Source organism: Brevibacillus aydinogluensis, assembly GCF_961514395.1.
Classification (GTDB): Bacteria; Bacillota; Bacilli; order Brevibacillales; family Brevibacillaceae; genus Brevibacillus; species Brevibacillus aydinogluensis.
The window spans coordinates 2,329,966-2,442,358 of record NZ_OY569118.1; the positions used below are offsets into that span (position 1 = coordinate 2,329,966).

Annotated in this window: 117 protein-coding genes, 2 pseudogenes, 1 riboswitch and 1 other annotated feature (2 of these 121 running past the window's edge); of the genes and pseudogenes, 29 read left to right on the top strand and 90 right to left on the bottom strand. The window is 57.3% G+C overall.

Annotated elements, in window-relative coordinates; translation table 11 throughout:
- From Q7F15_RS11435 to Q7F15_RS11470, 8 genes are all read right to left on the bottom strand, one after another.
- Positions 1–231, bottom strand: partial view of an acyl-CoA mutase large subunit family protein gene (locus tag Q7F15_RS11435; protein ID WP_304414381.1) — the start only. 1,422 nt of this gene lie to the left of the window's left edge; 231 of the gene's 1,653 nt are visible here — the first part of the coding sequence; it begins with the start codon at positions 229–231; its stop codon lies beyond the left edge, outside the window.
- A 315-nt stretch (positions 232–546) separates the two neighbouring features.
- Entirely contained in the window at positions 547–2,667 is a 2,121-nt protein-coding gene (locus Q7F15_RS11440) for a copper amine oxidase N-terminal domain-containing protein (protein WP_171565579.1), read from the bottom strand.
- Between the two features lie 232 nt (positions 2,668–2,899).
- Entirely contained in the window at positions 2,900–4,261 is a 1,362-nt protein-coding gene (locus Q7F15_RS11445; RefSeq protein WP_171565580.1) for a dihydrolipoamide acetyltransferase family protein, read from the bottom strand.
- A 32-nt stretch (positions 4,262–4,293) separates the two neighbouring features.
- Positions 4,294–5,277 (bottom strand): alpha-ketoacid dehydrogenase subunit beta, encoded by a 984-nt coding sequence (locus Q7F15_RS11450; RefSeq protein ID WP_212132385.1) that lies wholly within the window; start codon positions 5,275–5,277, stop codon positions 4,294–4,296.
- Positions 5,278–5,289: 12 nt separating this feature from the next.
- Positions 5,290–6,282, bottom strand: a complete 993-nt coding sequence (locus Q7F15_RS11455; RefSeq protein ID WP_171565582.1) for a thiamine pyrophosphate-dependent dehydrogenase E1 component subunit alpha — start codon at positions 6,280–6,282, stop codon at positions 5,290–5,292.
- A 27-nt stretch (positions 6,283–6,309) separates the two neighbouring features.
- Complete coding sequence (lpdA, locus tag Q7F15_RS11460; RefSeq protein WP_171565583.1) at positions 6,310–7,731, bottom strand: dihydrolipoyl dehydrogenase; 1,422 nt, start codon at positions 7,729–7,731, stop codon at positions 6,310–6,312.
- A 159-nt stretch (positions 7,732–7,890) separates the two neighbouring features.
- Positions 7,891–8,982 (bottom strand): Glu/Leu/Phe/Val dehydrogenase dimerization domain-containing protein, encoded by a 1,092-nt coding sequence (locus Q7F15_RS11465; protein ID WP_171565584.1) that lies wholly within the window; start codon positions 8,980–8,982, stop codon positions 7,891–7,893.
- Between the two features lie 226 nt (positions 8,983–9,208).
- Positions 9,209–11,275, bottom strand: coding sequence for a sigma 54-interacting transcriptional regulator (locus Q7F15_RS11470; protein ID WP_171565585.1), 2,067 nt, complete (start codon positions 11,273–11,275; stop codon positions 9,209–9,211).
- Positions 11,276–11,425: 150 nt separating this feature from the next.
- Here Q7F15_RS11470 and Q7F15_RS11475 point away from each other — a divergent pair, with 150 nt between their 5' ends.
- Complete coding sequence (locus tag Q7F15_RS11475) at positions 11,426–11,689, top strand: DUF2627 domain-containing protein (RefSeq protein ID WP_171565701.1); 264 nt, start codon at positions 11,426–11,428, stop codon at positions 11,687–11,689.
- 23 nt (positions 11,690–11,712) lie between these two features.
- On the opposite strand, the gene Q7F15_RS11480 is transcribed toward Q7F15_RS11475, so the two are convergent.
- The 7 genes from Q7F15_RS11480 to Q7F15_RS11510 all read right to left on the bottom strand — a co-directional run bounded on the left by Q7F15_RS11480 (position 11,713) and on the right by Q7F15_RS11510 (position 17,074).
- Positions 11,713–12,588 (bottom strand): UDP-N-acetylmuramyl pentapeptide phosphotransferase, encoded by an 876-nt coding sequence (locus Q7F15_RS11480; RefSeq protein ID WP_304414382.1) that lies wholly within the window; start codon positions 12,586–12,588, stop codon positions 11,713–11,715.
- Positions 12,573–13,265, bottom strand: coding sequence for a glycosyltransferase family 2 protein (locus Q7F15_RS11485; RefSeq protein WP_304414383.1), 693 nt, complete (start codon positions 13,263–13,265; stop codon positions 12,573–12,575). Before Q7F15_RS11485 ends, Q7F15_RS11480 begins: the two co-directional genes overlap by 16 nt.
- Positions 13,249–13,809: a copper transporter gene (locus Q7F15_RS11490; RefSeq protein ID WP_230076858.1), complete on the bottom strand. Its 561-nt coding sequence runs from the start codon at positions 13,807–13,809 to the stop codon at positions 13,249–13,251. The genes Q7F15_RS11485 and Q7F15_RS11490 overlap by 17 nt, the downstream gene beginning before the upstream one ends.
- Before the next feature lie 12 nt (positions 13,810–13,821).
- Entirely contained in the window at positions 13,822–14,958 is a 1,137-nt protein-coding gene (gene steA / locus Q7F15_RS11495) for a putative cytokinetic ring protein SteA (protein WP_438286240.1), read from the bottom strand.
- Between the two features lie 168 nt (positions 14,959–15,126).
- Positions 15,127–15,303, bottom strand: coding sequence for a DUF2759 family protein (locus Q7F15_RS11500; RefSeq protein ID WP_171565589.1), 177 nt, complete (start codon positions 15,301–15,303; stop codon positions 15,127–15,129).
- A 156-nt stretch (positions 15,304–15,459) separates the two neighbouring features.
- On the bottom strand, positions 15,460–16,287 hold the full coding sequence (locus tag Q7F15_RS11505) for a class I SAM-dependent methyltransferase (RefSeq protein ID WP_230076856.1): 828 nt from the start codon (positions 16,285–16,287) through the stop codon (positions 15,460–15,462).
- A 1-nt stretch (position 16,288) separates the two neighbouring features.
- The gene (locus tag Q7F15_RS11510) at positions 16,289–17,074 is read right to left on the bottom strand and encodes a class I SAM-dependent methyltransferase (RefSeq protein ID WP_304414385.1); all 786 of its coding nucleotides are present in this window, start codon (positions 17,072–17,074) and stop codon (positions 16,289–16,291) included.
- 119 nt (positions 17,075–17,193) lie between these two features.
- On the opposite strand from Q7F15_RS11510, the gene Q7F15_RS11515 reads away from it, so the two are divergent.
- On the top strand, positions 17,194–18,060 hold the full coding sequence (locus Q7F15_RS11515) for a LysR family transcriptional regulator (RefSeq protein ID WP_212132380.1): 867 nt from the start codon (positions 17,194–17,196) through the stop codon (positions 18,058–18,060).
- On the opposite strand, the gene Q7F15_RS11520 is transcribed toward Q7F15_RS11515, so the two are convergent.
- Both Q7F15_RS11520 and Q7F15_RS11525 read right to left on the bottom strand, forming a co-directional pair.
- Positions 18,057–18,878: a metallophosphoesterase gene (locus Q7F15_RS11520; RefSeq protein WP_230076854.1), complete on the bottom strand. Its 822-nt coding sequence runs from the start codon at positions 18,876–18,878 to the stop codon at positions 18,057–18,059. The genes Q7F15_RS11515 and Q7F15_RS11520 overlap by 4 nt on opposite strands.
- A gap of 34 nt (positions 18,879–18,912) precedes the next feature.
- On the bottom strand, positions 18,913–19,491 hold the full coding sequence (locus tag Q7F15_RS11525; RefSeq protein WP_171565594.1) for a beta-class carbonic anhydrase: 579 nt from the start codon (positions 19,489–19,491) through the stop codon (positions 18,913–18,915).
- 218 nt (positions 19,492–19,709) lie between these two features.
- Between Q7F15_RS11525 and Q7F15_RS11530 the strand changes: the two genes are divergently transcribed.
- Positions 19,710–20,006 (top strand): helix-turn-helix domain-containing protein, encoded by a 297-nt coding sequence (locus Q7F15_RS11530; RefSeq protein ID WP_230076701.1) that lies wholly within the window; start codon positions 19,710–19,712, stop codon positions 20,004–20,006.
- Positions 20,007–20,023: 17 nt separating this feature from the next.
- Positions 20,024–20,869 carry an IS3 family transposase gene (locus Q7F15_RS11535; protein WP_230076700.1) on the top strand — a complete coding sequence of 282 codons (846 nt, stop codon included), beginning with the start codon at positions 20,024–20,026 and terminating at the stop codon, positions 20,867–20,869.
- A 79-nt stretch (positions 20,870–20,948) separates the two neighbouring features.
- On the opposite strand, the gene Q7F15_RS11540 is transcribed toward Q7F15_RS11535, so the two are convergent.
- From Q7F15_RS11540 to Q7F15_RS11685, 30 genes and pseudogenes are all read right to left on the bottom strand, one after another.
- On the bottom strand, positions 20,949–22,481 hold the full coding sequence (locus Q7F15_RS11540) for an ATP-binding protein (RefSeq protein WP_438286228.1): 1,533 nt from the start codon (positions 22,479–22,481) through the stop codon (positions 20,949–20,951).
- Positions 22,450–22,854 carry an ATP-binding protein gene (locus tag Q7F15_RS11545; RefSeq protein WP_230076852.1) on the bottom strand — a complete coding sequence of 135 codons (405 nt, stop codon included), beginning with the start codon at positions 22,852–22,854 and terminating at the stop codon, positions 22,450–22,452. The genes Q7F15_RS11540 and Q7F15_RS11545 overlap by 32 nt, the downstream gene beginning before the upstream one ends.
- A gap of 255 nt (positions 22,855–23,109) precedes the next feature.
- Positions 23,110–23,898, bottom strand: coding sequence for a sporulation transcription factor Spo0A (gene spo0A, locus Q7F15_RS11550; protein WP_171565596.1), 789 nt, complete (start codon positions 23,896–23,898; stop codon positions 23,110–23,112).
- A gap of 434 nt (positions 23,899–24,332) precedes the next feature.
- Positions 24,333–25,664, bottom strand: coding sequence for a SpoIVB peptidase (gene spoIVB, locus Q7F15_RS11555; RefSeq protein WP_212132378.1), 1,332 nt, complete (start codon positions 25,662–25,664; stop codon positions 24,333–24,335).
- A 152-nt stretch (positions 25,665–25,816) separates the two neighbouring features.
- The gene (gene recN, locus Q7F15_RS11560; RefSeq protein ID WP_171565598.1) at positions 25,817–27,547 is read right to left on the bottom strand and encodes a DNA repair protein RecN; all 1,731 of its coding nucleotides are present in this window, start codon (positions 27,545–27,547) and stop codon (positions 25,817–25,819) included.
- 15 nt (positions 27,548–27,562) lie between these two features.
- A complete protein-coding gene (gene ahrC / locus Q7F15_RS11565; protein WP_171565599.1) occupies positions 27,563–28,012 on the bottom strand; it encodes a transcriptional regulator AhrC/ArgR in 450 nt (149 codons plus the stop codon).
- A gap of 5 nt (positions 28,013–28,017) precedes the next feature.
- On the bottom strand, positions 28,018–28,875 hold the full coding sequence (locus Q7F15_RS11570; protein ID WP_171565600.1) for an NAD(+)/NADH kinase: 858 nt from the start codon (positions 28,873–28,875) through the stop codon (positions 28,018–28,020).
- A gap of 109 nt (positions 28,876–28,984) precedes the next feature.
- Positions 28,985–29,797 (bottom strand): TlyA family RNA methyltransferase, encoded by an 813-nt coding sequence (locus tag Q7F15_RS11575; RefSeq protein ID WP_304414386.1) that lies wholly within the window; start codon positions 29,795–29,797, stop codon positions 28,985–28,987.
- A pseudogene (gene dxs, locus Q7F15_RS11580) lies at positions 29,794–31,679 on the bottom strand (1-deoxy-D-xylulose-5-phosphate synthase). The gene Q7F15_RS11575 and the pseudogene dxs overlap by 4 nt, the downstream one beginning before the upstream one ends.
- Before the next feature lie 270 nt (positions 31,680–31,949).
- A complete protein-coding gene (locus Q7F15_RS11585) occupies positions 31,950–32,846 on the bottom strand; it encodes a polyprenyl synthetase family protein (protein ID WP_304414387.1) in 897 nt (298 codons plus the stop codon).
- Positions 32,843–33,100 carry an exodeoxyribonuclease VII small subunit gene (xseB, locus tag Q7F15_RS11590; protein WP_171565604.1) on the bottom strand — a complete coding sequence of 86 codons (258 nt, stop codon included), beginning with the start codon at positions 33,098–33,100 and terminating at the stop codon, positions 32,843–32,845. The genes Q7F15_RS11585 and xseB overlap by 4 nt, the downstream gene beginning before the upstream one ends.
- Complete coding sequence (gene xseA, locus Q7F15_RS11595) at positions 33,069–34,448, bottom strand: exodeoxyribonuclease VII large subunit (RefSeq protein ID WP_304414388.1); 1,380 nt, start codon at positions 34,446–34,448, stop codon at positions 33,069–33,071. The genes xseB and xseA overlap by 32 nt, the downstream gene beginning before the upstream one ends.
- A gap of 12 nt (positions 34,449–34,460) precedes the next feature.
- Entirely contained in the window at positions 34,461–35,315 is an 855-nt protein-coding gene (gene folD / locus Q7F15_RS11600; RefSeq protein WP_171565606.1) for a bifunctional methylenetetrahydrofolate dehydrogenase/methenyltetrahydrofolate cyclohydrolase FolD, read from the bottom strand.
- A 92-nt stretch (positions 35,316–35,407) separates the two neighbouring features.
- Entirely contained in the window at positions 35,408–36,367 is a 960-nt protein-coding gene (locus tag Q7F15_RS11605; protein WP_171565607.1) for a tRNA (adenosine(37)-N6)-threonylcarbamoyltransferase complex transferase subunit TsaD, read from the bottom strand.
- 19 nt (positions 36,368–36,386) lie between these two features.
- Positions 36,387–36,791, bottom strand: a complete 405-nt coding sequence (gene nusB / locus Q7F15_RS11610; RefSeq protein WP_171565608.1) for a transcription antitermination factor NusB — start codon at positions 36,789–36,791, stop codon at positions 36,387–36,389.
- A 48-nt stretch (positions 36,792–36,839) separates the two neighbouring features.
- Positions 36,840–37,052 carry a DUF2273 domain-containing protein gene (locus Q7F15_RS11615; protein ID WP_171565704.1) on the bottom strand — a complete coding sequence of 71 codons (213 nt, stop codon included), beginning with the start codon at positions 37,050–37,052 and terminating at the stop codon, positions 36,840–36,842.
- Between the two features lie 12 nt (positions 37,053–37,064).
- On the bottom strand, positions 37,065–37,622 hold the full coding sequence (gene amaP / locus Q7F15_RS11620; RefSeq protein ID WP_304414389.1) for an alkaline shock response membrane anchor protein AmaP: 558 nt from the start codon (positions 37,620–37,622) through the stop codon (positions 37,065–37,067).
- 97 nt (positions 37,623–37,719) lie between these two features.
- Positions 37,720–38,130 (bottom strand): Asp23/Gls24 family envelope stress response protein, encoded by a 411-nt coding sequence (locus tag Q7F15_RS11625; protein ID WP_029099468.1) that lies wholly within the window; start codon positions 38,128–38,130, stop codon positions 37,720–37,722.
- Positions 38,131–38,201: 71 nt separating this feature from the next.
- A complete protein-coding gene (gene accC, locus Q7F15_RS11630; protein ID WP_304414390.1) occupies positions 38,202–39,557 on the bottom strand; it encodes an acetyl-CoA carboxylase biotin carboxylase subunit in 1,356 nt (451 codons plus the stop codon).
- A 16-nt stretch (positions 39,558–39,573) separates the two neighbouring features.
- On the bottom strand, positions 39,574–40,074 hold the full coding sequence (gene accB / locus Q7F15_RS11635; protein WP_171565611.1) for an acetyl-CoA carboxylase biotin carboxyl carrier protein: 501 nt from the start codon (positions 40,072–40,074) through the stop codon (positions 39,574–39,576).
- 239 nt (positions 40,075–40,313) lie between these two features.
- On the bottom strand, positions 40,314–40,979 hold the full coding sequence (locus tag Q7F15_RS11640) for a SpoIIIAH-like family protein (protein WP_171565612.1): 666 nt from the start codon (positions 40,977–40,979) through the stop codon (positions 40,314–40,316).
- Between the two features lie 12 nt (positions 40,980–40,991).
- A complete protein-coding gene (spoIIIAG, locus tag Q7F15_RS11645) occupies positions 40,992–41,645 on the bottom strand; it encodes a stage III sporulation protein AG (protein ID WP_171565613.1) in 654 nt (217 codons plus the stop codon).
- Between the two features lie 22 nt (positions 41,646–41,667).
- The gene (gene spoIIIAF / locus Q7F15_RS11650; protein ID WP_304414391.1) at positions 41,668–42,315 is read right to left on the bottom strand and encodes a stage III sporulation protein AF; all 648 of its coding nucleotides are present in this window, start codon (positions 42,313–42,315) and stop codon (positions 41,668–41,670) included.
- Positions 42,316–42,324: 9 nt separating this feature from the next.
- A complete protein-coding gene (spoIIIAE, locus tag Q7F15_RS11655) occupies positions 42,325–43,515 on the bottom strand; it encodes a stage III sporulation protein AE (protein WP_171565614.1) in 1,191 nt (396 codons plus the stop codon).
- Positions 43,516–43,533: 18 nt separating this feature from the next.
- A complete protein-coding gene (spoIIIAD, locus tag Q7F15_RS11660; RefSeq protein ID WP_171565615.1) occupies positions 43,534–43,923 on the bottom strand; it encodes a stage III sporulation protein AD in 390 nt (129 codons plus the stop codon).
- Positions 43,924–43,937: 14 nt separating this feature from the next.
- Positions 43,938–44,141, bottom strand: coding sequence for a stage III sporulation protein AC (gene spoIIIAC / locus Q7F15_RS11665; RefSeq protein WP_171565616.1), 204 nt, complete (start codon positions 44,139–44,141; stop codon positions 43,938–43,940).
- A 16-nt stretch (positions 44,142–44,157) separates the two neighbouring features.
- On the bottom strand, positions 44,158–44,676 hold the full coding sequence (gene spoIIIAB, locus Q7F15_RS11670; RefSeq protein ID WP_171565617.1) for a stage III sporulation protein SpoIIIAB: 519 nt from the start codon (positions 44,674–44,676) through the stop codon (positions 44,158–44,160).
- Positions 44,664–45,626 (bottom strand): stage III sporulation protein AA, encoded by a 963-nt coding sequence (spoIIIAA, locus tag Q7F15_RS11675; protein WP_171565618.1) that lies wholly within the window; start codon positions 45,624–45,626, stop codon positions 44,664–44,666. The genes spoIIIAB and spoIIIAA overlap by 13 nt, the downstream gene beginning before the upstream one ends.
- Before the next feature lie 211 nt (positions 45,627–45,837).
- Positions 45,838–46,332: a CD1247 N-terminal domain-containing protein gene (locus tag Q7F15_RS11680; protein ID WP_171565619.1), complete on the bottom strand. Its 495-nt coding sequence runs from the start codon at positions 46,330–46,332 to the stop codon at positions 45,838–45,840.
- A gap of 87 nt (positions 46,333–46,419) precedes the next feature.
- Positions 46,420–46,683 (bottom strand): YqhV family protein, encoded by a 264-nt coding sequence (locus Q7F15_RS11685; RefSeq protein WP_171565620.1) that lies wholly within the window; start codon positions 46,681–46,683, stop codon positions 46,420–46,422.
- Between the two features lie 159 nt (positions 46,684–46,842).
- Between Q7F15_RS11685 and comA the strand changes: the two genes are divergently transcribed.
- From comA to Q7F15_RS11700, 3 genes are read left to right on the top strand one after another with little or no spacing between them, the layout of a single operon-like run.
- Entirely contained in the window at positions 46,843–47,658 is an 816-nt protein-coding gene (gene comA, locus Q7F15_RS11690) for a phosphosulfolactate synthase (RefSeq protein WP_230076847.1), read from the top strand.
- Positions 47,655–48,371: a 2-phosphosulfolactate phosphatase gene (locus Q7F15_RS11695; RefSeq protein WP_171565622.1), complete on the top strand. Its 717-nt coding sequence runs from the start codon at positions 47,655–47,657 to the stop codon at positions 48,369–48,371. The genes comA and Q7F15_RS11695 overlap by 4 nt, the downstream gene beginning before the upstream one ends.
- A gap of 36 nt (positions 48,372–48,407) precedes the next feature.
- The gene (locus tag Q7F15_RS11700; protein WP_171565623.1) at positions 48,408–48,872 is read left to right on the top strand and encodes a DUF441 domain-containing protein; all 465 of its coding nucleotides are present in this window, start codon (positions 48,408–48,410) and stop codon (positions 48,870–48,872) included.
- An 84-nt stretch (positions 48,873–48,956) separates the two neighbouring features.
- Here the strand turns inward: Q7F15_RS11700 and efp are convergent, their stop codons facing one another.
- From efp to Q7F15_RS11720, 4 genes are all read right to left on the bottom strand, one after another.
- Positions 48,957–49,514: an elongation factor P gene (gene efp, locus Q7F15_RS11705; protein ID WP_029099452.1), complete on the bottom strand. Its 558-nt coding sequence runs from the start codon at positions 49,512–49,514 to the stop codon at positions 48,957–48,959.
- A 40-nt stretch (positions 49,515–49,554) separates the two neighbouring features.
- Positions 49,555–50,625, bottom strand: a complete 1,071-nt coding sequence (locus Q7F15_RS11710) for a M24 family metallopeptidase (protein ID WP_304414392.1) — start codon at positions 50,623–50,625, stop codon at positions 49,555–49,557.
- A 37-nt stretch (positions 50,626–50,662) separates the two neighbouring features.
- The gene (aroQ, locus tag Q7F15_RS11715; RefSeq protein WP_171565625.1) at positions 50,663–51,103 is read right to left on the bottom strand and encodes a type II 3-dehydroquinate dehydratase; all 441 of its coding nucleotides are present in this window, start codon (positions 51,101–51,103) and stop codon (positions 50,663–50,665) included.
- A gap of 100 nt (positions 51,104–51,203) precedes the next feature.
- Positions 51,204–51,692: a YqhR family membrane protein gene (locus tag Q7F15_RS11720; protein WP_171565626.1), complete on the bottom strand. Its 489-nt coding sequence runs from the start codon at positions 51,690–51,692 to the stop codon at positions 51,204–51,206.
- A gap of 136 nt (positions 51,693–51,828) precedes the next feature.
- On the opposite strand from Q7F15_RS11720, the gene Q7F15_RS11725 reads away from it, so the two are divergent.
- Positions 51,829–52,764: a DUF1385 domain-containing protein gene (locus tag Q7F15_RS11725; RefSeq protein WP_304414393.1), complete on the top strand. Its 936-nt coding sequence runs from the start codon at positions 51,829–51,831 to the stop codon at positions 52,762–52,764.
- A 37-nt stretch (positions 52,765–52,801) separates the two neighbouring features.
- A complete protein-coding gene (locus tag Q7F15_RS11730) occupies positions 52,802–53,140 on the top strand; it encodes a hypothetical protein (RefSeq protein WP_171565628.1) in 339 nt (112 codons plus the stop codon).
- Positions 53,141–53,199: 59 nt separating this feature from the next.
- On the opposite strand, the gene Q7F15_RS11735 is transcribed toward Q7F15_RS11730, so the two are convergent.
- The 3 genes from Q7F15_RS11735 to Q7F15_RS11745 form a co-directional block, all read right to left on the bottom strand.
- Positions 53,200–54,147 carry a patatin-like phospholipase family protein gene (locus Q7F15_RS11735; protein ID WP_171565629.1) on the bottom strand — a complete coding sequence of 316 codons (948 nt, stop codon included), beginning with the start codon at positions 54,145–54,147 and terminating at the stop codon, positions 53,200–53,202.
- A gap of 94 nt (positions 54,148–54,241) precedes the next feature.
- Complete coding sequence (gene mntR / locus Q7F15_RS11740) at positions 54,242–54,670, bottom strand: transcriptional regulator MntR (RefSeq protein WP_171565630.1); 429 nt, start codon at positions 54,668–54,670, stop codon at positions 54,242–54,244.
- A gap of 121 nt (positions 54,671–54,791) precedes the next feature.
- Entirely contained in the window at positions 54,792–55,349 is a 558-nt protein-coding gene (locus Q7F15_RS11745) for an NADPH-dependent FMN reductase (protein WP_171565631.1), read from the bottom strand.
- Between the two features lie 198 nt (positions 55,350–55,547).
- Between Q7F15_RS11745 and Q7F15_RS11750 the strand changes: the two genes are divergently transcribed.
- Complete coding sequence (locus tag Q7F15_RS11750; protein WP_304414394.1) at positions 55,548–56,579, top strand: hypothetical protein; 1,032 nt, start codon at positions 55,548–55,550, stop codon at positions 56,577–56,579.
- An 18-nt stretch (positions 56,580–56,597) separates the two neighbouring features.
- Here Q7F15_RS11750 and Q7F15_RS11755 read toward each other — a convergent pair whose 3' ends face one another.
- Together Q7F15_RS11755 and Q7F15_RS11760 are read right to left on the bottom strand one after the other, a co-directional pair.
- Positions 56,598–58,592: a PAS domain-containing sensor histidine kinase gene (locus tag Q7F15_RS11755; protein ID WP_304414395.1), complete on the bottom strand. Its 1,995-nt coding sequence runs from the start codon at positions 58,590–58,592 to the stop codon at positions 56,598–56,600.
- 381 nt (positions 58,593–58,973) lie between these two features.
- A complete protein-coding gene (locus tag Q7F15_RS11760) occupies positions 58,974–60,287 on the bottom strand; it encodes a M28 family peptidase (RefSeq protein WP_304414396.1) in 1,314 nt (437 codons plus the stop codon).
- Between the two features lie 296 nt (positions 60,288–60,583).
- Here Q7F15_RS11760 and dat point away from each other — a divergent pair, with 296 nt between their 5' ends.
- Positions 60,584–61,435: a D-amino-acid transaminase gene (gene dat / locus Q7F15_RS11765; protein ID WP_171565635.1), complete on the top strand. Its 852-nt coding sequence runs from the start codon at positions 60,584–60,586 to the stop codon at positions 61,433–61,435.
- Between the two features lie 79 nt (positions 61,436–61,514).
- Here dat and Q7F15_RS11770 read toward each other — a convergent pair whose 3' ends face one another.
- The 7 genes from Q7F15_RS11770 to gcvT all read right to left on the bottom strand — a co-directional run bounded on the left by Q7F15_RS11770 (position 61,515) and on the right by gcvT (position 69,720).
- Entirely contained in the window at positions 61,515–62,714 is a 1,200-nt protein-coding gene (locus Q7F15_RS11770) for an MFS transporter (protein WP_171565636.1), read from the bottom strand.
- A complete protein-coding gene (locus Q7F15_RS11775; RefSeq protein WP_212132363.1) occupies positions 62,701–63,213 on the bottom strand; it encodes a MarR family transcriptional regulator in 513 nt (170 codons plus the stop codon). Before Q7F15_RS11775 ends, Q7F15_RS11770 begins: the two co-directional genes overlap by 14 nt.
- A 270-nt stretch (positions 63,214–63,483) precedes the next feature.
- Positions 63,484–64,314: a lipoate--protein ligase family protein gene (locus tag Q7F15_RS11780; protein ID WP_304414397.1), complete on the bottom strand. Its 831-nt coding sequence runs from the start codon at positions 64,312–64,314 to the stop codon at positions 63,484–63,486.
- Between the two features lie 290 nt (positions 64,315–64,604).
- Positions 64,605–65,507, bottom strand: a complete 903-nt coding sequence (locus tag Q7F15_RS11785; protein ID WP_171565639.1) for a class I SAM-dependent methyltransferase — start codon at positions 65,505–65,507, stop codon at positions 64,605–64,607.
- 253 nt (positions 65,508–65,760) lie between these two features.
- Positions 65,761–67,233, bottom strand: a complete 1,473-nt coding sequence (gene gcvPB, locus Q7F15_RS11790) for an aminomethyl-transferring glycine dehydrogenase subunit GcvPB (protein WP_171565640.1) — start codon at positions 67,231–67,233, stop codon at positions 65,761–65,763.
- Positions 67,226–68,578, bottom strand: coding sequence for an aminomethyl-transferring glycine dehydrogenase subunit GcvPA (gene gcvPA / locus Q7F15_RS11795; RefSeq protein ID WP_171565641.1), 1,353 nt, complete (start codon positions 68,576–68,578; stop codon positions 67,226–67,228). The genes gcvPB and gcvPA overlap by 8 nt, the downstream gene beginning before the upstream one ends.
- A gap of 38 nt (positions 68,579–68,616) precedes the next feature.
- Positions 68,617–69,720, bottom strand: a complete 1,104-nt coding sequence (gene gcvT, locus Q7F15_RS11800; protein WP_212132360.1) for a glycine cleavage system aminomethyltransferase GcvT — start codon at positions 69,718–69,720, stop codon at positions 68,617–68,619.
- Positions 69,721–70,053: 333 nt separating this feature from the next.
- A riboswitch (glycine riboswitch) is annotated at positions 70,054–70,146 on the bottom strand.
- 219 nt (positions 70,147–70,365) lie between these two features.
- Between gcvT and Q7F15_RS11805 the strand changes: the two genes are divergently transcribed.
- The 3 genes from Q7F15_RS11805 to Q7F15_RS11815 all read left to right on the top strand — a co-directional run bounded on the left by Q7F15_RS11805 (position 70,366) and on the right by Q7F15_RS11815 (position 74,273).
- On the top strand, positions 70,366–72,069 hold the full coding sequence (locus Q7F15_RS11805; RefSeq protein WP_171565643.1) for a DEAD/DEAH box helicase: 1,704 nt from the start codon (positions 70,366–70,368) through the stop codon (positions 72,067–72,069).
- A gap of 66 nt (positions 72,070–72,135) precedes the next feature.
- A complete protein-coding gene (locus tag Q7F15_RS11810) occupies positions 72,136–73,290 on the top strand; it encodes a YqhG family protein (RefSeq protein WP_304414398.1) in 1,155 nt (384 codons plus the stop codon).
- 104 nt (positions 73,291–73,394) lie between these two features.
- The gene (locus tag Q7F15_RS11815; protein ID WP_304414399.1) at positions 73,395–74,273 is read left to right on the top strand and encodes a hypothetical protein; all 879 of its coding nucleotides are present in this window, start codon (positions 73,395–73,397) and stop codon (positions 74,271–74,273) included.
- A 100-nt stretch (positions 74,274–74,373) separates the two neighbouring features.
- Here Q7F15_RS11815 and Q7F15_RS11820 read toward each other — a convergent pair whose 3' ends face one another.
- From Q7F15_RS11820 to Q7F15_RS11840, 5 genes are all read right to left on the bottom strand, one after another.
- Positions 74,374–74,628, bottom strand: a complete 255-nt coding sequence (locus Q7F15_RS11820) for a YkuS family protein (protein ID WP_171565645.1) — start codon at positions 74,626–74,628, stop codon at positions 74,374–74,376.
- A 23-nt stretch (positions 74,629–74,651) separates the two neighbouring features.
- Complete coding sequence (locus tag Q7F15_RS11825) at positions 74,652–74,813, bottom strand: YqzE family protein (protein ID WP_171565646.1); 162 nt, start codon at positions 74,811–74,813, stop codon at positions 74,652–74,654.
- Positions 74,814–74,879: 66 nt separating this feature from the next.
- Positions 74,880–75,407: a shikimate kinase gene (locus tag Q7F15_RS11830; RefSeq protein WP_212132358.1), complete on the bottom strand. Its 528-nt coding sequence runs from the start codon at positions 75,405–75,407 to the stop codon at positions 74,880–74,882.
- 45 nt (positions 75,408–75,452) lie between these two features.
- Complete coding sequence (locus Q7F15_RS11835) at positions 75,453–77,282, bottom strand: stalk domain-containing protein (protein WP_304414400.1); 1,830 nt, start codon at positions 77,280–77,282, stop codon at positions 75,453–75,455.
- Positions 77,283–77,474: 192 nt separating this feature from the next.
- Complete coding sequence (locus Q7F15_RS11840; protein WP_230076837.1) at positions 77,475–78,440, bottom strand: helix-turn-helix transcriptional regulator; 966 nt, start codon at positions 78,438–78,440, stop codon at positions 77,475–77,477.
- A 150-nt stretch (positions 78,441–78,590) separates the two neighbouring features.
- Here Q7F15_RS11840 and modA point away from each other — a divergent pair, with 150 nt between their 5' ends.
- The 3 genes from modA to Q7F15_RS11855 are packed head-to-tail and all read left to right on the top strand — an operon-like array spanning position 78,591 to position 80,810.
- Positions 78,591–79,397 carry a molybdate ABC transporter substrate-binding protein gene (gene modA / locus Q7F15_RS11845; RefSeq protein WP_230076836.1) on the top strand — a complete coding sequence of 269 codons (807 nt, stop codon included), beginning with the start codon at positions 78,591–78,593 and terminating at the stop codon, positions 79,395–79,397.
- A gap of 24 nt (positions 79,398–79,421) precedes the next feature.
- Positions 79,422–80,108, top strand: coding sequence for a molybdate ABC transporter permease subunit (modB, locus tag Q7F15_RS11850; RefSeq protein ID WP_171565651.1), 687 nt, complete (start codon positions 79,422–79,424; stop codon positions 80,106–80,108).
- A gap of 15 nt (positions 80,109–80,123) precedes the next feature.
- Entirely contained in the window at positions 80,124–80,810 is a 687-nt protein-coding gene (locus Q7F15_RS11855; protein ID WP_171565652.1) for an ATP-binding cassette domain-containing protein, read from the top strand.
- A gap of 120 nt (positions 80,811–80,930) precedes the next feature.
- Here the strand turns inward: Q7F15_RS11855 and Q7F15_RS11860 are convergent, their stop codons facing one another.
- A complete protein-coding gene (locus Q7F15_RS11860) occupies positions 80,931–81,695 on the bottom strand; it encodes a LamB/YcsF family protein (protein ID WP_171565653.1) in 765 nt (254 codons plus the stop codon).
- Between the two features lie 131 nt (positions 81,696–81,826).
- Positions 81,827–82,183 carry a YlbG family protein gene (locus tag Q7F15_RS11865; RefSeq protein WP_171565654.1) on the bottom strand — a complete coding sequence of 119 codons (357 nt, stop codon included), beginning with the start codon at positions 82,181–82,183 and terminating at the stop codon, positions 81,827–81,829.
- Positions 82,184–82,278: 95 nt separating this feature from the next.
- Here Q7F15_RS11865 and Q7F15_RS11870 point away from each other — a divergent pair, with 95 nt between their 5' ends.
- Positions 82,279–82,602 (top strand): hypothetical protein, encoded by a 324-nt coding sequence (locus Q7F15_RS11870; RefSeq protein WP_171565655.1) that lies wholly within the window; start codon positions 82,279–82,281, stop codon positions 82,600–82,602.
- Here Q7F15_RS11870 and Q7F15_RS11875 read toward each other — a convergent pair.
- Complete coding sequence (locus tag Q7F15_RS11875; RefSeq protein WP_171565656.1) at positions 82,597–83,052, bottom strand: YlbF/YmcA family competence regulator; 456 nt, start codon at positions 83,050–83,052, stop codon at positions 82,597–82,599. The two genes, Q7F15_RS11870 and Q7F15_RS11875, sit on opposite strands and share 6 nt — an antisense overlap.
- Positions 83,053–83,111: 59 nt before the next feature.
- Positions 83,112–85,040 (bottom strand): hypothetical protein, encoded by a 1,929-nt coding sequence (locus Q7F15_RS11880; RefSeq protein ID WP_304414401.1) that lies wholly within the window; start codon positions 85,038–85,040, stop codon positions 83,112–83,114.
- Positions 85,041–85,078: 38 nt separating this feature from the next.
- On the opposite strand from Q7F15_RS11880, the gene Q7F15_RS11885 reads away from it, so the two are divergent.
- Positions 85,079–85,507 carry a protease complex subunit PrcB family protein gene (locus Q7F15_RS11885; protein ID WP_304414402.1) on the top strand — a complete coding sequence of 143 codons (429 nt, stop codon included), beginning with the start codon at positions 85,079–85,081 and terminating at the stop codon, positions 85,505–85,507.
- A 123-nt stretch (positions 85,508–85,630) separates the two neighbouring features.
- On the opposite strand, the gene Q7F15_RS11890 is transcribed toward Q7F15_RS11885, so the two are convergent.
- From Q7F15_RS11890 to Q7F15_RS20580, 5 genes are all read right to left on the bottom strand, one after another.
- Entirely contained in the window at positions 85,631–86,050 is a 420-nt protein-coding gene (locus tag Q7F15_RS11890; RefSeq protein WP_171565658.1) for a hypothetical protein, read from the bottom strand.
- Between the two features lie 84 nt (positions 86,051–86,134).
- On the bottom strand, positions 86,135–86,860 hold the full coding sequence (locus Q7F15_RS11895) for a thermonuclease family protein (protein ID WP_171565659.1): 726 nt from the start codon (positions 86,858–86,860) through the stop codon (positions 86,135–86,137).
- A 339-nt stretch (positions 86,861–87,199) separates the two neighbouring features.
- Positions 87,200–88,249, bottom strand: coding sequence for a MerR family transcriptional regulator (locus tag Q7F15_RS11900; RefSeq protein ID WP_304414403.1), 1,050 nt, complete (start codon positions 88,247–88,249; stop codon positions 87,200–87,202).
- A gap of 271 nt (positions 88,250–88,520) precedes the next feature.
- Positions 88,521–88,964, bottom strand: coding sequence for a CBS domain-containing protein (locus Q7F15_RS11905; protein WP_171565661.1), 444 nt, complete (start codon positions 88,962–88,964; stop codon positions 88,521–88,523).
- Positions 88,965–89,278: 314 nt separating this feature from the next.
- Positions 89,279–89,359: a putative holin-like toxin gene (locus Q7F15_RS20580; RefSeq protein ID WP_171565708.1), complete on the bottom strand. Its 81-nt coding sequence runs from the start codon at positions 89,357–89,359 to the stop codon at positions 89,279–89,281.
- Between the two features lie 191 nt (positions 89,360–89,550).
- On the opposite strand from Q7F15_RS20580, the gene Q7F15_RS11910 reads away from it, so the two are divergent.
- Positions 89,551–89,895 carry a YugN family protein gene (locus Q7F15_RS11910; protein WP_171565662.1) on the top strand — a complete coding sequence of 115 codons (345 nt, stop codon included), beginning with the start codon at positions 89,551–89,553 and terminating at the stop codon, positions 89,893–89,895.
- Between the two features lie 83 nt (positions 89,896–89,978).
- The gene (gene ftsW / locus Q7F15_RS11915; RefSeq protein ID WP_171565663.1) at positions 89,979–91,148 is read left to right on the top strand and encodes a putative lipid II flippase FtsW; all 1,170 of its coding nucleotides are present in this window, start codon (positions 89,979–89,981) and stop codon (positions 91,146–91,148) included.
- Between the two features lie 56 nt (positions 91,149–91,204).
- On the opposite strand, the gene Q7F15_RS11920 is transcribed toward ftsW, so the two are convergent.
- The gene (locus Q7F15_RS11920; RefSeq protein ID WP_171565664.1) at positions 91,205–91,537 is read right to left on the bottom strand and encodes an Asp23/Gls24 family envelope stress response protein; all 333 of its coding nucleotides are present in this window, start codon (positions 91,535–91,537) and stop codon (positions 91,205–91,207) included.
- 51 nt (positions 91,538–91,588) lie between these two features.
- Positions 91,589–93,244 (bottom strand): thiamine pyrophosphate-binding protein, encoded by a 1,656-nt coding sequence (locus tag Q7F15_RS11925; RefSeq protein WP_304414404.1) that lies wholly within the window; start codon positions 93,242–93,244, stop codon positions 91,589–91,591.
- Positions 93,245–93,378: 134 nt separating this feature from the next.
- Between Q7F15_RS11925 and sleB the strand changes: the two genes are divergently transcribed.
- Positions 93,379–94,134 (top strand): spore cortex-lytic enzyme, encoded by a 756-nt coding sequence (gene sleB, locus Q7F15_RS11930; protein WP_304414405.1) that lies wholly within the window; start codon positions 93,379–93,381, stop codon positions 94,132–94,134.
- 55 nt (positions 94,135–94,189) lie between these two features.
- Here the strand turns inward: sleB and Q7F15_RS11935 are convergent, their stop codons facing one another.
- Positions 94,190–94,447, bottom strand: coding sequence for a hypothetical protein (locus Q7F15_RS11935; protein ID WP_171565667.1), 258 nt, complete (start codon positions 94,445–94,447; stop codon positions 94,190–94,192).
- A gap of 168 nt (positions 94,448–94,615) precedes the next feature.
- Between Q7F15_RS11935 and cax the strand changes: the two genes are divergently transcribed.
- Positions 94,616–95,659, top strand: a complete 1,044-nt coding sequence (cax, locus tag Q7F15_RS11940) for a calcium/proton exchanger (protein WP_171565668.1) — start codon at positions 94,616–94,618, stop codon at positions 95,657–95,659.
- A 91-nt stretch (positions 95,660–95,750) separates the two neighbouring features.
- Here cax and fosX read toward each other — a convergent pair.
- Positions 95,751–96,164 (bottom strand): annotated as a pseudogene (gene fosX, locus Q7F15_RS20585) (FosX/FosE/FosI family fosfomycin resistance hydrolase).
- Between the two features lie 297 nt (positions 96,165–96,461).
- On the opposite strand from fosX, the gene Q7F15_RS11955 reads away from it, so the two are divergent.
- Positions 96,462–97,106, top strand: a complete 645-nt coding sequence (locus Q7F15_RS11955; RefSeq protein ID WP_171565670.1) for a hypothetical protein — start codon at positions 96,462–96,464, stop codon at positions 97,104–97,106.
- Between the two features lie 94 nt (positions 97,107–97,200).
- Here Q7F15_RS11955 and Q7F15_RS11960 read toward each other — a convergent pair whose 3' ends face one another.
- The 5 genes from Q7F15_RS11960 to Q7F15_RS11980 all read right to left on the bottom strand — a co-directional run bounded on the left by Q7F15_RS11960 (position 97,201) and on the right by Q7F15_RS11980 (position 103,452).
- Positions 97,201–98,538 (bottom strand): sodium-dependent transporter, encoded by a 1,338-nt coding sequence (locus tag Q7F15_RS11960; protein ID WP_171565671.1) that lies wholly within the window; start codon positions 98,536–98,538, stop codon positions 97,201–97,203.
- 63 nt (positions 98,539–98,601) lie between these two features.
- Positions 98,602–98,854: a binding site (T-box leader), on the bottom strand.
- Between the two features lie 103 nt (positions 98,855–98,957).
- Positions 98,958–99,236, bottom strand: a complete 279-nt coding sequence (locus Q7F15_RS11965; protein WP_029099385.1) for an Fpa/YlaN family protein — start codon at positions 99,234–99,236, stop codon at positions 98,958–98,960.
- A gap of 157 nt (positions 99,237–99,393) precedes the next feature.
- Positions 99,394–100,566, bottom strand: a complete 1,173-nt coding sequence (locus Q7F15_RS11970) for a MalY/PatB family protein (protein ID WP_171565672.1) — start codon at positions 100,564–100,566, stop codon at positions 99,394–99,396.
- 134 nt (positions 100,567–100,700) lie between these two features.
- Positions 100,701–102,230, bottom strand: coding sequence for an AbgT family transporter (locus Q7F15_RS11975; RefSeq protein WP_304414408.1), 1,530 nt, complete (start codon positions 102,228–102,230; stop codon positions 100,701–100,703).
- Positions 102,231–102,243: 13 nt separating this feature from the next.
- Positions 102,244–103,452 carry an amidohydrolase gene (locus tag Q7F15_RS11980; protein WP_304414409.1) on the bottom strand — a complete coding sequence of 403 codons (1,209 nt, stop codon included), beginning with the start codon at positions 103,450–103,452 and terminating at the stop codon, positions 102,244–102,246.
- A 145-nt stretch (positions 103,453–103,597) separates the two neighbouring features.
- Here Q7F15_RS11980 and Q7F15_RS11985 point away from each other — a divergent pair, with 145 nt between their 5' ends.
- A complete protein-coding gene (locus Q7F15_RS11985) occupies positions 103,598–104,101 on the top strand; it encodes a molybdopterin-binding protein (RefSeq protein WP_212132345.1) in 504 nt (167 codons plus the stop codon).
- 171 nt (positions 104,102–104,272) lie between these two features.
- On the opposite strand, the gene Q7F15_RS20645 is transcribed toward Q7F15_RS11985, so the two are convergent.
- Both Q7F15_RS20645 and Q7F15_RS11995 read right to left on the bottom strand, forming a co-directional pair.
- Positions 104,273–104,578 (bottom strand): sporulation histidine kinase inhibitor Sda, encoded by a 306-nt coding sequence (locus tag Q7F15_RS20645; protein ID WP_376717865.1) that lies wholly within the window; start codon positions 104,576–104,578, stop codon positions 104,273–104,275.
- Between the two features lie 156 nt (positions 104,579–104,734).
- Positions 104,735–105,946 (bottom strand): ornithine--oxo-acid transaminase, encoded by a 1,212-nt coding sequence (locus Q7F15_RS11995; protein WP_304414410.1) that lies wholly within the window; start codon positions 105,944–105,946, stop codon positions 104,735–104,737.
- 226 nt (positions 105,947–106,172) lie between these two features.
- On the opposite strand from Q7F15_RS11995, the gene Q7F15_RS12000 reads away from it, so the two are divergent.
- Together Q7F15_RS12000 and Q7F15_RS12005 are read left to right on the top strand one after the other, a co-directional pair.
- A complete protein-coding gene (locus tag Q7F15_RS12000; protein WP_304414411.1) occupies positions 106,173–107,561 on the top strand; it encodes a sigma-54 interaction domain-containing protein in 1,389 nt (462 codons plus the stop codon).
- Between the two features lie 199 nt (positions 107,562–107,760).
- The gene (locus Q7F15_RS12005) at positions 107,761–109,164 is read left to right on the top strand and encodes an amino acid permease (RefSeq protein WP_171565679.1); all 1,404 of its coding nucleotides are present in this window, start codon (positions 107,761–107,763) and stop codon (positions 109,162–109,164) included.
- 375 nt (positions 109,165–109,539) lie between these two features.
- Here the strand turns inward: Q7F15_RS12005 and Q7F15_RS12010 are convergent, their stop codons facing one another.
- Positions 109,540–110,757 carry an MDR family MFS transporter gene (locus Q7F15_RS12010; protein WP_304414412.1) on the bottom strand — a complete coding sequence of 406 codons (1,218 nt, stop codon included), beginning with the start codon at positions 110,755–110,757 and terminating at the stop codon, positions 109,540–109,542.
- Between the two features lie 131 nt (positions 110,758–110,888).
- On the opposite strand from Q7F15_RS12010, the gene Q7F15_RS12015 reads away from it, so the two are divergent.
- Complete coding sequence (locus Q7F15_RS12015) at positions 110,889–111,779, top strand: LysR family transcriptional regulator (protein WP_171565681.1); 891 nt, start codon at positions 110,889–110,891, stop codon at positions 111,777–111,779.
- Positions 111,780–111,838: 59 nt separating this feature from the next.
- Here the strand turns inward: Q7F15_RS12015 and Q7F15_RS12020 are convergent, their stop codons facing one another.
- The gene (locus Q7F15_RS12020) at positions 111,839–112,294 is read right to left on the bottom strand and encodes a DUF188 domain-containing protein (protein WP_171565682.1); all 456 of its coding nucleotides are present in this window, start codon (positions 112,292–112,294) and stop codon (positions 111,839–111,841) included.
- A gap of 63 nt (positions 112,295–112,357) precedes the next feature.
- On the opposite strand from Q7F15_RS12020, the gene Q7F15_RS12025 reads away from it, so the two are divergent.
- Positions 112,358–112,393, top strand: partial view of a hypothetical protein gene (locus tag Q7F15_RS12025; RefSeq protein ID WP_171565683.1) — the 5' portion only. It continues 300 nt past the right edge of the window; the window shows 36 of its 336 coding nt (coding positions 1–36); its start codon is at positions 112,358–112,360; its stop codon lies off the right edge, out of view.

Here is a 112,393-nt window from a genome sequence, read left to right on the forward strand (position 1 = left end):
CAAGCGGCCGCGGTACATGTTGGGCTGAACGCCGCGAGTGTAGGGATATTGGCCTGGGAAACCAATCTTTTCCATGTAAGCGTCATCAATCTGATCCGGCACATACAGCGGATCTATTTCAATGTCCGACGAGGTGGCAAAGCGCTGTTTGCGCTCCGGCGTCTTTGCCAGACGCTCGGCCAGCTCTTGTTGCCACTTCCGGTACAGTTCGGTACAATCTTTTGTAGTCACCGGTCAACCCCCGTTTCAATGTGTAATCGGCAGGAGGAATCAAAGGCTCCCCCTTCCAATTCTAGCACAGCGAAGTATACAATAACGCGACAATTTCCACTTTTCGTGAAGCAATTTTTTGCAAGGCCCGGTTCAGGAGGTAGTAATGATGAGGAATCAGTCCCTGTTTGCCAAGGTATTGGTAATCGTATTGGTGATTGCACTGGTCGTCCCGATGTTTTTCTACTTTCAACCGTAGACGGGCGGACACGGTACCGTACCAAGTAAAACCCCCTTCCACAGTGGAAGGGGGTTTTTGTATGTGCTCGCCGGGGATTAGCGGTAAACGAACACGCTGGATGTTTTGGCATCCCATCCGACTTTGTAGCCGAGCGTATCACTCACGAAACGGATCGGGATCATCGGCATGTTGTTTTTCAGCACGACAGGCGTGGGCAGAGTTACCTCCTTGCTGCCAACACGGGCAGTATTGGCGCCAACGGTAAATTTGATCTGGGTCGTGCCGCTGACAATCGTTACGGTGTTGTTGTTCCAGATGGTAGTAAGCGCCAGCGCTTCTTTAAAGAACTGCGCCGGGACCATTGTCGTGCTGTTGTTGGCCAGGTATGGCGCCACCTGCAGCGGGTAGGTCTTGCCGTGCAGTGTGAACGATGCCGTATTCAGTTTAAACAGCGCGGCGTTCGACGGAACGGTAACCGCAGGCTGCTGCTGCGCCGGTGCCGGGGTCTGTGCCGGTGCCGGCACGCCTACACCAACGGAGCGAGCAAACAGCAGGCCTTTTTCCTCAGACGTAAACACGCTGATGCTGTACGTGTTTTTCGTCGCCGGGTTCACGATGTTGGCACCTGCGCCAATGACGACATTGGCCGCGCCGCCAGCCGGAATGTCTTGTGCCGGATAAACCAGCACGTTTTGGCCGCGAACAGCGACGAAATTGGCAGCCACGCCATTAACCGTGACGTTTGCCGGAGCGATGTAGGCAGGCACGCGGTAACCCGCCGGGAACACGATCTCGATGAAGTCGCGCTGCTTGTACAGCGGCATCGACACGCCCTTGATCGCGATGTTGATACCGGTCGCCGCGCCTACGGCCGTGTTGGTCAGCGAAATGGTAGACGTGCTGTTGTTTACCTGGGCAGGCGTGCCTGTTGCCGGCGTCGGGTTCGTGGTCGTCGAGCCAGTACCCGAGATGGTAAAGGGCTTGGACGTGATTGTCTTGCCGTTCACCGTCATCTTCAGCTGGTAGCTTCCCGCCGTTTTCGGGTTGGTCAGCCAGGCATCGTACGAGATGTCCACTTTAACTTTGCTGGTAGACGTGAAGTTGCTCGGCGTGGTCAGGTAGATTTTGTTGCCGGCAGGCGCTACTTTGCGCGGCGTTTTTCCGTTGATGGAAAAGTCGGACGGATTGAGAATGCCCGGGATCATGTCGGCGGACGGGAATTCGACGATGACGTCGCTGTCGGAATTCAGCTTCTTGCTGCCGAAGTCGGCTTCAAACGTATAGCTGGAACGCGCTCCCACACCGGAGTCGGACAGGGTAATACTGAAGTCCCCCGAACCGCTGGTCGAACTGGAGCTGGAACTTTTGATTTCAAATTCTTCCGATTTGTATGTAGTGCCATCCCATTTGACTTCGATCACGTAGTCGTCGTCTGCATCCGGATTCTCGATTCCCGCGGCTTCGTAGAACGTGATGGTCAATGATTTGCTGCCGGCGGCTTTGGACGGCACCTTGAGTTCCACTTTTTTGCCGGAAATTCTGACGTCGTCAGGTTCATACTCGTTGATGTCCACATCGTCCGTGCTGATTTTGTTCGGGAGCATGTCTTCATCCGGGAAGTAGACGGTGATCCAATCACCTTTGGTCAGTTTGTCCTTCAATTTGATCGGGCCCAGCTCGTATTTGGCCGTGTCGCCTTCAGTCGTACGGTTGATGGACACGTCAAATTCGCTGCTTTTCCCCGAGCTGCTTTTGCTGTCTTCGTAAATCTTGACCTTGTAGTCCTCCCAGGACGATTCCCTGTCCGTTTTTACAGAGACGGTGTAAGATCCGTCGTCATCCGGGTTGGTGATGCCGCTTTCGATGTCGATCGAGATATCATCTCCCTTATCCACGGCTTCGTCTACAGTGATCTCGATCGTTCTGCCGGAGACTCTGACCTTTTTGATATCCACATTGGCATCGATGTCGTCTTCATCAATTTTGGTACTGACATCAAAGTCCTTGGGAAATCTGATGTAGATGACATCGCCCTTTTTCAAATCTTTTTCCAGCGTAAAGTCGATCGTATACGTTGTTTCTTCGCCAGCCGTATCGTCCTCCGGCTCAACGGACAGGTCTTCGATTGCATATGCGGATGGCGGGTTCGCCACCAGCGGCGTGGATACAAGCGCAGTAGCCAACACGATTGGAAGTGTCTTTTTGCTCTTCTCCATGTTCGTCCTCCCATGCTTCTCGTAATCTAGTAAACTTTTCTAGTCGAACCGCTTTCAGTTTACCATATATACGAAACAGAGGGAATCTGTTCTGGCAAAATGGCAAACATAACCGGTTCATTAAGCTATGACGACGGATGTATGCAAAAAGTTACAAACCGGTAACAAAAATTTTTTACTGCCATGCAAAAAGGCCAGATTCCTACGTGAATCTGGCCTTTGGTCACGTTGGCTAGTACAGTTTGGTATCGGGGCCGATGGCCTCCAGTTTCTGCTTGACGCTTTGCAGGAAACGGCCGCAGATGAGGCCGTCGAGCACGCGGTGGTCCAGCGAGAGGCAGAGGTTTACCATCGAACGGATGGCGATCATGTCGTCGATTACCACCGGGCGTTTAACGATCGCTTCCACGCTGAGAATGGCCGCCTGAGGGGCGTTGATGATCGGCATGGACAATACGGAGCCGAACGAGCCGGTATTGTTCACAGTGAACGTGCCACCTGACATGTCATCCATCGTCAGTTTGCCGGCGCGCGTACGGGCCGCCAGATCCTCAATCGATTTGGCGATGCCGAGGATCGACTTTTGGTCCGCATCCTTGATCACGGGTACGAACAGCGCATCCTCCGTCGCTACGGCGATGGAGATGTTGATGTTTTTCCTGACGATGATCTTGTCGCCCGCCCAGGTGGAGTTGAGCATGGGGTATTCCTTGAGCGCTTCCACCACGGCCTTGATGAAAAACGGCAGGAAGGTGAGGTTTACCCCTTCTTTACGCTTGAACTCTTCTTTGACCTGATTTCGGAAGTTGACCAGGTTGGTCACGTCCACTTCCACCATCGTCCAGGCGTGAGGAGCTTCATGTTTGCTCTGCACCATCCGATTGGCAATCGTCCGGCGCACAGGCGTCACCGGGATGATCTGATCGCCAGGTGCCACCGGGATGTCAAAGGCGTTCGCACCTGTCGCTGCTGGTGCAGAGACAGCCGGAGCAGCGTGCTGAGCGGATGGGGCACTCACCGCCGCAACCTCAGCAGGCTGCTGGGCAGGTGCTGCCGCTGCCGGAGTCTCGGCCGCTGCCGGCGGCTGACCGCCCGCGTCGATAATCGCCTGCACGTCTTTTCGCGTCACACGTCCGCCCAGTCCGGTACCTTGTACGCGGGACAGGTCAATCCCGTGTTCCTGCGCCAAACGCAATACGGCCGGTGAATAGCGCTGCTTGCCGCCCTGCTGTTTGGCGGCTGCTGCCGGTCGGGACGGGGCATTCGGCGTCGCGCTGACAGGCTCGGCCGAAACTGTGGTATCAGCTGCCGCGCTCACATCCGCTGCCGCTGGAGTCTGCGGCTCAGCCGCGCCGCCCTCCTCTTCGATGTACAGAATCAGCGTCCCCACTGCCACCGTCTCACCCTCGGGCACGACGATCTCCGTAACCCGACCGGAGACGGTGGACGGCACTTCCGCATTTACCTTGTCCGTCGTCACTTCGGCCAACGGATCGTATTTCTTGACCACATCGCCCACCTTCACCAGCCATTTGGTGATGGTGCCTTCGGTCACGCTTTCGCCAAGCTGGGGCATAAGCACTTTTGTTGCCATGTCCACGGTCCTCCTATCGCCTTATTGAACCCCTAAAAATGCGCCAGTTCCCGCATCGCTTCCAGTACCTTGTCGGGGTTGAGCATGAAAAACTTCTCCATCGGCGGACTGTACGGCATGGCCGGTACGTCGGGGCCGCACAGACGCTTGATCGGCGCATCCAGGTCAAACAGACATTGTTCGGCAATCACGGCAGCCACTTCTGCGCCGACGCCGCCTTCCTTGTTGTCTTCGTGGACGATCAGCACCTTGCCCGTCTTGGCGGCCGCTTCCGCAATCGCCTCCTTGTCCAGCGGATACAGCGTGCGCAGATCGAGCACGTGAGCGCTGATCCCTTCTTCGGCCAGCTTTTCCGCCGCCTGCAGGCAGAAATGGAGCGTCAGGCCGTACGAAATCACCGTGATGTCCGTCCCTTCCCGCTTGACGTCCGCCTTGCCGATCGGCAGAACGTAATCGTCCTCGGGCACTTCCCCTTTGATCAGGCGGTAGCAGCGCTTGTGCTCGAAAAAGAGGACAGGGTCGTCGTCGCGAATCGCCGCTTTCAGAAGGCCTTTGGCATCATACGGCGTGGACGGCGCCACCACCTTCAGACCGGGCACGTTGGTAAACATCGCTTCTACGGATTGGGAGTGGTACAGCGCTCCGTGCACTCCGCCGCCAAACGGGGCGCGGATTGTAATCGGGCAGTGCCAGTCGCCGTTGGACCGATAGCGCATTTTCGCCGCTTCGCTGACGATCTGGTTGACAGCCGGCATGATGAAGTCGGCAAACTGGATCTCCGCGATCGGGCGCATGCCGTACGCCGCCGCCCCGATCCCCACGCCGACGATGGCCGATTCCGCCAGCGGCGTGTCGATGACGCGCTCTTCGCCAAACTCTTCGATCAGACCGACGGTGGCGCGAAACACTCCGCCGCGAACGCCGACGTCTTCGCCGAGAATGAACACGTTGGGATCACGCCTCATTTCCTCGCGCATCGCCATGGTAATCGCATCAATAAACGAAATGACTGCCATCTGGATACCCCCTTATTCCCCGTACACGTGCGTGAGTGTCGATTCTGGCGTCGGATACGGTGCGTTTTCCGCATACTCTGTCGCCTCGTCCACTTCCATCTGCACGCGGGTCAGCAAATCCTGCTCTTTTTCATCATCCATCAGGCCCACTTCTCGCAGGTATCGGCCAAACAGCAGGATCGGGTCTTTTTTCTTCGCTTCTTCCACTTCTTCACGCGTCCGGTAGGTGCGGTCGTCATCGTCGCTGGAGTGGGGGACAAGGCGGTACATGACCGCTTCGATCAGCGTCGGACCTTCGCCGGAGCGTGCGCGCTCCACCGCTTCCTTCATTACCCGGTACACTTCAATCGGATCGTTGCCATCCACGCTGACGCCTGGGAAGCCGTACCCGATCGCCCGGTCTGCCACGCTTTCGCAGGCCAGCTGTTTTTTCAACGGCACGGAGATGGCGTATTTGTTGTTCTCGCAGAAGAAGATGACGGGCAGCTTGTGAACGCCGGCAAAGTTGGCCCCTTCATGGAAGTCCCCCTGGTTGCTGGAGCCTTCGCCAAACGACGTGTAGACGACGAAGTCCTTCTTTTGCATTTTGCCGGCAAGCGCAATGCCCACTGCGTGCGGCACCTGCGTCGTCACCGGACTGGACCCGGTCAGGATGTTCCACTTCTTGCCGCCAAAGTGGCCGGGCATCTGCCGGCCGCCGCTGTTCGGGTCTTCCGCCTTGGCGAACGCCGACAGCATGCAGTCCCGGGCAGTCTGTCCGAAGACGAGCACCACGCCGAGGTCACGGTAATACGGGCAGAGGTAGTCCTTTCCCTTCTGCAGGGCAAAGGCTGCTCCCACCTGGGCCGCTTCCTGCCCCTGGCAGGAAATGACAAACGGCACCTTGCCCGCCCGGTTCAACAGCCATTGACGTTCGTCAATCTTGCGCGCCAGGAGCATGTAATAGTACATGTCCAATACCTGCGCGTCCGTCAAGCCCACTTGTTCATGACGCTTGGTTGTCATCGTCGGATACCCTCCTTGCTAATCGCACTAAATGTGAATCGCCTTGCCGTCCACTGCCAGCGCCGCTTCCATGAGCGCTTCGGACAGGGTCGGATGCGGGTGTATGGCATGGCCGATTTCCCACGGAGCAGCATCCAGGACGCGGGCCAGTCCCGCTTCGGAAATCATGTCCGTCACGTGGGGGCCGATCATGTGCACGCCCAAAAGATCGTTGGTCTTCGCATCGGCCACCACCTTGACAAAGCCGTCGTTTTCGCCGTGGACGAGTGCTTTCCCCAACGGTTTGAAACTGAATTTGCCGACCTTTACGTCGTACCCCTGCCGGCGCGCTTCCGCTTCCGTCAGGCCGACATTGGCCACCTCAGGCCGACTGTATGTGCACTTTGGCACTTTGCTGTAATCCAGCGGCTCCGGATTGAGACCAGCCATGTGCTCCACGGCCAGGATGCCTTCGTGCGAGGCCACATGAGCAAGCTGCAGCCCGCCGATGACGTCGCCGATGGCGTAGATATGCGGCTCTGCCGTCTGAAAGTGCTCGTTGACGACGATCACGCCGCGCTCCACTTTGATCTCCGTCGCCTCCAGACCGATGTTTTCCACGTTGGCCTGCCGCCCGACGGATACCAGCAGCTTTTCGGCCGCAAACGTCTGCACGCCGCTGGCCGTCTCTGCCTGAATCGAGACGCGGCCGTCCGCTTTCTCCAATGTCTCCGGCAGTACCTTTGCCCCGGTGACGATGTTCACCTTGCGCTTTTTCAGCAGGCGGGTCATCTCCTTGCTGATCTCCTCGTCTTCCAGCGGCAGAATCCGGTCGGCGTACTCCACCACCGTCACCTCGACGCCGAAGTCGTTCAGCATGGAGGCCCACTCAATGCCGATCACGCCGCCGCCGACGATTGTGACAGACGACGGCAGTTCTTCCCATTGCAGCGCTTCGTCGCTGGTGACCACTGCTGTGCCGTCAATCGTCAAGCCCGGCAGCGTCCGGGGGCGGGAACCGGTGGCGATGAGCAAAAAGCGGGGGACGAGCATCTCTTGGTCCCCGTTTGGCTTTTCCACCCGCACAGCCCCTGCCTGCGGCGAAAAAATCGACGGGCCCATGACGCGGCCGATCCCTTCAAAGACCGCGATGTTCCCTTTTTTCATCAGGTACTGCACGCCCTTGTGCAGTTGGTCGACGATCCCCTGCTTGCGCGACTGCACTTTGCGGAAGTCGTAGCCTACACTGTCGGCCGAGATGCCGTACTTGTCGCTTTCCTTCAGCGTCGCGTACACCTCGGCACTGCGCAGCAGCGCCTTGGAGGGGATGCAGCCTCGGTGCAGGCAGGTGCCGCCCAGCTTTTCCTTTTCGACGATCGCCACTTTCATCCCCAGCTGGGAGGCGCGGATCGCCGCGACGTAACCGCCTGTCCCGCCTCCCAACACGACGAGATCAAATTCCTGTGACATGCGTTCCATCTCCTTTCGTCCGTGGGGGAGCAGCTTAGGACCACTCCACCGTCCGGTATCGCGTCCGGCGAATTTGAACATTCACTCGGCTGTATGTATCGGGGCGTCCGCAGCGCTGCCGCGGGCGCTCCCGGAAAAGCCGCCGGTCAAACGGCGGTATTAGCGGTGGTAAACAGTCTTGCCGTTTCGCAGGAATGTGTTGCGGGATTTGGCGACGCTGGCGATGCGCTCTTCCGCCATGCGGTCAGCTGCCTTGTAGGACGGTACACCGTCGCGTTCAGCAATCTCGAATACCTTCAGGATGTTGTCGTAGATCGTCTCCACCTTTTTCAGCGCCCGCTCACGGTTGTAGCCCTGCAGTTCGTCCGCCACGTTGATCACGCCGCCCGCGTTGATGACGTAGTCCGGCGCGTAGATGATGCCCATTTCATGAATCATATCGCCATGCCGTTCTTCTTTCAACTGGTTGTTGGCCGCGCCGGCGATCACTTTCGCCTTTAGCAGCGGAATCGTGTCGTCGTTGATGATCGCCCCGAGCGCGCACGGCGAAAAGATGTCGCACTCGACACTGAAAATCTCGTTGACGCCGACCGCTTTCGCGCCAAAGTCCTCGACGGCCCGGTTGACGTTCTCCTCGTTGATGTCGGTCACGATCAGATGGGCACCTTCTTCATGCAGATGGCGGCAGAGGTTGTACGCCACGTTGCCCACGCCCTGCACCGCCACCACACGGCCCGACAGGTCGTCGCTGCCAAACGCCAGCTTGGCGGCTGCCTTCATGCCGCGGTATACGCCGTAGGCGGTTACCGGCGAGGGGTTGCCGCTGGAGCCGAACGCCGGAGAGACGCCGGTGACAAAGTCCGTTTCCAGATGGATCATGTCCATGTCGGCCACGGTCGTTCCCACATCCTCGGCGGTGATGTAGCGGCCGTTCAAGCCCTGGATGTAGCGGCCAAAGGCCCGGAACAGTTCCTCGCTCTTGTCTTTGCGCGGATCGCCGATGATCACGGCTTTCCCGCCGCCGATATTGAGGCCGGCCGCCGCATTTTTGTAGGTCATCCCGCGGGCGAGCCTGAGCACGTCGATGATTGCTTCTTCCTCGGACTTGTATGGCCACATGCGCGTGCCGCCCAGGGCCGGCCCCAGTGTCGTATCGTGAATGCAGATGATCGCTTTCAAACCGGAATTCTCGTCTTGACAGAAGACAAGCTGCTCGTAGTCGTATTTATGCATGTATTCGAAGATGTTCATGAGGAAACCTCCCTAGTATGTTTCGTCTTTGCAATCCGGCAGTCAAGCGGAGAGAACTCTTCTGCCTGCTCCCGATTGGTTTATAATGCAACAGTCATGCCATCGAAAGAGAAAATGAAAGCGCTTCAATTTTGTGCAGGAGCCATTCGGGCTTGGCAATTTCCTGCGCAATATTTTGCACAAACGAGCAAAAGGTTGCATGCAAAAAAATGCACGCTCGTCTCGCTCAGCTCTGCTCCTCGGTAATCCCCAGCTTTTCCAGCTTGTAATACAGGCTGCGGATTGAAATCCCCAGGCGTTTGGCCGCCAGCGTGCGGTTGCCGCGAGCGGCTGTCAGCTCGTGGATGATGTGCTGCCGCTCCGCTTCTTCCACCGCCTCCTTCAGCGTTTTACCCGTGGTGGCGGCAGTCTCCTGTCGCTGTCCGCCGTGGTTTCCGCTTTTTCGCTCCAGCGGAGGCAGATGCTCCGGCAGGATGACCCGCTCGCTGATCCGCATGTGGATCATCGCCCGGGCCAGCACGTTTTCCAACTCCCGCACATTGCCCGGCCAGTGGTAGGAGAGCAGGATGCGCAGCGTCTCCGGGGCGATCTCCTCGACGTTGCGTCCGTATTCCTGATTGTACTTGCGCAGCAGGTGCATGGCGAGCGGTTGTATGTCCTCCAGACGCTGCCGCAGCGGCGGGATATAGATCGGCACCACGAGGAGCCGGTAGTACAAGTCTTCCCGAAAACGGCCCGCTTGGATCGCTGATTCCAGATTGACGTGAGTGGCCGCGATGACGCGGACGTCGACGTCGATCGCCTTGGTCCCGCCGACGCGCACCACTTCCCTTTCCTGCAGAACGCGGAGCAGTTTGACCTGCATGCTCATCGACAGTTCGCCAATTTCATCGAGAAAAATGGTGCCGCCGCTGGCTTCCTCGAACAAGCCCCGCTTGCCGCCGCGCCGCGCGCCTGTAAATGCTCCCTCCTCGTAACCGAACAGTTCGCTCTCCAGCAGATGCTCCGAGATCGCTGCGCAGTTGACGCGGATGAACTGCTTGTACTTCCGTTCGCTGGCGTTGTGGATGGCGTGGGCGAACAGCTCCTTGCCCGTCCCCGATTCGCCGCGCAAGAGCACGGTCGCCCGGGTCAAGGCTGCCTTTTGCGCCTGTTCGATTGCCGCCCGCATCGGCTCGCTGAAGCCGATGATGTCGGCAAAGGTGTACTTGGCTTCCAGGGTGCGGATGATCTGGTGTGCCCGTTCCAGCTCTTCCGTCAGCCGTTTGATTTCCGATACGTCGTGGATCACCCCGACACTGCCTTTCAGCTCACCGTCCACCATGACCGGGGCCACGTTGACGACGACGTCTTTTCGTTTCGGTCCCACTTTCATATGTACGCCGCGAACCGGCTTTTTGGTCTTCAGCACACGCATGTGCATGCTGTCCCCTTCGGAGATGTCCACCGTTGCCGGTTTGCCAATGATGTCTTCGGGCTGCAGACCGGTCAGCCGGGTATACGCGGGATTGATCAGCAGGCCATTTCCCTTGGCATCTACGACCGAGATGGCCTCGTCAGACGAATGAATAATCGCCTGCAGCATGCTTTTCAGCTCTTTCAGGTCGGTCACTTCTTCCGCCAGTGTCATGATTTCCGTAATGTCGCGGAAGATGGCGACGGCGCCCACCACCTCGCCTTGTTCGTTGCGAACAGGAACGCGGTTGGTGATGATGCGCGTCTTATTGGGCAGCACCTGCTCCTGGTTGAGCTCCGGCTGCCCCGTTTCCAATACGATATGTAAGCGCGTGTTGGGGATCTTTTCCGAGGCGACTGTCCCCAGCACATCTGCTGCCTCCAGTCCCATCAGCCGTTCCGCTGCCCTGTTGAACAGGGTGATGATCCCCTGCCGGTTGACGGCGATGATCGCATCATGGGTGGAGTTGAGCATGGTCTCCCGCTCCCGCTGGTTCTGCGTCAGCGCGGCGATCAGCGCTTCCTTCTCGCTGATCAGCTTCATGATGATGCTGGTAAACGTCCCTGGAATCAGCGCCGTCTTTTCCTGTTTGAGGCGCAGGATCTCTTCATAGGCCGCCTGGTTGCCGGTCGCCTCCAGAATCACGTCCACATCCCTGGACAGATACGGCCGAAAATCTGTGCCGACCTCGATGCCCAGTGATCGGGCCAGTTCCAGTCCCGGTGCGTCGCTGCGCTCATCCACCACGGCGATGATCGTCATCTCCTCCATGTTGCTCAACAACCGCAGAAGCGCCGTTCCGCCCCGGCCGGCCCCGACGATGAGCAGCTTGTGCATGCGCGATCCCTCTTTCCACCAATCAGAAATCAGACTGTTACCATTGTACCCCATGCGCGCCCGGTTGGACAGGCGCATGTTCCGTTGGACAAGGGGCGACCCATCCATTATGATGGGAAGGGAGCACGTTGGAAAGGGGTGAACACGCCCTTGATCGGCCAAAAACTAATCGCGCTTATGATCATGGTCATTCCCGCAGCGCTTGCCATGTACGGAATCAAACTGATCCGCGATGCGCTTTTTTACTCCGCAACACCCGATGCAGATTTCCTCTGGGGAAAGCTGCTGCTCGGACTCGTGCTGTTCGCAGGCCCCGTCAGCTTTATCGGCGGGTTTATATTGCACCACGACCGGAAGCGGAACCGCGTACAGCCCCGCTTCATGAAACGCGATCCGGAAGACGACGAAGACTAGAACCAGGCCGTGACGACCTGGTTCTATTTCGTTTCAGCCGGCCGGCCCCACTGATCCAGCCGGTTCAGCCAGCCGACAGATTGGATCACGCGGGAAAAGGAGACGAATTCCGCCAACAGGTGGAGGATTGCAAACACGAGCAGCATGGCAATTTGCACGGCAAACGACAGGTTGGTCGCAAGGCTGAATCCAGCCGCGAACCCCAGATAGTTGGCCCCCGTGTCTCCCAGCATCAGGCGGCCTGCGGCGTCATGCCGAAACACCAGCGCAGCAGCAGCCGCCACGGGAACCATCCACACCCAGCAGGGAGCTTTTCCTGAAGCAAACGCCCCGCCTGCCACAGCCACAGCTGCGAGCAGCGCAAACACCTTGAGCGCGCGCGCCGGCCGCAGGTCAAACATGTTGAGTACGTTTGGCGACAGCGCCAGCAGACCGGCTGCTGCAAGCGCCGACAGCGTCTCCCCGTAAAGGGCGAGGCTGACCAACAGGGCCGTACTCCCGCCTCCCCACGCTTTCCACATGCCGCTGGTCATGCGCCGTTCCTTCCAGAGCGCGCCGAAGTGGCCGCGGAAGCCTTTTACCGCTTTGTCGGGACTGCAGTCGTCCAGCCAGCCCCAAAACGCCATCGACGCCGAACCGGCCAGAAACAAGACGCCCACGCGCAGCATGGCTGACGCTTCGGCGGCAAACAGGCAGACGAGCAGCATCGCCGCCTGCGCAGCGGCTGCATAACAAAACACTGCCACGCCTCCCCCGGTGATCACGTCTTCGTCCCTGAAATTTTTGCGGATCATTCCCTTCCTGTTAAGCATCCGCAAACATGCGGCAAACAGCAGGCGATGCCCGACCGCGGGGACGACGACGCCGAGAAAAAGCAGCGCCATCAGTTTCGCGTCCACACGCTTCCCTCCCACCATTTGCGGCCAAGTGCCCGGCCTATCGCCCAAAATTCTTTTCCCCGGTGGCAGTAACCAGCCCAATCATTTCCGGTCTCCCGATGGGAAAACGCAACCGGCACCTCCAGCACCCGGTACCCGGCCCGAAGCGCATCAATGGTCAATCCGACTTCGATGCCAAAGCCCTTGTCCAGACGCCCCGTGCGTTCCAACACCTGGCGGCGAATGGCCCGCTGCCCCGACAGCGGCGCCTGGGCCCGATACCCGGTCAGCAGCCGGATGCCGTGACGCGCCAATCCTTTTGCCAATCCCACGCCCGCTTTTCGCGCCGGCGCGGGCAGTACGGCCACTGCCATGTCGCAGACGCCGCTGAGGACAGGAGCGATCAGGCGGTTCGCTTCTCCCGCGCTTTCCCGCAAATCGCCGTCCAACAGCAGCACGATGTCGCCAGCGGCACGCCGCCAGCCCGTCTGCAGCGCTGCCCCTTTGCCCTGGTTGCGCGGCAATCGGATTACCAGATCGGCCCAACTGTCCGCCAGTGCTCCCGTGCCGTCCGTACTGCCGTCATCGACGACGATCAGTTCGTCACAGATGACGTGCTCGCGGACAGCCTGCAGCGTGGACACGATGGAGTCGGCCTCGTTATAGGCGGGAATTACTACGCTAACTGTTTTTTTCACGCGCCTCCCTCATTTCCGTCAGCAGCTTTTGCACGTTCTCCAGCAATCCCCACTGTTTGCTCGGCGAATCGGGCACCTCTTCGGCGTACAGCCAGCGGCAGTCGTTTGGCAGCGTCGACAGCCAGTCCGGCTGGACAGGGCCAAAGACCAACAGCGGCCCGTCCGACGGTATGCTTCCCTCCCGGTAGGCAAGCACGTTTACCCCGACGGAGCGGAATATCTGCTTGAGCCGCAGCAATTGCTGCTGATCGGCATGCCAGACGTACACGCTGCTCCCCTTCAGTTCATTGGCATAGCGGCTGGCCAGCAGCTGTTCCATTTCTTCGTGGTTCCGCTCCATTTCCGCCAAGATACGGTTTAGCTGCTGCTTCAGCTCGCTGTTGCTGCGCAGCGCCTGGTCGTACTTGGCTTCCATGTTTTTCAACACTTCCTGTTCCTTCAGTGCAAACCACGATTGCCCGGCCGTTCCTCCCAGCAGGATGCCGATCCCCAATGCGAGAAACACTGCAGCCAGCGACAACAGGTGATGACGAAAGTGAATCAATTCCGCCGCCTCCTAAAACGCCCAACTGCGCCACTGCATCCACCACATTTGCACGGCGTGGCGGGCGACCGGGTTGATTGCCAGAGCGGCCGCAACCGGAACGAGGGTGGCGGCGATCATCAGCGCCCACCAGTTCCACGACCAGCGCGGCTGGTAGAGCTGGCTGACGCCCTTGGCATCGATCAGCTTGGGCCCGATTTTGGTGCGTACCAGCAGGGTGCTGGCCATGCCTTTGCGTCCTTTCTCCAAAAAGTCAATCATATTGGAATGCGAGCCAATCGTGACGATCAGCTGCGCCTGTTCCTCGTAGGCGAGCAGCATTGCGACATCTTCGCTGGTCCCCGGCGCGGGCAGGAGGTGATAGGGAAGCCCCAGCGCCTCGACCCTCTCCCGTCCGGGCGCGCTGCCATCGGGAAAAGCGTGGACCACTACCTCCGCCCCGCAGCACAGGGCGCGGTCGGAGATGCTGTCCATGTCCCCGACGATCAGATCGGGCGTGTAGCCGCATTCCATCAACGCGTCCGCCCCGCCGTCCACAGCAATCAGCACCGGCTGGCACTCGCGGATGTAGGAGGAAAGCATCCGCAAATCCTCCCGATAATGCCGGCCGCGCACGACCACCACCACATGCCGGTTTGCCATCCGCGTGACCAAGGGCAACTTGCGCAGCGGATGGAGAAACAGTTCCTTTTCCCGTTCGGCGAACTGCAGGGTGTTGTCGATAAACGCGGCCAGCACGTCGTCCAGGCGGTCATCCGCTTCCTTTCGCCTTGCCGCGATCTCATCAGCGGTGACGGCCCGCACGGAGGCAACCGGACGCCACTGTCCGTCAGTGTGCACCAGCAGCGCATCGCCCGACACTGCCGCCCGTTTTCCGTCCAATTCCTCCACCAGACTGCTGTGTCCACCGACGACTTCGTACATGGGAATCCCTGCTTCCAGCAGTCTGCTCGCCCCTTCGGCGGGGTAGGTGCCGGTCATGAATGGGGAGAGGTTGATCACGGCCTGCACGTTGGCTTCCAGCAGCGAATGGGCCGCCATCTCATCGACATCGGCATGGTCCACCAGGGCGATTTGCCGGGGCTGAAGCCGTTTGCACAGCTGTTTGGTTTTACGGTCGGCCGCGATCGTCGCCGTGCATGCAAACATGCCGGTATCACTGCACTTGCCCACCTTTCCCACCTCCATCCCTAGTATGCTAATCATTTCCGCCGGGCATGCAATTGGCGAAAAAGAAAGGAGGCCGCGCAATTTGCGCAGCCTCCACAGCAACCGCTTTCGTCCCCGCGAAAACGAACCTGTAAACGGGAACGACCCCTATACTCCTCTTGTCGCGTAGTAGATAATCAGACCGTCTGCGAACAGGAATACAGCCAGGGACAAAAGTCCGAATCCTACCGCAAACTTGTTTTTGGCTCTCGCGGAACGGATCACGCCCCAGAGGATGAAGAACGTGAACACGAACATGAGGATATCGAACAAGGTAATTTTCATCCGTCAGACAACTCCTTTACAAAACTGACGCGCAGGAATAGAATGCCACTTTCATTATATAGAATCGCCCACGGGTATACAAGCAGTAGTGGAATTGTGACAAACGATTTCACAATTGTGGATTCACTGGGGAAGGGTGGTTACGGATAGTGTGTCTCATTGTTTCGTTCCTATCCAGATCGTCCAGCGATCCCGCTCCACGATGATCCCGTCTGAAGCAATCTCCTGCTTCATGGCAGCGACCAGCGCGCGCAGCTCTTCGTCGGAAAGGGCGTGCAGGATCGAGCGGCCGTTTCGTTTGAGCAGATCCTGCTCCAGTTCCTCCCATCCCGAATAGACGCGGCGTGTCTCCCACAGCACATCCCTGTGTATCGCTTGAAAACCGGCTGTTCGCATCGCGTCCTGCACGTCGGAATCGGCTGGGCGGCGCTCTTTTTCCAGCTCCAGCAGACGCGGAAAGCGGGAAAAAAAGTATCCGCGCAGATGGGTGGGCGAACCCGGCAGGGACACATCCTCCATCGTCCGATCCTGCACGATCGCCAGACCGCCGGGAACAAGCAGGCGGGCGGCCTCGGCAAAGAACCCGTCCAGCTCGTCCAAATGATGAATCAACGCTCTGGCAAACACCACGTCGGTGCTTTCCCCCGGCATCCCTGTCCGCAGGGCGTCTCCGCGGACCAATGTTACGTTTGGACAGTCACGACAGGTCTCCTTTGCTGCCTCCAGCATAACTTGGGAAAAATCAACGCCGACCACCGCTGACGCTCCCATCTCCGCCCATGCTTTGGTGTATATCCCGCCGCCGCATCCGATGTCTGCCACGCGCCTGCCAACCGGGTCGAGCCATCCGCAAATGGCCTCCATCCAGCTTGCGTCCGCGCGCCTGCCAGCGTACGCATAACGATTCTGTTCCGCATGAAAATCTATTCGCATGGCCTGATCCGCTCCATGAATTCCAGCCGGTTGCCAAATGGGATGGTTCATCTCACTTTCCCCCTTTTTGGCACAAGACCATCCACTCGTCGATCTGGTGCGACTGGACGCGTCCGTCTCGCACGTCCAGATTCCAGTATGCTTTCATCGCCTGCGGCGCATCCAGCAGACAGCGCTCCACTGCTTCCTCCTGCTCCTTGGATGAGGAGGTCCGGGCGACCCACTCTGAAAACAGGAAGCGCTTTTGGCGCAGGCGGTCCTTGCGTTCCAATAGGCCGTATTTCTGCAACAGTTCCCGCCACTCCGCTACCGACAGACAGCGCACGTGGCTGATGTCGCGCAATTTCTCCACCCGGTTGACAATCTCGGCCAACTCCGGTTCATCGGGCACCACGTTGTCGATCAGCAAAAACATGCCGCCAGGACGAAGCACACGGCTCGCCTCACGGACAAACGCGTCCGGGTCGGGAAAGTGATGGGCGGCAATGCGGCAGCATACGGCGTCAAACGATTCGGACAAAAACGGCAGTTGTTCCGCGTCCGCCTGCACGTACACAAGATTCGTCAATCCGGCCTCCCGGTGAGCATTAGCTGCAGCCTCCAGCATCGGTGCAGTCAGGTCGGTGGCCACAACGAAGCGGCAGTGCGGAGCCAGCGTTTTGGCCACATGGCCGCCGCCGGTCGCCACATCCAGCACCACCCAATCGCCGCGTGGCTTCAGCCATTCGACCAGGAGCGGCAAGTCCTCCCCCTTGGCGTGCGTCGCGCTGGTCACATATGACTCGGCGTGGCGGCCGAATTGTTGTTGAACCGTTGTTTTCACGTCATCCTGTCTCATGGAGACCACCTCCTGATCCCATCCTATTCCATACACAAACCGCTTTGTTATAGAATATGAATAACAAGCTATCCATCTATTCGATAACTTCAACAACCAGATCGTTTCAGGAGGTTCCCATGGATTTGCAAAGCCTGGAGGTGTTTTTGGCGATTGCCCGGTACGGTTCGCTGAACCGGGCGGCCCAAGCCATGTTTCTCGCCCAATCCACCGTGACGCACCGGCTCAAACAGTTGGAACGGCAAGTGGGCACACCGCTATTCGTCCGCACCGCTACAGGCGTCAGCCTGACCGGGGAAGGGAGGCGCCTTCTGCCGGTTGCGGCCTCCGTCGTCGAACAGCTCCGTGCATTTACCCAGCACAGGGAAAAGCCTCAGGCGCTGACAATCGTCGCTGGCAAAGCGTTCGCGTCGTACGAGCTGCCCCGCCTGATCGGCGAGTACCGGCGCGCTCACCCGCACTTTACCTGTTTCGTCCGCTCCACGCTTTACGAGGAATCAATCGCCGCCCTCCTCACCGGTGCCGCCGACATCGCCTTTCTTGGCCACGAGGTGTACCATCCGCACATTCATCAGGAGTTCCTGCCCTGCGACCGGATTCTCCTGGTGACCGATCCCGAACATCCGTGGGCAAGCGGATTCCCCGGTTTTTCCCACTGGGGAGCAGAGCCCGTCATCGCTTTCGGCGACCATACCGCGCCGTTCCGGCAGCGGGTTGACCGGTTCCTGGCGCAGCACGGCGTATTTCCCAACGTCGTCATGGAACTGGACAGTTTCAGTGCAGTCAAAAAAATGGTCCTCCAGCAGCTCGGTGTCACCATGCTGCCGGAACGAACCATTCGGGAAGAGGTGGACGCGGGACGACTGATTGCCATGGACATTGCCAACGGCCAACTGACCCGCCCCACCTTGATTGCCTACCTGCATGCCAAAAAGGAGGACGACGCATTTCAGCAGTTTGTCCAGTGGATCAAAAGCGCCTACTAAACCAGCGTGAGGACGGTCACTTCCGGCCGGCAGAGAAACCGGACCGGCAAAATGGTCGTGCCCAATCCCCTGCTGGTATAGACCGGCATCTTGCGCTCGCCTGCCTGCATCAGGCCGGACACGTATTTTTGGCCAAGCGGTGGTGTCAATACGTGGCCGATGAGCGGGAGGCGCACCTGTCCGCCGTGACTGTGGCCGGACAACTGCAGATGGACATGATGACGGGCAGCCACATCGGCAAAGTCCGGTTCGTGCACAAGCAGGATTACCGGTTCGCCTGGGGCAATGCCCGCCAATGCCGCCTGCACGTCAGGCGTGCCGTGCAGCACGTCGTCCACGCCGGCCACATAGAGACCGGCCCCTTTGTACTCTGTCCGCACATGTCGGTTGTCCAGGACCTGAAAGTCCGCATCCACGAGCGCCTGGTGGATAACATCCTGCTGCCCGTAGCGCCAGTCGTGGTTGCCCAGTACGGCAAACTTGCCGAGCGGCGCCTGCAGTCCCCGCAGCATGGGAACCGCCGCGGACAGCAGCCGCGTGCTCTCGTCCACCAGGTCGCCGGTAAAGCAGATCAGATCAGGCTTCTCCCGATTGATCACATCCACCACGCGCTGCAGTTGTTCCAATCCCCAGTACGGTCCCAGGTGCGTGTCGCTAAAATGGACCAGACGGACACCTTTCAGCACCTGCGGCCAATCGGGAAGTGTGATCGACAGCGAGACCACTTCCAGTTGATGCCGTTCCCACCCGTATCCGTAGGCTCCGCACAGTGCCCCCACCCCGAGCAGCCCCAGGAGCCAGTGCATGCCTTTTGTCATAAAACGCCTCCGGGTAATGACATCCAACCGCCGCTTACTCGTCGCAAGCGATTCTCTCATAGCCGTTGACGACCAGGTCCAGCTGCCCGGTCTCCGGATTGATTAACAGGCCGTGCACCGGCACCCCGCACGGCAGCAGTGGGTGGTTTGAAATAACCTCGACGCTTCGTTTCACGCTTTCCTCCACGCTGTCAAAGCCGCGCAGCCAGGTCTTCAGATTGATCCCGGCATTTAGCAGCAAGGAAATCGTCTCGTCGGTAATCCCCTGCTGTTTCATTCTGTTCAGCATGTCTTCGGCGGAGATCATGCTCATCCCGCAGTCGTAATGTCCCACGACCATCACTTCTTCCGCGTTCAAGGCATACAGCGCGACGAGGATGCTGCGCATGACACTGCCAAATGGATGGGACACGATCGCCCCCGCACTCTTCACGTGCTTGAAATCCCCGTTGCGCAAATTCATCGCCTTGGGCAGCAGTTCTTCCAGCCGGGTATCCATACAGGACAGGATCACCAGACGCTTGTCCGGGAATTTGGTTGTCTTGAATGCCTCGTATTCCCCACGAGCGACAAACCCGCGGTTGTACGCGAGAATCTCTTCCAGTTTGGTCATGCGTGATCACCACTCTTTGCAAGGGTTATTTCCTCATTGTACTAGAAAGAAGCAGGGAATCAACACATTGCGAGAAGTCCGCCAACGCAATGTGCCTGCTCGCAGCATGGAGGCTATACAAAAAGAACCCCCTCTTGGATAATAGAGTGCACCCCTTAAAGTAGACATTGGAAAAACCCCTTGGGAAAACCGATGTTACTTTAAGGGGTGAATTTTTTATGGCTATCAAAGGTCAAAAGTTCAAGCATTATCCTTTGTCGTTGAAAATGGAGGCAATACGATTGCATGTAGAGGAGAAGTGGACATACAGACAGATCACTGAGCATTTAGAAATCCAGGATAAGGATCGAGTAAAAAAGTGGATGCGGAAATACAAACAACTTGGGGAGTTCGGTCTTTTGGATCAGCGTGGACGACGTACAGCGTACATCGATCAAGATCGACATGTGAAAAAATTGAAACGGGAGAACGAAATTCTAAAAAAGTGTTTGGAAATCTGGATGCGGGAGGTGTAAGAAAAAAGTATCGTGTGATGGAGAATGTCGCAGCGTTGTACCCGATTACCGAACTCTCCAAACTTCTTGGTGTATCGAGGAGTGGGTATTATCGGTATCTTGCACAGAAGGAGTGGGATAGAGACGGAGAACTGAAACAGCAGATTCAAACCATCTATGATGAACGAAAAGGAATATATGGGTATCGAAGAATTCAAGCGGAACTCTTTCGTCAATACGGCAAGGTTGTGAATCATAAGAAGGTGTTACGACTCATGCAAATTCTTGGGCTGAAAGCCATTATTCGTGGCAAGCGAGCGTATCGGAGCACGTATCGAGCGGCTGAATCTGATGGTCGTGTTGCCGAAAATCTGTTGAAGCGTGACTTCACAGCCGAGAAACCAAACCAGAAGTGGGTCACCGATGTTACCCAGTTTCGTGTAGGAGATCAACGTATCTTCTTATCAGCGATTAAAGACTTGTTTCACAACGAAATCGTGGCGCACCATGTGAGCTTACACAATGACAATGCCCTTGTCCTGGAGACGTTTCGGAAAGCATTTGAAAAGCATAAGGACGTGACTGGACTGATCGTACACAGCGATCAAGGCTCCCAGTACACGTCCCACGCATACCACGACATGCTGCAAAAGGTTGACGCCCGAATCAGCATGTCGCGAAGGGGCAATTGTTTAGACAATTCCCCTATGGAGAGTTTCTTCTCGCACTTAAAGGCAGAAGCTCTCTATCCTTATGATATTCGAAGTCTGGATGAAGCGCAAAGACGAATTGAGGAGTACATTCGTTTTTACAATGAAGAGCGTTTGCAAATCAAATTAAATAAGCTGACGCCAGTCGAGTACAGGCGTCAGCATGCGGCCTAACGGCCGGGGGTTTTTTAAGTGTCTACAAAATGGGGTCTTGACCATAAGGGGGCAGGTTTCCAGAAAATGCTTTCCATATTTATTGAAGCTCCTCCAAGGCTTGCTGCAGCGTGGCCTTGGTCACCACCTTTTCAGTAAACGCAATGCCCAATTCGATCATGGTGTTGGCGATTTCCGGGCGAATCCCGGTGATGATCGCCTTGCATCCGAGCAGCCCGATTCCTTCTACGATGCGAAACAAATGGCCCACCACGGCTGTGTCCATGAACGCCACACCGGACAAATCAATAATAATTTTTTGAATCTTCAGGTTGGCAATTTGATTGAGCGTTCGCTCCTGCACTTTTTTCGCCCGATAGGTATCCAGGGTGCCGACAATGGGCAGCACCGCCATGGAAGCGGATAACGGAATGATGGGAACCGACAGGTCATCTATCGTTTCACGGTGGGAACGCAGCAGTTCATCCTTGTACTCGATGTAACTGGAGAAATAGTGGAAAATGTAATGATCCAAGAGAAAATTCGTTTTGATGCCAAGCTGGAAGACACCTTCCATGTCCAGTCCGACATTCTGATAATAGTTATGTAATAAATTCCAATACACCTTGCGAAACGCCTGGATCAATTCCAGTTTGATGACGAGCGGGACATCATTTCTCGCACCCGTCTTGCCCAGTTCCTTCGCGAGCATCGTCAGCTCATGCTGCCGCTCTTCGACCAGGAGTTTGGCCATTCTGACAAAAATGTCCCCTACATTAATATTGTACATGGAGTCGGCGATGAGCTGGTTGGTCCCTTTCGTTTCGTGGGCAAACAGCTCGTGAAAGCGATCTTCATTCATGGCGAAATACTCTTGAAAACTCTGGCCTTCCACGTATTGCATGTTCATATCCATCACTCCAATTTGTTCGATCATTTCAATCGGAAACTGAATGGTGAATGTTGTGCCGATGCCTTCTGTACTCTTTACCTCAATGGTTCCTCCATGTTGATAAATGGTTGAAAACACCTGTGTCAGGCCCATGCCCGTCCCCTCATCTTTTGTTGTGAAGAAGGGAGTACCCAACAGTTGAAGCTTTTCCCTCGGCACACCGACTCCTGTGTCCGAAATGCTGACGTACACAAAGTCACCCATACGGTAATGGTCGATGGTGATGATGCCTTCATGGGGAATGGCTTCAAACGCATTTTTCAAGAGATTGAAAAAGGCTTTCTTCAACTGGTTGCGTTTTCCCCAGATAACTTCATCACAATTGCGAAAGTTCCGGACAATTTGCACCCGATAGATTTGATCCTGAAACAAGTAGAGCAGAGACTCCAATTCGGAACAGAGATTGATCGAAAGATACGACTCTTCTTCCAAATCAGGTTTGCATACCTGCAGCAAATCCTGCAGCGTCGCAATCGCCTGGTCCAGTTCGGAACAGGCAATATCCAAATACCCATGGGAAATCTCTTCCTTGAGCAGCTGCAAAAATCCCTTCACTGCGGTTAACGGATTTCTCACTTCATGTGCGATCCCCGCTGCAATTTGGCCGATCGAAGCAAGGCGGCTCAAGGTATCTTCTGTCTTTTGTGTGTTATGGCTGCTTGGTTGCCCATTTGATTGCAACGATCCTCGTTCCTCTCCTTGAAGTTTCGATGTGGAATTCATCCATCAGTCGCTTTACGCCGGATAAGCCGAGTCCCAATCCTCGTGACGACGATCGCCGTTTGCCGTTGATCACGTCCTCAACATCGAGAATTCCCGGCCCTTCATCGGTAACGACCAAGCGTATTCCCTGTTCGAGCAATTCACAACAAATGATCCCCTTGCTGAAGGCGTGATCCAGTATGTTTCGGGTTAACTCTGACACGCTCACGAAAATCTTCTGCTGATCCGCCTCGGAAAAAGGGAGCTGCTTCATAAAATGACGAACCGTACTTAACGCAAAATAAATATCGTCTTCGGAAGAGATATTCACTTTTTGATAGGTGATCGGCACAGGAATCCTCCAAGGAACCAAACAAATTTCATTTTAATTTGGTTATAATGATGTTTATGAATATATCAATAAAGAATTATGTACTGCTCATCACTTCTGGCAGCAAGATATCCCGGGCATGTCTCATCCTGCCTTACCCCCTTCTGGATTGTAAAAAAATACCACTTCTTCATTGGTCATACGGAACCAATAAACAAGCGGTACTCGTAATGCTTCCAATTGTCAGTATCTTTGATACATCTATTTTCTTTTTTCTCAGCTTATTTTCGCTTCAATCCGCAGCTTATCAGCCACCATGGCAATAAACTCGGAGTTGGTCGGCTTTGCCTTTGTGTTGGAGACGGTGTAGCCGAACAAGCTGGAGATGGAATCCAGATTCCCCCGCGACCAGGCGACTTCGATGGCGTGGCGGATGGCACGCTCCACCCGGCTGGCTGTCGTGTTGAACTTTTTGGCGATGTCGGGGTACAGCACTTTGGTGATCGAACCGAGCAATTCCACATCGTTGTACACCATCGTGATCGCTTCGCGCAGGTACAAATACCCCTTGATGTGGGCAGGCACACCGATCTCGTGAATGATGCTGGTAATGCTGGCATCCAGATTGCGCCCTCTCACCGCCAGCGACGACTGCGGCTTGACGGCGCTGATAAACGAACCGGTCGGCTTGCTGCTGGTCATCTGGCGGATGCGTTGAGCCAGCACTTCCATGTCAAACGGTTTCAAAATGTAGTAGGCAGCTCCCAGTTCCACCGCTTTTTTCGTGATTTCTTCCTGACCAAACGCGGTCAGCATGATGATTTTGGGCTGCGGAGACAGACGCATGGCCTGAATCTGCTCCAGCACCGCCAGGCCATCGAGGTGCGGCATGATAATATCGAGAATCAGTACATCCGGCACGCTCTCCTGAAGCAGACGAATGACATCGTTGCCGTTGTACGCCACCCCGACGACGTTCATGTCATGCTGGCTGCTGATGTACTCTTCCAGCAGGTTCACAAATTCCCGATTATCATCTGCCAACAACACGTCAATCTTGTTCAAGGTCGTTCCTCCTTACAATCAACATCTATTTTGGAAAGAAGGTGGAATTGGTGATCTCAGAAGTATGTAAACGATCGGAATCTGTCCAAACCATCTTTTCACATGAAAAATTATTCGACAAACCCCAGGTCATTCCTGCCAATGACGAAAGATTGAATGATTTTTCCGATATTTCGACAATTCACAACTACTTTTCGTCAGTATGCGTTCCCCCGTCGGCCGTCACTTGCGAAAAATGCGGCTGGATGCGGCAGCCCCCTTCCTTTTGCGCCCTGCACGTCTGGGCGATATCCGGTAAGGGACGCCCGCATAGAGAAGAGCCGCCGCGCCCAACGGGAGAGCGCTGACGGCTATTGAAGCGTGCTTCGGTTAGGGGCGTTTTTGCACGTCCCGCAAAGCCATGCGTTCGTGCCTGTAAGCTGTATGTCCTGACGCTATGCTGCACTCCCGATCGGCGCTTTGCCTTGCTGCGAGCGGACGGGTATGCCTGCCTCTTGCAGCATCCATTCAATGTAGCAGCCGTATCCCGAGGTGGGATCGTTGACAAACACGTGTGTGACCGCCCCGACAATCTTACCGTCTTGGATAATCGGACTGCCGCTCATCCCCTGAACGATGCCGCCGGTTTTCTCCAGCAGACGCTTGTCCGTTACTTTGATAATCATGCCCTTCGTGGCGGGGAAATGCTGCTTGACGACATTGACGATCTCTATGGAGAACTCCTCCACTTTTTGGCCGTCCACCACCGTGAGAATTTTGGCCGGCCCCTCCTTCACCTGCTCGGCAAGGGCGATCGGCATCGGCTCATTGTACAAACCGCGCTTTGGCTGCTCTTTCATCTTGCCAAAGATGCCGAACGGCGTGTTTTTGGTGATCGTCCCCAGGACTTCGCTTTCGTTGTAAAAGCGGGCAAATTTCTCCCCCGGGTTGCCGCTCTGTCCTTTTTCAATGGAGGTTACGCTGGCTGCGACGATCTGGCCGTCGCCCACGGCAATTGCCTGGCCGGTGTCCACGTCAGAGATCACGTGGCCCAACGCACCGTACGCCTTGGTATTGGGGTCAATAAACGTCAGTGTACCGACACCGGCTGCAGAATCGCGGATGTATAGCCCCATGCGGTACTCGTTGTCTTTTTTGTCTTTTGCCGGGTGCAGGGTCATGTTGAGCTTTTCCTTGCCGCGTACGACCAGCAGCTGTACGGGGGTGTTGCGCTCCCCTGCTTCGTTGACCAGTTTCTTGACATCATTCATGTCGTTGATGTACAGATCGTTTATCTTGACGATCATGTCCCCGACATGAATACCCGCTCGCTCCCCGGGCGAAACCTTTTCCTTGCCTGTGTCCACGAGATGGTGTCCGACGACGAGCACGCCCGCCGTCTGCAACTTGACGCCGATCGATTGTCCCCCGGGGATGACCCGCAAATCGGGCAGCACGTTTACGTTGACAGCGGTCAGCGGAACGTTGTGCCACTTGACCTGCAGCTGTGCCTGACCTGCGCGGCGCGGCTCGACAGACAGCGGTTTGCTCAAGTCGACGGTGACTTCCCGCGTCTTTGCTCCGTTTACGTGCAAAATGTCGGGGTTGCTGTTGATCAACGTCCCCATGACGGGCACGGAGACGCGAAGCTGTTGCAGTGAACCTTCCATCAAGCGCAATTCATGGGGGAAAGAAGTCAGGTCGCGGAACGGGGTGGAACTCACGACGAGCGCCGTGATGAGGAGAAGGAGACTTCCCATCCATTTTCTTCTGTTGTGACGGATCACCAGCAATCACTCCTACCGTTCCCTACCTACACCTACCTGATACACCTCCACCTTGTGTAGTTATAATGTTGCCTGCGCCCCAACGGATTATGTCAGGAAAATCACCCACGCACACACGCGGGAATGCGCCATCCGCCCCGTAAAAAAAGCTGTCAAACGCCGTTGACAGCTTTTCGTTGTTGCCCCAGCAAAATCATTTCGCGGGCATGTTCTTCGGTTTTGGACGTGACTTCGGCACCCCCCAGCATCCGGGCCAACTCCTTGACGCGCTCTTCGTCGGAGAGCCGCTCTACCACCGTCATCGTCTCGTGCTCACTCATTTCCTTGCGAATCAGGAAATGCGCGTCAGCCAACGATGCCACCTGCGGCAGATGGGTGATGCAAAGAACCTGCCGTTTCTGTGCCACGCGGGCCAGTTTCTCCGCAATCGCCTGGGCCGCCCTGCCGCTCACGCCGGTATCCACTTCGTCGAAAATCAGCGTCTGGACCTGATCGGTGCCGGCCAGGATCGTCTTGATCGCCAGCATGACCCGGGACAGTTCTCCGCCAGACGCGATCTTGGCCAGCGGACGAAGCGGCTCGCCCGGGTTGGGGGAGATGAGAAACTCCACCTGATCAATGCCGTTTGCATCGACGCGCCATTTGGCACCTTCCAGCTCAATCCCGTCCTCATCCGGCACCCGGCGGACGTCGATTGCGAAACGGGCCCGTTCCATGTGCAGATCTTTTAACTGCTGCTCAATCTCCCGCGCCAGCCGTTCGGCGCATTCGCGGCGGATCACGGACAGTTCCTGCGCTTCCACGGCCAGATCGGCCGCCAGTTCGCTCAGCCGGTGCTCCAACTGCTGCAGGCGATCCTCATAGTGCTGCATCTCGTCCAGCTCGTCCTGGATCGCAGCGGCGTACTCCAGAATGTCGTCCACGTTTTTGCCGTACTTGCGTTTCAGGTTCTGGATCTGGTCAAGCCGCCGCTCCACTTCCGCCAACTGCTCCGGTTCGAAGTCAAGCTGGTCGCTGAGCTGGCGAAGCTGCTGCACCACGTCTTCCATCTGATAGTATGCGCTCTGAACCGATTCCACAATCGGCGCGAGCTGCTCTTCGTACGACGCGATCCGCTCCAGCTCGCTCATCGCGTGGCCAAGCCAATCAAGTCCCCGCTGATCTCCGTAGAGGGCGCGGTAGGCGTCCTGTATGCCGGCGTACACCTTTTCAATGTTCATCCATTTTTTTCGCTGTTTGAGCAGTTTCTCGTCTTCCCCCGGGGTCAGGGCGGCCGCCTCGATCTCGTTCAACTGGTATTGAAGCAGGTCAATCCGCTGCACCAGTTCCCGCTCGTTGCGAGCCATCCGCTCCAGGTCCTGTCTGGTCTTTTTGTAGGCGGCGTAAAGCTGAGCGTACTCCTTTTTGGCTGGGCCCAACTCCGCCTCGCCGTACGCGTCCAGCCAGTTGATGTGCTTGTCTGCCTGCATCAGCATGTGGGTGTCGTGCTGGCCGTGCACGGTCACCAGCCACGGCCCCAGCTCCCGCAGCATTGCCAGGGTGACCAACTGGCCGTTGATGCGGATGATGCTTTTGCCCTGGCTGGAGATGTCGCGGCGCACGACCAACGTGCCGTCCTGCTCCACAGCGACGCCGAAGCTCTCGCACAGCGCCAGCGCCGGGTGGCCGGCGGGCAGTTCAAACAACCCTTCCACTTCAGCCCGCGTCTCTCCGTACCGGACAAAGTCGGCGGAAGCTCGCCCGCCCAGAAGCAGGCCGAGCGCGTCGATGATGATTGACTTCCCTGCGCCGGTCTCCCCCGTGAGGATGTTCAGTCCGCGTTGAAAGGAAATCGTGACCGATTTGATGATGGCAAAATTGCGAATGGACAGTTCCAACAGCATCGTGTGCAACCACCTTTACAACATGTCCAGGAAGCGCTGGGTGACTTCCCGGGAGTTCTCCTTTGAGCGGCAGATGATGAGAATGGTGTTGTCGCCGCTGATGGTGCCCATGATCTCCTCCCAGGACAGGTTGTCAATCAGTTCGGCTACAGCATTGGCGTGGCCTGACAATGTTTTCAGCACAATGAAGTGGTCGGCGTAGTCGATGCTCACGTAGGAGTCCACCAGCATCCGCTTCAGTTTTTGGATCGGGTTGAACTTCTGCTCGACAGGCATCGAATACTTGTAGCGTCCGTCCGGAAGCGGCACTTTCACCAGGTGCAGCTCTTTGATATCCCTTGATACGGTGGCCTGGGTCACGTTGAACCCTGCTTCCCGCAGACGGTCCACCAGTTCGTCCTGGGTCTCCACTTCGTAATTGCTGATGATTTCCCTGATGCGAATCTGTCGTTGTCCTTTGTTCATTGCCATTACTCCCACTCACCTTGTAGTTTCGTGCGTATCGTTTCAAAAAAGCCGCCTGTTTTCCACTTGATCAGCGGCGTGACATGCGGGGACTTCTTGACAAAAATCTGGTCGCCGCCTTCCAGCCGATAGCCAAACTGGCCGTCGATGGACAGTCCCATCTCCTGGTGGATGGCATCCACCTCGATGCGAATGATCTGATTGGCCGACAGCACCATCGGACGGGCGGTCAGCGAATGTGGGGCCACCGGTGTCAATAGCAGCATATCCACGTTGGGTGCCACGATTGGCCCTCCCGCCGACAAGGAATAGGCGGTCGAGCCGGTCGGACTGGAGACAATCACACCGTCGCCGCTGAACGTCGCCACATAGTCGTCATCCACGTACACGGCGCATTGGATAATCCGGCAAAACGAGCCTTTGGCGATGCCGATATCGTTCATCGCGGTGTAGCTGGCCAGCGCCGTCCCGTTTCGCACCAGCGTCGCCTCCAGCATGGTCCGCTCCTCGATGTCGTACTTGCCGGAGAGCAGATTGTCCACGGCTACAGGCAGATCGTCCGGATCTGCTTCCGACAAAAAGCCGAGCGTCCCCAGATTGATGCCAAGTATCGGCAAGGAGCGGCCGGCCAACTGGCGGGCTATCCCAAGCAGCGTCCCATCGCCGCCCAAGACACACAGCAGTTGTGCTTCCCGGCCGATTTTTTCCAGCGAGGCTGCCAGCTCGGACCGCCCCACATCCGAGGCAATATGTTCATCAAGCAGGACGCGGGCCCCTCTCGCTTCCAGCAGGTACATCAACTCTCTGGCCACGATTCGGGCTTCCGGCTTCCCTTTGTTTGCTACGATACCAATCGATTTCATACGGCCCTCCCAAACGTCGTTGGTTGGAAATCCTTATACAAGTATACAACTTTTCATGCATATAAAAAAAGCCTCGATTCTGCGTGATCGAGGCTTTTTGTCCCACATTTCACTTCAATTCGCGATGGGCCACGGAAACCACTTCCGCCGTGTGCTTCAGCCAGGCGTCCGGAGTCAGGCCGCCCTCGCTTTTTCGCGCGTGCAGGAGAAACTCGATGTTCCCCTCGCCTCCAGTGATGGGAGAGTAATCCAATCCATGCAGAGAGAACCCGGTGTTGACAGCGAACTGGCCGATATCAACCAGCACCGCTTCATGAATATCCGGATCGCGGACGATGCCGTTTTTGCCGACGTTTTCCTTGCCCGCTTCAAACTGCGGCTTCACGAGGGCAACCACATCCCCGCCCGGTTCCAGAAAGCGGTACAAAACGGGCAGGATCAGCTTCAGCGAGATGAAGGAAACGTCGATCGAGGCGGCGTCCGGCCGCTCATCGTCAAATGCATCCGGGTCCATGTGGCGAAAATTGGTTCGCTCCATCACTACGACACGCTCGTCCTGCCGCAGGCTCCAGGCAAGCTGTCCGTACCCGACGTCAATCGCGTACACACGGCGCGCGCCGTGCTGCAGCGCACAGTCGGTAAAGCCGCCCGTCGACGCGCCAATGTCCATCATCACTCTGCCGTTCAGATCAATCCCGAACACGCGCAGCGCTTTTTCCAGCTTCAACCCGCCGCGGCTGACGTAGGGATGCACCTCTCCCTTTACGGTGATCGGCGTGTCTTCAGGAATTTTGGTCCCCGGCTTGTCGCAGCGCTCGCCGCCCACCAGGACCAATCCGGCCATCACGGCGGCCTTGGCCTTTTCCCTTGTTTCAAAAAACCCTCGTTCGACGAGGAGCACGTCTACCCGTTCTTTTTTCATGCTTCCACAACGCCCCTTGTCATGGGCAGCAGGGCGCGCACGCGGGCAGCGATGGCGTCTGCCGTCAGCCCCACTTCCTCGCGCTGTTCCTTCACGCTGCCGTGTTCCACAAAGTAGTCGGGCACCGCCACCACTTCCACGCGCACCTGATGAAACCCGGCCGCCGCCAGACATTCGAGAACGGCGCTGCCAAAACCGCCCATCGCCGCTCCCTCTTCGACGGTGACGATGTCGTAGCCTTCCCGCGCCAGGCGGAACAGCAGCTCCTCATCCAGCGGCTTGCAGAAGCGGGCGTTGACCAGCATCGGTTGGATGCCTTCGCTGTCAAGCTGCTCCACCGCTGCCTCCGCCAGTTCGAAGACGTGGCCAAACGACAGGATGGCGACGTTTTTCCCCTCACGCACCACTTCCGCTTTGCCGATCGGCAGGACCTGCAGCTCCTCGTCCATTTTTACGCCGCGAATGGCCAGACGCGGGTAGCGGAACGAGATGGGGCCGTCTTCGTAGGCCACCGCCGTTTTCATCATGTGGCGCAGTTCGTTCTCGTCCTTTGGCGCCATGATCACCATGTTGGGGATCGTCCGCATGAACGCGATGTCGTACATGCCCTGGTGTGTCTCCCCGTCTGCTCCGACCAGGCCCGCCCGGTCGACGGCGAAGATGACGTTCAGCTTTTGGCGCGCCACATCGTGAATCAACTGGTCGTACGCACGCTGCAAAAAGGTGGAGTAGACCGCATACACCGGTTTCAGCCCCTGCGTCGCCAGGCCGGCGGCAAAGGTACAGGCGTGCTGTTCGGCAATGCCTACGTCAAACAGGCGATCCGGAAATCGCTCACCAAACTTGAGCAGCCCGGAACCAGCCGGCATGGCCGGAGTCACGGCGACAATCCGTTCATCCGCTTCGGCGAGCTGGATCATCGTGTCCGCAAAGACGGACGTGTACGTCGGAGCAGACTTCGGCGTATGACCTGACTCGATCTTGTACGTTCCGATGCCGTGCCATTTGACCGAATCGGCTTCGGCGGGGGCGTAGCCCTTTCCTTTTTGGTAATGGCGTGAATCAGTACCGGCCCTCTGGTCTGCTTGGCTGTCTTCAGCGAGTCGAGCAGCAGTTCCAGGTTGTGGCCGTCGATGGGGCCGATGTAGGTGAAGCCCAGCTCTTCGAATAGCACGCCGGAGACCAGCAAATACTTCAAGCTGTCCTTGAACCGCTCCGCCAGATGGGCCAGTCTGCCGCCCACGGCGGGTATCGATTTCAGCAGGTGCTCCAGCTCTTTTTTGGCGTTCCGGTAGTTTTCGGCAGAACGCAGCTTGCCCAGGTAATTGTGCAGCGCGCCGACATTGGGGGCGATCGACATCTCGTTGTCGTTCAGGACCACGATCACGTTTTTCTTCTCGTGACCGATGTGGTTCAGCGCTTCAAACGCCATTCCCCCGGTCAGGGCGCCGTCCCCGATGATCGCCACGACATGGTGCTTTTCCTTTTTCAGATCCCGCGCGGTAGCCATGCCCATCGCCGCGGACAGGGACGTACTGCTGTGTCCCGTTTCCCAGACGTCATGCGGGCTTTCGCTCATCTTGGGAAAGCCGCACAACCCCTTGTACTGGCGCAGTGTCGGAAACAGTTCGCGGCGGCCGGTGAGGATTTTATGTACATAGGCTTGGTGACCTACGTCCCAGATCAATTTGTCTTCCGGACTGTTGAACACGTAGTGCAATGCGAGCGTCAGTTCCACCACACCCAGGTTGGGAGCGAGGTGTCCGCCCGTTTTGGACAAGGTTTCCACTAGAAACTGGCGAATTTCACTGGCCAGCATGTACAGCTGGGGCAGCGAACACGTTTTCAAATCCTGAGGATTGTTGACTGTCGTCAGCAGCATTTTGATTCCTCACTTTCCAGTCGTTCTCCGTCAATTGGCATGCTGCAATCCATAAATGATAACGCAAACATCCGCTGCGTTCAGCTTGCTTCATTATAACGGTTTCTTGGCGAAAAGACCACTTTCATCTGCCAGAGGCCCGCCATGCTGCCGTAATCACCCAGACTGTCCGCTCCGGGGAGAAAAATAAAAAGCCGGCTTTCCCTGCGGATAGCCAGCATTTGTCGATAAAAGTGGTTCAAAAGAACCGGGCGTGAATACCTGACCCGTTTACTTTGTCCGGTTCATCACGTAATCGGCCAGCGGGGCCAAGGCCGAATGTTCCAAGCCCGCTTCGGCAAGCGCGGCTTTTGCCTCCGCGATCAGCTGGACGAGCCGCTCTTTGGACGCCTCCAGTCCGAGCAGCGCAGGATAGGTGGCCTTCTGCCGGTCGGCGTCGCTGCCCACCGCCTTGCCCAGTTGGGCTTCATCCCCTTCCACGTTGAGGATGTCATCCTGGATTTGAAACGCCAGTCCGATACAGAGCCCATAGCGGGTCAGCGCGTCCATCTGCGCCGGCGTCGCCTCGGCCAACCACCCGCCGCCGCGCAACGCGGCAATCAGCAGGTCGCCGGTTTTGTGCCGGTGGATGTACTCCAATTCTTCCAGGTTGAGGCGTTTGCCTTCCCCTTCGATGTCTGCCATCTGCCCGCCGACCATCCCGGCGGAACCGGCCCGCTTTCCCAGTTCGGCAATCAGCCGGACGGTCGTCTCCGGCTTTACCTCCGGATCGTCCATGTACGCCTCGGCGATGTAGCCAAACGCACGCGTCAGCAGCGCATCCCCTGCCAGAATCGCGGTCGCTTCCCCGAACACCTTGTGATTGGTCGGTTTGCCGCGGCGAAGGTCATCGTCGTCCATCGCCGGCAGGTCGTCGTGAATCAGCGAATAGGTATGAATCATTTCCAGCGCGACGGCGTAGGGAATCCCCCGCTTCAGCGGCTTGTCCAGCGCTTCCAGTACCGCCAGCACCAGCATCGGACGCAGCCGTTTGCCGCCCGCCATCAAGGAATATTTCATCGATTCGTACAGTGTATGCGGCACGCCGTCCCGTTCCAGACCGGGAAGCAGGTGTTCTTCGATCAATGCCGTCTTTTCAGTCAGGTAGGAAGCGAAAGCGTCGGTCATTGCGCTTCGCCCTCCACGTGGAACGGCTTTTGCTTCCATTGGCCGTCTTCCTCCACCAACTGGGTGATTTTCGCTTCGATTGCATCCAGCTTTTGACTGCAGATGCGGGACAGCTTCACGCCTTCCTGATAGAGGCTGATCGCCTCCTCCAGCGCGATATCCCCCTCTTCCAGACGGTGGACGACTTCCTCCAGCCGCTTCATCGCCTCTTCAAACTGCATGTCAGTCTCTTGATCCGTCTTCTTCCGCGCCATTACGCTTCTCCTCCCGGTAAATCTGTTCCACGCGTGCCTGAGCACTGCCATCACTTAATCGTACCATGAGAGTGTCTCCGGGGGCAAACTGGTCGACTGACTTGATCAACCGCCCGTTGGCATATACCAGGGAAAAGCCGCGCTGCATCACTTTCAACGGGCTTAGCGCATCCAGTTGACCGATCCGAGCGGCAAATGCCATTCGCACCTCATTCACCCGCTGCCGGACCAGCTCATCCAGGCGAGACCGATGCGCGCTGACGGCCCGCCTGCGCTCCGCGACCGCTTCCGTCGGCCGGAACCGTTTCAACTGGGCAGCCACCAGTTCATACCGCTCCGTGCGACGGCTCACCAACTGCTTCATCGCCTGACGCATGCGGCTCTGCACGTCATCCAGGCGCTGCTGCGCTTCTTCCACCCGCCGCTTGGGCCGGCGCATGGCGTAGGATTGCATCAGGGTTTCCAGCCGTTTCCGTTCGGAAGCCATCCGTCCGCGCAGCGCCCTGTGCATTCGCGCGTCCAGCTGCTTGACTCGTTCCACCCACTCCAGGTAATGCGGCACGGCCAGTTCGGCAGCCGCTGTCGGAGTGGCCGCCCTCACGTCTGCGACAAAATCGGCGATGGTCACGTCAGTCTCGTGTCCCACGGCGGAGATGACCGGAATCCGGGATGCGGCGATCGCCCGCGCCACCTGCTCGTCGTTGAAGGCCCACAGCTCTTCGATCGAGCCGCCGCCCCTGCCGACGATCAGCACGTCGATGTCAGGCTGCTGATTGATGATGTGGATCGCCGCCACGATCGACGCCGGAGCTTCCGCCCCCTGGACGATCGCCGGGGACAGGACGATCTCCGCCTGCGGGTAGCGCCGTCTAATGGTGGTGCAGATGTCGCGGATGGCCGCACCTGTCGGCGATGTAACCACGCCAACGCGCTTGGGAAAGCGCGGAAGCGGCCGCTTCCGTTCCTGGGCAAACAAGCCTTCCGCAGCCAGCTTCGCCTTCAACTGTTCAAACGCCAAATAGAGGGAGCCCAGCCCGTCCGGCTGCATCTCCCTGGCGTACAGTTGATAGACGCCGTCCCGCTCATAGGCAGAGATGGAACCACGGACAATCACCTTGGTTCCATCTTTGGGCAAAAAGCGCAAAAAGCGGTTGTAGCTGGCGAACATGACCACTTTAATGCGGGACTGGCTGTCTTTCAATGTCAAGTACATGTGGCCGCTGGTGTGGTGGGTAAAATTGGACACTTCCCCCCGCACCCAGACGTCCTGCAGGTGCTGTTCCCGTTCCAGCACCTGCTTGATGCAGCGATTCAAGTCGCTGACCGTATATACATGTCGCGTGTCCATGCGCTCCCTCCCTTATCGGGCGGTTTGTTTTCTGGCAGCGGCGACGGTGTTTTTCAGCAGCATGGTAATCGTCATCGGGCCGACACCACCGGGGACGGGCGTGAGATAGCCGGCTACCTCCCGCACCTCCTCAAACTTGACATCCCCGACCAGCTTGCCGGTCTCAATCCGGTTGACGCCGACGTCAATCACCACAGCGCCCGGTTTGACGTGTTCCCGCCCGATCAAATGAGGCTTGCCTGCCGCCACGACGAGAATATCTGCCTGCCGAGTATACGCGGCCAGGTCCACCGTGCGGGAGTGGCACATGGTCACCGTGGCGTTTTCCTGCTGCAGCAGGAAGGAGACCGGCTTGCCCACGATGTTGCTGCGGCCGATCACGACCGCGTGCTTGCCTGCAATGGGCGTTCCCGTCCGCTTGATCAATTCCACGATGCCGTGCGGCGTGCAGGGAAGCAGTGTGTCATATCCGATCATCATGTTGCCGACGTTGAGGGGATGGAAGCCGTCCACATCCTTTTTCGGCGCGATGGCTTCGATCACCGCTTTCTCGGAGATGTGCGGCGGCAGCGGCAGCTGCACCAATATGCCGTGAACGTTCGGATTTTCATTCAATTGATGAATCAAGTCCAACAGTTCCGCTTCGCTGATGGAAGCGTCTTTGTAAATGACCTCCGAGCGGATGCCCACCTCTTGACACCCCCGCTCCTTGCCGCGAACGTAGGAGTGGGAGGCAGGGTCATCCCCCACCAAAATCACCGTCAATCCTGGTTCCACGCCCTGTTTTTTCAATTCTTCCACATCATTCGCCAATTCTGCGCGAATGTCCTGTGCAATGTCCTTCCCGTACAAAATGGTCGCTGCCATGGAGAAGAAACCTCCTTCATCAAGTTCGCTACCCTTAGTGTAGCGACTCAAGGAGTTTATGTAAAGGCGAATTTTAAAAAGTTCATATCCTCTTAACGTTCGCCTTTCAACTTCATCCATCCCAGCATTGCCACGCCGTATGCATTGTCCCCGGAGTACTCCGGGTCGCAAAAATAGAGACTGGCCTTGACGGCCGGGTGCTCCAGCCGTCTGATCAGACGCTCGCGGATGTACCGGTTGGCGGCGACTCCCCCGACGATGAGAATCTCCCGCGGCAGCCCCGCTTCGACAGCATGGCGCAGTGCCTTTTCCAGCGTATTGGCGATACACTGTTCTGTCGCCCTCGCAATGTCCGCCGGATCTATGGTCCCGCTTTCCACTGCCCGCAGCAGCGACGCCTCCGGTCCGGAGAAACTGAACGACATGCCGTCTACTGCGGACGCCACGCGAAACTCCCCTTTGGCTTCACATGCCATTTTTTCCAGGAAAGGACCCGCAGGAAACGGCAGTCCCAGCGCCACCCCGATCCGGTCCACCAACTGCCCGGCGTGGAGGTCGATCGTTCCGCCTATCTTCTCAATGCGGTATCCGGCCGCCTCCCGTTCGCATTTCAACAGCTCGCTCGTCCCGCCGGACAGGTGAACGGCGAGAAAGCTGTCGCCCTGAGGCCGTTTTTCCGCGGTGAACTCTCCTGCCGCGATATGCCCTTCCTGGTGGGTCGTCAACAGGCAGGGTACCCGCAGGTAGGCGGCCAGAGACTTCGCCAGCCCTTCCCCCACCTTGAACACAGGCATGTACGATCCCTCCACGGGACGCGGCTTTTCGCTGGCACATACCGCAACTATTTCGTAGTCGTTCCACTTCAATTGCTCGCTCAACTCCGGCAGGTTCATCACATGCTGAAAGACGGCTTCTGATTGCTGCAGGCCGCGCTTTCCTTCCTTCACCTTGAGAAGGCGCTTTGCTTCTGCCACAATCCGGCCGTCTTCCTCTGCCAAGCACAGCGATGTCCGGTAGTTGCTCGTATCAATTCCCAACAATACCTTCGTCATGCTGTCTCACCTGCTTGTTTTACGCCTGGGCGGTCTGGCGCGACTGCAAAAAGCTGGACAACACGCCGTTGATGTAACGGTGCGACTGCTCGTCACTAAACAATTTGGCGATCTCGATCGCTTCGTTCATCACGACTCTGTCCGGCACGTCCGGTTCGTACATGATTTCAAAAAATGCCAGGCGGAGAATGGCCCGATCCACGTTGGCAATGCGCTCCAACTGCCAGCCGCGCAGGAATTTGCGAATTTCCGCGTCTACCTCTTGCTGGTGCTTTAACGTGCCTTCCACCAGATAACGCAGGTACGACGGATCTTCCTCGCTGTCTTCCATGACGAGGTTCAGTGCGTCTTCCACCTGCACGTCAGCCATGTCGATCTGGAACAGGCATTGGACTGCTTTTTCTCGTGCTGTTCTACGTTTCATTGCGTTCACCTTCTACTCAAAAATCCGTTGCAAACGATGGTCCGACCATCACCGAAACTTGCCGGGCAGGATGCGGTCCAGGATTTCCCGCAAATCTTCCTTGTGGTCCAGCTTGCGGCCGATGTAATACCCTGTGCCGACAAACACGACAATCACCAGTGTATCCCAAAAACCGACGAAAAGGTAGATGATGCCGAAAAAAAGACCGGCCGCCACACCCAGTAGTTTCCCCTTGTGCTCCCACAACAACTCCCATAACATGCCGTTCACCCTCTATTCCACCCGCCTGCGGGCCGCGTAAATCTCAGACTGTGCCACTTCGGTGACGACGACAGCCACTTCGGAAATCATGACGCCGGCGATGCCTTCCACCTGCTCCTTGACAACGGTCTGCAGCTGCTGGGTCAAATCCGGCAGCGGGGTTTCCCCGTCCACAGAGACGCGCAGCAGGATCATGTTGCCGCTCTCGTGCGCCCTGACTACCGTTTTCAGATCGCGAACGCCTTTCACGCGCCGCGCCGCCCGCTCGGCGATCGTCTGGATCGTCTGCAGGGTAATGTTCACTTCCCCCAACTCACTGCGCTGCCGGATGCCCCGTTCCCTTTTCGGTTGGCGGGAGCGAAACGAACTGAAAAAGAAACGCAGGCTGACAATCAGAAAGATTATGGCGACGATCAGATACGCAGGATGGCTGCCGGTCAGCATTTGCTCCACATAGGGGCGCAGATAGGCAGCGGGGATCAGGCCGCTGGTCGCCCCGATGGCAACGCAGGACAGCACAATCAGGGCAAAGCTGTACAGCGTCAAGATAAAGCGGTCAAACAAATTCACACACATCTTCCTTTCGCCTTGTTTGAACAGGAGGCCATCCCGGCAATGATGAGGAAAATGCCCCCTGGCTAGCAGGGGGCATTGGTTCCGCTGCCGTCTAGCGAACCCGCTGGTACTCTTCTACGGCGGCCGGGGCTTTTTCTTCGCTCTTCAGCTCTACATCGACGATATGTACGTTTACTTCCACAACCGACAGCCCTGTCATGCTCTCGATCGCGTTGCGCACATTATCTTGAATATTCCGAGCGACATCCGGGATGCGGTGTCCGTATTTCACAATGATCGATACATCAACTGCCGCTTCGCGCGATCCCACTTCGACGCGAACGCCGCGAGCAATATTTTTACGGCCGAGCCGTTCGGCAATCTCGCCTACGAAACCGCCGCTCATATGGGCCACGCCTTCCACTTCCGAGGCGGCCATGCCGGCGATGACTTCCAAGACTTCGGGAGCGATCTGGACTTTGCCAAGCTCTGTTCTCTCTAAATCCGGAGTAAACTCTTCCATGCTTCGCACCTCCCTGCGGTTTTATACTCCATTATAGCAAGCACCCACTCATTTTACAAATCAAGGCAAGATCAGGCTTCATCCAGCTGAAGGTCATAGTTGTCCAGGAATTTGGTGTCAAACTCTCCGCTGATGAACACCTCGTGATCCATCACCTTCAAGTGGAACGGGATGGTGGTGGTGATCCCGTCGACGACGAATTCTCCGAGCGCCCGCTTCATCCGCTCGATCGCCTCCTGTCTGTCCTTGCCCCAAACAATCAGCTTGGCGATCATCGAATCGTAATACGGCGGGATGGTGTAACCGGCGTAGGCGGCGCTGTCCACCCGCACGCCAAAACCGCCCGGCGCCAGGTAGTTGTTGATGCGTCCCGGCGACGGCATGAAGTTTTTGGCTGGATTCTCCGCATTGATACGGCACTCGATCGCCCATCCGTTCAGCTTGACGTCGTCCTGGGAGAACGACAGCGGTTGGCCGGCTGCAACCAGAATCTGCTCCTTGATCAGGTCGATGCCGGTGACCAGCTCCGTGACCGGATGCTCCACCTGGATGCGCGTGTTCATCTCCATGAAGTAAAATTGTCCGTATTTGTCCACCAAAAACTCGACCGTGCCGGCACCGTGATAGTTGACCGCCTTGGCGGCTGCGACGGCGGCTTCCCCCATCTGCTTGCGCAGTTCCTCGCTGAGAGCGGGGGACGGCGCTTCTTCGATCAGCTTCTGATGACGCCGCTGGATGGAACAGTCGCGCTCGCCCAGGTAGACGACGTTGCCGTACTTGTCGGCCATGATCTGAATTTCCACGTGGCGCGGGCCTTCCACGAACTTCTCCAGGTAGACGCCCGGATTGCCAAACGCCGTTTTCGCTTCGCTTTGCGCCTGGCGGATTGCTTTTTCCAAATCCTCGTCGTTGACGGCGACGCGCATGCCACGGCCGCCACCGCCCGCTGTCGCCTTGACCATGACCGGATAGCCGATCTCATTTGCAGTACGGATGGCGTCGTCAATATCTTCGATCAGACCGTCCGTACCGGGCACTGTGGGCACGCCCGCCGCTTTCATCGTCTCCTTGGCGGTGGACTTGTCCCCCATCTTTACGATCGCTTCCGGGTCCGGCCCGATAAACGTGATGTTGCAGGCGGTACAGATTTCGGCAAAGTCGGCGTTTTCGGCCAAAAAGCCATACCCCGGATGAATCGCGTCGGCGCCCACCTTGGTCGCCACGCTCATGATGTTGGCAATGTTGAGGTAACTGTCTTTGGACGCCGTCGGCCCGATGCAGTACGCTTCATCCGCCATCTTGACGTGAAGCGCGTCACGGTCTGCTTCGGAGTAGACCGCGACCGTCCGAATGCCCAACTCGCGGCAGGCGCGGATGACCCGTACGGCAATCTCGCCGCGGTTGGCAATCAACACTTTCTGGAACATTCCGCTCTCCTCCACTTTATTCAGGCTTTACCAGGAACAGCGGTTGACCGAATTCCACCAGCTGGCCGTCTTCGACCAGCACCTTCACGATTTCCCCGGTCACTTCCGCCGTGATTTCGTTGAACAATTTCATCGCCTCTACGATGCAGACCACCTTGTCCGGCGTGACCTTGTCACCCGGCTGCACGTACGGCGGTTTGCCCGGCTCGGGAGCGCGGTAGAAGGTGCCGACCATTGGCGACACGATCTTGTGCAGGTTGGCTTCTTCCTGTGCCGGTGCCGCCGGTTTTGCTGCTTCCGCAGGCGCGGGGGCTGCCGGCGCTTCCACTGCCGTCACCTGAGCCGCCGGAACAGCAGCGGGTGCCGCCTGCACGACCGGCTGCGGAATTACGACCGTCTCGGCTTCTACCGATTTTTTCAGAGTCACTTTCGTCCCGTTCATTTCCAGTTCAAATTCATTAATGGAAGATTGATCGATCAACTTAATGATTTCGCGGATTTCATGAATTTTTAACACGCGTACGCACTCCTTTGTTTCAATGGATGTCCAGGGAGTTTACAAGAGTATGTAGGATCAGGTCATAAAACCATGGTAGCCTGTCTCCATCCCCAACGTCAAGAAAGGATTTCCCCTCTGCTCTCGCTGGAGAAGAGGGAAAATCCTTACAAGCATACCCGATTCAGCCGCACTTTAGTATGGCCAAAAACGCGAGTATGGTCTAAAACGCGAATGGGTGGATGAATCACCCCGCACGCCTACGAAGCCTGGAACCTGACGGTCACGTTGCTGGCGGAGACGTTCAGGTGCTGTTTCACTTGGGCGATGATGTCCACGACTTCATCGGCATTCAGTTTGTCTTTTTGGACGATTACCGTCACCTTGCCGTCCTGCACGAACACGACCGCGTCTTTGTAGCCGCTCGCCTTCAGCATCTCTTCCAGCCCCATCGTGGCTGATTCGAGCTTGGACAGCTCGTCGTACTTCGCTTTTGCTTCGGCGACCGCCTGCGGCGTGGCATCGGCGCTGCTCATGATTGCCAGCTGCTCGTCTTTTTGCTGCTGGGTCTGCGCTTCCCGTTTCATCTTGTAGCCTTGGAAGATCTCGGCCGCCGACTCACCCACCGTCATCAGCGCGCTGTCTTCCTCCTGCTTGTCGGCAGCCTGCTTCGCGTCATCCGGCGCAGCGGCTGGCGTTTGGGACGAATCTGCGTTTGCCTCGGCTTTCCCTTCCACAGGTTTGGCGTCCGGCGCCGGTTTGTCCGTTTGCTTGGTTTCCACGATCACACCATCCAGTTGGTCCTGCTGCTCCTGGCCTAACGCCGGCATCTGCTCCTGCGGCCCCTTCACCAGGTAGTAGCCGGACAGGACAACCATCACCGCCAGCATCGTCAACAACCATACTGTCTGTTTTCTGAGCATCATCTGCCATTCCTCCTAACCCTTTTTGGGCAAAATGGATATCTTGTAAGCGGGGACGTCCAGCACTTTTTGGACGGCCTCGGTGATCCACGCCTTGACCTGAATATTGTCGGCTCCCTTGGCGACGACCAGCACGCCCCTCACCCGGGGTTTCAACGTCTTAATCACTACCGGCTGATCCTGCTTCCCGCTGATTACGACCACCTGCTCGTCGCGCGACTGTTCGCTCTGATTGCGGGTAGCCCGATCCTTGTCCGTCTCCTGATTGGTGGAAGAACGCGTGTTGCGGTTTTTCTCCACGACCAGCTCCGGGGTGGAATCCAGGTTTACCATGACTTCGACGCTGCCGACTCCGATTACATTGCCGAGGATTTCCCGCAGCTGCGTCTCGTACATGTTCTCGTATTCAGCGATGATGTCGGGAGCGGACGATCCTCCAATGGCCGGCACGCTCGCTTCACCGTCCGGCGGGCCGGTCGGATTGCTGCCCTCGACTCCGAAGCTGAGCGGCTGATCCCGCTCCACTTTCAGGAAGTCGGTCAAAATCATCACCGCCATGCCGATGCCCATGATGACGATGAAGTAATGGATCGGCCTCAGCTTTTTGTCGCCGCCATCCCCCTCCCACAGTTTTTTCAGCTTGGCAAACACGTCCTTCACCTCGCTCATATGATTCCTTCTTCAGCGCTGTTCACCCGGCCGGCCGCGACAGGACGACCACCTGCTCCTCCGTCAATCCCCACTGCTGGGCGACGTCGCGGGCAATCCGCCTGTACAGGGGATTGTCTTGCTGCTCCGCCTTCGGCACTTCCGCCGGGTCAACAGAGGACGGCGGCCTGCTCAGATCGATGTGCACCGGCTGAAACGGCTCAATCGGCTTGATCTCCCCGGAAGACCGCTCCCTCTCCTCTCCCACGATCAGTTCGATGCGGCGCAGCTCCGGCTGTTGGGCGCTTTGCTCCAGGGTTACGTTCACGCCGCTAAGCTCCAGTCCGTACGCCTCTTTTACGCGGGCGCGGACCGCTTCCTCCACCTGCTTCTGCACGTACGCCCGCACCTGCTTGTCACGCGCGCCCGCCAGCTTTTCTGCGATGCGCTTCCACTCGGCATCGGCGGGGCGGTCCAGCTCTGCCTGATAGCGGTCAATCTGGAGCGCCAGTTCTTCCTGCGAGAGATTGAACAGGGAAAAAACGGGCGAAATGATCGTCAGCAACAGAATCAAACCCATGACCATTTTGACGTACCGCTGCAGACTGGTATTGGGCAGGATCAGATCGAGAAAGGCGGCGAGCAGCACCAGCAGGATGATTTTTTTCAGCCACAAGGTCAGCCATGTCATTCGCTTCACCTACCGAACCATCATGGAGATGTTGCCGGCCGCGATGATGATGGTAATGGCGAGAAAAAACATCAGACCCACCGTTGCCAGAGCGGCAAAGACGAACACGAGGCTTTTGCCGATCGTCCCGAGCGCACTGATGATCGGGCTGTTGCCAAGCGGCTGCAGCACCGCCGACGAGAGATTGTAGATCAGGGCCAGCACCAGGATTTTGATGGCCGGAAACGCGCACAGGATGACGAGGATCAGCACGCCCGCCAGACCGACTGCGTTTTTTACCAGGAGCGACGCATTCAGCACGGTGTCGGCGGCGTCGGAAAACATCCGTCCCACGATGGGGATGAAGTTGCCGGTGAGGTATTTGGCCGTCCGCAGCGTCACCCCGTCCGCCACCGCCGAGGTCGCCCCCTGGATGGAGATGACGGCGAGGAACATCGTCAAAAACGAGCCCAGCGCTCCCATCGCAATATTTCGCAGCAGCGTCGCCAACTGTGTCACCTGGTACCGCTCCGAAAACAGGCTGGCGATGGACAGCATGGCGGACAGAAACAGCAGCGGGAAAATGATCGCGGAAATGAACAGCCCGCTGGTGTTGATCATGAAGATAATCAGCGGATGAAACATCGTCGCCGACGCCAGGTTGCCCACGGAGGCGAGCAGGGCTATCACCAGGGGAATCATCGCCAGCATGAAGTCGGACATGTTGTTGATCGCGTCCTTGGCGTAGGTGATGGCCACGTGAAAGCTGTTGATTGCCAGCACCATCAGCACCAGATAGGCAATGGAGTAGGCGACGATGGTGACCGTGTTCCGTTCAAACGCGTTTTGCATCGTTTCCAGGATCATCGCAAACACGGTGATGATGATGATCGAGCTGAGCAGTTTGCCGTTCATCAAAATCTCGTGAAGGAAGAATTTGGCCATGCCCTTGAGAAACCCCGTGATGCTGAGCTCCCCTTGCTGCATCAGCAATTGGATGAAGCCAGGTGCTTTCACGTCGGGCAGGTAGCCCTTGTACTCGCGCTGGAGCTGCCGCCAAAACTGCTCCACACGATCCAACTCGAGGCCGTCCGCTTGATCCTTGACCAATTCGTCGATGGTCTGGGCGGCGGGAGCGGGTGAAGCCGATACGGTGACGGCCGGCAGCACCACCAGCAGAATCAGCAGGATGACCGACAAGCCTGCACGCGCCACACGCATCTGCATCCCTCCTCTCCCTTACGCCGGCAATAGGTTAATCACGGTTTCGATGATGATTTGAATGATCGGAACGGCCATGACCAGAATCAGCACCTTGCCCGCCAGCTCAATTTTGGAAGCGATTGCTCCCTGGCCCGCATCCCGCGTCATTTGAGCGCCAAATTCGGCAATGTAGGCAATTCCGATGATTTTGAGGATCGTTTCCAGAAAGACGAGATTCAGATCAGCCTGCACGGCCAATTTCTCGAGAATGCGGATCACTTCGGCGATCTTGCCGATGAGAAAGTAGAAGATGAACACGCCGCTGGCAAGCGCCAGAAGAAAGGCGAACATCGGCTTCTGCTCCTTGATGACCAGCGCGAGAATCGTAGCCACCAGTCCCAGCCCGACGATCTGCACGATTTCCATTCTGCCTTCCCTCCTCAGTTGAACAGGAAGACGCGTTTTACCTCGGAAAACAGGTCACCAATAAAGTGAGCCACCATGTACAGCACGATGATGAACCCCACCAGCGTCGCCCAGTGCGCGATGTCTTCCTTGCCCGCCTGCTTCAGCACCGTGTGCAGAATGGCCGTGATAAACCCAACCGCCCCGATCTGAAAAACAGGTGTCAAATCAAAATCCACTGTGAACACCTCGCCTTTAGAACATCAGGATGACGACCAGCAGGCCGCACAGGAAGCCGAGGCTTTTGTACATCTTTTCGTACCTCCCTTGCTCTGCGCGCGCCTCTTCTTCCAGCCCGCGCAAATGGGTGACGGCAAGGCGCAAATGTTTCTGCTGGTCTTCCCGGTCGGACGAGCCGAGAACCTGCCCCAGGCTGCTCAACACATCTCGTTCCTGCCTGCGCAGTGCTGTCTGCGGCCAATGTGCGTCGATCGCCTGCCGGAGGGCGTCTTCCGCCGTCTGGGCCCGCTCGGTGATCAACAGCTCGGCCGCAGTCAAAAACAGACGGCCCACCTCGTCCGGTACGCGATGTCCAATTTTGACGAAGGCACGGTGCAGGGGGGTCAGACCGTACACGATTTCCGTCTCCAGCATCTGCAAGGCGACCAGCAGGGCGCGCAGCTGCACGGGACGAAACGCGTAATTGCGGCCGATCTGCCAGCCGATCATGGACGCGGAGAACAAAATCAACACGGCGCCAATCAGCTTAACCATGCGATTTTCTCCCTATCCACCCGAGTCAGGCTGCCATCGTAAACCGCTTCGACCGTCCCTACGCCATTTGTCCTGCTGAGCAGGATGTAGCGGGAAAACGCGCCGTACTGGATCAACCTGCCCAGTGTTGGTCGCTGAGCCACTTCGCTGACGTCGGCGCCGTGCGCGGTGCAGATGACCGCTACCCCGGCGTGAATTGCCTCCCACACCGCCTCTCCGTCTTCGGTCCGGCCGATTTCGTCGACGATCAGCACATCTGGCGACATCGAGCGAATCAGCATCATCATCCCGACTGCTTTGGGACAAGCATCCAGCACATCGGTGCGAGGTCCGACGTCCCGCTGCGGCACGCCGTTGAGGCAGCCGGCCAATTCGGAACGCTCGTCCACAATGCCGACTTTCCGGCTGGACGCCCATTCGTTGCCGTAGCTTAAAGAACGGGCGATATCGCGCAGCAGCGTCGTTTTTCCGCACTGCGGGGGAGAAATGATCAGGGTGTTGTGCACGCGTCCATTCTCGAACAGAAACGGAAGCACGCGGTGTGCCGCTCCTTTTTTCTCGCGGGCGATGCGGATGTTGAAGCTGGTGACGTCGCGGATGCCTTTTACTTCTCCCTTCTCCATCACCACTTTGCCGGCGATGCCGATGCGATGGCCGCCGACGACGGTGATGTATCCCCGCTTCAGCTCTTCTTCCAGCGCGTATAGCGAGTGTTGGCTCACCTGGTTGAGCAGCTTGACCGCCTGCTCCTCTGAAAAGATCCACCCCTGTCTGGCAATCGCGGTCAGCTGGCCGGAAGGCGTCACATAGCTGGACTGCTGTCCGTAACGTATTTCCATCGGCTGATTTTGCCTAAGGCGTATCTCCTCCAGATGCTCTCTGACGGCGGAGGGCAGCGCTGTCAGAATGCTGCGGACGGACGCCGGCAAAATCGCCATGATCTCCTTCACCATCGTCCCCTCCTTTTGCGGCTGGCGGGTGGTGCCAGCCTTTGTCCACTTTGACTTACCTCCATCCTATGCGCCCATGGACGAGTTTTATGCCAAGAAAAAACGCCTGCCGCAGGGCAAGCGCCAAACGGCAGACGCGCATGCGAAGAGACAAGCCAGATTGACCGGCAAATCCGGCCGCGAGCTCGTATGTCTGCCGGAATCGATGTACTCATGTCGGGTTGATCGGCTCGTACTCGGCTTCGTCGCGATACGGCTCGACGATGTAGTGGTGGTAGCCTTCACCGTCCACACCTTCGTGAAAAAAGAGAACCTCCCGGCAGGATGGACACTCAAGGGCGTGCGACGACAAGACGTGATCACGCTCTCCTGTCTCGTACAAATGCGCATCCTCATCGTCATCGTGATCGGCGAATGACTCGTACGCTGCCTGCCCATCCACGGAACAGTCCTCTACGGTCTCGTACAGGGCCTCATCGTCGTTGAACAGGTACAGCTCCACGTCTTCCAGGTCTTCGTCGATGGCCTCCGCGTAACGCTCCGTTTCTTCCACGCGGGCGTGCAGCTCGCGGAACGCACCGTAGATGTCGTCGACCAGTTCAATCATCTCCGCGAGAATCTTTCCCTCTCGGCTGTTCTCCTGTATGTCCAGTCCTTCCGCCAATCCGCGCAGATAGGCAATGCGGTTTTCCAACGTTTCCAACATGATGGGCTTCCCTCCTCTAACCGGTGCTTGCCCTATTGTTCCCGAAAGACGTTCTGGTTACCAATCCAATCTGCCGAACATGTCCGCTTACTTGCGCACGCCGATAAAGATGCAGACGATGCCGAGGAAGATCCAGGCAATTTTGGTGAAACTGATCCGGTCCGACATGCCGATCAACCCGACGGTCGTGGTCGTCAGCAGCACCAGCGGCCCAACGATTGCCAGACTGGAGTTGATCAGCAGGGCCTTTTCCACTTGGTTCACCTTCAAGATCAGCAGGGCGACCAACAGTTCAAGCGTTCCGGACATCATCCTGAGCGCAGCCATCCCGAGTATTGCTTTTTCCCACATCCAGCCTCGTCCTCCCTCCTCTTCCTCACTCTATGCCCGTCCTCGCCGGTTTCATCACACCTTTTGGCTGGGCAATAGCCTATGGGCGGTTGGCTCACTCCTTTTCGGCCGCCTACATACACTGAAGCAAACGCCTAAAAAGAAATGAGGAAACCGCCAATGCTAGACAGCGACATCCCATTCTGGCCCGTGAGCTGGTCTGATCCGTTTGGCGAGCGGCAATCCAAACCGCGCTCCCGCGGATTGACCATGGTCATCGACAAAGGGCTTGGGCTGAACACCTTTCAAGATCTGATGGAACTGGCCGCGCCGTATATCGACATTTACAAACTGGGGTTTGGCACTTCGACGCTCTATCCCGCCGGTGTTCTGTACCAAAAAGTGGCGCTCGCCAAGGCACTTGACCTGCACATCATGCCGGGCGGCACCCTGTTTGAGATTGCCATCCGCCATTCGTCACCGGAAGCGTACATGGCCAGGCTGCTTGACCTCGGTTTCAACGCGGTGGAGATTTCCGACGGAACCTTTCCGCTCTCTGACGACATGCGCCGTCGGGCAATCGCTGCTGCGGCAGACGCGGGGTTGACGGTATACACGGAATTTGGCAAAAAAGCAGCCCATTTCCGGGCGGAACGCGACGATCTGCTGCGCACGCTGGAACAGGATGTGCGCGCGGGCGCCAGCTACGTGATCGTGGAAGCGCGGGAGAGCGGAACGGTCGGCGTGTTTGACTGCGAAGGCATGGTGGATCACGCGTTTGTGCAGGAGATCGCCCAGGCGGCCGGGGACCTTGCCTGTCGGCTGATCTGGGAGGCGCCGCACAAGGAACAGCAGGTGGCCTTGATCCGCACCCTGGGGTGTGACGTCAATTTGGGAAACGTCGCCTATACAGACATCCTCGCCGTGGAGACCCTGCGCCGGGGCTTGCGGGCGGATACGGCGGCTTTGCTGGAGGGAAGGAGGATCGCTCCATGAGAATAGCGGTGGTGCCGACCGTGGAGGAGATACGTTTTGATCAAATCAGCAACCGCGTCGTCGTGGTGATCGACGTGCTGCGTGCCTCCAGCACGATCGTCACCGCTTTAGGCAGCGGATTTCAAGAGGTCCTCCCGGTGGAGACGATCGGCCAGGCCCACGCGCTGCGCTCGGCCGAAAGCGTTCTTGCCGGTGAACGGCACTGCCGCAAGATCGCCGATTTCGACTGCAACAATTCGCCGACTGAGCTGGCCCGACAGACCCGTGCCGGACGGCAGTTGGTTCTCACCACGACCAACGGCACTCGCGCGATTCAAAAAGCCGAGCGGGCCCAGGTTCTTGTCATCGGCTGTTTTTTGAATGCCACCTCCTGTATCCGGTACGCCCTGTCGCACAAACTGGACATCACGCTGTACTGTGCCGGCACTCGCTCCGAGTTCGCCCTGGAGGACGGACTGGCCGCCGGCCTGATGATCCACACAGCACAACAAATGCGCCCCCACATCCAGGTGTGTGACCTGGGGGAGGCGCTGAAAGCGAGCTATCTGTACGTATGCGACCGGCTGGAAGAGGTGATGGCTCGCACCACCACGGGCAAACGGCTGACCCAGCACCACTGCGAGGAAGACATCCGCTTCTGCTCCCAGATCGACCGCTACCAGTTGGTTCCGGTGGTGAAGGATCGACGCATACTCCCAACCCTTGTCTCATAAAGTGTAAGCAGAACAGGGACAGGGGTTTTGATGCCGATGATGCCAGGAGAAGTGATGCTTGTCATCCTGATCGTGATCGGGCTGCTCGGACGATCGCCGATCATCGCCACAGCCGCCAGCATCCTGCTGGTGTTAAAACTGACCGCACTGGAGCGATTTTTTCCCGCCGTCGAACGGCGCGGGCTGGAACTGGGCCTGTTGTTTTTGACCATCTCCGTGCTGGTGCCGTTCGCCAACGAAAAGATTTCCTGGCGGGATGTAACGCCGTTGTTTACGACAGTGATGGGCCTGCTCGCCATGGCAGGCGGCGCCATCGCCACGTGGATGAACGGAAAGGGGCTTGACCTGCTGCGCGCCGAGCCGCACATCATCGTCGGTCTGGTGATTGGCTCCATTTTTGGCATCGTCTTTTTGCGCGGCATCCCTGTCGGGCCCTTGATGGCGGCGGGCATCACCGCATTTGTTCTCAAGCTCTGTGAGTGGTTTGGCGGACGGACGTAACCGTCCGCTCAGTGTGTTGACAATCCGGCAAAGAAAAAAGGCTGTACCCTGTTTGGGTACAGCCTTTCGTGCAAACATCCGCGTTTATGCGCGGGAAACGTATTGTTCCGTGCGCGTGTCGATGATCAGCTTGTCGCCTTCTTCTACGAACAGCGGCACGTTGACCACAAAGCCGGTTTCCAGCGTTGCCTTTTTCGTCACGTTGGACGCAGTGTCGCCTTTTACGCCCGGCTCGCACTCGGTCACTACCAGTTCAACCGTGTTCGGCAGTTGAATACCGATGGTCTCACCGTTGTACTGCATGATCTGTACGTTCATGTTTTCCTTGAGGAATTTCAGTTCGCGCTCAATTTGCTGACGCGTGAACGTGATCTGCTCGTACGTCTCGGTATTCATGAAGGTGTACTCGTCACCGCTGTTGTACAGGTACTGCATTGTCGACGTTTCAATACGGGCCGGGTTCACCTTTTCACCGCCACGGAACGTCATTTCCGTGATGTTGCCGTTGCGCAGGTTGCGCAGCTTGGAACGAACGAAAGCTGCACCTTTCCCGGGCTTTACGTGTTGGAATTCGATTACCTGATAAATGTTGCCATCTACTTCGATGGTCAAACCAGTACGAAAGTCGTTCACAGAAATCATGGTAGTCCTCCCAATCAACGAATAACACAACTAGTATAAATTAGACCGGCAAAATGAGCAACTCTTTCGTCGAGGATGTCAGTACCTCGTGGCCGTCCGCGGTGATCAGCACGTCGTCCTCGATGCGCACCCCGCCAAGGCCGCTGATGTAGATGCCCGGCTCCATCGTGACCAGCATGCCCGGTTCCAGCACGAAGGGACTCACCGTCGACAGATTGGGCAGCTCATGCACTTCCACGCCCAGGCCGTGACCCGCGCTGTGTCCGTACGCGTCTCCGTAGCCCGCGGCAGTGATGATCTCGCGCGTGACAGCATCCGCTTCCTTGCCGGTCACACCCGGTTTCAAGGCCGCTACGCCGGCGATCTGGGCGCGCAGGACGATGTCGTAAATCTCCTTCAGCTTGGGGTCCGGTTCCCCGACGGACAGGGTGCGGGTGATGTCGGAGTTGTATCCTTTGTAGGCCGCACCGAAGTCCAGCGTGACCATTTCGCCCGCCTGGATGACCTTCTCGCTGGCTCGCCCGTGCGGCAGTGCCCCGCGCACACCGGACGCCACGATGATGTCAAACGCAGCAGCTTCCGCACCGCGTTTGCGCATGAAAAACTCCAGCTCCAACGCCACGTCCACCTCGCGGACGCCTGGTTTGATGTAGCCCTGAATATGCTGGTACGCCTCGTCGGCGATGCGCACTGCTTCGCGGATGATCGCCAGCTCGGAGGGGTCCTTGTACATGCGCAGTTTTTCCATCAGACCGCTCGTCGGCACAAGCTCGACACCGTCAAACGCCTTGCTCCATTCCTGATAGGTGCCAAACGACACGCTGCTCTCAAAGGCAAGCCGCTTTACGCCCGCTTCCTTCAGCACGCGGGCGATCGCTTCCACCGGTTTGCGTTCGTTGTTGACCACACGAAAATGGGGCGCCTGCTCCTGCGCCTGCTCGATGTAGCGGAAGTCAGTGACGAGAAATGCCTCTTTTTCCGTCACGATCACCCAGCCGGTGGAGCCGGTAAAGCCGCTCAAGTAAAACCGGTTTTCCTTCTTTTCCGTAATCAGCGCATCTGCGCCGAGCTGCGACAAGGCGTCGCGAAGTCTCACAAGCCGTTGTTCCATGACCCTCTCCCCTTTGATTTTTTGTTCTTCCGTGCCTTTATCCCTGCGTCAGTTTGCGGACCAGTGCGCGCAGCGCCCATTCGTATCCGTCCGTTCCCAGTCCGACCACCTGTCCCAGCACGACCGGCGCAATGACAGACTGATGGCGGAACGGCTCGCGGGCGTGAACGTTGGAAATATGTACCTCGATCGTCGGCAGCGCCACCCCTGCCAGCGCGTCCCGCAGTGCGTAGCTGTAATGGGTGAAGGCGCCGGGATTGATCACGATGCCGTCGTGCACCCCTTTGGCCCGGTGAATGGCGTCGATCAAGACGCCTTCATGGTTGGACTGACAGTGTTCCAGCCTGCCGCCCAGTTCCTCCATCACTTTTTCCAGCCGAGCAAGCACGTCGTCCAGCGTCTCGCTTCCGTACACGTCAGGTTCCCGCTTCCCCAGGAGGTTGAGGTTCGGGCCGTTCAGCAGCAGGACGGATACCATCGTCCATTCCTCCCCGTGTGAGATTCAGTTGAACATCTTTTTGTAAAAAGATTTTTACTAGAGAAATATTTTACCACACAGAGGAAGGGCTTGAACAGCATCAGGCTTTGTCTGATTGCTCCAGCGAGATCGACATCCCGGCAAACAGGCCGAATGACAGATACCAGGCCAGTTCGGTGCTGAGCGTCGCTTGATTCCAATTGCCGATGCGAAAGAAGTACCCTGCCACGGCAAAAAGGATCAGGCCGTACAGCAACCCGAACCACCACAAGCGGATTTTGCCGAACACTAGCGAATACAAGAAGACGGCCACGATCGTCTCCACGAGCAGCATCAGCGCCCCCAGTCCGACGCCCGCCCAGGAGTTTGCCCTCACCATGCCGAGAATCGGCCGGGCGAACGCTTCCACGCCGTATGGTGTGAAGTTCAGATAATGGGCGGCAGCGCGGATCAGCCCCCACACAACCGTCCCCCAGAAAGCCACTTCTCCCACCTTGGCGAGCGCCAGCGCTTTTGCACTGCCCTGCTGCCCGGCCGACAAGCCTGCCGTGCCCTGCTGTTCCGCCTTTTGTGTCCTGGTTGCGTCCATGTGCATCACCTCAGGTGTAGTATGCGCCGCAGTTCCGGTTTTCACTAATTGTTGACAATTGAATGGCAGCGTGTGAACTGCTTATAGCCTGCGCGTGCCGTTTCCGGTACAATATGTGGTAAGGAAGGTGATAGGATTGGCGCAGCAAAACGTACCCAGTTACGGCGGGCAGGCCGTCATCGAAGGCGTCATGTTTGGCGGCAAACGAGTGACCGTCACTGCCATCCGCAGGAAAAATCAGGAAATCGAGTATTACGAAGCTCCGCGTTCGGAATATAAATGGGCAAACAGCTTGAAAAAAATCCCCTTTGTCCGCGGTATCGTCGGCTTGATCGAAGCCAGCGCAAACGGAGCCAAACATCTGAATTTCGCTACCGAACGGTACAGCATGGAATCGGACGACGACGTGGACTCAGGACCGTCCAAGCTGCAAATGGTGCTCGGCGTAGCCGTGGTCGGGGTGCTATCGTTCTTGTTCGGCAAGTTTGCCTTCACGCTGGTGCCGGTCTTTCTCGCCCAGTTTTTGCTCGGACAGTGGGTGCCGGCGGGGATTCCCCAAAACCTGGCGGAAGGTGTGATCAAACTCCTGCTCTTGCTCGGCTACATTACAGCGATCGCGCAGGCACCGATCATCAAACGTCTGTTTCAATACCACGGAGCCGAACACAAGGTGATTAACGCGTTTGAATCCGGGGTAGAATTGACAGTAGAGAATGTGCAAAAATTTTCCACCCTGCACTACCGCTGCGGCAGCAGCTTTCTGATCTTTACGGTGATCGTCGGGGTCATCATCTACTCGCTGTTCACCTACGAAACACTGTGGGATCGCGTGGTGCAGCGCATCGTACTCCTGCCTCTGGTAATCGGGGTATCGTACGAAGTTCTGCAGTGGACCAACAAATTGCGCGATACACCGATCCTCCGCTATTTGGGTTACCCAGGACTGTGGCTGCAAAAAATCACGACCCGCGAACCGGACGACAGCCAGGTGGAAGTGGCGATCGCCGCGTTTCTCAAAATGCGGGAACGGGATCAGGTCGCAGGCAAAGAGCGACTCATCTCCGCCGGATAACGTTGAGGCATATAGAATACCATTGAGGTGAAGCCCTATGTTACGCCACATCCCCCCTATCATCGTCGCGTTGCTGCTGTTGGCCGCCTACGGCTTTCTGAGGCAGGTCATCGACAATCCTGTCGGCACCTTGATCGTGATCGGCTTGTCCGTGCTGCTGTTTGTGGCAGTGCGAAACTACCTGCGAAGCGGCTCGGTTTTCTCCTCTGCCTACCGGCACAAACAGCCGAAGCCTAAAACCGCACCGCGCCCGACGATGAAAAAGTCGTCGCCGGCAAGCCGCAAAAACCACCCGTTCCGTGTGATCGAAGGAGCCAAAAGCAGGGCAAAGAACAAGCAGAACGAGAGCGACCCAAAGAACCACATCTCGCAGTAACATCAGGCAAAACACTTCTACCCGATTCGTATTCCGTCCGTTTATGCAAAACAGGCTGCCTATACGAGGCAGCCTGTTTTTTTGTTTGGTCCTGGCGGTATGCTGCGGAATACTTCGACGTACTGCTCGAAGTTCCATTTGGCCAGAAACTGGCGGGCCGCCTCTTCCCCCGAACGTATCAGGGCTGCGCGCAGCTCGGGAGGAAGGCCGAAATGCGTGGTCCGCACCCCCAGCGTCGGAATGAAGATCGTCCGTACTGCCTGCGCCCGCTCCACATACAGCCGGTCGTGGGCGTCCAGCATCGTGGTGATCAGGCTGCGGGTAAACGAAAAAAGGCCCCGAATCCGGTACGCTTCCCGCTCCACCCGTTTACTGTGCAGGCGAAACCCGATTGTCGGCCAGCGCGGCTTTCCGGGAACGTCAAACAGCCAGACCGGATAATTGCTCAGCAGCCCGCCGTCCACGATATAGTGCGGTTCCCCGTTTTGCTGCAACCGGACCGGCTGAAAGAAATACGGCAGCGAACACGACATGCGGACGGCCCGGGCGATCGGGAATTCCTCCGGGACGATGTCAAACTGGACGAGATCGTCCGGCAAAACCAGCATTTTTCCCGCCGTGATGTCGGACGCGATGATCCTGAGCTTGCCCGGAGGCAGATCCCCAAAGGTGCGTATGCCTTTTTTCCGCAGCAATTCGTCCATAAACCTTTCAATCCGGTTGGTCCGGTACATCCCCTGCCGCACGAACAATTCGTACAATGGACCGATGACCGGCAGCCGACCGAGGCCGCGCCGCTCGAGAAAATGCAGATAGTCCAGCCGCTCAAACACAGGCCTGAGCTCTCCGCTCTTGTAACCCGCCCCGAGCAGAGCGGCGACAAACGAGCCCGCCGACGTGCCGGCCAGGTTCTTCCACGTATAGCCGTGCTCCTCCATCACCTGCAGCGCTCCGATAAAGGCAATCCCTTTCACTCCGCCGCCCTCAAACACCGCGTCCGCCTGCATGCTCTCACCTTCCCTTCCCTCCTTATCAAATATAGGGAGGTGGCTTGTCGATTACGACAAAAAACGCAAGCCGGTCAGGCTTGCGTCAGTGCAGTTATTCTTCCTTTTGCTCGTCTTCCTGTCGGATACGGCGCAGCTCCTCAATACGCGACGGGTCGGCGTGAAAATACTGGACGAGATACTCCAGGCAGGTGATCGACTCCCAGCTGAGATGGTGCTCGATCCCTTCCACGTCCCGATAGATGTGCTCCTCGTCCACGCCGATGACGCGCATGAACTCTTCCAGCAGACTGTGACGATCCACCAGGCGCTTGCCGATTTTCTTGCCTTTTGGCGTCAGCACCAGGCCGCGGTATTTTTCATAGACCAGGTAGTTGTCTTTGTCCAGCTTCTGGACCATCTTGGTAACGGATGAGGGATGCACTTCCAACGCTTCCGCGATATCGGAGACACGGGCGTAACCTTTTTCTTCGATTAAAGTGTAAATGCGTTCCAAATAGTCTTCCATACTGGGAGTTGGCATGTGAATCCCTCGTTTCCACACGGTATTTCAGGCGGGATGAAAAACCTTGTGGCCAAGGCTTTTCAAACGCACGTAAAAACATAATACCGTGGAAAGCGCGACGGTTGCAAGAAAAACCTGCCTACTGCGGCTGTTTTTCCGCGTTCATCGCCCGCACGTACCGTACCAGTTCCCGGCCGAGCGTCTCCATGCGTTCCTGCAAACGCGGATCTTTCAGCGTCCCGTCCGGCGCAAAGGCGTCGTAGGCGCTGGGAATGCTCGGGCTGGACGGCAGAGGCCAGGCGTGCAGATTGCGCATGATCACCTGCAGGGTGTTTACCGTATTGGTCGCGCCCATGCTGCCTCCTGCCACGCCAAGAATGGCTACCTGCTTGTCGCGCAAATGGCGCCCTTCCAAAAAGTCGAGCGCGTTTTTCAAGGCGCCAGTGATGCTGCCGTGGTACTCCGGCGAACCAATCACCAGCCCGTCCGCTTCCGATACCTTTTGCACAAAACGATGCACCGTCTCCGGATACGTGGAGGCGTCATCGCGATTGTCGTAGACCGGCATCGGCCATTCGGCCAGGTGAATCAATTCCGTTTCCGCTCCCGCTTCCCGGGCGGCCTTCAACACGATCTCTACCGCCAGTTTGGTTGTTGACTGCGCGTTCATGCTGCCAGCAATGCCGACAATTTTCATCTTATTCACCTCAAATGGGGGAGTTGTCTAAAGTACCTTCATACAGTATATCCATATATTAATAGTTTGTAAACACATATGTATCATTAATCACACTGTTCTGAACAAGCCTCTGTGCCTCATACATTGGTACCAGTGCGACAGATTTCATGACGCATGAACGAATTTGGGTTCCACGCTGGGAAAAGGATGATGTGAATGGACAGAAGCGCATGGCGAATCGCCGTCCTGTTCGCTGGGGCTGCGCTCGGCGGTTCGTATTTTAGCGGTAATGAATGGCTGCGCTTTTTTGCCTATTTCGGCTCGTGGGGGACGATTGGCCTTGCTGCTGCCAGCATCGGACTGGGGTGGATCGGCTGCCGTGTGCTGGTCTCCTGTCATCGCCAGGGGGTGCGTACGCTCCACGATCTGCTTTTGCACTGGTTTGGCCCTACATTCGCTCCCACCTTCTCCGTGTTGATTCACCTCTCCCTCTTGGCTTACGCGGGAGCGACAGCAGGCATGCAGGCAATGCAGCACATGGCTGGTGCGTGGAGCTGGCTGTTTGTGCTCGCCCCCCTGCTCCTCGCCGTGGTGGTTGTCTCTCAGGGGTGGACGACGATCCTTAGGGGGACAGCCGCCTCACTTGCCGCCGGACTGCTAATGCTTGGGTTTGTGTTTGCCGAACAGCGCCACGTGCCGATTCCTTCGCTCGGATACCAATTCAACGCTCTGTGGCTGATCCAGGCCGTGCTGTACCTCTCCCTGCATTTACTGGTCTGTCTGGTCGTCGTCCTGCCGCTTGCCACCCGCGCGCCCCGCCAGAGCACGATACGTGCGGGCGTGTTGGCGGGCACACTGTTCTTTTTCTTCGCCTCCCTGCTGGGACAGGCGATCCTTTTGGCTCACTGGCACGACATCCACTCCGCCGCCTTGCCGCTTGCGCACATTCTGGCTTCTCTCATGCCGTTTGCCGACCTGCTGCATCTGTTGTTGTCACTCGGACACGCCGGCCTCATCCTGGGCGCACTCGTTTACGCGATGGCCGTGCCCGTGGCGGTGCGCCACGATCTGCACATGGGGCCGCTGCTGCTGGCGATGCTGGCCGGGGCCGGTCTGTTTGCACTGCTGCCACTGGTAAGCGTCACGGCAGCCAATCTGGCCGCAAGCAGCGCCACGTACTGCGGACTGTTGCTGCTGGGGCGCCTGTTGTGGAAAGGCAGGAAACCACGTCCCAAACTGCCCGCGTGAGCACAACCCGCTGCATCATCAGGCCATGACGGGGAGGATGACATCGACCGTCGTTCCTTTGCCCGGTTCGCTGGAAACCACGATTTGGCCGCCGTGCTCCTGGATGATCCTGCGGCTGACCATCAGGCCAAGTCCGGTCCCCTTTTCCTTGGTGGTGTAAAAGGGCTCGCCCAGGCGCGGAATCTGTTCCGGGTCGATCCCGCCCCCCGTATCAATGATCCTGATTCGCACCTCGCCTTTGTCCAGCTCTTCCGCCTCCACCCGGAGGTGTCCCCCGTTTGGCATTGCTTCGATGGCATTTTTGCACAAATTGATGAAGACTTGCTTCAACTGGTTTTCTTCACAGGTGATGAGCGGCAAATTCTCCGAGATTCGGGTGTGAATCTGGATGTTGTTTAAGATGGCCTGGCTGTCCAGGAGTGAGAGAACGTTTTTCAGGATGCCGCCCACTTCCCGCTGCTGATACTTGACCGCCTGCGGCTTGGCCAACAACAAGAGTTCGCTGACGATCAAGTTGATCCGATCCAGTTCGGAGAGCATGATCCCGCAGTACCGATTGGCTTCAGCGGACGACTGCATTAATTGGATAAAGCCGCGCAGCGCAGTCAATGGGTTGCGGATCTCGTGGGCGATTCCCGCCGCCAGCTGCCCGACGGCAGAAAGCATGTCCGACTGGCGGAGCAGTTCTTCTGCCCGCTTTTTCTCCGTAATGTCGCGGGTGACGATCATAAAACTGATCACCCGTCCTGTCTCATCCACAATTGGTTTGCAGCGAGATTCCAGGTTGACCCAGTGGCCGCCGTTGTGCAGGAAGCGGAATTCGACCGAAGCCATTTCACCGGTTTGACCGATGCGCGCAATCGCCTGCCGGACGGATTTCTGGTCATCCGGATGCACCCGATCCATGAAGTCGTACACCTGATTGAACTGATCGAGCGGATACCCCAGAATCGACTCATGCGAAGGAGACATGTAGGTCACCGCACCGCTCCCCTCGTACACGCAGATCATGTCGGTCATGTTTTCGGCGATCAGCCGGTACTTTGCTTCGCTCACCCGCAGGCGATGCTCCACGCGCTTCTGTTCGGTAATGTCCCGCGCGCTGCCGACAATGCCGATCACTTTCCCCTCGCCGTCGTAGATCGGCGCCAATGAGAGGGACACGTGCAGGGGTTGGCCGTTTTTGTGAATGCGGACCGTTTCCAGCCCAATGATGCGCTTGCCATTCAGCACTTGTTGATGGTAGTAGTCGGCTTCTTCCTGCAAATGCGTGGGGATGAACGGCAGCGGCCGGTCGATCAATTCTTCTTCGCTGTAGCCAAAGATGATTTCTGACGCCTGGTTGATGCGCTTGATGCGGCCGTTGACGTCAATCACCGAGATGGCGTCGGGGGTTTGCTGCAGAATGGACTCCAGCAGTTCTTTCGTGGCCAGTCCGTCCATTTCCACCCGCTTCTGGTCGGTGATGTCCCGCCCCAGCATCAGGAGGGAGACTTTATGGGTCAGTGGATCCATGACCGGTACCTTTACCAGGTCGATAAAGCGTGTCGATCCGTCCGGCTGCTCAAACACTTCGACGCGACGGAACGGTTCTCCCGATCGAAAGACGAGTTCGTCGGTTTCCCGGCAGCTGAACAGACTTTGCCGGTAACGGTCCGTCACGCCCACCAGCTCCGGACTGGCTGAGCAATCGCCGACAAAGAATTTCCCGGCCGCTTGATTGACGTATAAAAGATCGCCCGTTTTGCTCTTGATGAACAGGAGGTCCGGGACGGCGTCGAAATAGCTGCGGAATCTGTGCTCCCGATAGCGGACTTCCTGTTCCAGTTGACGGACGCGCCGCAGCAGGTACAAGATCAAGAGGAAGGCCGCCACCTCCAACAACTCCAGGACACCGAACAGCAGTCTCCCATTGGCTTGGGAAGACCATACGGGCCAGTGTGCCACGGCGGTGACAACCGCCAGGGCGATTACCGCCAAGAACGAAGGATACAGCGCTTGGGATTGCTTCATATCAACCTCCGTAACAGATGTAACTGATGGACATCCCCGTATTGCGGTTGGGGATGTTATTTTATTCGGAAATTTCCGATAAATGACGCGAAACATTACGGTGACGCTGCTGTTCCGGATTGCCCACGACACGATCGCGGTAAACGCATTGCCGCACCAGCCACATCTCCCTTTGCCGGGAATCACTGATTCACACTCTGCACAAAGTGAGTGAATTTTTTTACATTCGCGAAAATTATACCTCTTTTATCAAAAATCGACCATTCCTTACCATTCGACAGATTTTGACAATTACTTCCGGAAGGCAACAAAACGCCCGCGTCTAGAAAACCTGCGCGGGCACGGCAAACGTCTGTATTTCCCTTTTCCTATCAATCCTCATCACTTGGGAGCGGGTCGGCCCGCCGGATACGCCGGGGTGTGTTCATCGGCAATCTCGCGCACGGCGGCCAGGACGATTTGCGCCGTACGGCTGAGCTGCTCCCGACTGATTCTGTCCACGGTGTCCTGCGAGAGCTCCCTCTTTCTGTCAGCGGGTACTGGAGCGACTAGCACGGCGGCGGGAATCCCGGCGCGGGCAAACACGGTCGCTTCTCCCCCTATGCCAGACTCGCCAGGTCGAGCGGCGGAAAAAACGGCCCCCGCCTGCTCTGCCAGATCGGCGGGCAGATTTCGCAGTCCGTCCGCTGTAACCGCCGTCAATTCCCCCGCGTCCGCACTGCCGACGCCATTGAGGCAGAACGCAGCGACGATCTGCTGCTTCTCGGCTTCGGACAAGGAGCGCACGTAGGCATCAGCCCCCCGCGTCCCGTCGTAAGCCGCTCCCAGACTGACGAAACGCACTTCCGTGTCAACCTGCTGACTGGCCAGAAGGCGGGCTGTCTCCAGCAGCACGGCCGCGCCGGACGCTCCCTCGTTGGCCCCCGGCGACGCGGGCGGAGAATCGTGGCGTGCGGTCACCAGTACCGTTTGACCTGTGTTTGCCCCCTTTGGCTTTCGCGCCGCGATCAGATTGTACGACGTGCGTCGGGTGGAGACACCGCCGATTACGTTCAGCTCAGCGGACACCTTTCCCTTTTCCAGCAGACGCTGACGCAGGAGTTCCCCTTCCGTTCGCGGGAGCAGCACGGCAGGTACGGCCATGTCGAGCGGTTCTTCCAGCGGTTCGTCCCATGCTCCGTCGTCGTCGTTGACGAGAATGACTCCCGCCGCCTGGACGGCCGCCGCGTTGCGCACCTTTTCCCCCAAGGGAATCTCTCCCCGCTGGATCAGGACGATCTTCCCTTCCGCCTGTATGCGGCTCAACTCCGCCGCCGTGCCTCTCCCGGCGTCAATGATCTCGGCTGCCGCCCTGCCGTTTGGTCCATGTGTCAAGGCGGTCACGTTCCACATGCGGTCGGGCCAGCCATCCGTGCGCAAGGAGAGCTGGGTCGGCTGGCTGTACACGTAATAGAAAAACGGCTGCAGCTTGGTCTCGTACCCGTACAGGCGAAGCTGCTCTTCCACATAGACGAGGGCGGCAAACTCCGATTCCGTCGCCGCCGCCCGCGGCTGACGGGACAGGCGCTCTACGTGATCGTACAGACTGTCGGCGTCGATCTGTTCCTGCACTCCGGCCGCCGCCCCTGCTGGAAGCGGCAAATGTAAACTCATGACCAGCATGGCGAACAACGTCCATCTGCAATACGCCCTCATGGCATGCTCCTTTCGCAAGGCGTTTGTTTTTATTATGGGCAGGGGCTGTCGCCAGCGTCTAGTCAGAATAGTTTGTCAAATGCGGGCACACAGCGTCATAGAGCGACAGGATTTGTGGCCCATCCGTAAAATCAAATTGACCCTTGTCCCCCAGTTTGGTAAGGTGGAAGGAGAATCCATCTACTGCTCGACGCGGATTTTTGCCTGTCCGCCGCCGGGGCTGCATATTTGTCGGATGGTTTTTTGCAAACAAGAAATGTCATAATTTTTGTGTAATCATGAAGGAGGATTTCGCCATGCTGTATGTGGATGGCAAGTGGGTCGAGGCTGACGAACTGGCCGTACACCCGGAAGACCGCGGCTACAACTTTGGTGACGGGATCTATGAGGTGGTCCGGATTTACAAAGGGAAAATGTATCAGTGGGACGCCCATCTGACCCGTCTGTTCCGCAGCGCGCGGGAAATCAAGTTGGACCTGCCTTGGACGGCGGCAGAACTGAAAGATATTGCTCAGCAGCTGATCGTCAAAAACAACCTGACGACGGACGATGACGCCATCCTCTACCTGCAGGTGACGCGCGGCGTTGCTCCTCGCCTGCACGATATCCCGAGCGGCATCCGCCCGGTCATCATGGGATTTGTCCGGCGCAAGGAACGCCCACTGGCCGATCAGAAAAAGGGACTGACCGCCCAGCTGGTGGAAGACATCCGCTGGCTCCGCTGCGACATCAAGACGCTGAACCTGCTGGGAGCCGTGCTGGTCAAGCAGTACGCCAAGGAGGCCGGCGCCCAGGAGTCGATCTTGCACCGCAACGGCATCATTACCGAGTGCAGCGCCTCCAACCTGTTTGCAGTCAAGGACAACGCCCTGTACACCCACCCCGCCGACAATCTGGTTCTGCACGGCATCACCCGGCAAACCGTCATCGACCTGGCAAAGGCAAACGGCATTCCGGTGCATGAGGAGGCGTTTGACATCCAGTTCCTCAAGCAGGCGGATGAGCTGTTCCTCTCCAGCACGACGGCGGAAGTGATGCCCATTGTCGCCGTGGACGGCCAACCGGTTGGCAGCGGCCAGGTAGGCCCGATGGTGCAAAAACTGCAGCAGCTGTTCGAGCAGCACATCTATTCCGAGGTGCTCGTGTAATACACTGAAACACATCCTGCTTTCCAATCTACGCAAGTGAAGCGGCTATCCGTATCGGGTAGCCGCTGCTTTTTACTGCTCATTTGACAGCCTCGTTCACGTTTTGGGGGCGCATCCGCAGCCGCAATCCCCAACTCAACAACGCAAACAGCACTCCCAGCAGTCCAAAAACGACGACAGCTTCCATTTTCGCCAGCAGCCATCCCGATACGACAGGTCCGGCGGCCATTCCCATGTACCGGATGAAGTTAAACAGTCCCATCGCACTGCCCCTGTTGTGCTCAAATTCATTTGCCATCATTGTCGAGTACAAAGGAGTTATGACCCCTACACAGATCCCGTACATTACCAGAGCCGTAAACATCCCGATTAACGAAAATGAATGGGTAACGGCAAAAAGCAGAATGCTGCCTGCCGCTACGACGTGTCCGCCTGCACTCAGCGTCTTGAGCGGAATTCGGGCTTGCAGGTAGGTAAAGATCGCGCTTCCCGCCATCGTGCTTAGCGCCAGCGGCAGATAAAGCAGCCCTACCAATTTCAGGCTTGCATGATAGTGATCCGTCAGCAAGACAGGCAGGTATACGATCACGGCGAAATACACGAAGAAAAACAGGAAACTCAAGATCAGTATCGAGCTCCCCGTCCTGTTTGTGAAAATGCCGCCATAGTGATTCAAAAGCCCGCCTTTCCTGACAGATTGTTTCCCTTCCGGAGTATCTTTCGGGAAAAACAGCTGATGGGCCACCAGGAGAATGGCGGAAGCGATTGCGAGAAACCAGAAAATTCCGGGATAGCCATGCCAGTCTCCCATCCATCCTCCCAGTACCGGGGCTACTGCAGGCGCAACAGACAGCAGCATTTGATACGTCCCCATCGCTTTTCCGCGTTGGCTTCCCTGAAACAACCTGCCAATGGTCGCTGCGGCAACAAGCGGGAGAGCAGCAGTTCCTGCCGCTTGCAGAACCCTGAACAGCAAAAACACTGAAAACTGATTGGTGACAGCGCACCCGATGCTGGAAACGACAGTCAACAGGATGGCCGGGATCAGCACAAATCGGGCCCCTTTCCGATCTACGAGCGGTCCGAGAACCATTTGCATGATCGCGGTAACGAAAATAAACAGCGATACCGACAAATTCACCAGGTTCATGGAGACGTGAAACGAGTCCCTGATCAGGGGAATGATCGGCGAGTAAATATTTTGGTTTAACGATGCAAAGAAGGCGCTGATACAAACCAGATACAAAATGAACGCGGCATTACCGTTAGCGCTCTTCACGGAGGGTCCCCTGCCTTTCCGCCAGTTCCTCCTTGATTTGCATGGTCAGTTCTCGGAGGAATTTGAGAATGGCATGCCGCTCCATCTCAGTAAAGCGGTCAAGAAACTGGTAGAACTGCTGTTCTTTCCGCTTGTGTATCGCTTCGTGCATCTCAAACACTTGCCGTCCTTTTGGCGTCAACCGAAAATACACTTCCTTCTTGTTGTCCGTGAGTTGGAAGCGTTTAATCAGGTCTGCTTCCAGCAATTTTGCCGTGATTTTGGTAATGTTTGCTTTGGACAAGTTCATTTTCTTGGCAATGGCACTGTTGTTGATCGGTTCATGCTGCCCGATACAGTCAATGACGTGAATGCTCGTCATATTTCGGGGCAAGAGTTTTCCCTGTTCACCCGTCGCCTGGTTCAAAAACTCCTGAATGTCGGTATCCGCCTTTTGTTCGTTCAGGTGCAGCAGCTTCATATACTGGTCATAAATCAGCTCGTGTGTCAGATCAGACATTGTTCCTGCACTCCCTTCGGATTTATCGTGCACATTTCTCACACAAAATTGTTAACCAGTAAACGATTTTATTTTATCCTCGGCCGTAAAATAATGTCAATGATCATTGTTGATAAGTTTTCGCAAATAATTTACATGTTAATAAAAGATTTCTGTCCTCACGAGCATGAAAAAAAGCTCTCAGGAGCCGGTGGTTTGGCCCCTGAGAGCTTGTCTAATCCGTATTCGTCCATTTGTCTGCCTGATTTCCTCCGACGAAAAACCTGTCCGTCAGCGGCGGAAGTTCCACTCGTCCGAAGCGTAGCGGGTACGAACCAATTCATCGGCCAAAGCCAATTCTTCAGCCGTCAGTTCTCCCGGTACCAACTCCACCTCCAGACCGGAAGCGAAGCCGTCGCGGAAGGCATGCACAGCCTCTTGCAGGCTGATCGGCCGGGGGCTTACCTCGTTGATCGTCACTGCCTTTTGCCGGAAGCTCTCCATCATGCGCTGTTTCACGCGCTCGGACGGGAAGTTGAGCAGCGAAAAGAGCAGCTCGACGTCCATCTCCAGGAGAATCGAACCGTGCTGCAGGATCACGCCTTTTTGCCGCGTCTGGGCGCTGCCCGCCACCTTTTTGCCCTCCACCACCAGTTCGTACCAGGAGGGGGAATCAAAGCAGGCTGACGAGCCGGGCGAGCTGTACTTTTCCTTTTCCTCCTCGGTGGCCAGCGAGACCATTTCCGCGTGCAGGCCGAGCCGCTGAAATCCGTGCAGCAGCCCCATGCTGATCACCTTGTACGCCTCCGTCACGCCGGACGGCATTTTCGGATGGCTTTCCGAAACGACGACGCTGTAGGTCAACTCCTGATCGTGCAAGACGGCCCGTCCCCCGGTGGGACGGCGGACAAAGCCCAGCCCTCGCTCACGCAGCGCCTCCAGGTTGATTTCCTTGGCCGCCTTTTGAAAGTAGCCGATCGACAGGGTCGCCGGATTCCATGTGTAAAATCGGACGGTCGGCGGTACCTTTCCTTCGCTGTGCAGTTGCAAAATCGCCTCGTCGACAGCCATGTTCATGGCCGGTGACATGGCTTCCGTGACGAGAAAACGCCATTGTTCCATAGTTCGACCTCCTCTTGCCCCATCCATTGTACGCCGCCGGCAGCCGGGACGGCAAGAGACGGACGATTCCATTGCACACGTGGACGCGCCTGTCCCTTATCGTTTCTTCCCCTACGTCACCGTACGATCTCCCTCCATCTTACCACATCATCCAGTCCGCCTGGCGTCGTCACCACCTGTAAAAGTGTCGAAAAGAGGCCCTAAGCCGCCGCTCGGAGAATCGCGTAAACAAACAAAAAAGCCGGGCAACCCACCCGGCGCACATGATCCACGTATCGAGGCAGCCATTTTTACGTGACGACAGCCCATGCAAAGCGCACGTGACAGCTCGCCTGATAACCGTCCGTTCGGTTCTGGAAGTATCGTTCCTGGATATCGGCCGAGCTTGCGTTTTCATGCAGACGCAGCCCCACACGTTCCAACTCGACAGCCAGCGTCGACGGGTCGAGGGCCGTTTTCATCGGCTCACCGATCTTGCTTAGCTCCTCCCGCATCTCTTTATCGTGCGGCGCGCCTTCTTCCGGCACAAAGTAATCGAAAATCACTGCACTGCCCGCAGGGGCTATCTCGGCAATGGAACGAAGCGTTGCGAACACTTCGTCGCGCGTCAGGTACATGGTGACTCCCAGCCAGCTAAAAAAGCTCTTCGTCTGCACATCGTACGCCGTACGCTTCAGTGCATCAGCCAGGCGTTCCTTTGTGAAATCCACAGGCACAAAGTGGAGATGTGACGGGGTCTCCCATTTCAATTCAGCCAGCCGATCGCGTTTGAAGGCTTGCGTGGCCGGGTGGTCTGCTTCAAATACCTGCAGTTGACGCAGAAGATCGGGACGGCGGAACGCAAACGTATCCAACCCGGCCCCGAGTATGACATACTGCCCGATCCCTTGTTGTACCGCGAGCTCAAGGTTGTCTTCCGCATATCGCGAGCGGCTGAGAACATGAGACAGTCCCATCGCCTGCAGGAACGGCCGCAGAGCGTCAGCCGCCTGACCGGAGCGTGCCAGGCCGGCTTCCGGGACGGGAATCTGAAGGGCACTGGCCAATCCTTGTTCAATCAGCACACGTCTTTCCTCTGGTATCAGCTCGAAGGCGAGAAAGTCATCAAAAATTTTCGGGGTGTCATTCATGGTATGGTAGGCGCGCATGTAGGCGGTCATGATCGCGGTCAGACTGACGTGGTTTTCTTGCAAGGTTATCTCCTCCTTTGTACTGCCGATCTTACAAGGAATGGAAAGACGGCGTGTACAAAGAAGTATACACAGACCAGCAAATTGTTTCAATCGTTAATTTTTAATCATATCATAAAATTTAAATTTTGTCAAGGGATTAGGTCTCCAGCTGTGATGTTCGCAGATGTTCGCAATCTGTCGGGAGTCTTCCTGCTCGCAATCCGTATGTGGACAACGCAAAAACCGCCCGAAAAAAACGGGCGGTTTCAATCGGTTATGCTTGTTCCGGCTGGTAACGGAGGATCGGCTTGCGTGCTGCCGTCGCTTCGTCGAGGCGCTTGACCACCGTGGTGTGCGGCGCTTCCTGAACGATTTCCGGGTTTTCTTCGCACTCGCGGGCGATTCTCAGCATGACCTCGATAAACTCATCGAGCGTTTCTTTTGTCTCCGTCTCCGTCGGCTCGATCATCAGACATTCGTCGACGATCAGCGGGAAGTAGATCGTCGGCGGGTGGTAGCCAAAGTCAAGCAGACGCTTGGCGATGTCCAACGTACGGACGCCCAGTTTTTTCTGGCGGACGCCGGAGAGGACAAATTCGTGCTTGCAGACGCGGTCGTACGGCAGCTCGTAGGCCGACGCCAGCTTTCTCATCATGTAGTTGGCGTTCAGCACGGCGTTTTGCGAGACTTGCAGCAGCCCTTCCGGCCCCATCGTGCGGATGTAGGCGTAGGCGCGGACCAGGATGCCAAAGTTGCCGTGGTAGCCTTTTACGCGGCCGATGGACTGGGGACGGTCGTTGTCCCAGTAGTACGTGCCGTCTGCTTTTTTGCCCACGATCGGGGCTGGCAAAAACGGCTCCAGAATTTTTTTCACCCCGACTGGACCGGCACCGGGACCGCCGCCGCCGTGCGGACCGGTAAAGGTTTTGTGCAGGTTGAGGTGGACGACGTCAAAGCCCATGTCGCCCGGCCGGGCAATGCCCAGGATCGCGTTGGCATTGGCCCCGTCGTAGTACAACAGACCGCCCGCTTCGTGGACAATCCGCGCCATTTCCACGATATCTTCCTCAAACAGGCCGAGCGTGTTGGGGTTGGTCAGCATCAGCGCCGCCGTGTCCGGACCGACTGCCTGGCGCAGCGCTTCAATATCCACCAGGCCGCGCTCGTCGGACGGAATCGTCACGGTTTGCAGGCCAGCGACCGCTGCGGAAGCCGGGTTGGTGCCGTGGGCGGAGTTGGGCACGATCACTTTCGTGCGCTGATGGTCACCGCGGCTCTCGTGGTACGCGCGAATCATCATCAGCCCGGTCCACTCGCCGGCCGCTCCCGCTGCGGGCTGCAGCGTCACCGCATCCATCCCGGTGATTTCCGCCAGGTCGTTCTGCAGGTTGTACATCAGCTCCAGAGCACCCTGGACGCTTTCTTCCGGCTGATAGGGATGGGTTTGAGCGAAGCCCGGATAGCGGGCCACATCTTCGTTGATTTTCGGATTGTATTTCATCGTGCACGATCCGAGCGGGTAGAAGCCGTTGTCCACCCCGTGATTGCGGCGGGACAGTTCGGTGTAGTGACGCACGAGCTGCAGTTCGGACACCTCCGGCAGTTCGGTTGGCGTCTCGCGGATCAGATGCTTGGGCAGCAGCGCGGCCACGTCGACTTCCGGCACGTCCAGCGCCGGCAGGTTGTAGCTCACGCGGCCTGGTTTGCTCAATTCAAAAATGAGTGCTTTGTCCTTGTCGTTATGCACGTGTGATCGCCTCCAGTTCCTGCACCAGCGTGTCGATTTCGTCTTTCGTCCTCAGCTCCGTGACAGCGAGCAGCATGTGGCCGGACAGTTCCGAATAGGCAAGTCCAAGATCGTACCCGCCGATGATGCCCTTCGCGAGCAGCGCCTTGTTCACCTCTGCGACCGGCTTGGACAGCTCCACCGCAAATTCGTTGAACACCGGCGCTCCGAAGGTAATCCGGAATCCCTTTGCCTGCAGCGCCTGTTTGGCGTAGTGAGCTTTTTGCAGGTTCATCATCGCCATCTCCTGCACGCCCTGCTTGCCCAGTGCCGACAGCGTGATCGACGCAGCCAGCGCCATGAGCGCCTGGTTGGAGCAGATGTTGGAGGTTGCCTTTTCGCGGCGGATGTGCTGTTCCCGCGCCTGCAGGGTCAGGACAAACCCGCGTTTGCCGTTTTCATCCTTCGTCTGGCCGACGATGCGTCCCGGCATTTTACGCATCAGCTTGGACGTGGTGGCAAAGTAGCCGCAGTGCGGTCCGCCGAACGAAGCCGGGATGCCAAACGGCTGCATGTCGCCGATGACGATGTCGGCTCCCAGCTTGCCTGGAGCTTCCAGTACACCGAGGGAGAGCGGGTTGGCAGAAACGACCAGCAGCGCCCCTTTTTCGTGCGCAATCGGTTCGACCGCCGCCAGGTCTTCCACGGCGCCAAAGAAATTGGGGTACTGCACGATGACTGCGGCAGTCTGGTCGTCAACCAGCGCTTTCAGTTCGGCAAGATCGGTCACGCCGTCGCCGGTGAAGCCCGCTTCGACCAGCTCCACGCCTTGTCCGTAGGCGTACGTTTTCAGCACGCTGCGCGCCTCCGGGTGTACGGCACGGGAGACGACCACCTTTTTTCTGCCGGTGTGGCCAGCCGCCATCATCGCCGCTTCGGCGAGCGCGGTGACACCGTCGTACATGGAAGAGTTGGCCACCTCCATCCCGGTCAGCTCGCACACCATCGTCTGATATTCAAAGATGGCCTGCAGCTCCCCCTGGCTGATCTCCGGCTGGTATGGCGTGTAGGCGGTGAAAAACTCGCCGCGCAGCAGCATGTGGTTGACGACGCTGGGGATGTAATGCTCGTACACGCCGGCACCCAGGAAGTTGACGTGGGTGCTGAAGTTGACGTTCTTGCTGGACAGCCCTTGGAAGTAGCGGACCAGTTCCGGTTCAGAGAGCGCTTCCGGGATGTTCAGATTCCCTTTGAAACGCACCTCTTCCGGGATGTCGGCAAACAGTTCATCCACGCTGGAAATGCCCAGCGCTTCCATCATTTCGCGCTTGTCCTGATCAGTCTGCGGCAGGTAACGGTATTTCACGTGCGAGGTCCTCCTTTTCCACGCTTGCGATTCTTACGTCAGTTTTTCGGCCGTTTGTAGAAGGGCGTGGCCACGACTTCCGCCTTGAGGCGTTTGCCGCGTATCTCCACATCCAGCTTCGTGCCGATGGCAGCGAATTCCGCTTTGACCAAAGCCAACCCAACGTTCTTTTTCAGCGTCGGGGACTGGGTCCCAGTTGTCACTTCCCCCACCTGTTGGTCGTCGACAAACACCGGATAATGCGTGCGGGGGATGCCGCGGTCGATCATTTCGATCCCGACCAGTTTGCGGGGCGCTCCCTGTTCTTTCTGCGCCTTTAAAACTTCCTGGCCGATAAACGGCACGTCTTTGTCCACCTTGACGGCAAATCCGACACCAGCCTCGATCGGCGTAATATCCTTGCTCAGTTCCTGACCGTAGAGCGGCAGCCTTGCCTCGAAGCGGAGCGTGTCGCGCGCCCCCAGTCCGCACGGCACCAGGCCGTCCGCTGCGCCTGTCTCGAGTAGTTTCTCCCATACCTGGATGGCGTGAGCAGCGTCCAGGTAAATCTCGAAGCCGTCTTCACCCGTGTACCCGCTGCGGGAGACGAGCGCGGGCACACCGTCAATCAGCACATCCCGTTCAAAGCGGAAGAAGCCGATCTGCGACAGGTCGACGGGTGTCAGCCGCTGCAGGATGGACTCCGCCAGCGGCCCCTGCAGGGCGATCTGGGCTGTTTGCGGAGAAATGTTTTCGATCGTGACGCCGTCGATCAGATGCTGGGAAAGCCAGTCATAGTCCTTGTCGATGTTGGCCGCGTTGATCACCAGCAGGTAGTGATCGTCGGCAAATTTGTACACCAGCAGATCATCCACCGTTCCGCCGTCCGGATAGCACATCAAGCTGTACTGCGCCTGGCCCGGCACCAGTTTGGAGACGTCGTTGGTGGTCACGCGCTGCAGGAATTCCAGCGCCCGCTCCCCTTTTACCTCCACTTCCCCCATGTGGGATACGTCGAACAATCCTGCCTTCGTCCGCACCGCTTCGTGCTCCTGAGTGATGCTGGAAAACTGAACCGGCAGCTCCCAGCCGCCGAAGTCGATGGTTTTCGCCCCGTACTTCTCGTAAATCGGGAAGAGCGGCGTGCGTTTCAAAGTGGACATGAGGCACCTCCTGAACCGAATGAACTGTTTGTTGTAAAGCTGAACACAGCCGGCAAAGCCTCCGACGATCGCCCCGGCTCTTTGCCGCAAACCGATTGGCCCCAAGCAACCCGGAGTCGCCTTGCGTCCGGAACGTGAGCGATCGTTCATAAGGACGCGTTCACGAACGCAAAAAAGGACAGAGCGGAAGAATCGGAAAACGCCAAAGAAGACGGCGCCCCCATGTCTCCCCTCTGTCCTTGGTACCTGAGAGTTACCTTGCCGAAGCGGGCCAACCGGCACAGCTGGCAAGTTTCCCCGTTGGTGGCTCTTGTCGAGCTCTCTCCAGAGATGCGTCAAGTAGAGGTACTTTTGCCTGAGAGATTCACCGTCGCCGGCTTGCTCCTTCGGCGCTGTCTAAAGACAGTCTCTCCCTTCTACTATCATTCGCGTTGGATGTTGGGCCATACATAACTTTTTCAATTGATTCCATACTAAACAACAAACCTACACGTTTATCCTACCACGAGCGTGCTTTTTTGAAAATATGCAAATTGACATTCAACTCACGATTTCGTTAACAATTTTTTCTCGAGGACAAATATTGTTAACAATTAGCGCATGACTTATATGATAAATGGCATCCTTTAGTAATGAGGTGCAAAAATGACGAATATTCCTGTCTCGTTTGACATGAAATGGATTGATTTGCTTACGGAGCGCATGCGGCAGGACGGCCCTTGGGACAAATGGGAACTGTTCCAGCTGGCCCTGGAGGCGGAAGAAGCCATGCTTGTGCGCGAGTTCGACCAGCTCCAATGCCTCAAGTATCTGCCTTCCCTCAAACCCTATCCGCACCAGCTCAAAACAGCAGAACGCGTGTTAAACGAGCTGCGCGGCCGGGCCATCCTGGCCGACGAAGTGGGGCTGGGCAAAACGATCGAGGCCGGACTGATCATGAAGGAGTACATGGTCCGCGGCCTGGCCAAGAAGATTCTCGTGCTGGTCCCCGCCTCCCTGGTCATTCAGTGGACCAAGGAGCTGAACCAGAAGTTCGGCATCCCCGCTATCGCGCAGAAAAAAGAGTACATGTGGCGGCAGTACGACGTGGTGGTGGCCTCGATCGACACGGCCAAGCGCGACCCGCACCGCCGCCACGTGCTGAACATCGACTACGACATGCTGATTATTGACGAGGCGCACAAGTTGAAGAACAAGCGGACGCGGAACTACCAGTTCGTCAAGGAAATCCGCAAAAAATACTGCCTGCTCCTCACTGCCACGCCGATCCAGAACGAGATGGACGAGCTGTACAACCTGATCAACCTGCTGAAGCCGGGCCATCTTGGCCACACCAGCACGTTTGCCACCAACTACGTGGAAGGAAAGCGGCAGGCGAAAAACAACGAGCAACTCAAACACGAGCTGGACAAGGTGATGATCCGCAACAAGCGAAGCGACGGCGGCATCCAGTTTACCAACCGCGTGGTACGGTCCATCCCCATCGTGCTGTCGCCGGAGGAAAAGGCCCTGTACGACGGGGTCACCCGCTTTGTCAAGGAACAGTATCACTCCGGGACGGGCGGCTTCAACTCGCTCGCCTTGATCACCTTGCAGCGAGAGGTCTGCTCCAGCCGGGAAGCGGCGTTCATGACGCTGTACAACATGCACCAGCGCACCCCGGAGGACTCCCCGGCAAGAGCCGAGATCATGGAGCTGGTGGAGCTGATCAAGCGGATCGAGACCCACTCCAAGGCGGCAAAAACCGTGGAACTGATCCGGGAAATCAACGACAAGGTGATCATCTTCACCGAGTACCGGGCGACGCAGAATTATCTGCAAAAGTACCTGCATGAACACGGGATTACCTCTGTGCCGTTTCGCGGCGGATTTAAACGGAGCAAAAAAGACTGGATGACCGACCTGTTTCAAAACCGGGCACAGGTGCTGATCGCCACCGAGGCGGGCGGCGAAGGGATCAATCTGCAGTTCTGCAATCAGGTGATCAACTACGATCTGCCCTGGAACCCGATGCGCGTGGAACAGCGGATCGGCCGCGTCCACCGGCTGGGGCAGCAGCGGGACGTCCACATCTACAACCTGTCCACCGTCGGCACCATTGAACAGCACATCCTCAACCTGCTCTATGAAAAAATCGACCTGTTTGAAATGGTGATCGGTGAATTGGACGACATCGTGGAGCGGCTCAATCTGAATCAGACACTGGAAGAAAATCTCATCAGCATCATCATGGACTCCCGCTCCGAGAGGGAAATGGCCGTCAAGCTGGACAACATGAGCCAGGCCATTCGCGCGATCCGGGAGGCAAACCGGTCGCGGGACGCGCTGCCCGATGTGGCGGAACACTAACCGATCCCGGTGATTGGCCGCGGCTGCCGGCCAGCATTTTATAGTCAGACGGGAGGGAAACGATGCATGCAGCAAGAGCAGATACGCCGATTTACAGAGCGCTACCTGGCCGCCTTTTCCGCCCATATTATGGAGACGCATCCCGACTACCTGACCGTAAAGCTGCCGGTCGAGGTGGACAAAGATATCGGCAATAGACCGTTTTACTGGACCTGGGTGGAGAAAATGAATCTACCCTACCAGCCCATGGTGCTCACGTTTTACTTTGACAGCGAGCGGAAGCCGGAGGGACTGCGAGCGGAGCACCTCCATCTCGGCGCAGGCCGTCTGCAGCAGATCTTTCAATCCGCCCGCAAGCACGGAAGTTTCGTCTGCATGTACGAACAAACCGCATCCCCCCGAACGGGCGGCCGGCGCACCACCCCGCTCGTTCCCTGGCTGGGATTGAACTGGAAAGTCTCCTTTATTTGCGACAAAAAGCGGGACATGCTGCTCCATTTCGGGATCAACCTGCACCAGCCCCAGATCGTAACCGACTTTTACCCGTTTCTGCAGCAGCTGTCGCTCGCCCCGTCCATCCCGGATTACTGCTACACGCTGGAAAGACGCCTCTCTCTGACAGAGGCCGCCGCCATTGCCGAACGGGAGACCCGCCGCCTGCTGGACGCAGAGGACGGACGCTGGGCAGAGGAAGCGCGGCAGCGGCTCAATGAAGAGTTGCAGATTCTGGAAGCGTACTATGCCGAGTTGGTCTCCCGTGAAGCGGAAAGCCGCGAGCGCGACAGCGGCGCGGCGGATGGTGACGAATCCTCGGACAGCGGGAAAAGCGGCGGCAGTGAAGCACATGCTGTCTCTTTGCCGGACGTTCTGGCGAAGACGGCGACAGAAGCTGCTCAGGTGAACCAATCTGTCCCGGCTCCCCCTGTCCATATTGCACCGCCCACCGTCCAACCTGCGACCGAACCGTCTGCAGCCCGGGAGGAGCCGCAGAGCAGCGGCGGCCGCATCCTGGACTTTTTGCGTGCCAACGGCATACCCGAAACGCCGCGCGAAGAGATCGACCAGACAGAGTGGCGCAGCAGCACGCCGGAAGAGGAAAAGCAGCGGCGCATGGACGAACTGCGCTGGCAGTACGAGCCTCGCATCGAGGTGCAGTTTATCAATGGCGGGCTGTTTTACCTCCAGTCCGCGCCTCCCGCCAAAAACAGGCGAATTCTGTAAAAGAAGTGCGAGAAAAAACGATCGCAAAGAGACAGATAGCAACAAATCTTTTTCGTCAACCTGGTTACAATAGGTACCAAGAAGCCTTGTACAAAAGGTGGTGCATGCTTGTGGCCAGTAAAATGACCCGATCCGTATGCGCACTGCTCTGTGCGCTCGCGATCGCGTGGCCGGCCGTCACGCACGCCGAAGAGACGGATTGGGACAAGCGTTTTCACACGCAGGTTCAGCAGTGGATGAACACGATCATCGAGCGGGATCCCAGTTTCCGCGACTGGAAAAACGCCCGGATCGATGCTCAATCGCTCGGTGCCAACCAACATCAGTGGCTGGTCAGCATCACGCGAGACGGCAGACAGGTGGGTTACATGGTGGTGGGCGAATCCCCCGCTTCCGGAACACAGCCGACGTTTGTGCTGCTGGAATACGGCGTAGGCGAATACATTTTGTTCGACGACGCGTTTGCCCCGCGCGCAGTGGCGGCGGAACCGGTCTATGACGGATTCGCCTCCCACTGGCTGGTCGCGCGTCAAGAGCAGCGGGAACTGGTGGACGCCAAGACGGGCGAAACGTACCCCGCATCCGCTGTTGCCGGCCCGCCGGTGATCACCACGCTGTCTGAAGCCGAACTGGTTCGCCCGGAAGAAGTCCTCACTGCTGCCCGCGTGCTGTCCGGTGCAGTACAGGACCCGTTTGACCGGATTGACTGGCTGACCGACACGTCCAACAGGCGTCAGCTGACCTGGACAGACCTCTGGCAAAAAACATCCGCCGGCCCGGTAACGCTTACTGTGCCGCTCCACCACTCCAATGTGCTGGCACCGTTTGCAGTGCAGTCGCTGCATCTGTGGAACGGCCGCGCGGCATACGTCGGCGTCTGGGACGAGGGGCTGCGCTTCGTTCCCTACGCATACGCGATGAAAGTGGGACAGTTTCATACTGTTGATACCGGCGCACACAAAACAAGCTCTCTGCCGGAATGAACCGACAGAGAGCTTGTTGTCTGGGCGGCTGTGTGCTGTATGGGATCAGCTCGCCGCGTCCGTTTCAACGCCTGATTGGGGAACTGCCCCGTCAGCACCGTCAGCGATGCTCAATGGGCGACAGTCGGGTGTGTACCGCATGAAACACTTCCTGGGGAGTCATGCCAGCGGCGTTGATGACCGGAGCACCGGATATGGTTTTGCTCTGGTCGTTCAGCACGTTGACATCCTGGCCGGTGATCACGATGGCGTCCACCATGTTTTGCCAGTTGCCCAGATCCACCACGTCGTACCCGTTGTCACGCAGCATTTTGCGGATATGGGTAAGGGAACGTTCCACTGCCACTCTCGCCATATGCTACCTCCATCCGGCTGGGATTATTTGCGCCATAACAGCTTGATTGACATCGGGATGGCCCCGAACCAGCGCGTGGACCAGGCCTCGCGCGGCTGTTTTCGCCGCCGCCGCTCTTCCTTCGGGGTCTCCACATACTGCACAAACAAGCGGGTCAGGTATTTTAAATACTCCTGAAACGACATCACACGTGCCTCCTTCATACGCACGTTTCCGCGCCGTTTGCCGTGAAGGCGGAGCGCTTTCTTCCCCTAGTCTCTCCCGATCAGGCCGCTTTCAACCATCCTTCCGCGTATTTCCGCCACGATATCGGACACGTCCTTGCCGGTTGTGTCGATTTGAATCGGGGCAAAATCATACGCCCCTTTCCGCTCGTCCAACAGTCTCCGCACCCGTTGCGCCATGTCGCCGGCGATGAGCGGACGGCCGGTATCTCCTGCCAGGCGGCGGATCAGTTCCTCCTCCGCTGCAGACAAGGCGATCACCGTTCCCTCACTCAGCATGAGCCGGACATTTTCCGGACGAAGCACCGCTCCCCCTCCGGTGGTCAGCACCTGCGGCTTCTCTTGCAGCAGCTCCCGCAACATGGCGCTTTCCGCGTCCCGAAAGTACTGCTCTCCCTTTGTAGCGAACAGCTCGGGAATCGAGCATCCCTCCCGCTCTGCGATCGCCTCGTCCAAATCGCGGTGCGGAATGCCCAGATCCTTAGCCAGCGCGCTCCCCACCGTAGTTTTCCCTGTTCCCATGAATCCGACGAAAATCACATTTCCGTATGTCATCGGCTGTCTCCTGCCTTTCGTAGTCGTAGATGACTGTCCGCAACGTCACTGCAAGGTCACGGTCTTTGCCTCTTTGTCATAGGAAACCTGCGCGCCAAGCCCCTGACTGAACAAGGTGAGCGGCGCCATCGTCTTCTCGGCGATTTCCAGCAGCGGCTGCCCCAGATCGACGCGCTGGCCGTCCCGTTCAACAACGCGTTGGCCCTGTTTGAGCACGACCTGATGCCCTCTGCCCTGCACCATCGTCGCCTGCTTGTCCGGCAACCAACTGACGCGATACCCCATCCGTTCCGCCACTTCGCGCAGCGGGAGGTAGACCGTCCCGTTTTTCACCCTCGCTGGAACGGATGGGTAAAAGCTCGTCCCGTTCACGATGGTCGTCACATACGGTTCCAGCTCCACCTGACGCAAGGGCGCCTTGTTTTCCGTCCGGACATTGGGGACGAAGTAGCGCGCTTCTCCTTTCAGCACCTGGCCCAGCGCCTGATCGAGGTGCTCCGGACCGATAACACTGCCGTGGTAGGTGCGCTGCACGCGCTGCAGGAATTGTTTGTAGGCGTCGTCGCCGATCTGTCTGCGCAGGTGGTCGTACAACAGCGCCCCTTTGGAGTACCAGGTCCAGTGGAACTCCTGTTCACCGGCAAACTGGTTGAGCCGCTTGCCCAATCGGCCGGACGGATAGAGCTGCTTCAACTTGTCCGCGTCGCGGCTGTACGATGACAGGAGGGCGGCGGCCTTCTGGGAACCGTAGCGGTGCTGCAGATAGTGATAGACGCTCATTTCCACCAGCCCCTCGTCCAACCAGCCGTGCACCGCTTCCAGCGTGGCGACGCTGTTGTACCACCACATGTGGGCCACCTCGTGCGGCAGCCAGTGCTCGATCAGATTGTTGTGGTGCATGTCCCGCTTAAACACCGCCATGTTGGCGTACTCCATCGCATACGTCGTGCCGGTGCCGGTCTCGGCAATCGCCACCCGGGGATACGGCAGCGGGCCGTACCATTCTGTATAGACCGGAAACACAGACCGGGCGATCGCTTTGATCCGCTCGATGTTGCCCTTGTCCACAGACGCGATGTCTACCGTCAAATTGGGCGCAAAGGTGATCGTCTCCACATGGTAGCGCGGGCTGCCCACCAAAGCAAAATTGAGCAGGCGGCTGCCGCGGTACCGCACTTCCTGCCGGTTGCCGGCCAGCGGCTTGATCTCTCCCCTTCCCCAGGAGCTCACCCATTGAAAGCCCTTTGGCGACACAAACGACACGTCGTAATCAGCGTAATGGTACACGAACGGATCGCCGAAATTGACCCGCTGCGGCGGAGTGTACCAATTGCCGCGCTGGTCCATCGCACCCAGCATCGGATACCAGGTGGTCAGCGTCCAGATGTCGTCCTTTACCCCAAAACGGGTGCCGCGGCGGGGAACGGGATTCTCAAAAGTGACCGTCAAGCTCCCCCGCTTCGCCGAACCGAACGGATTGGTCAGATGGACAACCGCCTGGCGCCGTTCGAATGTAAGCGGCTTGTCCCCGGCGCGAATCTCCTTGATCGTCATCAGATTCCATGGATAGTCGTAGATGAACAGGCGAAGATCCGGCGTGCGCGGATTATCGAACTCCACCGTGACACTTCCAGCAATCATCGCCTTTGTCGTATTCAGTTCAGCACGAATCGTATAGGTCGGATGCAGATCTTTCACATAGGAGGGCAGCGGCGGATTGTAGGCGAATGGATCAGCTCCCGCCCCTGCCGTCACTGTCGCGTTGTTTATGAAAAACGGCGCCAGCACAGGCCACTTGGCGATCACCCCGACCGAAGCGAAAACGATCAAAATTGTCAAACAGATCAACAAGCTCGTTTTGTGCAATGGTTTCATGTCAGCCCCCGACTCATAAGCGACAAGCACGATGTTATTTCGTCGCAAAGCTTATCCAATTTATTGTAGCAAATCTCGACAGGGCTGAATAGAAAATCTTGCCACATCACAGCTACATGACAGCGGCCCGCATGCAGCGACACCCCATTCATAACAGCGGACGCGCTTACTCGCTGCGGCTGTTATGGGTCATTACCACGTCTCGTACATGATCTCGCCCGTGTAGGTCAAATCGTATCCCCCGATCGCAGCCAGTTCGTCGCGAAACGATGCCGATCGCAAAATGTCCCGCACGATCTGGATCAGCTCCTCGTTTTCCGCGTTTTTCAGGATGACCAGATCGTACCGCTCCCGAATTACAGGCAAAAACTCCACTCCGACGATCCGGGCAGCCTTTTCGATCCCCACGCCGACGTCCGCTTCCCCCCTCGCTACTGCTGCGGCCACAGCGAGGTGATTCGCCTCTTCCCTGTCGTATCCAGCCACGTCCCGTCCGGCGATGCCGTGCAGCCGGAGCTGTTCTTCGATCAGGGTGCGTGCTCCTGACCCTTTTTCCCGGTTCACCATGCGCACCCCGGGTTTGCCGAAATCGGTCCAGTCGACTATCTGCTTCGGGTTGCCCGCCCGGACGTAAAAACCGGCCCAGCGGGACAGCAGATTGACGATCACGTAGCGGTATCCGCACAAAATCCGCCGCACATACGGCGTGTTGTATTCCCCGGTGTCGCCGTCGAACAGGTGCGTGCTGACGACATCCGCCTCACCTGCGTACATCGCCAGCAGGCTGTTGATGCTGCCCGCATAAGCGCGAAGCGGCCGCATCGTTTTGCCTCTGCGTTCGAGATGATTGGCCAGCATGTCAAGGCTGACGTCCTGACCGCTGATGATAACCTGACGAACGTGCTGCGCTCCCTGCGGCCAGGCGCTGCGCTGCATGGGCGTCACAGGCGCCGAAGCGCTCGGAACCGCCGCTGCCATGCCGGATACTCCTTTTGCTCTCGCCTTGTACGCTTCCAGATCGGACGCGTCCACCCGCATCTGCCGGCCGACGCGGTACGCGGGCAGTTCCCCTTTTTTGATCAAATCGTACACGGTCAGTTTGGAGATTCGCAGCATCTTGGCAATTTCTTCAGTCGTGTAAGAAATGTCGTCGTTCATCGCCGCCTCCCGGATCAATTGCTGACTTGTCTTTCTCCATTTTCGTTTACTATTCACATGTTTGCAATTGATCAATTGAAATCATTCAGATAATCTAATTATAACTAATTATTACTACATATAACGAAACACAACTCAGGAGGTCGTATCATGCAAAAACAACTGACGGCCATCCTTGCGGCACTCTGCATGATGTGGGCCGCCGGGTGCGGTGCGCAGACCTCAGACCAGCAAACCGCCCCGCAGCAGCCATCGGCCAAGCCGGCGGAAACGACACTGATGGTCTCGGCTGCCGCCAGCCTGACCGACGCGTTGAATGAGCTGAAAACTGCGTTTGAACGCGAACATCCCGGAGTGGCGATTAGCTATAACTTTGGCAGTTCCGGCAAGCTGGCCTCCCAAATCGAGCAGGGCGCTCCCGCCGACGTCTTTTTGTCCGCCAGCAAACAGGATATGGACAGGCTGGAAGAGAAACAGTTGATTGTCACGGACACGCGCGTTGACTTTGCCAAAAACGAGCTTGTACTGATCTCGTCGGCTTCCAGCCCGCTGGCGCTTTCTTCATTTGAAGAGCTGGGCGATGATGCCGTCAAGCATCTCGCCGTCGGCGAACCAACGACCGTCCCGGCCGGCCGCTACGCCAAAGAAACGCTCGAACACCTGAAGATGTGGGACAACCTGTCGGACAAGCTGGTCTTTGCCAGCGACGTGCGCCAGGTGCTGACCTATGTCGAGTCCGGCAACGCCGAAGCCGGCATCGTCTACGCGAGCGATGCGGCCATTTCGCCCAAGGTGAAGGTGATCGCCGCAGCCGAACCGGAGTGGCACAACCCGATCGACTATCCGGCCGCCGTCATTGCCGCCTCCCGTCAGGCGGACACCGCCAGGATGTTTCTTGCGTTTGTGACCAGTGACAAAGGCAAGGCAATCTTTAAACAATACGGATTTCACGAGTAGGAGAACAGAACAGGAGGCGGACACATGAATCATCCCGAATTGACACCGCTGCTGCTGTCGCTGAAAGTGGCGGCCCTCTCCACCTCCATCGTATTTGTCGCCGGTCTGCTGATCGCCCGCTTCCTGACGCGCAGGCACTTTTGGGGCAAGCACGTACTGGAGTCCTTTCTGCTGCTGCCGCTGGTGCTGCCCCCCACCGTCGTCGGATTCGGCCTCCTGCTTTTGTTTGGAAAAAACGGGATAATCGGCAAGTGGCTGACGGAGTGGTTTGGAGTCCAGGTCGTCTTTTCACTGACCGGTGCCGTAATCGCTTCCGTGGTCGTGTCGTTTCCGTTGATGTACCAGAGTGCCGCCGCCGCCTTCAGCGGGATCGACCGGCGGTACGAAGACGCTGCCCGGACGATGGGGGCTTCGGAATGGCGCGTCTTCTGGACGATTTCCTTTCCGCTCGCCTGGCCGGGGCTGTTGGCCGGATTCGTTCTCTCCTTTGCCCGGGGTCTGGGGGAGTTCGGCGCCACGCTGATGCTGGCGGGATACATTCCCGGCAAGACCGATACGATCCCCGTCGCCATCTACTTCGCCGTGGAAGCCGGCCAGATGGACAAGGCGCTCTTTTGGGTGATCATGATCGTCTCGCTGGGCATGGGAACGACCATGTGGTTGAACTGGTGGAGCCGACGCAGCGTCCGCCGGTTTGCCAACACGAAATAAGGCGGGAGAATGACCATGCTGTATGTCGACATGCAAAAACGGCTGCCTGACGGCGTCCTGCACGCGCGGTTTACGGCAAAAGACGAGATTGTCGTCCTGTTTGGCCCTTCCGGTGCGGGGAAAACCACCATGTTGAATTGTGTGGCGGGTTTGACCAATCCCGATGCGGGCCTCATCCGGCTGGGCGACACCGTCTTTTTTGACAGCGATTCAAAAAAGGCCCTGCCGCCGCAGCAGCGCAACGTGGGCTATCTCTTTCAGGACTACGCCCTGTTTCCGCACATGACCGTGGAACAGAACATCCGCTACGGACTGAAAAAGGGGACCAACCTGCGGCTGGCCGAACTGCTCGCCTCCGTCGGGATTGATCGGCTGCTGGATAAATACCCGCATCAACTGTCCGGCGGGCAAAAACAGCGAGTCGCCCTGGTACGGGCACTGGCCACGGAACCGGATATCCTGCTCCTGGATGAGCCGCTGTCCGCCCTGGACGCAGATACACGCCGCCAGTGCCAGGATGAACTGCTCCGACTGCACGAGATGTGGCGAATACCGTTTCTCCTGGTCACCCACGATCTCCAGGAGGCGGAACGGTTGGGCAGCGTGATCCTCGTGGTGCAGAACGGCCAGGTGCTGCCCCACGGTCCCAGGCGATCAAACGAGTCGTCTTTCCACGCCGGGACCGCGCACGAATCCTCTTGAGGTGTTAGCTGATCGGGCATGTGAAGCTGGACGGACACGACAAAAGCCGTGCTTTCGCTCCTCCGCCTTTTGGCTGGCGGCCGGAATGGCACGGCTTTTTCATTCGCTTATACATCTGCGTTATTTGCCACAGAACGGCTCGATTTTCACGTCATGCTGTTTGGCCCAGCGGTGCAGTTCGGTGAGAAACGGCAGCAGATCCGGGCTTTCGGCGTGTACGCAGAGCGTGTCCGCAGCCAGCGCAATCACACTCCCGTCCACGGTTTGCACCGTCTGTTCCAGTACGAGCTGCCTCGTCTGCTGCATCTGCTCTTCCTTGCTGATCAGCACGCTGCCCTCCAGTTCACGCGGAGCCAACCTGCCGTTTGGCAGATACGCGCGGTCGGCAAATACTTCTTCCGCCACCTGCAGACCGTATTCCAGACCGATCTCCACCAGTTTGCTGCCCGACAAGGCATAGAGGATCAGGTCGCCGTCGATGTCGACGATCGCCTGCACTACTGCCTCAGCCAGTTCAGGCTGCTCGGCAGCCTCGTTGTACAGCGCCCCGTGCAGTTTCACGTGATGCAGGCTCCCTCCCAGCGCCTTTGTCACGCCGGACAGGGCGGCCACTTGATACAGTACCAGTTCGTACACCTCCCGCGCCGAGAGGTTCATGGAACGGCGGCCGAACCCCTGTACGTCGGGGTAGCCTGGATGCGCGCCGATTTTCACCCCGTGCCGGAGCGCCGCTTCTACTGTTCTGCAGATGTTATGGGGATCGCCAGCATGCAGGCCGCAGGCAACGTTAACGGACGTAATCCACTTCATGATGCCCAGGTCTTCCGTTTGCCGTCCGCGGCTGAACCCTTCCGCCAAGTCGCAGTTGATATCCAGGTGAATCATGTACGCACCGCCCTTCTGTAAACGCTGTCATTGTCAGTATCGCTTTCCATGTCCATTACATTTCCCATTTCTTACAGCATATCATGCCGCACCCACCAGCAAAAGCAAAAAAGCTGCCGAAATGTGGCAGCTTAGCGGACGATTTCTGTCGAAACGCCTGTCGACACCAATCCATCGTCGTTTTGCAAGTTTTCCGTCAGGGCCATGAGCTGGCTTTTCTCCTGTTTGTAATCGTATTCTTTCGCCTTGTCCGGCTTGGCGTTGTTGTACTCGATTGGAATCTCGTGTCGGTGGGACCGCTCGATTTTCGTGACGAAGTGCAGCTTTTCCATCATGCGGATTGTTTCGTCGATCTGATTGGCATCGACGTACATCGACACGTAGTTCAACCGCTTGGAGATGTAGTGAATGGTGCCAAATTTGCGTAAATTTTTGGCGGCACGCGTGTTTTTCACCCACACGGCGACCCCAAGACGTCGTTCTCTCATGCTGGTCGTCGATCTCCTTCCCGAACGTGATAACATGTTTCATAACAGACGCATTACCCGGCCCGCAAATTACTTCCGAAAGCGAGGGATGACACATGCGCCTGGACACGTACTACCAACGGTTTACGGACGCGATCCTGCAGCAGGACGTCGCCGCTTCAGCGTACTGGCGCCAGTTTGCTGGCCAGCGCTTTTTTTATATAGCCAGTCCGCTCCCCGCCACTCAACTGGCCTGTCAGCTGTTGGCGACGGGGGAACGGATCACGGCGGACACCAAGCTGAAACTGGAGTGCGTCTACGTGCGCTCCGACAGCTCGCAGCACGTCTTTCGCGTGCGCTTCCTCGTGCCGCAGGAGAAGCAGTTTTGCTGCGGAAACTTGTGCGAAGACTGCTTCCTTCTCAGGCAGCCGCGGTCATGAGCGTTTTTTTATGCTGCACCCGCAGCTTCCCCCGCTGCCGCAGCCGCTGCTTTTCGCCTCCAGAAACGGATTGTTGCTGGGGACCTTGATCGTCTCCGAGACCGCGTCAGCGATGGTTCGTCCCACCTGGTACAGCAGACGGTCCAGGTTGTCCTCCGCCCGCTTGAACGCCTGGACAGAATCCAGCATCTCGATTTTCCGCTTCAGCTCGCGGACCTCTTTCGATATCTGATCGTAGTCGGGATGATATTTCCCAAACCGCTGAACATCTTCGTATTGGGCCTTTTTGCGTTCGAACAGCGCGAGCAGGCGCTGCGCCTCCTCGTCCGCTTCCATCCGCTGCTTGGCATGAATGTACTCCGAGACCTCGCGCGAATGGTTGATCATCGTGGACAGCTCGTGCGAATGCAGGATAAGCTCGGCCATATCCACCGTCTCCAATGCTTCCATGCAGCGAGACCCCCTTTCTTGAAAGCCCTTATCTTGCATTGTACCACGAAACAATCCGGCTAGTACAGATAATCCGGCAGGAGAATGCGCACGCGATCGATCTCGTCCAGCCGACACCGTCTTTTTCCGCTGCGATCCTCCAGGACAAGATGCCAGTACCCCATTTCCACATCCAGCTGCCGCGGGATGCCCTCCCACGTCTGACCGCTCATGAGACGCAGCTGAACCTCCAGTTCCAGTTCGCGGGCCCGCTGCAGCAGATCGCGCAAGGTTTGCGGATGGTAGGACTGGAAATGCTGCGTCCACATCTTGGGCAGAGTTGCCGCTTGAGGCATGCCTTCCCACTGGTCGGGAAAGGTGTTTTCCACTGCGTATCCGTCCCAGGGCCGGTCCACGGCAAACAGACCGGCAGTCGGCCCATCGTCACTAATATCCGTCTCTTCCCTTTCCACACGCATCAGCGCCCCATCCTGCGGCTCGTAGCCATACGCCCGAAACAGGGCCAACAGGCTCTCCTTCTGGGCAGGCGTCACGAGGAAATCGGTCGGGGAAATGACCATCTCCAGATACGGCTGAAACGCTTCAATCTGCCGCAACTCCTCCAGCAGACCGGGGTGGGCGGTCCGCACCCGAAACAGCGGTTCCAGTTGGATTTGCCGCGCGTTTTTCCCCCACATGTGGATCAGCTGACTGACCGCTTCCGGCAGCGGGTGGGTGCAGGACTGGCGCAGCGTCTCCACGGCCTGCTGCTCCGTTCCGCCTGCGGCCAGAAAAGCCTGTAACGGTTTGGCCTGCAGTTCGCCGCGCAGCAGCTCCCCATCAAACGCCAGCGGACAGAAACGGCTCAACGCCCATACCGCCTGCAGCGGAACGAGCGGCGGTATGGTAATGATTCCGGCTGGATCGACAAACCACCCTTCTTCCCGGGGCAAACGGGGCAGGCTGTTCCATCGCCAGTAAAGCGCTCCGTCCTCTGCGGTGCCGAGCTGAATCCAGCCAAACCCCAAGAGCAGGTGAAGCCACTCGTCCACGGCCCGTTGCTTTGCCTCGTCCGGCAGAACAAATCCAGCCTCCGCCAAACGTTGTAGCATGTAGTCGAGCGAGTGCCACTGTTCCAGCGGAGAACGCTTCATCCACAAGGCAAGTGCGTCCCACCAGCTTTCATGGGGCAGGTACTGCTCGGCTGCCAGCTCGTACAATTGTTCCCAACTCTGCTCCGGTGTCATGTCCAGCCATTGGAGAACGCGTTGCTCTGCCAGGACCAGACGTTTCTCCTGCGGACGGACAAGCCCCAGGCGCAGCGCCACATCCAGAACGACAGCCAATGGCAGCCCATCCGGTTCCTCATCGGCTAGCGGCGGCAGTTTCCATCCGGCTACATGGCTTCTGTTCAGTGACAGCAGTGCTGCCATCTTTTGCCGGACCCGGCGGTGAACGCCGCCTTTTTGCGTCAGCGGCACGTCATTGTCGCGAATGAACAGCAGGACGGCAAAAAGATCCAGATGTAACCCCCGTCCTGCTGTTATATAATAAGGGAGCGTTTTTGGCGCCAACGATGGGGTTTTTGCCTCCGGCAGCAGACAGAAGGTCAGATGCTCCCGCACTTCACGGGGCATCAGGTAACCGATTTCGCTCCATCTCTTGCGAACGGTTAGGACCAGCCCGAGCCGGCGCAGTCTGTTCAATCCGACGGCCAGATGCCTGTGGTTTTGGGCGCTGAGCCGATCCCACTCTCTCTTCCGGAAAAATCCTCTGGCAGAAGTGTTTACAAACAGCCGAATTGCTTGCCGTTCGGGTTCGCTGGCCTGCTTCCACACTTCCATGGCAAAGGCGGGATCAGCCAGGCGGATGTGCACATCCCGTTCATCGCGGATGCCCAGCCGCTTTTCCTGCTCGGCTATCATCGCTTGCCGTGTCGAGTGGGAAAGGTATTCGACGCATTGCTGCACACGCACGCTTGTCACCCCGCTTTCACCGTTATTTGCCACATGTTCGTCAACCTACAATCGCAAGGAGGGATATCGACATGTTGCATGCAATGTACAGTTTGATTTTGGCTGCCGCCCTGGCGATTCCGGGGGTACAGCCGTTTTCTATAGATCATCCTACTCCAATCGCCGTCCCTGCGGAAGGGACGAACGCAACTGAATCCGTCTCTGCTTCTTACCCGCCTGCGGTCCGCGATGCCCTGAAGCAGGTGCAAAAAAGCGGCGGTCACACGATCGTCCGCGCCGACGGTAAGACCTATGTCGTCATCGGTGTCGGGCAGCGTCCGACCGGCGGCTACCGTCTGGTGACCGAGCGGGTGGAGCGCACCGGCGCACACGGATTTGTCATCCGCGTCCGTGAACAAAAACCGGCCGCCGGCGCGATGAAGACACAGGTTATTTCCTATCCAACCCTGGTGGTTGCGCTTCCTGACGCGCAGGCCCAGGTGCAGGTAACTATCTCTTGACACAGGAAAGCCGGCCCATGCTTGTCCCGTCGATACGGGATGAGGGTCGGCTTTTTGCATGCGCCCGCCCCGGATGCGCGTTCGCTGTCCTAAAGCGGCCGCTCCTGTTTGACGCCGGCCGGGCTACGGCTTGACGTCGATCTGCAGCTTCTGCTGCACGCCGTATGATTCGTGATTGTTGTGCGCCAGTTCGACCACGACTTCGTGTCGGCCCGGCGGAATGTCTTTTAACACGTACTGCGGTTCAAAGATTTTGGCCACCTTTTTGCCGTCCAGGTAGAGATGGACGTGCCCCTCACCGTATCGGTTGTCCTTCCCCATGTTTTCCAGGGAAAAGGTAAAACCGGTCACGTTCAGCTTCAAATGCAGGTCATCCTGTTTCAGCGTATGGGACACGTTCAGCGTAGGGAGCCGGTGCTGATCGTGAACGGCTTCGACCGGCGCTTGGGTGTTTGCATCGCGGTTCGCATAGACAAACAGCTCGATGCACGCGGCCACTCCAATCAGTATCAGCAGGCGGGTGATCAGTTGCGGGGCCTTCATCGGGACACTCCTTTCCACATCCTGTCACCCACCAGTGTTCCCGAACCGAGACCGCTTCATTCGCGTGCGCCTGCTGACCGGCGGCTACCGCTTGGGCGGACGAAATCCTGCTGCCTTGGCCTCTTCTTCCGTGGCGAACCAGACCTCCGCTTTCGTCCGTTCGTAGTTGGCCGATCCGGGCACATGATAGATTTTCTCTCCTTTGGCATTGATGTTGCCCTTGATCGGCTTGCCCGGCGGCGGGGTCTCCGCTGCGCTATCCGTCTGCTTCGCTTTTTTGGTATTACTGTCTTTGCCGTTATCGGCTTCTTTTGCTGTCGATGTAGTCTGGGAATCGGACAGTCCCCACAGCCCTCGGTTGTGTTCCCGCGCGTCCCGCTCCGCTTCCAGAAACAGATCGGCGTAAGCCACATTGGGCGGGACGGTCATGATTCGCGCGTATCCGTCCCGGACCAGCTTCTCGTTGACAAACGTGCCGTCCGCCATGTACACATAGGCCAGCAGCCGGCCGTAACGGTCGTGGGGTTCGACGTCAAACTTGAGTGTAACTGTTTGCCCCGTCAGCAGTTTCTTGCTGAATTCGCTCGCTTCCTTTCCGTATGGTTCCACGGGGTGGTTGGGCTTGACCGTCTCCGGCGTGTCAACGCCGATCATCCGCACTTTTTCCCCGCTCGAAATCTCAAATGTGTCTCCGTCCACCACGCGCTTGACGACCGCGGTCATCTCGCCGTTGGGACTCGGCTGATCGTTGGCCGCACAAGCGGTCAACACAAGGCACAGGCCGATCAGCCAATGGATGATGTGTTTCATCGGTGTTCTCTCCTTTTCTCGCTGTGCTGTTTACCAGCGTAGCCGATCGTCCTGGAGAGGTCAACCCGGGGTGAAGGCGGACGGGAAAAGGAAATACACAAAAACGACCCAGCCAGCAGGTCGTTTTGTCGAGGAAGTTTAATCTCGGTCACTGAACAAAAACAGCAAGATCACCACGACGATGATAATCCACAAAAAATCATCGTTCTCCCGGTCGAAAAAACCATCCAGAAAACCCATGGTGGAGTCCCCCTTTCCTTCTCGCTTACAGCCTATGCAGCTGACTAGACGGGTGTCATTGGCTGTATGAGCCCAAAAGTGGGCAGGACAGGGGGCCGCTTACGCCAATGTGGCGAAGACGAGGTGTACATAGGTCGTCAACTGCTCCGCTTCCGGCTGAAATCCCAGTTCTTTTAGCGCGGCCAGCAGCCGCGAGCGGTCGGCATAATACCCGTATTCGATCCGTTCAATCGCATCCGTCCGGCCGGACTGCCGCAATGCCTCCAGGTGATTCGCGCGATGGCCGGCGTCCACGAACATGAAGTCGGCAATCGCCAACCGCCCCGCCGGTTTCAGTACGCGCCGGCACTCCGCCAGCGCCAGCACCTTCTGCTCGTCGGTCAGATGGTGCAGCGCGTAACTGGTGGCGACAAAGTCAAACCGGCTGTCCAAAAACGGAAACGCGAAAAACGTGCCGAGCTTGGCCTCCACCCCAGGATTTTTTTGCCGGCATCGCTTCAACATCTCGGGTGACTGGTCGAACGCGCAGACGGTCACCCCTCGTTCCCGCAACCGCCGTGCCAGATTGCCCGTGCCTGTCCCGGCGTCAAGACCGGTTTCACCCGGCTGAGGAGCGACCTTCTCAACCAGGGCATCCAGCACTTGTTCATACCGTTCATGCGGATGAAATCCGTCGCGCGCTTCCGTGACCATTTGGTCGTAGTTGGCCGCCAATTGGTTGAAATTCCACCGGTCCACCCAGTTGCTTCGCGCCTGACGAAGCCGTTTGCTTGCTTCCGCCAGTTCAAACAGGGAGGCGGGATCGCTTTCTCCATCCCTCTTTACCCGCTCAATCATCGCCTCCGTGGTGTGGATCACCTTGCTCAATTCCACCCAGCGGTCGTACACGAAGGAAAGCTGCAGCTCCAGGTAGTGCAGCAGACCGCCCTCTCCTTCGTCCAGCTGCCTCAGCACGTGCCGGATGTCTTCGATGGACATGCCCACCTCGCGCAGGGTGATGACGGTTTGCAGGCGCCACACATCCGCTTCCGTAAACTGCCGGTAGCCGGAACCATCCGCCTTTTTCGGCGTAATCAATCCCTTTTCTTCGTAAAAACGAATTGCCCGCGGCGTGATTTGCAGTCGGCGGGCCAACTCCTTGATCTGCATGAGCCGCTGTTCTCCCCTCCATACGCTTCTTACCCCATTGTAAACCTTGCCGTTGCGTGAATGTACAGCCCTGTTTTTTACGATGGAGAGGCAGCTGCACCCGCGTGTTTTCCTGTCCATACAATTTGCCTGTCCATAAAAAAGAAAGGCTGCCGGTCGCGCGCCGACAGCCTTTCCGTTCCCGGGACCCGGGACAAACGTCCTTTTGCCGCCGTAAGATGGCGGTGTATCATGCGCCTTGCGATTGAGCAGAACGCTCCGCGCCAGCAGCTTAGTGGCGGGGCGCCGGTTCGGAGATTTCGTACAGCGCTTCGCTTGCTTCGTCGTGGTGTGCCTGGCGGACCGCCATGTCTCCCAGCGCAACAATCCCCACCAGCTTGCCGTTCTCCACCACCGGCAGACGGCGAATCTGATGCTGGGCCATGATTTTGGCCGCTTCGTCCACCGTCATGTCAGGCTGACCCAGGATGATGTCACGGGTCATCACCTCTTCCACGGCAGCCGAACCTTCCCGTTTTTCGGCCAAGCCGCGAATGACGATGTCGCGGTCGGTGATGATGCCGATTACGTCCTGCTTCTCATCCACAACGGGGATGACGCCGACGTTCCAATCGCGCATTTTGCATGCCACTTCGTAGACGTTATCTTTAAGCGTAACAGTAGCCACGTCTTTCGTCATGATCTCGCGCAGCGTGCGGTTTTCCACTTTTGCCATCTTCTTCTCCTCCTTGTCGCTGGTAACGTTTGTAGTGTGTCCGACCCTCATGAGTTTCATGCAAAATGGGACAAGCGGCGTGATTTCCATCTGGAGATGACCGGGTACCTTGTGATAAGATGAGAACATGATGCTGTCAAAAACGGCATCACTCTTGTGTTCGCCCCCAGGCTTATTTGCCGTGGACGGACGCAAAAAAAGACCGCCGGGTGGGGCAACACCCTACGGTCGTAAGTACAATAGACGTTCCCCAAAAGGGGGCGGCTCTGCATTCCTGATTGTAGACCCCCTGGCTGTTTTAGCTCAAGGGAGGTCTACTTCTTTTTACTAGACGACAGCATTAAGACTAAAGTCCCGAACGCCAACATAAGACTTAGTGCTTCGAATACTGTCATGCTATCACCCCCTTTCCGATAACGGGGATGAACCGACCACCCTTGAGGAGCCCACCTATTGTGTTACACGATTATACCATATAATGGGAACAGGGTCATCATTCTTTAGGCTCGATATATCCATTGCGCTGTATCCAAAAACAGACTATCATAAGAAAGTGTACAACTTACCAAATGTAGGAGGAACGTCAATGGTAATCAAAGATACGGGAATCGGCGGCAAGGAAGTCATGCTCACCGATCTGGATCACTACATGAAAGATCTCGGATTTACCCGCGGCGCCTGGGATTACCGCCATGCTACATACGATCACAAAATCCTCGATAAAGGCAACACGTATTACCTGCGTATTGAAGCCAACGTAACCGAAGGCAAACTGGAAGATCCCCATGCCGTGCTGAAGCTGGAAGAACCGTACATGGGCAAACACCTGTTCCCGCACGGTCTGGATTACGATTCTCCGATTCCGGATTCCGTCGTGCAGTCAGCCAAACGGAAACTGCAGGTCCTGAACGAGAAGCTGTCCGCGTATTAATGCGGCATTCGCCCAATTGAAAAGAGCGCACACGTCTACAGAGAGGCATCCCCTCTCTGTTTCACGTCAAGGGGGGGTTCGTAATGAAGACACGGGGCGTCCCCGATTTCCTGCTGTTGCTGTTGACCGCCCTGCTGGTTGGATTCGGCATCACCATGGTCTTGAGCGCCAGCTCCATCTTTGCCCTGACCAGCTTCATGGGAAAAGGCTGTACGGTTTGCAATGGAGACGAACTGTACTTTGTCAAACGGCAGGCAATGTGGCTGGTAATAGGTACCATCGGCATGCTCATCGCCATGAACATCCCCTTTTCCTTTTACAAGCGCAATTTTCTTTTGATTGCGCTGATCAGCTTGCTCGCCCTGCTGCTGGTCTTGATCCCTGGAATTGGCAGCAACACCAACGGAGCCCGTTCCTGGTTCAGAATTGGTTCCGCCACGATTCAGCCGGTGGAATTTGCCAAGCTGGGGCTGATCCTCTATATGGCGGCGATCGTGACCAAAAAAGGAGAGGGTATACGCAAGTTGAAAACAGGTCTGATGCCCCCGCTCGTCGTGACCGGGGTGTTTTTCCTCCTGATCATGGCCCAGCCGGACCTGGGGTCGGCCGCGATCGTGCTGGGGACGGCTATCATCATCCTGATCAGCGGCGGAGCGCGGATCGGCCAACTGTTTCTGATCGGCTTTCCGGTGACCTCGCTGGCGCTGGTCAGCTACATCCTGGCGAAGGAACACGCCTTGGGTCGGATCACCGCCTTTTTGGACCCTTGGCAAGATCCTCGCGGCACCGGCCTGCAAGTCATCCAGTCGTGGATCGCCATTGCTCACGGTGGGTTCTCCGGCACCGGATTCGGGAAGAGCATCCAGAAATACCTGTACCTTCCGGAAGCCCATACCGACTTTATCTTCGCGATTATTACCGAAGAGCTGGGCTTTATCGGTGCCACACTCTTTCTGCTGGTCTACCTGCTGTTTCTTCTGCGCGGCTTTCACATCTGCCTGCGCGTCAAAGACACCTTTGCCAGCCTGGTTGGAATTGGCATCGTCAGCATGATCGGGCTGCAGGCGTTCATCAATATCGGCGGCGTCACCGGGCTGATTCCGCTGACCGGTGTCACCCTGCCGTTTATCAGCTACGGCGGCTCATCCCTTCTGGTCAGCATGGTGTCGACGGGCATCCTGCTCAGCGTCTCGCGGGAAGTCAGCCGGCAAAAAATGGCCGAACAACTGCAAAAGCAGCCGTACTCCGCCTGATGCTTCGGGGAAACGGCCAACCCATAAAAAAACGACCTGTATCGACAGGTCGTTTTTTACGTGAGATCGATCGCGTCGACACGGACATGGACAGCCTCCACGCACAAACCGGTCAGCGATTCGACGATCTCCTTCACTTTTTCCTGGAGCTGGCGGCAGACGTGATGAATCGGCAGTCCGTATTTGACCGACACCCGTATCTCGATGCTGGCTCTCCCGTCCACAAGCGACACGGTAATGCCTTTTGTGCCGCCGCTGATGCGTTTCGCCAGGTCCTGGTACAGCCCGCCGGAGTGCACGGAGATGCCGGATACCTCCCCTGCCGCCGTCCCAGCAATTACCGCCACCACTTGATCCGCCACGCGGATTTCGCCGCGCCTTTCCTCCATGGCGCCCCCTCCTTCCTCTCTCCGTCACAGGGCTGCGGCCGCGCTCGGTTATCAGATTTTTCTTTCATTATAAACAGAAGAAGCTTGGGCTTGAAAGGGGATTTCTCGTTTTCGCTCAGTCAGTGTCGGAAGCGTGCACTGCACGTCGAGAAGTGTCAGACGGTCGGACGCACACACCTCGGCCAACGCGGACGCCAGTTCGTCCCTGCTCCGGATGGATCGCGCCGACACACCGCAGGCCCTGGCCCACTGGACGAAGTCGGGGTTTTGTAAACGGGTGCCAAACGGGACGAGGCCGCTTTGTCTCATCTTCCATTCCTCCAGCCCCAGCGTTCCGTTGTTGACGACAATCAGCAGAAACGCTGTCTCTTGCTCCACGGCTGTCATCAGTTCGGACATGTACATCTGCAGGCCGCCGTCTCCCGTCACGCAAATCACCTGCCGCTGCGGCTGGTTCAGTTTGGCTGCAATTGCCGCGGGAAGGCCGTACCCCATCGTCCGCCACTTCCCGGAAAAAAGCGGGCGCTGAGAAACGGCGCGAAAAGCGCGATTGAACCAGATGGTGTGCTCACCAGTATCCAGCGTGATGACGGCATCGTCGTCAACGGCCCGGGACAGCGCGTGCATGAGCGCCTCCGGTGTGACCGGCTGGTCGGGCCCAGCGTCGACGGCTTGTTCTGTCTCCTGCCAAAATGCAGCGTGCCACCGCTCCACTCGCGCCATCCAGTCGGGGTCGGGACGCTTGTTCTCCAGCCGGCGCAGCCAGAGCGGCAGGACCTCTTCCAGATCTGCCGTCACTGAAAACAGGTCGGGATGGAAGTGGATCGACTCGATCGACCGGTCTACCTGCACCACCGGCAAGCCGGCCGGGATGTATTCCTGCGGGAACCAACTCGCACCGAGAATCACCAGCAGGTCTGCTGCGGCCAGCGCGTCCAGACCGGCGCGGCTTCCTCCCTCGCCCAGACCGCCCAGCATCAGCGGATGGGATTCCTCTATGACGCCTTTTGCCCCCAGCGAAACCAGCACTCCCGCTCCCGCCTGCTCCGCCAGCCGTTGGCACGCATCCGCGACGCCGCGCGCCCCGATCCCGAGAAGCATGAGCGGTCGTTTTGCCCGTCCAATCCATTCCGCCGCCTGCTCCACCTCCCCTCTGTCCGCGCGCAAGCCAGACGCCTGCCTCGGCAACTCGGGGATCAGCGGACAGCCGGTCGTACGGGAAAAGACATCCTTGCACACCGCCAGATGGGCGACGCCCTGCTGCGACTCGGCCGTGACAAAGGCTCGCTGGAGCACCTCGCCGATTGCCTGGGGATGGGTGACCGTCGTCGTGTACCGGCAGATGGGACGCATCACGTCTTCCTGGGGCACGTACTGCTTGTACTCTCCCCCCAACTTGTACGTCTCCACCTGTCCGGTAATGGCCACGACCGGAGCCCGATCCGTCTGGGCATCGGCCAAACCGTTCAAGAGCTGAAAGGTGCCCGGACCGCTGGTGGCCGTGCAGACAGCCGGCTTCCCCGTCAGTTTTGCTTCCGCGGACGCCATCATGGCCGCGGCCGCTTCGTGGCGGCAGGCCACATAACGTATCTGCTGCTGCTTGCCGAGCGCGTCCAGCCAGGGCAGAATCGCGTCCCCGGCGACGCCGTAAATCCGGGTGACTCCCCATTGAGCCAGTTGTTCGGTGATGTATTGAGCCACTTGCATCCTGTATCTCCCCTTTCGCGTCTAAACGTCGCATGACCTAGTATGCCGTTGTTCCCATCATTTTACTATCCAAATCTGTCCCAAATTGGAGAACCTAACAGGCAGGATCAGGCGAATCAAAAGGAGGATGAATCATGAAACAGCCTGTCAAATGGCTGGTGGCCCTGCTGGCGATCGCGCTGCTCATCACCTCGGCGGCGATCGTCTCTCCGAAGCGCTCCGACGCGTTCAGCGATCAGATCGTCAAAGTGGGCGCACAGGGCAAGGACGTTCGCGAAATGCAAGGACGGCTGAAATACTTGGGGTTTTACACCGGCAAAGTGGACGGGGTGTTTGGTTGGCGGACGTACTGGGCCCTGCGCAACTTCCAGTACGAATTCGGGCTGAAAGTAGACGGGGTACTGGGGCCCAAAACAAAGCTGAAATTGTACAACGCAACGAAAAACTGGCGTCCTACCGCGGAAGAGCTGGGCGTGCCGCAGACGGCCAAGACACCGTCCAAGTCGAAAGCGCCCACCTACCACGCCCACGGCATCTCGGAGAACGACATCCGGCTGATGGCAAACGCCGTCTACGGCGAGGCCCGCGGCGAACCGTACATCGGACAGGTGGCAGTGGCAGCTGTCATCTTGAACCGCACGCGTCACCCGTCATTTCCCAACACGCCGGCCGGCGTCATCTTTGAACCGCGCGCCTTCACAGCTGTGGCAGACGGCCAGATCTGGCTGACGCCGAACGAAACGGCTAAAAAGGCTGTTCAGGATGCGCTGAAAGGCTGGGACCCTACCGGCGGCGCCATCTATTACTTCAATCCGGACACGGCCACGTCCGCCTGGATCTGGAGTCGGCCGCAGATCAAGAAAATCGGCAAACATATTTTCTGCCGGTAACGGAAAGCAAACAGGCACGGTCATCATCCGTGCCTGTACGTTTTGCCGCCGACCATTACGGCCGCTGTCCCCGCATATGTTCCGCCATTTTGATAAAGCGTTCTTCCTGTTCCGTCGTGCCGCACACGCCGCATTGCACCAGGATGCGCTCCCCCCTGTACGGCTGGTGAAACGCATCCAGTTGGTCTGACGACAGTTCCGCCACAACATCGCCAGTCTGCGGGTCCAACCGCACATAGCGGGGGTTTTGTTCAATGACTGTGAACCTCATCCGGTTCGACTTGCATGTGGGGCACAGATACGGTTTAGCCATGCGGATACCTCCTCTGACGATGGTTCACCCGTTAGTTTCCGCCAATCAGGCCAGGCTATACCCGTCTGCCAGGTTCAAATTTCTCGTGACAAGCGCATCGGTTTTGGCTAAACTAAAGAACATCGCATCAAATGGTATAAAATGTTAAACCTTTATCGAGGTGAACGTATGAATCGGCAATTGTTCTTTTTCCTCGTGGGGGGCAGCTTCCTGTTGGCAGCGTACGCCCATTACTTTACGGACAACGAGCTTTTCCGCTTTGCAACAGCATCGTTGGCCATTATTTTTCTTGCCGCCTGGCTGGGAAAATCGACGGAGAGCGTCGCCCATTACGCCGGTGACCGCATCGGCGGTTTTCTCAACGCCACGTTCGGCAACGCAGCCGAGCTGATTATCGCCTTTTTCCTGGTCAAGGAAGGACTGTTTGACATGGTCAAGGCCTCCATCACCGGCGCCGTCATCGGGAACATGCTGCTGGTGTTGGGACTGAGCGTGCTGCTGGGCGGATTGAAATTCAAGGAACAGACGTTCAACAGCAAGCTGGCCGGCCACAACGGCTCGCTGATGACGCTGGCGATCGTCGCGCTGTTTATTCCCGCCGTGTTCATGCAGCAGCTCCCGCCGGCAGAGATCGGTACGCTCAGCATTGTGATTTCCGTCGTCCTGATCATTGCCTACCTGCTGTGGCTGATCTTCTCCATGGTGACCCACCGGGAATTTCTGTCCGACATCGAGCCGCACGAGAGCGAAGCCGAGTGGTCCAAAGGCGTCTCCATCCTGATGCTTGCCCTGTCCACGGTCTTCGTCGCCATCGTTTCCGAATGGCTGGTCCACAGTGTCGAGCATGTCTCCCAGTCGCTGGGGTGGTCGGAGCTGTTTGTCGGGGCGTTTGTCATCGCCATTATCGGAAACGCCGCCGAGCACAGCGCTGCCCTGCTTCTGGCCATGAAGGGGCGGATCGGAGCTGCTGTGGAGATCGCCATCGGCTCCAGCCTGCAAATCGCCCTATTCGTGGCGCCGACGCTGGTGCTCATCAGCCTGCTTCTGGGGCAGCCGATGGACATCGTGTTTACGCCGTTTGAGCTGGCCGCGATCGGCGTCGCTACCTTTATCACCATATCGATCACCAAGGACGGTGCCACCAACTGGTACGAAGGCGTTCTGCTCCTGACCGTCTACATCATCATCGGCACTGCCTTCTTCTTCGTCTGAGAGACAGACTGCCCGATTCGGCAGCCTCAGATTGCAGACAGACGAGAGGGATGGATAATGAAAAAGCTCGGTATCATACCGAGCTTTCTTATTACTGCTGATCAACCGCCCTGTACGCGGATAACCGTTCCTCCAATGTGCCCGTATGCAGTTCAAACAGGTTGTTATCGTAATCGTAGAAGTAGATGGAGTATCCTTCCCCCTTGATCCTGGGGCGAGGAGGTTTCATCTCCAGGCGCAGGGCTTTGATTTTATCGAGATAGTAGTCAATGTCTTCTTCCTTGATTTTGAATGCCACATGGTGATAGGTTCGGTTGACGATTTCACTATTTTCCATGACCGCGATTCACTGCCCGCCGATGATGAAAAATCGTTCACGGGATATCGAGTGGGTCTTGTCACCGCTGTAATAGACCTCTTGCGCCTGAAACAATTCCTTGTACAACGCAGTTGTTTTCTCCAAATCCTTTACCACAAATGTAATGTGGCTTACACTTTCAATCATGCCTATCATCCTTTTCTCACAACATTGACAAAGTATTTTGTCTATCTTCACCAATCTCATTCCGTTGTGTTCCATCCCACTGTGTAGACGAAGAAGTACCCGGCGATGTTTCCAAATGTTTCGATCAACCACCATTCCAATACGTGTTCCCTATCCGTTTATCGCAGGTAACGCTTGTTAATGCCACATTCCGTGTATATACTCGGTATATCTGTAAATATATGAAAATTTCGCGAATGGGTCGAAACAACAGCGATCCGATCGTAATTATCCAGAATATACAAAGGAGACACATCTATGGAGTTTATTTTAACCCATAAATGGATGTTCTTGATTCTCGCAGAAGTCATCTTTTGGATTTCCATCATCACTTTCTTGGTCCTCAGGTATTGGTTTGGCAAAAAAACACTCAGTTTTGTGTTTTTTCTTCTCTTTATTATCAATGACCTGTGGATCGCTTCCCTGGGCTTTTTCGATTATTTGCAAACAGGGCAGTTTTCCAGCTACCAAGTCGTGATCGTAGTTGTTTTTCTCTATGCGATCACGTATGGGAAAAGCGACTTCAAAAAACTTGATTACCACATCCAAATCTATGTCGCCAAGTGGAAAGGGGAACCTGCTCCCGCTATCGCTCCGCCGAAAAAACTGGTCGGCAAGGAACACGCCAAAAAAGAACGGAAGCATTTTTACGTTCATCTGGCCGTCTATGCGGCAGCACACCTGGTTTTCTTCTTGCTGTACGGGCTGTCCTCACGAATCTATGAAATGGCAAGCATGAACCAGTTTTTTGACGAGTATTTCTCATCCATGGAAGGAACACTGCCGTTTGCCAATCAAACCGTCAACAACCTTAGCAGGGTTTGGACCTTGATCTTCATAATCGACAGCATCATCGCACTTTCGTATACCGTATTTCCAAAGGGCGGCAGGAACGCCTCCTAGACGTTAATCATTCCTGTAATAAAAAAGCCTGCAGACGTGTTCTTCGACGAACCCTTGTCTGCAGGCAAGGACTGCCCGATGCGGCAGTCTTTTTTTATAGAAAGCCAAGCGAGTGCATAAACACCACAATGATGGCAAGCGGTGCCGCATACCTGAGCAGCAGCAGCCAGGCGGCAAACAGCTTCCGGCCCAGCGGTGTATGGGCGGTAAGCTCCTGCATCAGGATTTCCCGCTTCATCTTCAGCGGCACGAACACCGCGATCAACAGCGCCCCCAGCGGCATCAGCACGTTGCTGACGAGGAAGTCGGCGGCGTCAAACACGGATTTGCCAAAGAAGGTGACGTCCGACAAGGCCCCGAAAGAGAGCGCGGACGGAATCCCGACGATGAAAATCAGCATGCCGACAATCCAGGAAAGCCGCTTTCGTTTGACCTCGTCCCCCTTGGCGAGCGAAGCCACGATCACCTCCAGCATGGAAAAGGCGCTCGTCAGCGTGGCAAACAGGAACAAGGCAAGAAACACCAGCAAAAACAGGGAGCCGAACGGAATATGCTCAAACACCGACGGCAGGACGATAAACAACAGGCCCGGCCCCGCCTCCGGTTTCACGCCGAGTGAAAACACCGCCGGGAAGATGGCCAGCCCCGCAAAAAAGGCGACCAACAGATTGAGACCGACAATCGATCCGGCCGATTTGACCAGGTTTTCCTCTTTGCCAAGGTACGAGCTGTAGGTGACCATCACCGACACCCCAACGCTCAACGAGAAGAACGACTGCCCCATGGCGTACAGGATCGACTCTGCGGACAGTTTGGAAAAGTCCGGCATCAGGAAGAACGCCACCCCGTTTCCCGCTCCGTCCAGCGTCAGCGAACGGACCATCAGCACCAGGAACAGGATAAACAGCCCCGGCATCATATACCTGTTGGCTGACTCGATCCCGCTTTGTATCCCGCGAGCCACAACCATGATCGTCACCAGCATGAAGGCGCATTGCGCCGCGACGGAGCCGATCGGGTTAGCGATTACGTCCAGGAACAACTGATCATAGGACTGTCCGATCAACTGTCCGGTAAGACCGCGAAAGAAATAGGTGAGAATCCAGCCGCCGACCACGCTGTAAAATGACAGCAGCAGAAAGCAGGTAGCCACCCCGAGCCGCCCGATCCAATGCCAACCTGTACCCGGAGCAATGGTGCGGTAGGCGGAAATCGCCTCCTGTTGGGTGCTTCGTCCGATGACGAATTCCCCCAACAGCAGCGGCATGCCGATCAGCACGGTAAACAGCAGGAACAGGAGAAAAAACGCCCCGCCTCCGCTGGTGCCCGCCACATAGGGAAATTTCCAGATGGCCCCGAGCCCGATCGCTGACCCGGCGGCCGCAAGGATGAACCCCAATCGGTTCGTCCACTGTTCCGTTTGGTTCGTCATTCACGAACTCCTCCTTCATCCAATCGTCTGTCCTGTATACATAAATAAAAAACTCGTCCCCACGAAAGGGACGAGTTGAATTACTCGCGGTACCACCCTGATTAAGCCAAAGGAGCCTTCAGGTGAAGGACAGCTGCGGCTTCACTTTTGCCATTGATAACGGGAATGACCCGGTGCTCCTCCTACTGGGACAATCGTTCAGAGGACAGCTCCAGAGGGAATTCCACGGGGCGTGCTTCAGAACCGCTTTCAGTCTCCGACGATTCCTCCCTGTCAAGCCGCTGGACCGTGTACTGGTCTCTGTCATCGCTTTTGACACAATGAAAAATGATATGTATAAATGTAAGGCAGTCATTGAAAAATTGCAAGGAGTTTTTCATGAAAATGAAAAAGCGAGGAACGTCTCCACCCCCTCGCTTTTACTTCTGCCGGTGTTCATGCAGATCGGCCAGCTTCCGCTCCAACGAACCCATGATCTCGCGGCCGATTTCCTCTTCGATCAATCCCAGACGGACGGCAAATTCTACTTCTCGCGACAGCCCGAACATCTGCGTGTCCAACACTTCTTCATACAACGGGCACTGCGGCATGGTCAGGTTTTCCATCTGTACGTCGATCAGTTTATAGATTTTTTCTGCGTCTGCTCGCAGCAATGCTAGCGCTTTTTGTTCCAGATCGGGAACCTTAATCTCTGTCAAAACCTATCCCTCCGTTTGCCACCATCCTTACCTTACATAGTACGCCATTCTGGGCCATTTGAAAAGGGGAGATGGGGAGACAACTGTAACCGGCTCGCTGCCAGTTACAACCGACAGCGCCAATGATTGCCCGTTCCCTCATTGTAATGAGTCCCCCTTACTCATGGAGCGCCCGTTCCAGGCGTGACATCGCTTCCTCCAGGACGACGCGCGGGCAGGCAAAGTTAATGCGCTGAAACCCCGCCCCTTCCTTTCCAAACACGGTCCCGTCATGCAGACCCAGCTTCGCTTTCTTGCGCACGAGCGCGTTCAGTTCGTGTTGGCTCAACCCCAGCCGGCGGAAGTCCATCCAGCCGAGATAGGTAGCCTCCGGGACAGCCATGGATACCTCGGGAATTCGCTCAGCCAGAAAGTCGCGGATGTACTCCGCATTCCCCTTCAAATAGGCGAGTAATTCATCCAGCCACGGCTCGCCGTGCCGATAGGCGGCAATGGCCGCTTCGATGCCGAACAGGTTGAGCACTGTGTGCCCCATCCGCCTGGCCGCCTGTCTGAATGCCCGCAGCAGCTGAGGAGCAGGAGCGATCACGAACGCGGTTGACAACCCGGCGAGATTAAACGTCTTGCTGGCAGAGACCAGGGTCAGGCTATGGCTGGCAAGATGATCCGGGAGGGAGAAATAAGGGACGTGCCGCCCTTTTTCGTAGACGAGGTCGGCATGGATTTCATCCGCCACGACCACGATGTCCCGTTCCGAGCACATCTCCCCGAGCCGCACCAGTTCCTCCCGGGTCCAGACCCGTCCCACCGGATTGTGCGGACTGCACAGCAAAAACAATTTCGGCCGGCTTTCGTCCAAGATCTGTCGCAGGCCGTCCCAGTCGATGGTGTACCGGCCATTCTCTTCCCGCAGCGGATTTGGCACGAGTCTGCGTCCCAGGCTTTCCACCGCGTGATAAAACGGATGATAGACCGGCGTTTGGATCAGGACGCTGTCGCCCGGTTCGGTAAACGCTTCGACAGCGATGTGCAGTCCCGGCACGACCCCCGGCAACGTTCCCAACCAACCGGTGTCGACGGTGACGCCATACCGCCTGGCATACCAATCGGCCACTGCCTCGTACAGCGCATCGGGCCGCCCGGGATACCCGTAGACCGGATGCTGCGCGCGGCGAACCAGCGCTTCCGTCACTGCCGGCGGACACGCAAAGTCCATATCGGCCACCCACATTGGCAAGACGTCATCTGCTCCCAGCACCCGCTGGTAGTAATCCCACTTCAAACTGTTCGTCCCTTGTCGCCCAATCCGGATATCAAAGTGATGCGGCACTGTACTCCCCTCGCTTTTGCATGTTTTTTCTTTTCACCATACCCCGTTCTTTGGCAAATGTCCAAGCCTGAATGTCTCGTGTGCCCAAAAAAAGCGCCGCAGCCTCGTCAGCATGCGGCATTTTCCGTTTGTCCTCAGCGCGGGTAGACGCCGGGACCGACCGGCAGATCAAGGACAAACCAGACGACCATCTGTACCATCCAGATCAATAGGAAGGACAGCGCGTATGGCATCATCGTCGCAAAGATCGTGCCCATGCCCGCGTCCTTCTTGTACGCTTGGTAGTAGGCCAGGATCAGCGGCAGGTAGGGATTTACAGGTGATATGGTGTTGGTCGCCGAGTCGGCGACGCGGTAGGCGACCTGGATGAACGCCGGATGGTAATCGAGCAGCATTAGCATTGGCATGAACACCGGAGCCAGCATCGCCCACAACGCCGAACCGCTGGTGATGAACAGGCTCGCGAATGCGGTAAACAGCGTGAACCCGAGCACGACCGGCAGCCCGGTCATCCCGATGCTCTTTAGAAAATCAGCACCGCTCACGGCCAGCAGGATGCCGATGTTGCTCCAGTTGAAAAAGGCGATAAACTGGGCGGCCGTGAAGGCCATCACGATAAAGCCGGACATGTCTTTCACCGCTTCCGTCATGTAGCGCGGAATGTCCCTTGTACTCGTGATCAGCCCCATCTTCTTTCCGTACACGGCGGACACGGTCACGAAAAAGAGCAGAATCACCGGGATGATCCCCTTCAGGAACGGCGACGTCAAAAACCCGCCTGTCTGGGGATCGCGCAGGAGCGCCCCTTCCGGCACGACCAACAGAGCTGTCACTGCTGCAAAGACCAGGGCGGCGATGCCGGCTGCGCGCAGCGCCTTGTTCTCCCTGTCGCTCAGCTCCTCAAAGCGAACCTGCTGCTCTCCCTGATACTCGCCCAGGCGCGGTTCGATCACCTTGTCCGTAATCCAGGCGCCGATAAAGGACAGGAGAAAAACGGATGCGGACATGAAAAACCAGTTGTCCAGCGGCGAGACGTGGGCATGGGGATCGATCGTCCTGGCCACTTCGGTAGAAATGCCGGAAAGCAGGGCATCCGTGCCCGCGATGAACAGGTTGGCTGTGAATCCTGACGAGACCCCGGCCATGCCGGCGGCGATACCGGCGATCGGATGGCGGCCCATCGCCAAAAAGACGAGGCCACCCAGCGGCGGGATGATCACCATGGCCGCGTCGGAGGCGAGATTGCCCAGCACGCCGACAAATACCACCGTGAAGCTGACGATCGTTTTTGGCACGCGGGTCATGAGTTTGCGCAGGACGCTTGTGAGCAGACCCACTTTTTCCGCCAGACCAATCCCCAACGCCATGGTCAGCACGAGGCCGAGCGCCGGGAAGTCGGTAAAGTTTTTCAACATGCTGGTGAGAATCCAGTGGATTCCTTCGACGCTCAGCAAACTTTTCACCGGGACGGTTTCTCCTTTGCCGGGGTGTGTCACGGAGACGTCCAGTCCGGCGAGAATGGCTGAAATCACCATCATGATCAGGCACAGATACACAAAGAGCATAAACGGGTGAGGCAGTTTGTTCCCCACGGTCTCGATCCATCGCAACATCCCTTTTTGGTGTTGCAGCTCTGGCTGCATGCCTGCCGCTCCATGTGGCATGGTTGATCCCCTCCTACCCGTTTGCAATTGGTTGGCCGGATTTGGCACCCGTCCATTTCAATGCCCACCGAACAAACAGGGCAACCCCGTCCCGCAGCGCGTCCTCGTCAATGGTGAAGCGCGGATGGTGATGCGGATACACGATACCCTTTTCTTCGTTGCCAGCGCCCAGACAGATGTAACAGCTTGGCACGCATGCGGCAAACGCGGAGAAATCTTCCCCGCCCATCATCGGCGGAATGCGCTGCAGCGCTTGCTCCCCCCATTCCTCCACGATCAGTTCTTCCACCGTCCGGGTGACCCGTTCATCATTTATCACCGAAGCGTATCCGTACCGGTAGTCAAAGCGATACGCGGCGCCGTGCGCTTCCGCAACTCCCATGACAATCTGCTCCAGCCGCTTCGCCGCCGTTTGGCGAACGTCCTGGCTGAAACTGCGCACAGAGCCGCGCAGTTCCGCCTTGTCGGGAATGACGTTGTAGGCCCCTGTTCCTCCGTGAAAATTGGTCACGGAGATGACCAGTTGTTCCAGCGGATCGGTGTTGCGGGAAACGATCTGCTGCAAATTGGCAATCACCTGCGCGCCAATCGCCACCGGATCAATCGCCGTATGCGGCGCGGAGGCATGACCGCCCTTACCCTGAATGGTAATCTCGAACCGGTCGGAATTGGCCGTGACCGGTCCGTAGGCAATTCCAATCTTACCGACTGGAATATACGCCATCAAATGGATGGCGAGCATGGCATCGATGCCTTCTGCCACCCCTGCCTCCACCATTTCACGGGCGCCGCCGGGGTGCATCTCCTCCGCGTGCTGGAAAATGAAGCGCACTTCCCCTCTGATCTGGTCCCGCAGGCGGGACAGCACGCTTGCTGCGCCCAGGAGCATCGCCGTATGCCCGTCGTGCCCGCACGCATGCATGACACCGGGAACTGCCGATGCGAATGGAAAGTCGTTTTCTTCCTGGATCGCCAGTGCGTCCATGTCGGCGCGCAGACCGATCACGGGTCCCGGTTGGGCACCGACGAGACGGGCGACCACACTGGTTCTGGTCGGCCGGGAGAGCTCCAGATTCCCAAACGACTGCAACCGCTCGTACACGAACGCCGCTGTCTTCTCCTCCTGAAACGACAGTTCCGGATACTTGTGCAGATGCCGCCTCCACTGGATCACGTCGTCCGCAACAGAGTCCAGCAGAGAGCGCACGTTTTCCTTGTCCATGACAATCTCCCCTTCAGATGGTAGTTTCCACCAATTACAAATTTCTATATTTTCGGAAAATTTCCTTTACGATGATTCGTTTGCCGCATCCCGGCATGTACAGTACAATCAGGAATAGGATTTCGTATAAACGGAGGAATGCTGGATGTCAGATGTGATCGTGTTCAAGGGGGCCGTATCGTTCCCCATCACGCTGGACCCGAGTGTGTGGATCTTCGACGAACGAAAAATCGACCTGCGCACCTATCGGGGAGAAGAAGAGCAGACGGACGGACGACAATCCGCCTACCTGCAGGGCACTGGTTCCCAGTGGGACAAGGAACTGCGGGAAGGCGCCACACTGCCGTCAGAACGGCGGAGTCTGGCGGAAGAACGGAAAGCGCTTGAGGGCGACTACGGCATGCGGCTGGCTCCGTTTATTGACAACGCCAAGCCGCTGCCGGAAGCGACGCACGTGCGCATCCACCGCGACGGCCAGGAGCCGGTGACGCTGCCGATCGAAACCGCCAGACAAGCAATTCTGCAGTTTTCCCGAGATGGCAAGCCTCTGCGCGAAGATGGCCCGGTCTACTTTTTCCTGCCGGAGTGGTTGACCGCTGGCGAACAACCGCTCAAGGCCATCACCGCATTTGAATTCGTCACAGAATGATAAAGTACGTCTGGCCTGGCCAGACATGCTGCGGAAGACAACCGCACCCGACTCCATTGCGGCACAGCAAGAGACAATAATTGCGAACATACGTGTGAAGCCGCATCAAAAAAAGCCATCCGCCGCGGCGGATGGCTTTTCTATGATGGATGCTGCCTGGAGGTTTGCCCATCAAGCGCTGAATTGAGTAATTTGGAGGTTTCTCCTTTCTATCTCTTCGCAAAGCAACTCGATGAAGGCGGGATCCAATTGAAGGTCGACAGCACGCTGATACACTTCTATCAACATCTGATCGCTCAAAAATTTCACATTGGTCACCTCCATCTGTTTCATGTGCCCATTGTAGCAGATGGGACGTGCGCGAACAACCGTTCCGATATCCACAACCCATGTGGAAATCGTGTGGGTAAGCTGTGGGCAAAGTGTTGACAACTGGAAAAAGATACCGGTTTTTTCCTGTGGATTCCTACCCAACATTTATCCACATCTTGTCAAAATTTGTCGAACGATTTTGTATAATCAGACCCGACTGTCGACCTCCGCTCCTCCCTGAGGACAGGGGAAGCAGCTTACAGGAAAAACCACCCGGGACCGGGTGGTTTTCCTTTTTGACGGTATGGACACAACCGTGTATTACGCGTTGGCCGGCTCGGTGGTGTGCAGCACTTGTTTGATCCGTTCGATCGCCCAATCCAGTTCTTCCTTGCTGATGACCAGCGGCGGCGCAAAGCGGATCGTCGTCTCATGCGTCTCTTTGCACAAGAGGCCCTGTTCCTTCAACTGCTCGCAGTACGGACGGGCCGCCGTATGCAGCTCCAATCCGATAAACAGGCCGCGGCCGCGGATTTCCTTGATCAGCGGGTTGCGAATTTCTTTCAGCTTTTCCATGAAGTACGCCCCGAGCTCGCGGGAACGATCCACCAGCTTTTCATCGATCAGGACGTCCAGTGCAGCCACCGCGACGGCGCAGCCCAGCGGATTGCCGCCAAACGTAGAGCCGTGGGAACCCGGGTCAAAGACACCGAGCACTTCCCGGTCCGCAGCCACTGCCGAGATCGGGAACACGCCACCGCCCAGCGCTTTGCCCATGATGTACATATCCGGCTTGACCTCCTCCCAGTCGGACGCGAACAGCTTGCCCGTGCGGCCAAAGCCGGTCTGAATCTCGTCGCATACGAGCAGCACGTTGTTGGCTTTGCACAATTCGTAGGCCTGCTTCAGGAAGCCCTCGGGCGGAATGATGATGCCGGCTTCGCCCTGGATCGGCTCCAGCATGAATGCCGCCGTGTTCGGCGTGATCGCCTTCCGCAGCGCTTCGATGTCGCCGTACGGGATGATTTTGAAGCCCGGGGTGAACGGTCCAAACCCGCGCTTGTAGGATTGATCGGATGAGAACGAGGTGACTGTGATCGTACGGCCGTGAAAATTGCCTTCACAGACGATGATTTCCGCCTGGTTTTCCGGCACCTTTTTCACATCGTACGCCCAGCGGCGCACGGCTTTCAGCGCTGTCTCCACCGCCTCTGCGCCCGTGTTCATCGGCAGGATCATCTCCTTGCCGGTCAGCTGCGCCAGTTTTTCATAGAAGACGCCCAGCTGGTCGTTGTAAAAGGCGCGCGAGGTGAGCGTCACCTTGTCCGCCTGATCCTTCAGCGCCTGAATGATGCGGGGATGGCAGTGGCCCTGGTTCAATGCCGAATACGCACTCAGCATATCCAGGTATCTGTTGCCTTCCGGATCTTCCACCCATACGCCTTCCGCCTTGGAGATGACGATCGGCAGCGGATGGTAGTTATGTGCGCCGTATTTCTCGGTTTGATCAATTACCGCTTTGGTCTTGTTCATGTTGTCTGCCTCCTTGAATCGCTTGTTATCTGTAGTATCATTCAAGAACGATGCCAACCGAACCAAATCTTGCCGCAGCGTTGCTATTGCGCAATTCCCTTCCTCTACCGGCAAAATTTTTTTGCATGTCCCCCGCAATTTTTCGCATCAGTGCAGAATCATTTTGCACACGCCTCTACCTAATGGTATGATAACCTTCGTAGAAATGACAGGCAGGTGCATTTTGATGGCGAACGAATCGCATGAAACCTTCTTGCGCATCTACGCACACATTCTCGACAACATCAGCGAAGGGGTACACGTGATTGACGCCCAGGGGACATCCATCGTGTACAACCGCAAGATGTCGGAACTGGAGGCGATGAACAAGCACGACGTACTGAACAGGCCGCTGACAGAGGTGTTCCAGTTTCCGCAGGGGCAGGAGAGCACGCTCCTTCGCTGCCTGCGAACGGGCAAAAGCGTGCGCAACGTTCGGCAAACCTATTTTAACGACAAGGGGATAGAAATCACAACCATCAACAATACCTTCCCGCTGATGGAAGACGGCCGGATTATCGGGGCGATGGAGATTGCCAACGACGTCACCAAGATGGAGCGGCTGATCCGCGAAAATCTGTGGGACAAAAACGGCGCCCGCTACACATTTGACACCATTATCGGCGACAGCCCATCCATTCGGGAAGTGATCGAAAGCGCCAAACGGGCGGCGCGAACCTCGTCTTCCGTGTTGGTAGTGGGTGAAACCGGCGCGGGCAAGGAGCTGTTCGTGCAGAGCATCCACAACGCCAGCCTGCGCGCGGGAGGGCCGTTTATCTCGCAAAATTGCGCCGCCCTGCCCGATACCCTGATTGAGGGGCTGCTCTTCGGCACAGCGCGCGGCGCCTTTACCGGCGCGGTGGAACGGCCGGGTCTGTTTGAGCAGGCGGAAGGCGGCACGCTGTTTTTGGACGAGATTAACTCGCTTAGTATGCCACTGCAGGCCAAATTGTTGCGCGCCCTGCAGGAAAAGTCGATCCGGCGCATCGGCGACACCAAGGACCGGGCGATCGACGTGCGCATCATCGCCGCGCTGAACGAAGACCCCATCGAAGCGATCTCCCAGCAGCGGCTGCGCAAGGACCTGTACTACCGGCTGGGCGTGGTCACGCTTTTCATCCCGCCGTTGCGCGAGCGAAAAGAGGACATTCCCCTGCTTGTTGACCATTTTATCCGCAAGTACAACCAGCTGTTTCAGATGGACGTGACAGGGATCAGCGAGGAGGTCATGCGCTTTTTCCTCTCTCACGACTGGCCCGGAAACGTGCGGGAGCTTCAGCATGTCATCGAAGGCGCGATGAACCTGATGACGGACGAAACGGTCATCACCACCGCGCATCTGCCCTATCACTTTTTGCGCCGCACAGGAAGTGCCGCCAAGGAAAAGATGCCGGTTCAGCCATTAGCGGATGAGATCAAGCCGCTGAAAGAAAAAATGCGTGAGTTTGAGGCATACTACATTCAGCGCGTGGTTGAAAAGCACAAGGGCAACATCTCCCGCTCCGCCAGGGAGTTGGGCATCAGCCGGCAGAGCCTGCAGTACCGCCTGCGCAAACTGGGAGTCAAGCATACGTGAGGTGCGCCAACTTTTTTGGCGAGTGACGAATTTTTTTGCGCTAATTGCCCAATTCGTTTGCACAAGCTGACTCTATTTTTGCGATTGTACGCAAATGTATGACAATTCCGACTTGGTACACTCCTTGCATAATACTCGTCCTCGCAGGTTGTACAAGGCTGATTGTACCATTCCTGAATTTCCTGAAGGAGAGGGTTACATGACATCACGAAAAGAGCACCACAACGAATTGAACCGAGCGATGAGCAGCCGCCACCTGTTCATGATTTCGCTCGGCGGCGTAATCGGAACCGGCCTGTTCCTGGGCTCCGGCTATACCATCAGCCAGGCGGGGCCGATCGGGACGATTGTCTCCTACATGGTTGGCGGTCTGATCATGTATCTGACGATGCTCTGCCTGGGCGAGCTGGCCGTGGCAATGCCGGTGTCCGGTTCGTTCCAGACCTACTTGACCCGGTTTGTCAGTCCGTCGCTCGGCTTTGCCGTCGGCTGGCTGTACTGGTTGGGCTGGGCCGTTACGGTTGCGCTGGAACTTTTGTCTTCGGGCCTGCTGATGCAGCGCTGGTTTCCCGATTCACCAGTATGGATGTGGTGCGCGATATTCGGTGCCGTCCTGTTCGTATTAAATGCGCTTTCCGCACGGGCGTTCGGGGAGACGGAATTCTGGTTTTCGAGCATTAAGGTAAGCGCTATCATCCTGTTCATCATTCTGGGTGGCGCCGCCATGTTTGGCCTGATCGACATGAAAAACGGCCAACCCGCTCCGATGCTCTCCCATTACCTGGACAGCCCGCTGCTGCCCAACGGGATTACCGGTCTCTTGCTGACGATGATCACTGTCAACTTTTCATTCCAGGGAACGGAACTGATCGGTATTGCCGCCGGCGAGAGCAAGGAGCCGGAAAAGACGATTCCCCAATCGATTCGCAACACCGTTTGGCGCACGCTTGTCTTTTTCGTGCTGGCGATCTTCGTCCTGGCCGGCATGATCCCCTACCAGCAGGCGGGCGTGATTGAAAGTCCGTTTGTCGTCGTCTTCGACAGCATCGGCATTCCGTATGCGGCCGACATCATGAACTTCGTCGTGCTGACAGCGCTGTTATCCGTGGCCAACTCCGGACTCTACGCAGCCACCCGGATGCTCTACTCCCTGTCCAAAGACGGCATGGCCAGTGACAAACTGGCGACAGTCAACCACAAGGGGATTCCGATGCAGGCGCTCCTGATCACCTTCGCCATTTCCCTGCTGTCGCTCTTGTCCGGCTTCATCGCAGAAGACACCGTGTTTATGATCCTGCTGTCCATCGCCGGTCTCGGGGCACAGGTTGGCTGGATTTCCATCTCCCTGTCCCAGATCGCATTCCGCCGCCAATACCTGCGAAACGGCGGTTCGCTGCAGGACCTGAAATTCCGGACACCGCTCTACCCGGTGCTTCCGATGATTTCGCTGATCCTCAACATCACGGTTCTGATCAGCCTGGCATTCGATTCGGAGCAGCGGATCGCGCTGTACTGCGGGATTCCGTTCCTCGTGATCTGCATCCTCATCTACCAACTGCGGATCAAGAAAAAGAACGGCTTGACGGATCAAAACGCTGCCTGACAAGCGGATGCACCGCTGGATGGTGGCGCAGGCCATTTCCTGATCGCATCAAGCCAAACCAAATCAATCGCGTGTTGCGCGTCTATTCACAAAGAAAAGCTTGCGGCCTGTGAGGAACCGCAAGCTTTTCGTTTTCGCAAGCAATTCATGCAAGCAGTCGTCGTGCGTCATGTGTTACATGGCTACGCGCACGATCTCCGTAATGACCACCATGGCAAAGACGGCAAACCCAAGGGAACTGGTTACAAGCAGCATCCGTTTCAGTTTCTTCATGTCATCCATTTGTGATTCCCTCCCTTTCTCTTGTGCCAACCATCTCTACCGTTATATACGAGCGGGAGTTGGAAAAAGTTTCAAGTCAGCACAAAAAATTTTTCAGGATCGTGCCATCCTCACACAGTCGCTTTTGGATTGAGCCATTTCCTGCTCCATCCGGTACAGCTTCCAGGCTACCCAAAGGCCGACAAACAGGCACAACGTCCACGGCAGCCAGGGCATCTCCTGCCGCTGTGCCAGATCATACACCCAACCGCCGGCAAACTGGCCCACGGAACCGCCGATCGCCAGCGAATACCCATTGAAGCCGTAGTAGGCACCGACGTGCTCGGGCGGCGCAAAACGCTGCACCATGTCCATCATATGAGGTACGGCGATCATCGTGCCCAGGGCGAACAAGAGTGCATCGGCGACCAACATCCACAGCGTATCAGCAAACGCCAGCAAAAACAAGCCGAATCCCATGACAAATGTGCCCAATCCAATCAGGGTGAGGCGCTGCGGGTATCCCTCCAGCCACTGGCTGACCTTCATCTGCAGCAAAATGACGGAAACGGAGACGGACGACAAGACGATGCCGACGGCGGTTTTGCTGTGCGTCACGTCCTGCGCAAGTTGCGGTATGGTGAGAAACAGCTGCATGTTGAGGTAGTAGTAGCCCATCAGGATCAACGTGTAGCGGACGAAGCGCCTGTCCCGTACGACCAGCGCCATGCTCGCCCAGATGCCGTGCCGCTCGTGCTTCACTTCGATCGGCTGCAGCAGGAACAGCGCGATCAGCCCGTTTCCCGCAAAAATCGCCCCGGCAAACAGCGACAGGTACGTAAAATCGAAGGCGGCCAAAGCGGTCCCCACGACCTGGGAGCCGACAACGCCGACGTTGGTCAGCACGTTGCGAAAGGCAAACACGTCCTTGCGAATCGAATCGGGAGTCAGCACGGCAAAGGCGGCCGACATGGCCGGTTCAAACAGCGAGCCGCCCAATCCGGAGAGAACGGCCGCCAGAAAAAACTGCCACGGCGCTGTACAAAACGCAAACAGGGCAAAACCTGCGGCGCGAATCAACAGGCCCAATACCATGGTACCCTTGTAGCCAAAGGTGTCAGCCACCACCCCGCCGAGAAAGGCAAATCCCTGCTGCGAGAATTGTCGCACGCCAAGCACGAGGCCAGCCATCGCCACCGTCCATCCGATGCTGCCTGTCAAGTACAGGGTCAGGTATGGAATCAGCGCGTAAAACCCCAGGTTCATCAAAAACGAGGTGACCAGCAGCAGCTTGACGGAAATCGGCGTTTCCCTCCACACGCGTCTCTTCATCTCTATCACACTCACTCTGTCTTCTGTCTGACATTTCGCGATACTCCCAGCTTACGAAAGCTGGTATAATTTGAGAAACGAACAATTTTGCACAGAGTTATCAAAGAATGTGATAAGAGGGAACACAGCGCATGGATTTCGAACAGTTACGTGCCTTTTATACCGTGGCGCAAACGAAAAACTTTACAAAAGCGGCAGAAATGCTGCACGTTGTCCAATCGACCGTTACGACGAGAATCAAACAACTGGAAGAAAAAGTAGGCAAGCCGCTGTTCACCCGGGACAAACGCAGCGTGAAGATCACCCAGGCCGGTTTGACGCTGCTGCCGTACGCCGAACGCATCCTGAAGCTCGCCACCGAGGCGCTGAACGAAGTGGCTGCCCTCCAACCGTACGAGGATTACCTCTCCATCGGCAGCCTGAATTCAATCTGGACCGCCATCCTGGAGCCGATACTCAAGGAGTACCACTACCGCTATCCGCACATTGCCATCAGCACCAAGACGGGGCACTCCGCCGACGTAATCCAATTTCTCCTGGACAACGTGATCCAAATCGGGATCGTCTACGTGCCGCCGTCTCTGCCCAACTTTGAGGTCATTCCCGCCTGGGAAGACGAGATCGTCCTGGTCAGTCCCCCGGACGACTCGATTATCACAGCGCCACATGTGGACGCTCGCGAACTGCGCAACCTCCCTTTGCTCTTCATGAATTGGGGGCCGCCGTTTGACCAGTGGATGCGGCAGACGCTGCCGCGCAGCTTTGTCCCCAAACTGCATGTGGACAAGGCGGAACTGGCCATCGACCTGGTAAAGGAAGGCCTGGGCGTCAGCCTGCTAACCCGTTCGACGGTGCAGGCCGACCTCGCCAACGGAACACTGAAGGAAATCACCATTGTCGGCAACAGACCGCCCAAACGGTCCGCCTACATCGTCCTGCCCCGGGACAAAAAGAACAAGCCCAGCGTGGAAAAATGGCTGGGCCTGATGCAGGAATTCGGTTATTTGCCTGAGCGGGCGTGACAGGACAGACGCCTTCGTCCGGATTCCTCACAGGGGATCGGCCATATGGCGAGGCAGCCTCATTCCCCCTCCTCCATCAACGCACGCAGTGCGGCCGCAAACCGCTGATCGTCCTGCTGTGTGCGTGCAGACGGTCCGCGGGTTCGCCCGCCTCCCCGGCGGAAGCGCGCTTTTTCGTTTCGTTCTTCCAATTGGAACGTGATCCGTTCCGCATCAAACACGGACCCGTGCGGTGTCACGGCCTTGGACCGTTTCCCCAGCACGAGTGCGGCCAGTCCGATGTCCTGGGTGACGACGATGTCGCCCGCCTTCGCTTCGTTGGCCAGCCTCATGTCCACTGCCTGGGGGCCGGCGTCCACCACGACGTGATCTTCACCGTGAATCTGGTGATGGTAGCTGGCAAAGGTGACACAGCGCCACCCTTTTTCCTTGCACAGCGCCCGGGCAATCTCCAGCGCGCTTCGCGGACAGGCGTCGGCGTCAATCAGCACGCGCCCGTTGACTGCAGTCGTCACATTGGTTCACCTCTTGGCAGGCATGGCCCCTCCCCCTGCGGCTCCTTTTTTGATATGATGTGAATGGAGAGGAGTGAAAGGGCTTTGCGTTATCAATTT

Bases quoted from the DNA above. Each gene is read 5' to 3' on its own strand.
- Q7F15_RS12000 (WP_304414411.1), top strand. From the start codon at position 106,173: ATGGCGAACGAATCGCATGAAACCTTCTTGCGCATCTACGCACACATT.
- modB (WP_171565651.1), top strand. From the start codon at position 79,422: ATGAATCATCCCGAATTGACACCGCTGCTGCTGTCGCTGAAAGTGGCG.
- Q7F15_RS11775 (WP_212132363.1), bottom strand. From the start codon at position 63,213: ATGTCTGATCTGACACACGAGCTGATTTATGACCAGTATATGAAGCTG.
- Q7F15_RS11750 (WP_304414394.1), top strand. From the start codon at position 55,548: ATGGACAGAAGCGCATGGCGAATCGCCGTCCTGTTCGCTGGGGCTGCG.
- Q7F15_RS11975 (WP_304414408.1), bottom strand. From the start codon at position 102,230: ATGCCACATGGAGCGGCAGGCATGCAGCCAGAGCTGCAACACCAAAAA.
- Q7F15_RS11605 (WP_171565607.1), bottom strand. From the start codon at position 36,367: ATGACGAAGGTATTGTTGGGAATTGATACGAGCAACTACCGGACATCG.
- Q7F15_RS11995 (WP_304414410.1), bottom strand. From the start codon at position 105,946: ATGAACAAGACCAAAGCGGTAATTGATCAAACCGAGAAATACGGCGCA.
- Q7F15_RS11470 (WP_171565585.1), bottom strand. From the start codon at position 11,275: ATGCACAAGCTGCTCATCGTCGGGGCCGGCCGGGGCGGAACGGCGCTT.
- nusB (WP_171565608.1), bottom strand. From the start codon at position 36,791: ATGAAACGTAGAACAGCACGAGAAAAAGCAGTCCAATGCCTGTTCCAG.
- Q7F15_RS11900 (WP_304414403.1), bottom strand. From the start codon at position 88,249: ATGCAGATCAAGGAGTTGGCCCGCCGACTGCAAATCACGCCGCGGGCA.
- spoIIIAF (WP_304414391.1), bottom strand. From the start codon at position 42,315: ATGACATGGCTGACCTTGTGGCTGAAAAAAATCATCCTGCTGGTGCTG.
- cax (WP_171565668.1), top strand. From the start codon at position 94,616: ATGAATCGGCAATTGTTCTTTTTCCTCGTGGGGGGCAGCTTCCTGTTG.
- Q7F15_RS11640 (WP_171565612.1), bottom strand. From the start codon at position 40,979: ATGATGCTCAGAAAACAGACAGTATGGTTGTTGACGATGCTGGCGGTG.
- spoIIIAG (WP_171565613.1), bottom strand. From the start codon at position 41,645: ATGAGCGAGGTGAAGGACGTGTTTGCCAAGCTGAAAAAACTGTGGGAG.
- Q7F15_RS11755 (WP_304414395.1), bottom strand. From the start codon at position 58,592: ATGAAGCAATCCCAAGCGCTGTATCCTTCGTTCTTGGCGGTAATCGCC.
- modA (WP_230076836.1), top strand. From the start codon at position 78,591: ATGCAAAAACAACTGACGGCCATCCTTGCGGCACTCTGCATGATGTGG.
- Q7F15_RS11810 (WP_304414398.1), top strand. From the start codon at position 72,136: ATGCAGCAAGAGCAGATACGCCGATTTACAGAGCGCTACCTGGCCGCC.
- Q7F15_RS11875 (WP_171565656.1), bottom strand. From the start codon at position 83,052: ATGGAAGCATTGGAGACGGTGGATATGGCCGAGCTTATCCTGCATTCG.
- Q7F15_RS12015 (WP_171565681.1), top strand. From the start codon at position 110,889: ATGGATTTCGAACAGTTACGTGCCTTTTATACCGTGGCGCAAACGAAA.
- Q7F15_RS11820 (WP_171565645.1), bottom strand. From the start codon at position 74,628: ATGGCGAGAGTGGCAGTGGAACGTTCCCTTACCCATATCCGCAAAATG.
- ahrC (WP_171565599.1), bottom strand. From the start codon at position 28,012: ATGAACAAAGGACAACGACAGATTCGCATCAGGGAAATCATCAGCAAT.
- Q7F15_RS11905 (WP_171565661.1), bottom strand. From the start codon at position 88,964: ATGGCAAAAGTGGAAAACCGCACGCTGCGCGAGATCATGACGAAAGAC.
- Q7F15_RS11920 (WP_171565664.1), bottom strand. From the start codon at position 91,537: ATGGAGGAAAGGCGCGGCGAAATCCGCGTGGCGGATCAAGTGGTGGCG.
- Q7F15_RS12010 (WP_304414412.1), bottom strand. From the start codon at position 110,757: ATGAAGAGACGCGTGTGGAGGGAAACGCCGATTTCCGTCAAGCTGCTG.
- Q7F15_RS11615 (WP_171565704.1), bottom strand. From the start codon at position 37,052: ATGTTATGGGAGTTGTTGTGGGAGCACAAGGGGAAACTACTGGGTGTG.
- Q7F15_RS11865 (WP_171565654.1), bottom strand. From the start codon at position 82,183: ATGAGAGAACGACGTCTTGGGGTCGCCGTGTGGGTGAAAAACACGCGT.
- folD (WP_171565606.1), bottom strand. From the start codon at position 35,315: ATGGCAGCGACCATTTTGTACGGGAAGGACATTGCACAGGACATTCGC.
- Q7F15_RS11960 (WP_171565671.1), bottom strand. From the start codon at position 98,538: ATGACGAACCAAACGGAACAGTGGACGAACCGATTGGGGTTCATCCTT.
- aroQ (WP_171565625.1), bottom strand. From the start codon at position 51,103: ATGGTATCCGTCCTGCTGCTGAACGGCCCGAACCTCAACCTCCTGGGG.
- spoIIIAB (WP_171565617.1), bottom strand. From the start codon at position 44,676: ATGGTTAAGCTGATTGGCGCCGTGTTGATTTTGTTCTCCGCGTCCATG.
- gcvT (WP_212132360.1), bottom strand. From the start codon at position 69,720: ATGTCCACTTTGAAACGCACGCCGCTCTTCCCGATTTACGAGAAGTAC.
- efp (WP_029099452.1), bottom strand. From the start codon at position 49,514: ATGATTTCTGTGAACGACTTTCGTACTGGTTTGACCATCGAAGTAGAT.
- ftsW (WP_171565663.1), top strand. From the start codon at position 89,979: ATGAAGACACGGGGCGTCCCCGATTTCCTGCTGTTGCTGTTGACCGCC.
- Q7F15_RS11890 (WP_171565658.1), bottom strand. From the start codon at position 86,050: ATGAAGGCCCCGCAACTGATCACCCGCCTGCTGATACTGATTGGAGTG.
- Q7F15_RS11885 (WP_304414402.1), top strand. From the start codon at position 85,079: ATGTTGCATGCAATGTACAGTTTGATTTTGGCTGCCGCCCTGGCGATT.
- Q7F15_RS11825 (WP_171565646.1), bottom strand. From the start codon at position 74,813: ATGTCGTTTCAGGAGTATTTAAAATACCTGACCCGCTTGTTTGTGCAG.
- Q7F15_RS11935 (WP_171565667.1), bottom strand. From the start codon at position 94,447: ATGGCTAAACCGTATCTGTGCCCCACATGCAAGTCGAACCGGATGAGG.
- Q7F15_RS11440 (WP_171565579.1), bottom strand. From the start codon at position 2,667: ATGGAGAAGAGCAAAAAGACACTTCCAATCGTGTTGGCTACTGCGCTT.
- Q7F15_RS11730 (WP_171565628.1), top strand. From the start codon at position 52,802: ATGTTACGCCACATCCCCCCTATCATCGTCGCGTTGCTGCTGTTGGCC.
- Q7F15_RS11695 (WP_171565622.1), top strand. From the start codon at position 47,655: ATGAGAATAGCGGTGGTGCCGACCGTGGAGGAGATACGTTTTGATCAA.
- Q7F15_RS11450 (WP_212132385.1), bottom strand. From the start codon at position 5,277: ATGGCAGTCATTTCGTTTATTGATGCGATTACCATGGCGATGCGCGAG.
- Q7F15_RS11910 (WP_171565662.1), top strand. From the start codon at position 89,551: ATGGTAATCAAAGATACGGGAATCGGCGGCAAGGAAGTCATGCTCACC.
- xseB (WP_171565604.1), bottom strand. From the start codon at position 33,100: ATGGCGCGGAAGAAGACGGATCAAGAGACTGACATGCAGTTTGAAGAG.
- Q7F15_RS11510 (WP_304414385.1), bottom strand. From the start codon at position 17,074: ATGAGACAGGATGACGTGAAAACAACGGTTCAACAACAATTCGGCCGC.
- Q7F15_RS11835 (WP_304414400.1), bottom strand. From the start codon at position 77,282: ATGAAACCATTGCACAAAACGAGCTTGTTGATCTGTTTGACAATTTTG.
- Q7F15_RS11870 (WP_171565655.1), top strand. From the start codon at position 82,279: ATGCGCCTGGACACGTACTACCAACGGTTTACGGACGCGATCCTGCAG.
- Q7F15_RS11805 (WP_171565643.1), top strand. From the start codon at position 70,366: ATGACGAATATTCCTGTCTCGTTTGACATGAAATGGATTGATTTGCTT.
- Q7F15_RS11840 (WP_230076837.1), bottom strand. From the start codon at position 78,440: ATGAACGACGACATTTCTTACACGACTGAAGAAATTGCCAAGATGCTG.
- Q7F15_RS11815 (WP_304414399.1), top strand. From the start codon at position 73,395: ATGCTTGTGGCCAGTAAAATGACCCGATCCGTATGCGCACTGCTCTGT.
- Q7F15_RS11570 (WP_171565600.1), bottom strand. From the start codon at position 28,875: ATGAAATCGATTGGTATCGTAGCAAACAAAGGGAAGCCGGAAGCCCGA.
- Q7F15_RS11985 (WP_212132345.1), top strand. From the start codon at position 103,598: ATGTCAGATGTGATCGTGTTCAAGGGGGCCGTATCGTTCCCCATCACG.
- Q7F15_RS11925 (WP_304414404.1), bottom strand. From the start codon at position 93,244: ATGCAAGTGGCTCAATACATCACCGAACAACTGGCTCAATGGGGAGTC.
- Q7F15_RS11500 (WP_171565589.1), bottom strand. From the start codon at position 15,303: ATGAAAATTACCTTGTTCGATATCCTCATGTTCGTGTTCACGTTCTTC.
- Q7F15_RS11445 (WP_171565580.1), bottom strand. From the start codon at position 4,261: ATGGCAACAAAAGTGCTTATGCCCCAGCTTGGCGAAAGCGTGACCGAA.
- steA (WP_438286240.1), bottom strand. From the start codon at position 14,958: ATGTTTGCATGCACGGCGACGATCGCGGCCGACCGTAAAACCAAACAG.
- Q7F15_RS11625 (WP_029099468.1), bottom strand. From the start codon at position 38,130: ATGGAAGAGTTTACTCCGGATTTAGAGAGAACAGAGCTTGGCAAAGTC.
- Q7F15_RS11575 (WP_304414386.1), bottom strand. From the start codon at position 29,797: ATGAAAAAAGAACGGGTAGACGTGCTCCTCGTCGAACGAGGGTTTTTT.
- lpdA (WP_171565583.1), bottom strand. From the start codon at position 7,731: ATGTCACAGGAATTTGATCTCGTCGTGTTGGGAGGCGGGACAGGCGGT.
- sleB (WP_304414405.1), top strand. From the start codon at position 93,379: ATGAAACAGCCTGTCAAATGGCTGGTGGCCCTGCTGGCGATCGCGCTG.
- Q7F15_RS11895 (WP_171565659.1), bottom strand. From the start codon at position 86,860: ATGAAACACATCATCCATTGGCTGATCGGCCTGTGCCTTGTGTTGACC.
- Q7F15_RS11685 (WP_171565620.1), bottom strand. From the start codon at position 46,683: ATGTGGGAAAAAGCAATACTCGGGATGGCTGCGCTCAGGATGATGTCC.
- Q7F15_RS11525 (WP_171565594.1), bottom strand. From the start codon at position 19,491: ATGACCAAACTGGAAGAGATTCTCGCGTACAACCGCGGGTTTGTCGCT.
- Q7F15_RS11830 (WP_212132358.1), bottom strand. From the start codon at position 75,407: ATGACATACGGAAATGTGATTTTCGTCGGATTCATGGGAACAGGGAAA.
- Q7F15_RS11735 (WP_171565629.1), bottom strand. From the start codon at position 54,147: ATGCAGGCGGACGCGGTGTTTGAGGGCGGCGGAGTGAAAGGGATTGCC.
- Q7F15_RS11700 (WP_171565623.1), top strand. From the start codon at position 48,408: ATGATGCCAGGAGAAGTGATGCTTGTCATCCTGATCGTGATCGGGCTG.
- Q7F15_RS11745 (WP_171565631.1), bottom strand. From the start codon at position 55,349: ATGAAAATTGTCGGCATTGCTGGCAGCATGAACGCGCAGTCAACAACC.
- recN (WP_171565598.1), bottom strand. From the start codon at position 27,547: ATGCTGTTGGAACTGTCCATTCGCAATTTTGCCATCATCAAATCGGTC.
- Q7F15_RS11520 (WP_230076854.1), bottom strand. From the start codon at position 18,878: ATGACAAAAGGCATGCACTGGCTCCTGGGGCTGCTCGGGGTGGGGGCA.
- Q7F15_RS20645 (WP_376717865.1), bottom strand. From the start codon at position 104,578: ATGTTGGGTAGGAATCCACAGGAAAAAACCGGTATCTTTTTCCAGTTG.
- Q7F15_RS11680 (WP_171565619.1), bottom strand. From the start codon at position 46,332: ATGTTGGAAACGTTGGAAAACCGCATTGCCTATCTGCGCGGATTGGCG.
- Q7F15_RS11860 (WP_171565653.1), bottom strand. From the start codon at position 81,695: ATGATTCACCTGGATATCAACTGCGACTTGGCGGAAGGGTTCAGCCGC.
- Q7F15_RS12005 (WP_171565679.1), top strand. From the start codon at position 107,761: ATGACATCACGAAAAGAGCACCACAACGAATTGAACCGAGCGATGAGC.
- spoIIIAE (WP_171565614.1), bottom strand. From the start codon at position 43,515: ATGCGTGTGGCGCGTGCAGGCTTGTCGGTCATCCTGCTGATTCTGCTG.
- Q7F15_RS11455 (WP_171565582.1), bottom strand. From the start codon at position 6,282: ATGACAACCAAGCGTCATGAACAAGTGGGCTTGACGGACGCGCAGGTA.
- Q7F15_RS11720 (WP_171565626.1), bottom strand. From the start codon at position 51,692: ATGGACGCAACCAGGACACAAAAGGCGGAACAGCAGGGCACGGCAGGC.
- Q7F15_RS11980 (WP_304414409.1), bottom strand. From the start codon at position 103,452: ATGGACAAGGAAAACGTGCGCTCTCTGCTGGACTCTGTTGCGGACGAC.
- Q7F15_RS11530 (WP_230076701.1), top strand. From the start codon at position 19,710: ATGGCTATCAAAGGTCAAAAGTTCAAGCATTATCCTTTGTCGTTGAAA.
- Q7F15_RS11535 (WP_230076700.1), top strand. From the start codon at position 20,024: ATGGAGAATGTCGCAGCGTTGTACCCGATTACCGAACTCTCCAAACTT.
- Q7F15_RS20580 (WP_171565708.1), bottom strand. From the start codon at position 89,359: ATGACAGTATTCGAAGCACTAAGTCTTATGTTGGCGTTCGGGACTTTA.
- spoIIIAD (WP_171565615.1), bottom strand. From the start codon at position 43,923: ATGGAAATCGTGCAGATCGTCGGGCTGGGACTGGTGGCTACGATTCTC.
- accC (WP_304414390.1), bottom strand. From the start codon at position 39,557: ATGTTCCAGAAAGTGTTGATTGCCAACCGCGGCGAGATTGCCGTACGG.
- Q7F15_RS11955 (WP_171565670.1), top strand. From the start codon at position 96,462: ATGGAGTTTATTTTAACCCATAAATGGATGTTCTTGATTCTCGCAGAA.
- Q7F15_RS11780 (WP_304414397.1), bottom strand. From the start codon at position 64,314: ATGGAACAATGGCGTTTTCTCGTCACGGAAGCCATGTCACCGGCCATG.
- Q7F15_RS11505 (WP_230076856.1), bottom strand. From the start codon at position 16,287: ATGAACCATCCCATTTGGCAACCGGCTGGAATTCATGGAGCGGATCAG.
- Q7F15_RS11710 (WP_304414392.1), bottom strand. From the start codon at position 50,625: ATGGAACAACGGCTTGTGAGACTTCGCGACGCCTTGTCGCAGCTCGGC.
- Q7F15_RS11515 (WP_212132380.1), top strand. From the start codon at position 17,194: ATGGATTTGCAAAGCCTGGAGGTGTTTTTGGCGATTGCCCGGTACGGT.
- Q7F15_RS11585 (WP_304414387.1), bottom strand. From the start codon at position 32,846: ATGACCGACGCTTTCGCTTCCTACCTGACTGAAAAGACGGCATTGATC.
- comA (WP_230076847.1), top strand. From the start codon at position 46,843: ATGCTAGACAGCGACATCCCATTCTGGCCCGTGAGCTGGTCTGATCCG.
- Q7F15_RS11760 (WP_304414396.1), bottom strand. From the start codon at position 60,287: ATGAGGGCGTATTGCAGATGGACGTTGTTCGCCATGCTGGTCATGAGT.
- Q7F15_RS11465 (WP_171565584.1), bottom strand. From the start codon at position 8,982: ATGAACATCTTCGAATACATGCATAAATACGACTACGAGCAGCTTGTC.
- dat (WP_171565635.1), top strand. From the start codon at position 60,584: ATGCTGTATGTGGATGGCAAGTGGGTCGAGGCTGACGAACTGGCCGTA.
- Q7F15_RS11855 (WP_171565652.1), top strand. From the start codon at position 80,124: ATGCTGTATGTCGACATGCAAAAACGGCTGCCTGACGGCGTCCTGCAC.
- mntR (WP_171565630.1), bottom strand. From the start codon at position 54,670: ATGCCAACTCCCAGTATGGAAGACTATTTGGAACGCATTTACACTTTA.
- xseA (WP_304414388.1), bottom strand. From the start codon at position 34,448: ATGGACACGCGACATGTATATACGGTCAGCGACTTGAATCGCTGCATC.